This window comes from Chryseobacterium hagamense (assembly GCF_007991455.1).
In the GTDB taxonomy this organism is placed as follows: domain Bacteria; phylum Bacteroidota; class Bacteroidia; order Flavobacteriales; family Weeksellaceae; genus Chryseobacterium; species Chryseobacterium hagamense.
This window is the reverse complement of the sequence record NZ_BJYJ01000001.1, coordinates 402,824-518,166: the sequence shown is the minus strand read 5'-3', so window position 1 is coordinate 518,166 and position 115,343 is coordinate 402,824. Positions and strand designations below refer to the sequence as shown.

102 protein-coding genes and 1 other RNA gene (2 of these 103 running past the window's edge) are annotated in these 115,343 nt (G+C 41.5%); 76 read left to right on the top strand and 27 right to left on the bottom strand.

The window, feature by feature from the left end:
* The 9 genes from CHA01nite_RS02230 to CHA01nite_RS02190 form a co-directional block, all read left to right on the top strand.
* On the top strand, positions 1-95 hold the final stretch of the coding sequence (locus tag CHA01nite_RS02230; protein ID WP_146939588.1) for a hypothetical protein. It extends 586 nt beyond the left edge of the window; the window shows 95 of its 681 coding nt (coding positions 587-681); its start codon lies off the left edge, out of view; it ends in the stop codon at positions 93-95.
* A gap of 170 nt (positions 96-265) precedes the next feature.
* Positions 266-1,360: an SF-assemblin family protein gene (locus CHA01nite_RS02225; protein ID WP_146939587.1), complete on the top strand. Its 1,095-nt coding sequence runs from the start codon at positions 266-268 to the stop codon at positions 1,358-1,360.
* A 148-nt stretch (positions 1,361-1,508) separates the two neighbouring features.
* The gene (locus tag CHA01nite_RS02220) at positions 1,509-1,898 is read left to right on the top strand and encodes a hypothetical protein (protein WP_146939586.1); all 390 of its coding nucleotides are present in this window, start codon (positions 1,509-1,511) and stop codon (positions 1,896-1,898) included.
* Positions 1,899-1,949: 51 nt separating this feature from the next.
* Positions 1,950-3,131, top strand: coding sequence for an acetyl-CoA C-acyltransferase (locus CHA01nite_RS02215; protein WP_146939585.1), 1,182 nt, complete (start codon positions 1,950-1,952; stop codon positions 3,129-3,131).
* 718 nt (positions 3,132-3,849) lie between these two features.
* The gene (locus CHA01nite_RS02210) at positions 3,850-5,340 is read left to right on the top strand and encodes an MFS transporter (RefSeq protein WP_146939584.1); all 1,491 of its coding nucleotides are present in this window, start codon (positions 3,850-3,852) and stop codon (positions 5,338-5,340) included.
* Positions 5,341-5,511: 171 nt separating this feature from the next.
* Positions 5,512-7,683 (top strand): M12 family metallo-peptidase, encoded by a 2,172-nt coding sequence (locus tag CHA01nite_RS02205; protein WP_146939583.1) that lies wholly within the window; start codon positions 5,512-5,514, stop codon positions 7,681-7,683.
* 421 nt (positions 7,684-8,104) lie between these two features.
* Positions 8,105-9,031 carry a mevalonate kinase family protein gene (locus tag CHA01nite_RS02200; protein WP_146939582.1) on the top strand — a complete coding sequence of 309 codons (927 nt, stop codon included), beginning with the start codon at positions 8,105-8,107 and terminating at the stop codon, positions 9,029-9,031.
* 10 nt (positions 9,032-9,041) lie between these two features.
* Entirely contained in the window at positions 9,042-9,971 is a 930-nt protein-coding gene (locus tag CHA01nite_RS02195) for a UbiA family prenyltransferase (RefSeq protein WP_146939581.1), read from the top strand.
* Between the two features lie 65 nt (positions 9,972-10,036).
* Positions 10,037-11,209: a proline dehydrogenase family protein gene (locus CHA01nite_RS02190; protein ID WP_146939580.1), complete on the top strand. Its 1,173-nt coding sequence runs from the start codon at positions 10,037-10,039 to the stop codon at positions 11,207-11,209.
* 325 nt (positions 11,210-11,534) lie between these two features.
* On the opposite strand, the gene CHA01nite_RS02185 is transcribed toward CHA01nite_RS02190, so the two are convergent.
* Positions 11,535-12,083, bottom strand: coding sequence for a helix-turn-helix domain-containing protein (locus CHA01nite_RS02185; RefSeq protein WP_146939579.1), 549 nt, complete (start codon positions 12,081-12,083; stop codon positions 11,535-11,537).
* 837 nt (positions 12,084-12,920) lie between these two features.
* Between CHA01nite_RS02185 and CHA01nite_RS02180 the strand changes: the two genes are divergently transcribed.
* Positions 12,921-14,027, top strand: a complete 1,107-nt coding sequence (locus CHA01nite_RS02180) for a M14 family zinc carboxypeptidase (RefSeq protein WP_146939578.1) — start codon at positions 12,921-12,923, stop codon at positions 14,025-14,027.
* 64 nt (positions 14,028-14,091) lie between these two features.
* On the opposite strand, the gene CHA01nite_RS02175 is transcribed toward CHA01nite_RS02180, so the two are convergent.
* A complete protein-coding gene (locus CHA01nite_RS02175; RefSeq protein WP_146939577.1) occupies positions 14,092-14,601 on the bottom strand; it encodes a DUF4920 domain-containing protein in 510 nt (169 codons plus the stop codon).
* A gap of 637 nt (positions 14,602-15,238) precedes the next feature.
* Between CHA01nite_RS02175 and CHA01nite_RS02170 the strand changes: the two genes are divergently transcribed.
* The 7 genes from CHA01nite_RS02170 to CHA01nite_RS02140 all read left to right on the top strand — a co-directional run bounded on the left by CHA01nite_RS02170 (position 15,239) and on the right by CHA01nite_RS02140 (position 25,178).
* On the top strand, positions 15,239-16,651 hold the full coding sequence (locus CHA01nite_RS02170) for an APC family permease (RefSeq protein ID WP_146939576.1): 1,413 nt from the start codon (positions 15,239-15,241) through the stop codon (positions 16,649-16,651).
* A gap of 770 nt (positions 16,652-17,421) precedes the next feature.
* Complete coding sequence (locus CHA01nite_RS02165) at positions 17,422-17,862, top strand: GPW/gp25 family protein (RefSeq protein ID WP_146939575.1); 441 nt, start codon at positions 17,422-17,424, stop codon at positions 17,860-17,862.
* Between the two features lie 25 nt (positions 17,863-17,887).
* Entirely contained in the window at positions 17,888-19,765 is a 1,878-nt protein-coding gene (locus CHA01nite_RS02160) for a type VI secretion system baseplate subunit TssF (protein ID WP_146939574.1), read from the top strand.
* 428 nt (positions 19,766-20,193) lie between these two features.
* Positions 20,194-23,025, top strand: a complete 2,832-nt coding sequence (gene uvrA / locus CHA01nite_RS02155) for an excinuclease ABC subunit UvrA (protein ID WP_146939573.1) — start codon at positions 20,194-20,196, stop codon at positions 23,023-23,025.
* 10 nt (positions 23,026-23,035) lie between these two features.
* Positions 23,036-23,635: a hypothetical protein gene (locus CHA01nite_RS02150; protein WP_146939572.1), complete on the top strand. Its 600-nt coding sequence runs from the start codon at positions 23,036-23,038 to the stop codon at positions 23,633-23,635.
* Between the two features lie 856 nt (positions 23,636-24,491).
* A complete protein-coding gene (locus CHA01nite_RS02145; RefSeq protein ID WP_146939571.1) occupies positions 24,492-24,896 on the top strand; it encodes a hypothetical protein in 405 nt (134 codons plus the stop codon).
* A 147-nt stretch (positions 24,897-25,043) separates the two neighbouring features.
* A complete protein-coding gene (locus tag CHA01nite_RS02140) occupies positions 25,044-25,178 on the top strand; it encodes a bacteriocin-like protein (protein WP_146939570.1) in 135 nt (44 codons plus the stop codon).
* 33 nt (positions 25,179-25,211) lie between these two features.
* Here CHA01nite_RS02140 and CHA01nite_RS02135 read toward each other — a convergent pair whose 3' ends face one another.
* Positions 25,212-25,778 carry a hypothetical protein gene (locus CHA01nite_RS02135; RefSeq protein WP_146939569.1) on the bottom strand — a complete coding sequence of 189 codons (567 nt, stop codon included), beginning with the start codon at positions 25,776-25,778 and terminating at the stop codon, positions 25,212-25,214.
* Between the two features lie 271 nt (positions 25,779-26,049).
* On the opposite strand from CHA01nite_RS02135, the gene CHA01nite_RS02130 reads away from it, so the two are divergent.
* On the top strand, positions 26,050-26,544 hold the full coding sequence (locus tag CHA01nite_RS02130) for a GNAT family N-acetyltransferase (protein ID WP_146939568.1): 495 nt from the start codon (positions 26,050-26,052) through the stop codon (positions 26,542-26,544).
* Between the two features lie 501 nt (positions 26,545-27,045).
* A complete protein-coding gene (locus CHA01nite_RS02125; RefSeq protein ID WP_146939567.1) occupies positions 27,046-27,234 on the top strand; it encodes a hypothetical protein in 189 nt (62 codons plus the stop codon).
* A gap of 96 nt (positions 27,235-27,330) precedes the next feature.
* Here CHA01nite_RS02125 and CHA01nite_RS02120 read toward each other — a convergent pair whose 3' ends face one another.
* Complete coding sequence (locus CHA01nite_RS02120; RefSeq protein WP_146939566.1) at positions 27,331-27,645, bottom strand: DUF4286 family protein; 315 nt, start codon at positions 27,643-27,645, stop codon at positions 27,331-27,333.
* Positions 27,646-27,793: 148 nt separating this feature from the next.
* On the opposite strand from CHA01nite_RS02120, the gene gyrA reads away from it, so the two are divergent.
* The 5 genes from gyrA to CHA01nite_RS02095 all read left to right on the top strand — a co-directional run bounded on the left by gyrA (position 27,794) and on the right by CHA01nite_RS02095 (position 35,368).
* On the top strand, positions 27,794-30,403 hold the full coding sequence (gene gyrA, locus CHA01nite_RS02115) for a DNA gyrase subunit A (RefSeq protein ID WP_146939565.1): 2,610 nt from the start codon (positions 27,794-27,796) through the stop codon (positions 30,401-30,403).
* A 30-nt stretch (positions 30,404-30,433) separates the two neighbouring features.
* Complete coding sequence (locus CHA01nite_RS02110; protein ID WP_146939564.1) at positions 30,434-31,471, top strand: tetratricopeptide repeat protein; 1,038 nt, start codon at positions 30,434-30,436, stop codon at positions 31,469-31,471.
* A gap of 1,016 nt (positions 31,472-32,487) precedes the next feature.
* A complete protein-coding gene (locus tag CHA01nite_RS02105) occupies positions 32,488-33,324 on the top strand; it encodes a 1,4-dihydroxy-2-naphthoyl-CoA synthase (RefSeq protein ID WP_146939563.1) in 837 nt (278 codons plus the stop codon).
* Positions 33,325-33,399: 75 nt separating this feature from the next.
* A complete protein-coding gene (gene menA / locus CHA01nite_RS02100) occupies positions 33,400-34,329 on the top strand; it encodes a 1,4-dihydroxy-2-naphthoate octaprenyltransferase (RefSeq protein WP_146939562.1) in 930 nt (309 codons plus the stop codon).
* 352 nt (positions 34,330-34,681) lie between these two features.
* The gene (locus CHA01nite_RS02095) at positions 34,682-35,368 is read left to right on the top strand and encodes a metal-dependent hydrolase (protein WP_146939561.1); all 687 of its coding nucleotides are present in this window, start codon (positions 34,682-34,684) and stop codon (positions 35,366-35,368) included.
* A gap of 99 nt (positions 35,369-35,467) precedes the next feature.
* On the opposite strand, the gene ffs is transcribed toward CHA01nite_RS02095, so the two are convergent.
* Positions 35,468-35,565: signal recognition particle sRNA small type (gene ffs, locus CHA01nite_RS02090), an RNA gene on the bottom strand.
* 131 nt (positions 35,566-35,696) lie between these two features.
* On the opposite strand from ffs, the gene CHA01nite_RS02085 reads away from it, so the two are divergent.
* From CHA01nite_RS02085 to CHA01nite_RS02035, 11 genes are all read left to right on the top strand, one after another.
* Positions 35,697-36,296 carry a DUF4199 domain-containing protein gene (locus CHA01nite_RS02085; RefSeq protein WP_146939560.1) on the top strand — a complete coding sequence of 200 codons (600 nt, stop codon included), beginning with the start codon at positions 35,697-35,699 and terminating at the stop codon, positions 36,294-36,296.
* 18 nt (positions 36,297-36,314) lie between these two features.
* Positions 36,315-37,265 (top strand): glycosyltransferase family 2 protein, encoded by a 951-nt coding sequence (locus tag CHA01nite_RS02080; RefSeq protein WP_146939559.1) that lies wholly within the window; start codon positions 36,315-36,317, stop codon positions 37,263-37,265.
* A 1-nt stretch (position 37,266) separates the two neighbouring features.
* Positions 37,267-37,968 carry a GIN domain-containing protein gene (locus CHA01nite_RS02075; RefSeq protein WP_146939558.1) on the top strand — a complete coding sequence of 234 codons (702 nt, stop codon included), beginning with the start codon at positions 37,267-37,269 and terminating at the stop codon, positions 37,966-37,968.
* A 106-nt stretch (positions 37,969-38,074) separates the two neighbouring features.
* Positions 38,075-38,431, top strand: coding sequence for a four helix bundle protein (locus CHA01nite_RS02070; RefSeq protein ID WP_146939557.1), 357 nt, complete (start codon positions 38,075-38,077; stop codon positions 38,429-38,431).
* Between the two features lie 85 nt (positions 38,432-38,516).
* Positions 38,517-40,232 carry a phospho-sugar mutase gene (locus CHA01nite_RS02065; protein WP_146939556.1) on the top strand — a complete coding sequence of 572 codons (1,716 nt, stop codon included), beginning with the start codon at positions 38,517-38,519 and terminating at the stop codon, positions 40,230-40,232.
* A 271-nt stretch (positions 40,233-40,503) separates the two neighbouring features.
* Positions 40,504-41,757: a pyridoxal phosphate-dependent aminotransferase gene (locus tag CHA01nite_RS02060; RefSeq protein ID WP_146939555.1), complete on the top strand. Its 1,254-nt coding sequence runs from the start codon at positions 40,504-40,506 to the stop codon at positions 41,755-41,757.
* A gap of 81 nt (positions 41,758-41,838) precedes the next feature.
* Positions 41,839-42,435: a hypothetical protein gene (locus CHA01nite_RS02055; RefSeq protein WP_146939554.1), complete on the top strand. Its 597-nt coding sequence runs from the start codon at positions 41,839-41,841 to the stop codon at positions 42,433-42,435.
* A gap of 22 nt (positions 42,436-42,457) precedes the next feature.
* Positions 42,458-43,180, top strand: a complete 723-nt coding sequence (kdsB, locus tag CHA01nite_RS02050) for a 3-deoxy-manno-octulosonate cytidylyltransferase (protein WP_146939553.1) — start codon at positions 42,458-42,460, stop codon at positions 43,178-43,180.
* Positions 43,181-43,286: 106 nt separating this feature from the next.
* A complete protein-coding gene (locus CHA01nite_RS02045) occupies positions 43,287-43,949 on the top strand; it encodes an outer membrane lipoprotein-sorting protein (protein ID WP_146939552.1) in 663 nt (220 codons plus the stop codon).
* Between the two features lie 24 nt (positions 43,950-43,973).
* On the top strand, positions 43,974-44,552 hold the full coding sequence (locus tag CHA01nite_RS02040; protein ID WP_146939551.1) for a glutathione peroxidase: 579 nt from the start codon (positions 43,974-43,976) through the stop codon (positions 44,550-44,552).
* A gap of 52 nt (positions 44,553-44,604) precedes the next feature.
* A complete protein-coding gene (locus CHA01nite_RS02035; protein ID WP_146939550.1) occupies positions 44,605-45,399 on the top strand; it encodes a tetratricopeptide repeat protein in 795 nt (264 codons plus the stop codon).
* 166 nt (positions 45,400-45,565) lie between these two features.
* On the opposite strand, the gene CHA01nite_RS02030 is transcribed toward CHA01nite_RS02035, so the two are convergent.
* Positions 45,566-46,222 (bottom strand): NAD(P)H-binding protein, encoded by a 657-nt coding sequence (locus tag CHA01nite_RS02030; RefSeq protein ID WP_146939549.1) that lies wholly within the window; start codon positions 46,220-46,222, stop codon positions 45,566-45,568.
* 126 nt (positions 46,223-46,348) lie between these two features.
* Here CHA01nite_RS02030 and CHA01nite_RS02025 point away from each other — a divergent pair, with 126 nt between their 5' ends.
* From CHA01nite_RS02025 to CHA01nite_RS02015, 3 genes are all read left to right on the top strand, one after another.
* Entirely contained in the window at positions 46,349-46,702 is a 354-nt protein-coding gene (locus tag CHA01nite_RS02025) for an MmcQ/YjbR family DNA-binding protein (protein WP_146939548.1), read from the top strand.
* Positions 46,703-46,918: 216 nt separating this feature from the next.
* Positions 46,919-47,239 (top strand): hypothetical protein, encoded by a 321-nt coding sequence (locus CHA01nite_RS02020; protein WP_146939547.1) that lies wholly within the window; start codon positions 46,919-46,921, stop codon positions 47,237-47,239.
* A gap of 197 nt (positions 47,240-47,436) precedes the next feature.
* Complete coding sequence (locus CHA01nite_RS02015) at positions 47,437-48,276, top strand: GLPGLI family protein (protein WP_146939546.1); 840 nt, start codon at positions 47,437-47,439, stop codon at positions 48,274-48,276.
* A 72-nt stretch (positions 48,277-48,348) separates the two neighbouring features.
* On the opposite strand, the gene CHA01nite_RS02010 is transcribed toward CHA01nite_RS02015, so the two are convergent.
* Complete coding sequence (locus CHA01nite_RS02010; protein WP_146939545.1) at positions 48,349-49,269, bottom strand: bifunctional riboflavin kinase/FAD synthetase; 921 nt, start codon at positions 49,267-49,269, stop codon at positions 48,349-48,351.
* Between the two features lie 226 nt (positions 49,270-49,495).
* On the opposite strand from CHA01nite_RS02010, the gene atpD reads away from it, so the two are divergent.
* The 3 genes from atpD to CHA01nite_RS01995 all read left to right on the top strand — a co-directional run bounded on the left by atpD (position 49,496) and on the right by CHA01nite_RS01995 (position 52,240).
* Positions 49,496-51,004, top strand: a complete 1,509-nt coding sequence (atpD, locus tag CHA01nite_RS02005) for a F0F1 ATP synthase subunit beta (RefSeq protein WP_146939544.1) — start codon at positions 49,496-49,498, stop codon at positions 51,002-51,004.
* Between the two features lie 55 nt (positions 51,005-51,059).
* Positions 51,060-51,341, top strand: a complete 282-nt coding sequence (locus CHA01nite_RS02000) for a FoF1 ATP synthase subunit delta/epsilon (protein ID WP_146939543.1) — start codon at positions 51,060-51,062, stop codon at positions 51,339-51,341.
* A gap of 77 nt (positions 51,342-51,418) precedes the next feature.
* Positions 51,419-52,240, top strand: coding sequence for a hypothetical protein (locus CHA01nite_RS01995; RefSeq protein ID WP_146939542.1), 822 nt, complete (start codon positions 51,419-51,421; stop codon positions 52,238-52,240).
* A gap of 170 nt (positions 52,241-52,410) precedes the next feature.
* Here the strand turns inward: CHA01nite_RS01995 and CHA01nite_RS01990 are convergent, their stop codons facing one another.
* The 3 genes from CHA01nite_RS01990 to CHA01nite_RS01980 form a co-directional block, all read right to left on the bottom strand.
* Positions 52,411-54,612 carry a B12-binding domain-containing radical SAM protein gene (locus tag CHA01nite_RS01990; RefSeq protein ID WP_146939541.1) on the bottom strand — a complete coding sequence of 734 codons (2,202 nt, stop codon included), beginning with the start codon at positions 54,610-54,612 and terminating at the stop codon, positions 52,411-52,413.
* A gap of 166 nt (positions 54,613-54,778) precedes the next feature.
* Entirely contained in the window at positions 54,779-56,038 is a 1,260-nt protein-coding gene (locus tag CHA01nite_RS01985) for an aminotransferase class I/II-fold pyridoxal phosphate-dependent enzyme (RefSeq protein ID WP_373869011.1), read from the bottom strand.
* Positions 56,039-56,114: 76 nt separating this feature from the next.
* Complete coding sequence (locus CHA01nite_RS01980; RefSeq protein WP_146939539.1) at positions 56,115-57,152, bottom strand: PLP-dependent cysteine synthase family protein; 1,038 nt, start codon at positions 57,150-57,152, stop codon at positions 56,115-56,117.
* 227 nt (positions 57,153-57,379) lie between these two features.
* On the opposite strand from CHA01nite_RS01980, the gene CHA01nite_RS01975 reads away from it, so the two are divergent.
* The 9 genes from CHA01nite_RS01975 to CHA01nite_RS01935 all read left to right on the top strand — a co-directional run bounded on the left by CHA01nite_RS01975 (position 57,380) and on the right by CHA01nite_RS01935 (position 71,816).
* Positions 57,380-60,865, top strand: coding sequence for a protein O-mannosyl-transferase family (locus CHA01nite_RS01975; protein WP_146939538.1), 3,486 nt, complete (start codon positions 57,380-57,382; stop codon positions 60,863-60,865).
* A 117-nt stretch (positions 60,866-60,982) separates the two neighbouring features.
* On the top strand, positions 60,983-62,473 hold the full coding sequence (locus tag CHA01nite_RS01970; protein ID WP_146939537.1) for a DUF8728 domain-containing protein: 1,491 nt from the start codon (positions 60,983-60,985) through the stop codon (positions 62,471-62,473).
* A 52-nt stretch (positions 62,474-62,525) separates the two neighbouring features.
* Positions 62,526-63,050 (top strand): DUF1697 domain-containing protein, encoded by a 525-nt coding sequence (locus tag CHA01nite_RS01965; RefSeq protein WP_146939536.1) that lies wholly within the window; start codon positions 62,526-62,528, stop codon positions 63,048-63,050.
* A 983-nt stretch (positions 63,051-64,033) separates the two neighbouring features.
* A complete protein-coding gene (gene kdsA / locus CHA01nite_RS01960; RefSeq protein ID WP_146939535.1) occupies positions 64,034-64,843 on the top strand; it encodes a 3-deoxy-8-phosphooctulonate synthase in 810 nt (269 codons plus the stop codon).
* The gene (locus CHA01nite_RS01955; protein WP_146939534.1) at positions 64,843-65,358 is read left to right on the top strand and encodes a hypothetical protein; all 516 of its coding nucleotides are present in this window, start codon (positions 64,843-64,845) and stop codon (positions 65,356-65,358) included. Before kdsA ends, CHA01nite_RS01955 begins: the two co-directional genes overlap by 1 nt.
* Positions 65,359-65,398: 40 nt before the next feature.
* Positions 65,399-67,645, top strand: a complete 2,247-nt coding sequence (locus CHA01nite_RS01950; RefSeq protein WP_146939533.1) for a TonB-dependent receptor plug domain-containing protein — start codon at positions 65,399-65,401, stop codon at positions 67,643-67,645.
* Between the two features lie 155 nt (positions 67,646-67,800).
* Positions 67,801-68,178, top strand: a complete 378-nt coding sequence (locus CHA01nite_RS01945; RefSeq protein ID WP_146939532.1) for an HYC_CC_PP family protein — start codon at positions 67,801-67,803, stop codon at positions 68,176-68,178.
* Between the two features lie 239 nt (positions 68,179-68,417).
* Positions 68,418-68,891, top strand: coding sequence for a DUF3347 domain-containing protein (locus tag CHA01nite_RS01940; protein WP_146939531.1), 474 nt, complete (start codon positions 68,418-68,420; stop codon positions 68,889-68,891).
* 147 nt (positions 68,892-69,038) lie between these two features.
* Positions 69,039-71,816 carry a multicopper oxidase domain-containing protein gene (locus CHA01nite_RS01935; RefSeq protein WP_146939530.1) on the top strand — a complete coding sequence of 926 codons (2,778 nt, stop codon included), beginning with the start codon at positions 69,039-69,041 and terminating at the stop codon, positions 71,814-71,816.
* A 132-nt stretch (positions 71,817-71,948) separates the two neighbouring features.
* Here the strand turns inward: CHA01nite_RS01935 and CHA01nite_RS01930 are convergent, their stop codons facing one another.
* The 5 genes from CHA01nite_RS01930 to CHA01nite_RS01910 form a co-directional block, all read right to left on the bottom strand.
* On the bottom strand, positions 71,949-72,815 hold the full coding sequence (locus tag CHA01nite_RS01930) for a polysaccharide deacetylase family protein (protein ID WP_146939529.1): 867 nt from the start codon (positions 72,813-72,815) through the stop codon (positions 71,949-71,951).
* A 125-nt stretch (positions 72,816-72,940) separates the two neighbouring features.
* Positions 72,941-73,672 carry a DUF72 domain-containing protein gene (locus CHA01nite_RS01925; RefSeq protein ID WP_146939528.1) on the bottom strand — a complete coding sequence of 244 codons (732 nt, stop codon included), beginning with the start codon at positions 73,670-73,672 and terminating at the stop codon, positions 72,941-72,943.
* Between the two features lie 442 nt (positions 73,673-74,114).
* Positions 74,115-76,970, bottom strand: coding sequence for a heavy metal translocating P-type ATPase (locus CHA01nite_RS01920; protein ID WP_146939527.1), 2,856 nt, complete (start codon positions 76,968-76,970; stop codon positions 74,115-74,117).
* A gap of 406 nt (positions 76,971-77,376) precedes the next feature.
* A complete protein-coding gene (locus CHA01nite_RS01915) occupies positions 77,377-77,937 on the bottom strand; it encodes a helix-turn-helix domain-containing protein (protein ID WP_146939526.1) in 561 nt (186 codons plus the stop codon).
* Entirely contained in the window at positions 77,934-78,335 is a 402-nt protein-coding gene (locus tag CHA01nite_RS01910) for an acyl-CoA thioesterase (protein WP_146939525.1), read from the bottom strand. Before CHA01nite_RS01910 ends, CHA01nite_RS01915 begins: the two co-directional genes overlap by 4 nt.
* Positions 78,336-78,824: 489 nt before the next feature.
* Between CHA01nite_RS01910 and rbp the strand changes: the two genes are divergently transcribed.
* Positions 78,825-79,244, top strand: coding sequence for an RNA-binding regulator (gene rbp, locus CHA01nite_RS01905; protein WP_146939524.1), 420 nt, complete (start codon positions 78,825-78,827; stop codon positions 79,242-79,244).
* Between the two features lie 270 nt (positions 79,245-79,514).
* Here the strand turns inward: rbp and CHA01nite_RS01900 are convergent, their stop codons facing one another.
* Together CHA01nite_RS01900 and CHA01nite_RS01895 are read right to left on the bottom strand one after the other, a co-directional pair.
* Positions 79,515-80,000 (bottom strand): BlaI/MecI/CopY family transcriptional regulator, encoded by a 486-nt coding sequence (locus tag CHA01nite_RS01900; RefSeq protein ID WP_146939523.1) that lies wholly within the window; start codon positions 79,998-80,000, stop codon positions 79,515-79,517.
* A gap of 9 nt (positions 80,001-80,009) precedes the next feature.
* Positions 80,010-80,612 (bottom strand): phosphatase PAP2 family protein, encoded by a 603-nt coding sequence (locus tag CHA01nite_RS01895; RefSeq protein WP_146939522.1) that lies wholly within the window; start codon positions 80,610-80,612, stop codon positions 80,010-80,012.
* Positions 80,613-80,738: 126 nt separating this feature from the next.
* Here CHA01nite_RS01895 and pdhA point away from each other — a divergent pair, with 126 nt between their 5' ends.
* From pdhA to CHA01nite_RS01820, 15 genes are all read left to right on the top strand, one after another.
* Positions 80,739-81,740 carry a pyruvate dehydrogenase (acetyl-transferring) E1 component subunit alpha gene (pdhA, locus tag CHA01nite_RS01890; RefSeq protein WP_146939521.1) on the top strand — a complete coding sequence of 334 codons (1,002 nt, stop codon included), beginning with the start codon at positions 80,739-80,741 and terminating at the stop codon, positions 81,738-81,740.
* A 108-nt stretch (positions 81,741-81,848) separates the two neighbouring features.
* On the top strand, positions 81,849-83,465 hold the full coding sequence (locus tag CHA01nite_RS01885; protein WP_146939520.1) for a dihydrolipoamide acetyltransferase family protein: 1,617 nt from the start codon (positions 81,849-81,851) through the stop codon (positions 83,463-83,465).
* 130 nt (positions 83,466-83,595) lie between these two features.
* Positions 83,596-84,594: a bile acid:sodium symporter gene (locus CHA01nite_RS01880; protein ID WP_228458319.1), complete on the top strand. Its 999-nt coding sequence runs from the start codon at positions 83,596-83,598 to the stop codon at positions 84,592-84,594.
* Between the two features lie 57 nt (positions 84,595-84,651).
* Positions 84,652-85,320, top strand: a complete 669-nt coding sequence (locus CHA01nite_RS01875) for an ABC transporter ATP-binding protein (RefSeq protein ID WP_146939519.1) — start codon at positions 84,652-84,654, stop codon at positions 85,318-85,320.
* Positions 85,321-85,435: 115 nt separating this feature from the next.
* Positions 85,436-85,915 (top strand): murein L,D-transpeptidase catalytic domain-containing protein, encoded by a 480-nt coding sequence (locus CHA01nite_RS01870; protein ID WP_262712129.1) that lies wholly within the window; start codon positions 85,436-85,438, stop codon positions 85,913-85,915.
* Positions 85,916-85,927: 12 nt separating this feature from the next.
* Positions 85,928-86,692 (top strand): DUF6263 family protein, encoded by a 765-nt coding sequence (locus tag CHA01nite_RS01865; protein ID WP_146939517.1) that lies wholly within the window; start codon positions 85,928-85,930, stop codon positions 86,690-86,692.
* Positions 86,693-86,703: 11 nt separating this feature from the next.
* Entirely contained in the window at positions 86,704-87,381 is a 678-nt protein-coding gene (gene radC / locus CHA01nite_RS01860; RefSeq protein ID WP_146939516.1) for a RadC family protein, read from the top strand.
* On the top strand, positions 87,378-88,244 hold the full coding sequence (locus tag CHA01nite_RS01855; protein ID WP_146939515.1) for a hypothetical protein: 867 nt from the start codon (positions 87,378-87,380) through the stop codon (positions 88,242-88,244). The genes radC and CHA01nite_RS01855 overlap by 4 nt, the downstream gene beginning before the upstream one ends.
* A gap of 266 nt (positions 88,245-88,510) precedes the next feature.
* Positions 88,511-89,023, top strand: a complete 513-nt coding sequence (locus CHA01nite_RS01850) for a DUF7935 family protein (protein WP_146939514.1) — start codon at positions 88,511-88,513, stop codon at positions 89,021-89,023.
* Positions 89,024-89,047: 24 nt separating this feature from the next.
* Entirely contained in the window at positions 89,048-89,659 is a 612-nt protein-coding gene (locus CHA01nite_RS01845; RefSeq protein ID WP_146939513.1) for an inorganic pyrophosphatase, read from the top strand.
* A 219-nt stretch (positions 89,660-89,878) separates the two neighbouring features.
* Positions 89,879-91,420 (top strand): 2,3-bisphosphoglycerate-independent phosphoglycerate mutase, encoded by a 1,542-nt coding sequence (gpmI, locus tag CHA01nite_RS01840; RefSeq protein WP_146939512.1) that lies wholly within the window; start codon positions 89,879-89,881, stop codon positions 91,418-91,420.
* Positions 91,421-91,564: 144 nt separating this feature from the next.
* On the top strand, positions 91,565-92,545 hold the full coding sequence (locus tag CHA01nite_RS01835) for an acyl-ACP desaturase (protein ID WP_146939511.1): 981 nt from the start codon (positions 91,565-91,567) through the stop codon (positions 92,543-92,545).
* A 90-nt stretch (positions 92,546-92,635) separates the two neighbouring features.
* Complete coding sequence (locus CHA01nite_RS01830; RefSeq protein WP_146939510.1) at positions 92,636-93,067, top strand: BT0820 family HAD-type phosphatase; 432 nt, start codon at positions 92,636-92,638, stop codon at positions 93,065-93,067.
* A gap of 93 nt (positions 93,068-93,160) precedes the next feature.
* Positions 93,161-93,970, top strand: a complete 810-nt coding sequence (gene map / locus CHA01nite_RS01825) for a type I methionyl aminopeptidase (protein ID WP_146939509.1) — start codon at positions 93,161-93,163, stop codon at positions 93,968-93,970.
* Complete coding sequence (locus CHA01nite_RS01820) at positions 93,971-94,738, top strand: class I SAM-dependent methyltransferase (RefSeq protein WP_146939508.1); 768 nt, start codon at positions 93,971-93,973, stop codon at positions 94,736-94,738.
* Between the two features lie 226 nt (positions 94,739-94,964).
* Here the strand turns inward: CHA01nite_RS01820 and CHA01nite_RS01815 are convergent, their stop codons facing one another.
* The 3 genes from CHA01nite_RS01815 to CHA01nite_RS01805 form a co-directional block, all read right to left on the bottom strand.
* Complete coding sequence (locus CHA01nite_RS01815; protein ID WP_146939507.1) at positions 94,965-95,669, bottom strand: T9SS type A sorting domain-containing protein; 705 nt, start codon at positions 95,667-95,669, stop codon at positions 94,965-94,967.
* Between the two features lie 130 nt (positions 95,670-95,799).
* Entirely contained in the window at positions 95,800-96,129 is a 330-nt protein-coding gene (locus CHA01nite_RS01810) for a DMT family transporter (RefSeq protein WP_146939506.1), read from the bottom strand.
* Positions 96,130-96,242: 113 nt separating this feature from the next.
* Positions 96,243-96,806, bottom strand: a complete 564-nt coding sequence (locus tag CHA01nite_RS01805; RefSeq protein WP_146939505.1) for a Crp/Fnr family transcriptional regulator — start codon at positions 96,804-96,806, stop codon at positions 96,243-96,245.
* Positions 96,807-97,144: 338 nt separating this feature from the next.
* On the opposite strand from CHA01nite_RS01805, the gene CHA01nite_RS01800 reads away from it, so the two are divergent.
* The 8 genes from CHA01nite_RS01800 (at position 97,145) to CHA01nite_RS01765 (ending at position 107,062) form a co-directional block, all read left to right on the top strand.
* Entirely contained in the window at positions 97,145-98,143 is a 999-nt protein-coding gene (locus CHA01nite_RS01800) for a LacI family DNA-binding transcriptional regulator (RefSeq protein WP_146939504.1), read from the top strand.
* Positions 98,144-98,177: 34 nt separating this feature from the next.
* Complete coding sequence (locus tag CHA01nite_RS01795; RefSeq protein WP_146939503.1) at positions 98,178-99,083, top strand: carbohydrate kinase family protein; 906 nt, start codon at positions 98,178-98,180, stop codon at positions 99,081-99,083.
* Between the two features lie 141 nt (positions 99,084-99,224).
* Entirely contained in the window at positions 99,225-100,472 is a 1,248-nt protein-coding gene (fucP, locus tag CHA01nite_RS01790; protein ID WP_146939502.1) for an L-fucose:H+ symporter permease, read from the top strand.
* Between the two features lie 6 nt (positions 100,473-100,478).
* Complete coding sequence (locus CHA01nite_RS01785; protein WP_146939501.1) at positions 100,479-101,885, top strand: carbohydrate porin; 1,407 nt, start codon at positions 100,479-100,481, stop codon at positions 101,883-101,885.
* 17 nt (positions 101,886-101,902) lie between these two features.
* Positions 101,903-102,742, top strand: a complete 840-nt coding sequence (locus tag CHA01nite_RS01780; protein ID WP_146939500.1) for a sugar phosphate isomerase/epimerase family protein — start codon at positions 101,903-101,905, stop codon at positions 102,740-102,742.
* Positions 102,743-102,870: 128 nt separating this feature from the next.
* The gene (era, locus tag CHA01nite_RS01775; protein ID WP_146939499.1) at positions 102,871-103,746 is read left to right on the top strand and encodes a GTPase Era; all 876 of its coding nucleotides are present in this window, start codon (positions 102,871-102,873) and stop codon (positions 103,744-103,746) included.
* Between the two features lie 67 nt (positions 103,747-103,813).
* Positions 103,814-104,242: a DoxX family protein gene (locus CHA01nite_RS01770; RefSeq protein ID WP_146939498.1), complete on the top strand. Its 429-nt coding sequence runs from the start codon at positions 103,814-103,816 to the stop codon at positions 104,240-104,242.
* 417 nt (positions 104,243-104,659) lie between these two features.
* Positions 104,660-107,062 carry an alpha/beta hydrolase family protein gene (locus CHA01nite_RS01765; protein WP_146939497.1) on the top strand — a complete coding sequence of 801 codons (2,403 nt, stop codon included), beginning with the start codon at positions 104,660-104,662 and terminating at the stop codon, positions 107,060-107,062.
* Positions 107,063-107,370: 308 nt separating this feature from the next.
* On the opposite strand, the gene CHA01nite_RS01760 is transcribed toward CHA01nite_RS01765, so the two are convergent.
* On the bottom strand, positions 107,371-108,060 hold the full coding sequence (locus CHA01nite_RS01760; RefSeq protein WP_146939496.1) for an HAD family hydrolase: 690 nt from the start codon (positions 108,058-108,060) through the stop codon (positions 107,371-107,373).
* A 90-nt stretch (positions 108,061-108,150) separates the two neighbouring features.
* Between CHA01nite_RS01760 and CHA01nite_RS01755 the strand changes: the two genes are divergently transcribed.
* Both CHA01nite_RS01755 and CHA01nite_RS01750 read left to right on the top strand, forming a co-directional pair.
* The gene (locus CHA01nite_RS01755) at positions 108,151-108,729 is read left to right on the top strand and encodes a Crp/Fnr family transcriptional regulator (protein ID WP_146939495.1); all 579 of its coding nucleotides are present in this window, start codon (positions 108,151-108,153) and stop codon (positions 108,727-108,729) included.
* A 53-nt stretch (positions 108,730-108,782) separates the two neighbouring features.
* Positions 108,783-109,286, top strand: a complete 504-nt coding sequence (locus tag CHA01nite_RS01750) for a GNAT family N-acetyltransferase (protein WP_146939494.1) — start codon at positions 108,783-108,785, stop codon at positions 109,284-109,286.
* A gap of 46 nt (positions 109,287-109,332) precedes the next feature.
* Here the strand turns inward: CHA01nite_RS01750 and CHA01nite_RS01745 are convergent, their stop codons facing one another.
* From CHA01nite_RS01745 to CHA01nite_RS01720, 6 genes are all read right to left on the bottom strand, one after another.
* Complete coding sequence (locus CHA01nite_RS01745; protein ID WP_146939493.1) at positions 109,333-109,827, bottom strand: hypothetical protein; 495 nt, start codon at positions 109,825-109,827, stop codon at positions 109,333-109,335.
* Positions 109,828-109,887: 60 nt separating this feature from the next.
* The gene (locus CHA01nite_RS01740; protein WP_146939492.1) at positions 109,888-111,249 is read right to left on the bottom strand and encodes an MATE family efflux transporter; all 1,362 of its coding nucleotides are present in this window, start codon (positions 111,247-111,249) and stop codon (positions 109,888-109,890) included.
* Between the two features lie 86 nt (positions 111,250-111,335).
* A complete protein-coding gene (locus tag CHA01nite_RS01735; protein WP_146939491.1) occupies positions 111,336-112,520 on the bottom strand; it encodes a sigma-54-dependent transcriptional regulator in 1,185 nt (394 codons plus the stop codon).
* A gap of 56 nt (positions 112,521-112,576) precedes the next feature.
* Complete coding sequence (locus CHA01nite_RS01730; RefSeq protein WP_228458318.1) at positions 112,577-113,272, bottom strand: YggS family pyridoxal phosphate-dependent enzyme; 696 nt, start codon at positions 113,270-113,272, stop codon at positions 112,577-112,579.
* 631 nt (positions 113,273-113,903) lie between these two features.
* On the bottom strand, positions 113,904-115,022 hold the full coding sequence (locus CHA01nite_RS01725; RefSeq protein ID WP_146939490.1) for an FAD-dependent monooxygenase: 1,119 nt from the start codon (positions 115,020-115,022) through the stop codon (positions 113,904-113,906).
* On the bottom strand, positions 115,022-115,343 hold the 3' portion of the coding sequence (locus CHA01nite_RS01720; protein ID WP_146939489.1) for a hypothetical protein. It continues 275 nt past the right edge of the window; 322 of the gene's 597 nt are visible here — the last part of the coding sequence; its start codon lies beyond the right edge, outside the window; the stop codon is at positions 115,022-115,024. The genes CHA01nite_RS01725 and CHA01nite_RS01720 overlap by 1 nt, the downstream gene beginning before the upstream one ends.

Genomic DNA, 115,343 nt, shown 5'->3' with positions numbered 1-115,343 from the left:
CCGATGCCGTAAAATTCGGGGTCTTCAATTTTGACAGGCCTAAAGTTGAAAATGTAACGGTATTGGGAGTTACCGTTTATTCGGATATGAAATAAGTTTAAAACAGTGATTTCATTACCTGTTCATTTTCATGAGCGGTCCAGAAATAATGTGAATCCGGGATGAATCCGAGGGCCTCGGCTGTAAAATTAAAGGAAACTTCCGCTCCATCCATCGGATGTCTACTCCGGATCTGCATAAATACGTAACAATAAAATAAAAATACATGAAAAAAAAGATTGCGCTGCTGACTGCTTTTACTGCCTGTTCCCTGGCTTTTGCACAAGAGAGTCCTTATCTGAGCACTTCGGTCAAAAACTATTCGAGAAAAGTAGACAGCATCGTTTATGCCGAAAAAATCAACATGAGCAAAGAGCTTGATGCCATCGATAAGCGTTTTAAAGAGGAGAAAATTACCCTTGATGAAAAGCAAAGGCAGCGCGCTGAAATTGCCTCAAAATACGAAAAGGCCATCAATGAAAAAGTGGATGCCCGAAAATCCGAGCTTGAAGAAGCGACCCGTGAAATCGTAAAAAACGCAGTACTGAATCCGAAAGACACGCTTCACCAATATAAAAATCAGATTATGTTCGGAATGGGCGGTATAAAATTAAGTCTGGATAATGACAAGAAAGTGCCGGCGGATTACCTCCACAACTGGCAATACAGTATCGCCCTTACCGGAACAGGGTATACCGCTAAAGATAAGCCTCTTGGCTTTTTCGATAAAAGCTCGGATTTTAAAAACACGGTGCTCAATTCTTCCTTATTTGTCATAAAATATGAAGACCAGCTCGGGAAATTCGGCAGCCCGGTATTTTACCGGCTTGGGTTAGGGTATCGTTGGGACAAAGGAAAAGCAAAATACGGCAGGGTATTCAGCCAGGAAAATAATACCTTGGGCATAGCCGACTTTACCAAAGGGAATCTGAAGGATACTTATCTTTATAACTATTATCTGCATATTCCGCTCGAATTAAGGTTTGTTCTGAATCCTAAATATATAAACTATAACGGGACAAGCTATCTGGATAACAGATCCAGGCAACTGAGCATTATCGCAGGATTTTATAGCAATATCCGCATCACCAGCACTATTTACAACAAGTATTCGAACGAAGTAAGTAAAAGGATCGTAGAAAAGGAAACCCTGAACCATGGCGTCAACGATATCATCGTCGGAGGGAAACTCGGCATCGGATATGGGGGCATCAATGTATTTGTACAGAAGGATTTTACGCCGGCATTTAATAATAATGCAAAGCTTACCAACAAATACGGGCTGCAGATCGGTATCGAACTTTTGAATGTTTATTTTTAAATTGGTAATAATGCTGATTATTTTTTATAAACTTTTAAATATTCTGCTGGAATTATTAATATTAATTGTTAGTTAACAGAAAATTACTGTTTTTGAAACACGCTTTTTTAAAGTGTGTTTTTTTTTGTATTTTGGCATTTTAAGAAACATGAAAAATATTCAGATATTAGGTATACTCTTGGTGGTGGCCGGAAGCTTTTTGCCTCTGGTGCATGTACCGGTTATCGGGAACTGGAACTACTGGAAGCTGGATCATTCCTTAGCTGTGATAGGCTGGGTACTTTCGGCGGTAGCCCTGTTCGGAATTGTAAACAACAGCGTGAAAATAACGAAGATTTCCGCTGTTCTGCTGGTTCTCCTGTTCCTTTTTACCTTATTTGCCGTAAGGTTCCAGGCATCCCAGTATTTCAGCTTTATGCCTTTCAAATCGTGGCAGGATAAATTAGCCGGAATTGTAAAGCTCAGATGGGGATGGATCGTAGAGTTTTTAGGAGCATTCATTATTATGTTCACCGGAAACACTAAAATAAAATCATAACACCGGAATCACGGGATTCCATCATAACTAAATAAAAAATAGAATTATAAAATGAAAGAAGTATTCATCGTTTCCGCAGTAAGAACGCCGATGGGAAGTTTTTTGGGAAGTTTATCAACGGTTCCGGCTACAAAGTTGGGAGCTGTTGCCGTAAAGGGAGCATTAGACAAAATCGGTCTTGATCCGAAGCAGGTTCAGGAAATCTATATGGGGAACGTTTTACAGGCTGGGGAAGGCCAGGCTCCTGCACGACAGGTGGCGATCGGGGCAGGACTTTCCGATGAAACCCCTTCCACGACCATCAATAAAGTATGTGCTTCAGGAATGAAAGCCGTTTCGATGGCAGCACAGGCCATCAAGGCCGGCGATGCAGATGTTATCGTAGCCGGTGGAATGGAAAATATGTCTTCCGTACCACATTATTATAATGCAAGGAATGCGGCCAAATTAGGAGATGTAAAAATGCAGGACGGAATGGTCCTGGACGGGCTGACCGATGTTTACAATAAAGTACACATGGGCGTTTGTGCAGAAAAATGCGCCACGGACTACAATATATCCAGGGAAGAGCAGGATAACTTCGCCATCGAATCTTATAAAAGAGCAGCCAAAGCATGGAGTGAGGGAAAATTTGCCGATGAGGTAGTGCCGGTAGAAATTCCTCAGAGAAAAGGGGATCCTGTTGTATTTGCTGAAGACGAAGAATATAAAACCGTAAACTTCGACCGTATTCCTACGCTTCCTACGGTTTTCAAAAAAGAAGAAGGAACCGTAACGGCAGCCAACGCATCTACTTTGAACGACGGAGCATCTGCACTGATCCTGGTTTCCAGGGAAAAAATGGAGGAATTGGGTCTGAAGCCATTGGCAAGAATCGTTTCTTACGCGGATGCTGCCCAGGCTCCTGAAGATTTTACCACTGCACCGTCAAAAGCATTGCCGATCGCTCTTAAAAAAGCAGGTCTGGAAGTTTCCGACATTGATTTCTTCGAATTTAACGAAGCTTTCTCGGTAGTAGGCCTGGCAAATAATAAAATTTTAGGTCTTGATGCTTCCAAAGTGAATGTGCACGGAGGGGCTGTAGCTATCGGTCACCCGCTGGGAAGTTCAGGCTCAAGAATTATCGTTACTCTGATTAACGTATTGAAACAGAATAACGGCAGGTACGGAGCGGCTGCCATCTGCAACGGAGGCGGAGGCGCTTCTGCCATGGTTATCGAAAATATGCAGTAATATTTAATGACCTGTATTTAAAATCCGGAAACCTCAGGCTTCCGGATTTTTTATATTCTATCTCCTGCATTGTTATTTTTAACCAAAGATTAGCAGGATTTTCACAGATGTTTGCGTTTACTTTAAAAATTTTTACGTTCTTTTTGTCATCCTGTATGGATCTCAACATCGTATTAGAGAATAGTATGAAAAGATTCACGTTTAGATTTCTACGAAATGACAAAAGGAGTTTTCCAGAAATCCCATGACTTCGAATAACCTCAGGCATCTGGATTTTCGTTTTTTAAAGATAAAGCATCAAATTTAAAAGTAATGTTTTCCATCCTGAGGATCTCAACGTAGTATTAGAGAGTACGCGAACCCTTTGAATCTCTTCTCTTAATACTAAAAAAATCAAGAATTTTTGAAACTTTCGTTCGTTTACTTTGGTACAGAGCATTAAACCTGAATAAGCAGTATGAATATCTTTTGCTTCTTTATGGTTAAATTTTGTAATGATCACAGAGGTAAGTCACTAATGAAAAGCTTTGATTTCCGCTGATGGGATTTAAAAAATTTCAATACCTTATTCTCGATACTTATGTTTCTGCCATATCCAAAAATACTCATCCAGAAAAACTTAATTTTAACGGAACAATAAAATTTCTTTCAAACGAAATAAAAACCTCTGAATGTTCAATGGTTTTCCTATTTTTGTGTTTATTAATACTTATTTGAAATGTCTGAAATTGAGAATCAATACCCTCAAAACATAAAGAACAATCCGAAGATCATAAAAGCCTGGGCAGTGTATGACTGGGCCAATTCGGTGTATTCTCTGGTAATTACCTCTGCCATATTTCCCATCTATTACACGATCCTGACCACTGCTTACAACAAAAAAGAATTTGTTGCTGCAGCAAAGGAGGTTCAGGAAGTTCCCATCCGGCATATGATCAGGGTATTCGGGGAGAATTATGAGCCTGATGCCGTTCTCAGTTTCTCTTATGCGATCTCGTTTCTGCTGGTGGTACTTTTATCACCGTTCCTGTCTTCACTGGCAGATACGATCGGGAACAAAAAATCCTTTTTACAGTTTTTCTGTTACCTGGGTGCCACCTCATGTATGGGGCTGGCGATGTTCACCGGAATGTCAAATGTCTTTTTAGGCCTGCTGTTCAGCATTACCGCAAGTGTAGGTTTTTGGGGAAGTCTTGTTTTTTACAATTCGTTCCTGCCGGATATCGCCACGCCTGAAAAGCAGGATTCGCTTTCTGCAAAAGGATATATTTACGGCTATGTAGGGTCGGTTATCCTGCTGATCATCTGCCTGGTGCTTATTCAGATGGTCGCTAAAGGCCCTGAACAGACTAAAATTTACATCCGCATCAGTTTCTTACTGACGGGAGCCTGGTGGTTCGGATTTTCCCAGTATACCTTTAAGCATCTTCCCCAGTTCGGCGATGTAAAAGACAAGCTACCGAAAGACCTGGTTCTTTTGAATTATAAGAACATCTTCAAAAAGCATGAAGAGCAGGGTGGTTTTTTCGAAGTACTGAAAGACAACATCAGCTTCTATAAAGATATTGCCAAAGAAAGTTTTAAAGAACTGTTCAGTGTAGGGAATAAACTGTTTTCAGATAAAGGGCTTAAATTCTTCTTATCAAGCTTCTTCTTTTACAGTGTGGGGATGCAGACCATCTTTTTAATGGCGGTTCCTTTCGGCAGTACGGTAATCTTTCCAAAGGAGGTAGATAAGTATAAGCTGATTATCACGATTCTGGTCATTCAGATTATTGCCATCTTCGGTGCTTTCCTGTTTTCCAAATTATCCAGAAAAATCGGAAACAAGAATGTTATTACCATTGCAGTGATCATCTGGATCATCTGCTGCCTTTCCGCTTATTCCCTGAACAAAGAAAATCCGAATCTGCAGATGCAGTTCTATGGTCTGGCTGCACTTATCGGTTTGGTCATGGGCGGCCTGCAGGCGATGTCCAGATCTACCTATTCGAAGCTGCTTCCGGAAAATTCCATGGAAAACACCACTTATTTCAGCTTTTACGATGTGCTTGAAAAAATAGCAATCATTTGCGGGATGCTTATTTTCAGTGTGTTTATCCAGAAATTTCACAATATGCAGTATGCGTTTATATCCATGTCTGCATTTTTTGCCGTAGGAGCAATTCTGATCAGATGTGTAAAAACCAATGTACTGAAGAAAAATTGATTCTGTTTTAAAAAAAATAAAAAAAGACATCAACCCGTTTGATGTCTTTTTTTATTTAATGATGTTGCTGTTTATATCCTTTTGTTGTAATTATTTATTTAAAATTCTATAGATTTTTTAATGTTTTAGATATTTTTTTACTATTTTGCAAATTGTAATAATTAGCAAAGAATGGTTAAAAGGCTTTTTCTCCTCTGCATTTTTCATTATGCAGTCCTGGGGTTTTCACAAAATATCAGGGCTGTAGCACGGAATATTGCAGAATTTCATACTCAGAAGAAAAATTTTGAGAAATTTGAAGTATTGTCTCTCAATACTGATTCGGATCAATTAGCTGAATATAAAAAATCGGCCACTGATATTTCGGTTCTGAATCTGGATTCCAGACAGCTGAGAAAATTGGTTTACGAAAAACCGGACTATCTCGAAATTTCGTTTCCCTTCGACGGCAGGATAATGACCGTAGAGCTTTATAAAAATCAGATTTTTACAAAAGATTTCAAGATAACAACCAGTAAAGGGGAAATAGCGGAGTATACGCCGGGCGCCTACTACCAGGGAATTGTAAAAGATGACAGCCTTTCGGTGGCAGCATTCAGTTTTTTTAATGATGATGTGGTAGGAGTAGCTTCAACGGCAGGACTCGGGAACATTGTCGTAGGGAAAGTTAAAAATTCAAAAGACTTTGTCAGTTATTCCGATGCAAAGCTTACCGGCCTGAATCCTTTTGTATGCGGGGTGGATGAACTGTCTGAAAACCATAAGCAGAAAATTTCATTTGATCCTTCAGCGCAGAATCATACAGCGAAACTTTTAACCCAGAACTGTGTAAGGATTTACTATGAGATCGGTAACACCCCGTATGTAAACAATGGCTCCGATGTCACCACCACCACAAACTGGCTGACCGCTATTCACAATAACATTTCCACATTGTATACTAATGACGATATCAAAATCGCTTTAAATGAAATCTATATCTGGACGACGCCTGATCCGTATACCGGCACCCCGAATGCGAATCTCGCCAGCTTCAGAGCAAACCGGCAAACGTTTAACGGCGATTTGGCGCATCTTGTCAACCAGCCGTCGACAACCAGCGTAGCTTATGTCAACTCACTCTGTACCAACAGCAGGCATGCTTATTCGGGGGCGTCCCAAAATTACAATAATGTTCCGGTATATTCGTGGACCATCCAGGCTATGACTCACGAAATGGGACACAGCTTAGGATCGCCGCATACCCATGCCTGCGCCTGGAACGGAAATTCAACTGCCATCGACGGTTGCGGTACCCAGGCCGGTTATCCGGAAGGAAACTGCCCGGTCGGACCGATCCCGTCCTCTTCGGTGAAAGGTACCATGATGAGCTACTGCCACCTTGTCTCAGGAGTAGGAATTAATTTTGCCAACGGTTTCGGACTGCAGCCGGCTGCCCTCATCCGCAACACTGTTGAATCCAAAGCCTGCCTGGGAACCAATTGTACAACAGCCTGCGCCACTACCGTAACAGGGCTATCGGTCTCCAATATCACACAGATTTCTGCCAATGCCACCTTTACGGATGCCGCTTCAACTTCCTGGAAATATAAACTGACCCAATTTGACGGAACGCCTGTAAGCAACGGGACAATATCAACACAATCCTTAAGTTTGTCAGGACTTCAGCCGGCCACTTATTATCTTTTATCGGTCGGAACCGAATGCTCGGCAGGCTATCAGAGAACCCAACTGTTTTTAACGGATGCCGACTGGTGCGGCGGAGCTGCATTTGCTGATACAGGCGGGACCACAGGAAATTACGGAGATAATCAGACGATTATAAAAACATTTTATCCGAGTTCGGGATCGCTGACCATGAACTTCACGGAGTTCGGCCTGGAGCAGGGATACGATTTTATGTACATCTACAACGGCCCGTCCACCGCATCGCCGGTGTTTCCCAACGGCAACGGCCTGACGGGAACCACTTTGCCGGGAGCTTTCACTTCTACACATCCTTCAGGAGCCATCACTGTACGGTTTGTTTCCGATCCTGCAGAGAACGATATCGGCTGGAAAGCAAATTTCTCCTGTGCAGTACTTGCCGTGGAAGATATAAATACCAAGGATAATTCCGTAAGCATCTATCCAAATCCTGCAAAAAATATCCTGACGATTTCCTCGGAAGAAATCTTAAAATCTTTCAGGATTTATGATGAAGCCGGCAGACTGATCAGGTCGGAATCTTCTTTAAAAGGATATAAACTGGATATAAACATCTCCTTAATGCAGACCGGCAATTATATTGTAACTGTTGAAACGGAGAAAAGGACCATCACCAGGAAGCTGATCAAACAATAATTTTAAGAAATCTATAATCCGAGCCTGATTTTATCAGGCTTTTTTAGTAACTTTATAATAGGAGGCAAGTATATATGTTTTAATTTAAATCTCAAAACTTTTAATCTGTTAAAATAACGTGAATTCGATCGTATCTAACTTATATCCAGTTGTTTAATTAATTAAAAGATAAAATTTAATGCTATTCAGTCATGATTTTAAACAAGAACGCTTTCAGATCCATGATAAAAGATTCAGTTTGATCATTAGAACCTCTGATTATGTTTTTGACAACAATAACTTCAGGCATCCGGCCTCCCTCTTCCAGCCTTAAAATCACATTTATATATGGAGCTCACTTTAAAATAGCTTATAATTCGGCTCGGGATTTGCTTGTATTCAACAGAATAGTCTTAAATTTGCAAAAAATTTAATTAAACAAATGACAAACCCTTTATTTTACGCAAAAATTCTTTTGTTCGGAGAATACGGAATTATTGAAGATTCTCAGGGTTTGACGCTGCCTTACAGTTTTTATAAAGGTACCCTCAAGTTCTCATCACTGGATTCGGAATTTGAAAAAAAATCCAACCAGCATCTTGTCACCTATGCAGAATACCTGCAGAATTTAGAACTTCCCGAAACTTTTGAACTCAACGTTTTACGGTTTAAAGAAGAAATTGCCGCAGGGTTATTTTTCGACAGCAATATTCCCCAGGGATATGGCGTAGGAAGCTCCGGTGCCCTGGTGGCTGCCATTTTTGAACGGTATTCCGTTTCAAAGCACGAGCCTGAAAATATTTCCAAAGAAGAACTGAAAAACCTCCGTAAGGTTTTCGGTCTGATGGAAAGCTATTTCCACGGGAAAAGTTCGGGGATCGATCCGTTGATCTGTTACATGAACCTCCCTATCCTGATCGAAAGCAAAGAAAGCGTAGACCGTGTAGACATTCCGGAAAGTGAAGCCGGAAAAGGAGCTATTTTTTTAATTGATTCCGGAATGACAGGAGAGACCGGACCAATGGTTCAGATTTTCTTTGAAAAAATGAAGACCGAAGGATTCCGTAAGACGCTTAAGGAAGAATTTATCCGTTATAACAACGCCTGTATCGATGCATTTCTTAAAAAAGATATGAATCCGTTTTTCAGGAATCTGAAAAAACTTTCCTATTGGGCGTATGAACATTTCCGTCCGATGATTCCCGAAAGTTTATTCAACGTATGGAAAAAAGGGCTGGATTCTAACGCTTATTACCTGAAACTATGCGGAAGCGGAGGCGGCGGCTATATTTTAGGGTTTACCAAAGATTACGAGAAAGCAGAAAAAATGCTCGATGGCTTCCACAAGGAAGTAATCTACAGATTCTAACAGGTTGTGAATGAATTCTGAAAAAGAAAATTTCCAACAGAAATTTGATATTCCGAAATCTTTATTTTATAGATTCTCACAATTCGTGGGCTTTCTTCTGGGAGCTCGCTTTTTTATTGCCGTCCTGCTCACCTTTGCATTGTACGTTTCAACATTTTTTCTCTTTAACCAGGATGAAAATTTCAGGAAATTCGTCTTCGATTTTAAGGTTCACGGCATCATTTTCTGTACGGTACTTACCATTTTTGCCGGAGGGATCATCAACCAGTTTTACGATTTTGAAAAAGACCATATCGTAAAGCCGTTCCGGACCAGGCTGCAGAGTTTCATCAAGCAGAAATATTTCCTCTATGTCTATCTTTTTCTGAGCATTATTTCGCTGGGCGTGGCCGGGCTGATCTCGTACCGGGTTTTTCTCTTCTTCGTGGTCTACCAGTTTTTTATGTGGTTTTACAGCCACAAGCTCAGCCGGATGCTGATCATCAATAATCTTACTTTCGTCAGCCTGACCCTGTATCCTTTTTTCGGAATGATGGTCTATTACGAGACGTTTTCAAAAAAGGTGTTGCTGATGGCCGTTTTCCTTTTCCTGATCCTGCTGTGCATCGATATTGTGAAAGATACGCTGACGAAGAGTGTGGATAAAGCTTTTGGATATACGACCATTCCCAATTATTTCAAAAATAAAAACACCAGAATTATTTTGGTTTCCCTTCTGATGATTACGATGGGCGTTTCGATGAAGCTGATCCTGCGAACAGGTATTTCCGGTTTTATGGCTTATTATTTCACTACGGGACTTTTTGTTTTCATCTTATGTATTTATCTCCTGCTCAACCACACCAGAAGAAATAATTTCATCACCCTCAATATTTTAAGGATGTGGATTTTTATAGGGATTATTGCCATGCTCATGAATGGTCTGGAGGGTAAATTGTAGAAAAATTTCTTTAGAATACCTCATCCTTTTATTACCTTTGCAGAACCTAAATTTATATACAAGTAATGCCCATTTTTAACGATACTCAAGTAGCATTTGCAGATAAATCTGATGCACAGTTAAGAAAAGCGTATTGGATGTTCAAAATGATCGAGCAGCCTTCCCTTACAAAGGTCGGAACTTCCGTTCTTAATTTTACCGTTCACCATAATTTCCCTTTTGTTACCGGAATTGTAAAGAATACTTTATTCGAACAATTCTGCGGGGGCGAAACCCGGGAAGAAAGCATGAAGGTAGTCAGGCAGCTTTTCAAAAGAGGGGTGGGAAGTATTTTCGATTATTCCATTGAGGGGAAAGAAGATGAAGCTACTTTTGATGCCGTTTGCAGGGAGATCAAAGATATCATAAAATTTTCTGTGGGCAACCCCGCTATTCCTTTTATTGTATTCAAGCCTACCGCTTTCGGAAGAATCGACCTGTATGAGGCAGTAGGTAAAAATACAGAGCTTACTTCAAGCCAGAAAGAAGAATGGGCAAGAGTTGTTAAAAGGTTTGATGAGGTATGCAGCCTCTGTTATGAGCATGATAAGAAGGTGATGGTAGACGCTGAAGAAACCTGGATGCAGGATGCGGCAGATCACCTTTGTGAAGAAATGATGGCGAAATACAACCGGGAAAAACCCATTGTCTGGAATACGATCCAGATGTACAGAACCGGAAGGCTGGAATACATGGAAGGCCACCTGCAAAGGGCAAAGGAAAAAGGTTATTTCATCGGCTACAAAATCGTCCGTGGTGCTTATATGGAAAAAGAAAGGGCAAGAGCGGCAGAAAAGGGTTATCCCGATCCGATACAGCCGAACAAAGAATCTTCCGATAAAAACTACAATGCGGGAATCGATTTTGTAATGAACCATCTGGATAAAGTATCTGCATTTTTCGGTACGCACAACGAAATTTCTTCTGAGCTGGTGATGGATAAAATGAAAGCGGCAGGGCTTGAGAACGGTAATCCACATGTTTATTTCGGGCAGCTTTACGGAATGAGTGATAATATAACCTTTTATTTATCGGATAAAGGATATAATGCGGCGAAATATCTTCCGTACGGTCCTGTAAAAGATGTAGTCCCTTACCTTACCAGAAGAGCACAGGAAAATACATCTGTTGCCGGCCAGACAGGACGTGAATTAGGACTGATCCGGAAAGAGCTGGATCGCAGGAAAAAGACCAGATAAACTTAAATGCCTATATAAAACAGAAGCCTTGCAATCATTTGCAGGGCTTCTTAATATCCATCTCCATAATTTTTACACAATTGATAATAGTAAAAGGATAACATAATTATTTTAATGAAACAATAAAAAAAATAATTTTTTATTGTTAATTATATTTTAAATTTATATATTTGATAAACAATAATAAAACGTATACATATAAAACGGTTATTTGGGGTTTATATCCTCAACGAACACGTTAATTACAATAAAACTGAAAGCACAACGCTGTAGTTTTCTTCTTCAAATATTTTTTGACCTGATCATGTTTATTGATCAGGTATTTTTATGGCTCAAAACTCTCAAATTTTCCGTTATCATAAAAAATAACGATACGCTTAATCTTACTTTGTTGATTATCAATAGCTTGATTGATAATCTGGTCATTAGATTTTCCTGATGCCTGAGAATCCGTTATATCTTGCTGTGCCGGACCTTGGGAAGAAATAAACGATTCTCGCGGACCCGATTCCGGCTCGTTAATTTCCGGCTGCACCACTGCAGAATTTTCATCTCTGCTCATAAGGTCGAACAGGTCGGGTAGAGAAGCAGGCTTCGGATTTCCTGACCTGGAATTTTCTACAGGTTCTGTAATGACCGGCTTTTCTTCAGGCAACTCAGACTTCAGCATTTCCCCTTCGCCCGTAACCAGCCAGTCCCAAAGGAGTTCAGGAAATCTCGATTTTATTTTTATGATAAATTCAAGAGACGGCTTGTTTCTGCCGGAAGTAATATGCGAAATGGAAGACCGCTGAACATCGATCTCATCAGCAAATTCGGAAGGGGTAAGCCCGGAATATTCGATCACTTTTGAAATTCTCTCGTTTAAGCTCATAAAACTTTATTTAAATAATATTACAAATGTAAACAAAAGGAATTACAAATGCAAATTATAATTATATACAAATGTAAATAGTTGATAAATACATTTGTAAACTGTATAAATTACTATAAACCAGCATGTTTTACCTTTAGCGCAGGATTGCTTACTGGATTTTACAAAAGTTTATCAACAATAAATACTTAAAATTAGTCCTTTTCAATGCGGAATCGTCGATAACTTATTGGTAAGTTCTTCCTGTTTAGAGTCCGGATTTTTGAGAATACGGTTAAATTTGCAGCAGTTATCAATACCATCTGAGACATTTATATAATATCAATAGAAGAGATGAATAAATGCCCATATAAGGCGTATATGAAGGATTTAAATCTGTAAAATCATCTGGTAAATGACCTTCCAGCTATGTTTGGACCTCTTTTTGTATAATTTTTTATCAGAATATATACTTGTACAGAAAAATTCTGTTTTACATTATTAAATTCTGAAAACAGGGTTAAAAATCGAAACAAAATCAGATAAAATAATTCGTATTTTACATTTGTATACATAAATAAATAAGAGATTTTCCACAATTGATTTGTTTAAATAAACTACCGGAAATTTTAGAAAATCAGTAATTTAACCACTTAAAGCAATATTAATACTATAGTTTAATTAAACATTGTAATATATTGACTTTTAGATAATTAAACTATATACTTTGTATTATTACCAATTAACAATTTTATCAACAGACATTTTGTCAGTCTTTTCTGTTTAATAGATAACAATTGTAAATTATATTTTTTTCTTAAAATTTCAGTATTTTTGACTATTGTAAATTATCACACAATGAATTTTGAACAGATCTATTCTCCAAATCAGTTTTTCCCAAACCGGTATATTTCCCCCGAAAAATTATTCGGTTATCTACAGGAACATCTCAGCGAATATATTCAGGAGATCGGAACATCTTATTTAGGAAAACCGATTTATAAATTGACTGTCGGTACCGGGAACATTCAGGTTTTGGCCTGGTCGCAGATGCACGGAAACGAATCCAACGCCTCCCATGCCATGCTCGATCTTTTAACCAGTCTGGATAAGATTCCTGAAATGAACAAAGAACTATTTGAAAAAATTACCTTTGATTTTATTTTCATGCTGAATCCCGACGGCTCTGAAAAATGGACCCGGATGAATGCGGCAGAAATTGATCTCAATCGTGATTTTCATAATGAGGCCAGTGCCGAGATTAAATTCCTTAAAAATAGGGTGGCTTCAAAAAAATATGATTATGCCCTCAACCTTCATGAGCAAAGAACGATTTTTACCACCGATGGAATTCATCCGGCCACCCTGTCTTTTCTGGCGCCTTCCGAAAATGTGGAAAGAACGGTTACAGAAAACAGGAAAAAGTGCATGGCCGTAATTGCGCAAGTGTACCATCATTTAAAGGAAATAATCCCCAATCAGATCGGCAGGTACTCCGATGAGTTCTATCCTACGTCGACCGGTGATAACTTTATTAAGGCCGGAATGCCGACGATCCTGTTTGAAGGCGGGCATTTTGTAAATGATTATACCCGGAAAGAAACCAGGAAATATTATACGGTTGCACTGTATTATGCTTTGAAAGCAATTTCAGAATTAAACTCCGGAACGGAAGGCTGGGAAGCTTATCTGGAAATCCCGGAAAATAAGGAAACCCATTACGATGTTATTTACCGGAACGTAAAACTAAATACGGATCACGAATGTGTTCTGGACATCGCCGTTCAGTACCGGGAAATTTTTGAGGAAGGGGAGGATGAGATCTCCTTTGTTCCTTTCGTTGTGGAAGCAGGAGAGGTCAGGAGGAAAGGGTGGCAGGAAATAGACTGTACGGGAAAAAAGTTTATCAGTCCGACCAAATATCCGAAACTGGATGCTGAAGTAAGTTTTACCATCGGAGATTAAAAACAAAAGCGGAATACATTGATGTTCCGCTTTTGTTTTTGTGCTGAGTTGATCTCTTCGATTCTTAATTGACCACTTTAATTCCGTTGGCTACGAAACGGATTTCCTCTTTCGGGGCAGTAATGGCGTCGATTTCCGCTTTCGGTTTTTTGGCATCCTCAGCGTAGTGCTTCTGTTCGTCCACGGAAGTTACCTTCCTTTCCGCTGTTCCGTCCATAACTACGGTCTTGCCTTTCAGAGCCGTCGGAACAAAAAACGCATAATCCTTCATTTTTACAAAGAACCGGGAATTGTCTTCCGTCTGGATGGTCAGCCAGCATCCTTTCTTATCGCAGACATCCGTTACTTTTCCTTTTACGGCAATGTTCTCTACTTTTTTATTTTCTTTTTTAAGCTTTTTGCTCAGTTTGTCTACAGAGATGGCTTTGGATTCGGTATTTGAAGCCACACCGCCACCGTAAACATCCCCGACCAGTGCGTTTCCTGCAGGCGGACCGAATTTTTCAGCTTCCTGCGCAAAAGCTAATGACGAAGCACTCATGGCTGCTGCAAATAATATCGCTTTGAATTTCATTTTTAATATTTTTTTCAAAAGTACTAATAAATTCCGAATCTCAAAATCGTTAAAAACTTGATTAAAAACAGGCCGTCATTCCGGTTTTCGAATTATTTATCTTAAGGTGAATTCTATGGTATTTCAATTGATATTGATCGGTTATAAAAATGGAAAGTAAAGTTCACGTTCCTGTATAAAATTAAAAAACGCCTCTCTCTCTCTGTGAAATCCCGGATAAGTTCATTTATAATCAATTCTGCTGAGTGTCATAGTAGCACAAAAAGCTTCAGGTAGCCCGAATCCCTTTTTGGCCTTCTGATCCGGATTCTGCTTCGGGTTCACGTTAATTACTTTGCTCCGGCTAAAATGATTCATTCCACCGGATAGGATTTGAAATCGATTGGATCCGTCAGCTTTTTTTCTTTTGGAGCTTTTTCCCGCTTTCCGTTGCAATCTTTTTTTTCAAAAAAGGATTTCCACTGCAATCGGGGCTAAGATGGAAGTACTGACTTCAAATATAATTTTCCGATCTGACCAGGCTTATATTTTGGCAGGAAAACTTCCGGCATCCGGCTTTTCTCTTCCAGTCCTTTAATTTCAGGCGGAATAAAAAAACAAGCTGATATTTATTTATATTTGGAATCTATATTCAAATATGCAGAAAAAACTAAAACTTTGGGATGCCATTATGCTGGTAATGGGATCGATGATCGGAAGCGGGATTTTTATTGTGTCCGCCGATATGATGCGGAACCTCGGTTCGGGATTCTGGATGATTGTCGTCTGGATCATCACGGGAGTCATGACGGTGGCAGCAGCGATCAGCTATGGGGAACTTTCGGCACTGTTTCCCAAAGCCGGCGGGCAATATACTTATCTTAAAGAGATCTTCGGCAGAAGGATGGGCTTTCTTTACGGCTGGGGCCTGTTTACGGTAATCCAGACCGGTACCATTGCGGCCGTAGCGGTAGCCTTCGGTAAATTCACCGCCTATCTTATTCCTTCCTTAAATGACGCAGCTCCGATTTTCCGGAGCGGGGAATTCATGATCACCTGGATTCAGATCTTAGCCATCGCCGTTATTCTGGTCCTCACTTATATCAATACCCGAGGGGTTGAAAGCGGAAAACTGTTACAGAATATTTTTACGGGTTCAAAAATCCTGGCCCTGCTGGGGCTGATTGCTGCCGGATTTATTCTGGTTGATTTTTCCCATCTGGCGGAAAATTTCAGTTTCGGCTACGATGCTTTCAGCAACCTTAAAAAAGATCCATTAGGAAATTTCCTTAAAGAAGGCTGGGAACCCATTGGTGGAATGGCTTTGCTTGGTGGCATTGCTGCTGCCATGGTCGGCTCTGTTTTCAGTTCCGTGGCCTGGGAAAGCGTAACTTTCGTTTCCGGTGAAATTGAGAATCCTAAAAAGAATGTGGTCAAATCAATGATCTACGGAACCTCAGCCGTAATGATTTTATATATTGCGGTCAATTATGTCTACCTGAATGCCCTGGACCGGGATTCCATTGCATTTGCCGGAAACGACAGGGTAGCCGTGGCGGCTTCCCACTTTATTTTCGGAAGTGCAGGAACCGCCATTATCGCGGTATTGGTGATGGTCTCTACTTTCGGATGTAACAACGGACTGATCCTGGCGGGAGCACGGGTGTTCCAGACCATGGCCAAAGACGGGATGTTCTTTAAGCAGGCCGAACAGAACAATAAAAATCACGTTCCGGCCAATGCCCTCTGGATGCAGGGTATCTGGGCTTCGCTGCTCTGCCTGAGCGGGCAGTACGGAAACCTCCTGGATATGATTTCTTTTGTGATTGTTTTATTTTATATGATTACGGTATTCGGCGTCATCTATCTGAGAATTAAGCAGCCGGATCTGGAAAGGCCGTACAAAACATGGCTTTATCCGGTAACTCCGGTCATTTATTTACTGATAGGAGCAGGTTTCTGTATTTTACTGTTGATCTACAAACAGCAATACACCTGGCCCGGTTTCCTGATGGTCCTGCTCGGACTGCCGGTCTACTATTTCATCAATATGAAAAAAAAAACTGAATAATTTCAAAGCTGTCCGTATAGTGGCAGCTTTTTTCATTCATGCCGGAACATAAGGCTGCGAGAGGCTTCTGAAATACGTGCGCGAAAAGACGCAACGATTTTATCCATGATAAAAATTGAACGCCGCCGCTTTTAAAAGAACAAAATGTAAAATATTAGTATCATCGGTAAAAAAAAATTAACATCGTCAAATTCCCTGCGCCTTAAAATGCTGGCTTTCCTATCATCTGCGCGCCTTGGCCTCATCCGACAAAATAGCAAATGGTCAATTTTGCTACGTAAGTGAAGGTTCAATCTTAGAGTGTGGTTGATGTTGGAACACGCAAAGGCGCGAAAGGCTTGTGAAATACGTTGCGCAAAAAAGACGCAACGATTTTATCTCAGATAAAATTGAATGCTGCCGATTTTGAAAAGAACAAAATTTCAGAGGTAAGTAGTAGCAATATTAAAATTTGACAGCGTCAAATTCTTTGCTTCTTAAAACGTTAGTATTCTAAAGAAGAAATTGCGCCTTTGCGTATCCCGACAACACCTTCAACCGCAATTCCCCTCCGAAACCGGGGTTGTGGAAAATTAAAAAAGAATTTTTGACGGGTAGCCAATAGCCAATGGTCAATCCGCTGCGCTTGTGAATTTTTCCGGCAATAAAAATTCACCATTTATCCGACAAATTTTCCTTTCTGCCATTCCTTTTCTCAGGGAAAATGATTAAATTGGTATTTCTTTTTCAGGTAAACGGAAATTACGGAAAAAAATAAAGAAGTTGATATCATGGATACACCAAATTACAGGATGCCCTTTGTTCCGGCAGCACTCATGACGGAAGGAGGAAGCATCGACACCTGCGACATGGGAGAGAGCATTGCCCACAACATCATGCTTCTGATTACCACCAAAAAAGGCGAAAACCGCTATGATGACAATTACGGGAACGATGTCTGGAGCCTTGAGTTTGACAACGGGATTACCAGCGCAGTCTGGGAAGCCGTTTTTATTAAAAGCTTAAAAAGGCAGATCCAGGAATATGAGCCCCGGATCGTACAGCCGCAGATCGATGCGCACGTCCAGATCGTGGAACATAATTATGACACCAAAGAACATACTGAAATCAAGAAGAAAGTAAAGATCGCCATCAATGCCAAAATGGAGCACTCCGGGGAACGTTTCAGCTTTTCTACCGAGCTTTTCCTCAGCCCGATGTCAATCGATTAATTTTCTTAAGCTATAACCACCAATTATGAATTTAGACCAGAATATCTATTCCAAAGAGTCCGTAAAAGCAAGAATGCTTCAGAATGCCACCAAGGTGTGGGGCCTGAAAAGCCCGCAGTCGCTGGACCCTTTTGTGAAATTACTCATTGATGCCTTCAGCACGGAAGTCTTTAAAGCCAATAACGAAATCCAGACCGTCAATGCCCGGATCCTGGAAAAGCTGGCTAAACTGCTGACGCCGTCTATTTATACCCATCCAATTCCTTCCCACGCCATTGCTTTTACCCAGCCGTACGAATCATCGGAAATGCTGCTGGAACATACCGAATTCTTTTTCAGGAAGCAGGTGACATCAACCATAAAATCGGAGTCGGATAAGCAGATTAATATTCCGTTTACTCCCATTGGAAACATACGCCTCAATAAGGCACAGACCTCTGTTATGTTTGTCGGTAATACCTGCTACGGAATCGATGAGCGGCTCAATAAAATCCCGATTGCCAGATTCCAGGGAAAGCCGGAAGATTACCGTAGAGTAACCATAGGCGTCGATGTTTCGAAATACAGCAACGAAACCTTTCCTAAAGACATAAGCGTCTTCTGCTCAAACCCTGCTTTCGAGCATCTGGATTTTACGTACAAGCTTCTGCCTTATATCTCGGTTTCAAGCAATGGAAATCCTTTATTTGTAAAAGAAGGACTGACCTATTATAAAAACAGCCAGCCCGACGGCTATGAGCAGATGTTCCGGGAACAGTCCATTCAGAATAAAATCATTGAGGATATAAAAAGCATTTACCATCATAAATTTATCGAGATCTCCGGAATTTCAAGTTCCCTGTTTTCCGAAGCGGGTAAGCTGCCGGACAATCTGGACTTCGTTGATTATAAAGAAGAAATCCTGAAATACATCGACGGGAAAAGATATTTATGGCTGACCCTGGAATTCCCGCCCCAGTTTTCGGCAGAAATCCTGGATAATTTCTCATTTGTGCTGAATGCGTTTCCTATTTACAACCGGGGCTGGAAAAAAACAGAGTACAGCCTGGATATTATGGGGAATAATATTCCGCTGGTTACGGATGAAGGTGAACATTTCCTGTATGTTGATGAGGTACAGGATGGAGAAGGAAGAAAGTATACCGAAATTCCTTTTACCCCGACCGATGATCTGAGAAAAGGATTATACACGGTAAGAAAAGGAGGGATGGAGCGGTTCACCAACCGGAATGCCGTTGATATGATTGCCAACGTTCTTGAACTGACGAGAGATGAGATCGCCGCTTTTTCCCTGCTGAACCGGGATAACGTAAAAGGTGTGCTCAGTGAAATGTCCGACAAGATGAAATCAATGGTACAGAAAGTGAACAATGCCAAAAGAAACGTAAAGCAGGAGCTGAACTATGTCATTATGGAACCGGTGGATAAAACCGACCATACGTATGCAGCCTTCTGGATTACCCACGCTACGCTGGCCAATCATCTCCGCCCGGGAACGGAACTTTCCAACCAGATCAAATCCCAGACGCTGGTGCTGCTGACGGAAACCATTGGCGGAGCTGAAGAGCAGAAAGGGACAGACAGCATTCAGGCTTACAAATATGCTCTTACGACCCGGGATAAAATCATTTCCCTGGAAGATGTGAAGAATTATTGCCGGATGGTCCTTAAGGACGAACTGAAAGAAGTAAGGGTAACCCGCGGAACCATGATCAGCAACAGACCGAAGGAAGGATTTATCCGGACGGTGGATGTAGATGTTGTCCCGCAGAACTATTCCTTCTACGGAAGGGCCTACTGGGAAAATATGGCGAACGTTCTCCGCAACCAGATCATCTCCAAAGCCATCGACGGAATTGAATACCGCGTTAAAGTCACCAATGAAGACCTGGATTTTAATTAATCTATTTTAATCAATAAGATTTTTGAATATACTCACGCAGATTTAGCGGGTTTCGCAGATTTTTTTTATGTATTTAAATCTGAGTAATATGTAATCCAAAACCATTAAGGTTTATGAAGGATTTGAGAGAAATTAAGCTGAGCTCCGTTTTAATCAGAAAGCTGAATAAAATCCTGGATTTTATCTTAACGGAACTTAAACCCTGAATACCTCTTAATGGTTTAAACTTCATTCAATCTAAACCATCCATTTATGGCATGAAGTTGGAGAAGAATTATTCTGCCTGTTAATCGGTTGTGCAAAAGATTTTTTCAGCCTTTGGCGGATGACCGGGAACCTGTAAATTCCTAACACTTTTTAACACCGTAAATTCCATAAAATTCCGTAATTTTGCACAGCGTGATTTTCAGGTAAAATCACTCCGAATTATGAGTAAATCAACAGAATATATTGAAGTTTACGGAGCCCGTGAACACAACTTGAAAAACATCAATGTAAAAATCCCGCGTAACGAATTGGTCGTGATTACCGGTCTTTCGGGAAGCGGAAAATCGTCTTTGGCCTTTGATACCATTTTTGCGGAAGGCCAGCGCCGGTATATCGAAACGTTTTCGGCTTATGCGAGGCAGTTTCTGGGCGGACTGGAGCGTCCCGACGTCGATAAGATCGAAGGACTTTCTCCGGTAATCGCCATCGAGCAGAAAACCACCAATAAAAACCCGCGTTCAACAGTTGGAACCGTGACCGAGCTCTATGATTTCCTCCGTCTGCTGTTCGCCAGGGTTTCGGATGCCTATTCGCAGACCACCGGAAAGAAGCTCGTAAGCTACACCGAAGATCAGATATTAAGCACCATTAAAGAAAATTACAAGGGTGAGAAGATCATGCTGACGGCACCGGTTGTAAGATCCCGAAAAGGGCATTACCATGAACTTTTTGTACAGATGGCCAAAAAAGGCTACGGACAGGCGAGGATCGACGGTGAGCTGCAGGATATTGAATACGATCTGAAACTGGACCGTTACAAAACCCACGACATCGATATCGTGATCGACCGCTGGATCATCGGAGAATCCGCTTCCGAAGCCAGAATGGAAAAATCTCTGCGGACGGCCATGGAAATGGGGGAAGGCCTGATCGGGATCCAGAAGCTGGGAAGCAAGGATATCGAGTATTTTTCCAAAAACCTGATGGATGCCGAAACCGGACATTCCCTGGCATTGCCGGAGCCGAATACTTTTTCATTCAACTCACCGAAAGGAAGCTGCCCGAGCTGTAAAGGATTGGGAACGATCAAAAAGATCAATACCGATTACTTTGTAGAAAACCCGAAGCTGTCGATCAATCAGGGCGGTCTGCTTCCGCTGGAAGATCTGAAATCCAACAAATGGATCCTGGCACAGATTAAAAATATCCTGGAGATTTTCGGTCTTGGAATGGCAACGCCGATGAAGGACGTTCCGGAAGAAGCACTGGATTATATCTACAACGGCTGCCATAAGGAGTTCAATAAAGACCTTAAATATGCAGGCATTACCAAAAAAATAAAAATCAGTTTCGACGGTCTGATCTCTTTCATGGAAGAAATTATCGAGGAAAGGGAATCTTACGAGGCGATCCTTTTGGAAAGGCATTTCACAACGGAAGAAACCTGCCCGGAATGTAAAGGAACCCGTCTTCAGCCTTCAAGCTTAAGCTTTAAGATCGACGGCAGGAATATCGCTGAGGTCAACGCGCTGAGCTTAATTGATCTCAAAGAATGGCTGGCTGATATTAAAGATAAATTCTCCGAGAAAAATGCGATCATCGCTTATGAAATCTTAAAGGAAATCGAAACCAGGCTGCAGTTTCTGCTGGATGTCGGGTTGGATTACCTGAGTTTAAGCAGGAGTTCAAGAACGCTTTCGGGAGGGGAGTCCCAACGGATCCGTCTGGCAACCCAGATCGGCTCCCAGCTGGTGAACGTTTTATATATCCTGGATGAACCGAGTATCGGGCTTCACCAGAGGGACAACGAACGGCTGATCAATTCGTTGAAGAATCTCCGAGATATCGGAAACTCCGTTTTGGTGGTGGAACACGACAAAGATATGATTCTCGAAGCCGATGAGGTGCTGGATGTAGGTCCGAGAGCCGGGAAATTCGGTGGGGAAATCCTGTGGCAGGGGAAACCGAAAGATCTGGTAAAAGCCGATACCATTACGGCCCAGTACATCAACGGAAAAAGAAAGATCGAAATCCCTGCAGAAAGAAGAAAAGGAAGCGGGAAACATATCATCCTGAAAGGTGCCACGGGAAACAACCTTAAAAATGTTACCCTTGATATTCCTTTAGGAAAACTGGTTGTAGTCTCCGGGATCTCCGGAAGCGGAAAATCTTCCCTGATCAACGGAACCCTTTATCCGATTCTGAACAAACATTTCTACAGAGCGGTGCAGGAACCTTTGCCGTACAAAAAAATCGAAGGCCTGGAGCACATCGACAAAATCGTGGATGTAGACCAGACACCGATCGGAAGGACGCCGCGTTCCAATCCGGCAACCTATACCGGAATGTTTACGGACATCCGGAACCTTTTTGCTGAACTGCCGGAATCCAAGATCCGTGGCTACAAGCCGGGAAGGTTCTCCTTCAATGTAAAGGGCGGAAGATGCGAAACCTGTCAGGGCGGCGGTCTGAAAGTCATTGAAATGAATTTCCTGCCGGATGTCTATGTACACTGTGAGACCTGCAACGGAAAACGGTTTAACCGGGAAACCCTGGAAGTCCGCTACAAAGGAAAATCGATTTCCGATGTCCTGGATATGACGATTGATGAAGCCGTGGAATTTTTCCAGCCGATTCCGAAGATCTTTTCCAGGGTTAAGACCCTGCAGGATGTCGGGTTGGGCTACATTACAATGGGGCAGCAGTCCACTACGCTTTCCGGAGGGGAAGCCCAACGGATCAAGCTGGCTACCGAACTCGCTAAAAGACAGACCGGAAATACCCTGTACATTCTGGATGAACCGACCACCGGACTCCACTTCGAAGACGTGAAAATCCTGATGGATGCCATCAACCGGTTGGTGGAACTTGGAAACTCCTTCATCATCATCGAACATAATATGGACGTTATCAAACTCGCCGACCACATCATCGATGTCGGTCCCGAAGGTGGAAAGCACGGCGGCCAGATCGTCGCCCAGGGTACCCCCGAGGAAATCGTGAAATCGAAGAAGAGTTTAACAGGGAAGTTCCTGAAAAGGGAATTGGAGTAATATTTTTCAGATGATAAAATTAGCACAGAAGGATGGGCGGAATTCAAAATATTTTGAAATTCAGGAAGACGGCATATTGGTAAAGAATAATTTTGCAAAGGAAATCAACGAATATAAAGTGTATTTTCCGGATATCCAGTTTGACGAAACGGTATTCAGAAAAAGCAAAGATCCGGTGCTGATCGGAATTGTAATCTCAATGCTTATCAATTCGATATTATTCACCATTTATATAAACGAAAACTATCAGTTTTCCCAGACTATCGGGATGATTGTTTTTATAATTGCCCTGACACCTTCTTTAATTGTAACGGCATTATGCAATAATGAATTTAAAAGAGAAAACGCTAAAAGTCTTACGGCATCCAAACCGCTGGTTTTTTCTTATGCAAAAAAAGAAATGTCTGAAGTGGATGCTTTTATTACACATATAAAAGAACATAAAAAGCAGTTTTTCTTAAAAGAATATTACCGGGTAGATAATCTGATTCCTGCTCATACCCAGATCAGCAGAATTCATTGGCTGTATGAAATGAAATACATTAGTGAAAGCGACGCAAAATTCATTATTGACGAGCTGGAAAACAGACGTATTATTGAGGGGTTTTAGAAAATCAGCCTAACTGTAAAAAGGAATTTGTGAATGCAGATTCCTTTTTTATATTTATTAGCCGGAAACTCAAGCATCATAAATTAGCTCCATGAATATATTTGCTTTTTTTAAACGAAAATATTTTATTCTCGTTTTATGCATTTCTATTTTCTGGTATTTTCATTGTAAAACCAAGATACTGAAAATTTACAGGCCTGTTTAGCTTTATAAATAATATACGGTTTATACTTCTGACAGGAAATTTATCCAATCCTGTACTAAGCCGTCCTTTCAGGACTTTAAAAACAAGAGAAATCCATCCTTAATTGAAAAAAAGGCCGGTTATTCAGGATTGAATAAGAACTCCTCTGATAAAGCGATCAACTATTCAGTTTGATGATCAGGATCTTTAATCCTATGTCTGACAAGAGAAACTTCCGGCATCCGGCTTCCCTCTTCCAGCCTTTATATTGCGTTTTGTACCTCGAATTCACGTTAATTTAAAGACTTTCTGACATTTCTCTTAAATTTCTGAATTAAAAGATCATTTTCAAAATTAAGCGGATACGGATGCCAGCCAATACATTGTTTTTTTTTCAAGCTGTACGACTTTATTTATTAAGGGTAAAAATTAGGACTAAATTTAAGCAGATCTAAGGGACTGATTTAGCGTCGATGCTGTTATAACCGTTAAATTTTAATGTCCAATATTAAATTTTCATCTCTTTTTAAAATTTATAATACTGTAAATCAATACATTGTATTCTAATGTTAATTGAATGTTAACTGAATGTGAATTTAGTATGAATATTTTTAATAACTTTGGTTAAGAGATAAAAAACAACTGTAGTATACTATTTAAAACCAAAACGTTATGAAAAATAAAATTCAGATAGGCATCGTTTCTCTTTTTCTTTTTGGATTAATGAATGTCATGAATATTGTGAAGGCACAGACCGTAACCGATAATACCATTCAGGAAGTTCAGCTCAGCAAAAGCGATACTTTTAATGATATAAGAACCCGGTTAATCAATAATTTTGATTTTACCAATACCGACTATAAGCAGGGTTTGGTCAACTCCGTGGTTAAATTTGATATTTCCAGGAAAGGGAAAATCGTAAACGTTCATTCCAGCGGCGACTGCAAAAGCGTGAGCAGGGAGATTGAGACTGTTTTAAGCGAACTGGATTATAAAGTGGACCGGAACAAACTCAGCGATAATCTGGTAGCTTACACGTATGTAATGCCGGTGACCGTAGAAATCGACAACAGATAAAAAACATTCATAAAATTTTTATACGAAGCCATGCAGATTCTGTATGGCTTTCTTTTTTAGCCTGCAGACAATGAAAACTTTAAACATAATTCTGCAATAATCTTAAAATAAATCCGTTTAACTTAGGATTATCAAAATTAAAACAATATGAAAAATCTAAAAAGACTTAGTAAGACCGATTTGAAATCGGTGTATGGCGGACAGCCCAAAAAGTATTGTGTGTATTGCGAAAGGCTCAATAAAACGGTTTGCAGCGAAGTTCCGATTGCGCAATGTCCGTAAAAGTAAAAGGTTGCCCACCGGCAACCTTTCCTTTTATTTCCTGAATTCAGCACGGAGGTCATTCAGTTTTGTCTTCAGATCCTTGACCTGTGCAATTTTATCAAAAGTGATGTTGTCGATTTCCCAACCCGCACCCGAAGTATTGATGAGGTGCACCTTTTCTCTCCACGCCATTTTTGGGGCAACATCCGTATTTTTAAATTCAATCACCGCATCCGCCGTTCTGATATTCGGTTTGATCGTCCGGATTTCTACCGGCCCGATCTGATATTTCGTATAACCTTCGTACAGACTTGTAAAAACTGATCCTTCCAAAAGCAGCGGCTTATCTTCGGGATGTGCGCTTTTCTTAATGCGTTCGATATCCTCTTTTGATGCCTTTACGATTTCTTCGATCTCCTTCCTGATCTGCGGCGTAAACAATCCATGGGCAACCGGCTGGTTATAAAGTGCTTTACCGGACCGGCCGTACTGGCTGTAAAATTTTACAAGCACCTGGGTTACTTCCGCATCAGGCTCCTGCGCCTTCAACCCGGAATCGTTTTTCTTACAGCTGAAAAGAAAAAGGAAAAGGCTGAAATAAATAAATAATTTCTTCATGGTCTGTTTTTGGATGAGTTGTTAAAATTAAAGTTTAAAGATCATAACCCTGAATATTTTTTATTTTCAAAAGTAAATAAAATTCTGCACAGTATGAGATCGTACAGATTAAATCTTTTTCAAATCGCAGCACTGTATATTTATAACCAGATAAAATTTTTTCTGAGGATCATAAGGAGTTTTGATAAAGGCTTGGTACAATATTTATATTCAGGGTTACTGCAGCTGACCTGACAGTCATGAATTAAGAAATAAAATATCATTTACAACTATGAATTACGAACTGAGAGAAATGCTGCCCGAAGATGAAAGCCGGGTTCTGGAGATTTTCCAACAGGGGATCGACAGTGGAATTGCTACTTTTGAGACTACCGTCCCCTCCGATGAGGTCTGGGATATGGATTACCTGCACGACTGCCGCTGGGTACTGGAAAATGAAAATCAGGAAGTCGTAGGCTGGTGCGCCCTGAGGCCCGTGAGCAGAAGGGAGAGCTACAAAGGGGTGGCGGAAGTTAGCATTTATTTTGACAGGGATTACCAGAACAGAGGATTGGGCGCAGTCCTGCTTAAAAAAGTGATTCTCGACAGCGAAGACCACGGGTTCTGGACTTTGCAGACCAATATTTTCCCTGAAAACCAGGCAGCACTGAAAGCCCATCTGAAAAGCGGCTTCCATATGGTAGGAACGAGAAACAAAATAGGAAAGCTCAACGGTGAATGGAAGGACGTTATCATGCTGGAAAGAAGAAGCAAAACGGTACTCTGAAAATTCAGAAAAAATAATAAAATTTCTTAAAAAATGAGAAGTGATTACCTGTAATCGTTTACTGGCACCGGTATTGCTGCATTCTATCATGTAATTTGAAAATAATATATTATGAAGGTGCTGACTAAAATTTTAGGATTACTTGTCTTTGTTTTTTCCCTGGCGTATTACCAGGCTTCCCCGATCCAGTGGGGGCATGGTCGCGGACACGGACCGAAAAGACATCATTATCACAGGCCTCACAGGCCTCATTACAAAACCGTAAGATACCGCAGGCCACCCGGTCACTTCTATAAAAGGCCCCACTACAGGCCTGTAAGGCAAAGATATTATTCAAGACCCCACCGGGTTTATTACAGCCGGCCTGTAGTCGTTGTAAGACGCAGATAGATACATAGGCACTGAACATAGGTCAGTGCTTTTTCTTTTGCTGAATTTCCGGTAAAACGAGATATTGGCATCTGCATTGATTAAGGTATACCGAATCAAAAACAAAACAATATGAAATCTTTACTGAAAATTTTCGGAGCGTTTATCCTGGCGTATGCCACCAGTGCCTGCCACCCGCCGCCAAGACCACCAAGACCACCGCAACCGCCAAGAAGACCGCACGGAATGATGGATAAAAACTTCGACGCGGTAAAGGCAGATTTAATTTTTGAAAGAAAATCGATGATAAAGAAATCGTAACTTATGAAAATCCCCGGAGGAAACACTTCTCCGGGGATTATTGTTATCAGCCATAAACACAGCCTGAATCTCAGTCTCAGCCCTGATCCAGTTTTTTTACAATTTCAATTTTTTTGGGTTCAGCAGGGTATTGAAAATCATGACTTCCTGTCCGAATTTTGCTTCAACCCTTTCTGCGATATTTTCCATTTCGCTTTTAATGAAATCCTCCCTCACTTCTTCGGTATCAAAAATAAGGAGAAGGTTATAATTTTTACCCTCTTCAATGTAGTCGCTGTGCACCTCAGAAAGCATGTACTGGCTCACGTCCATCAGATTTTCCGTCATGAGAACCAGGGTTTCGTCCACATAATTTTCCCATTCTTCAAGCCGGTTTTTCGTACAGTGAAAAGTTATACTTAATACGCTCATGTTTTTATGAATTTTTAAGATTCTTTAGATAAAATTTACCGCAAAAATCGGCAAATTTTTCGTAAATTAGCCCGTTATTAAAAAAGGGGAATAAATAATTTTCAGACATGCCGATAAGGGTCTGAATATCATTATAATAAATTTGTTTATGCAAAAAGAAGGAGAAAGACTGATTCCTATCAACATTGTTGATGAAATGAAATCGTCTTATATCGATTATTCGATGTCGGTTATCGTTTCCAGAGCGTTACCGGATGTAAGGGACGGCTTGAAACCCGTTCATAGAAGAGTGCTTTACGGTATGTATGGATTAGGGGTTTTTTCGAATAGAAAATATCTGAAATCTGCAAGAATTGTAGGAGACGTTCTGGGTAAGTATCACCCGCACGGCGACTCTTCCGTATACGATGCGATGGTGAGAATGGCCCAGGACTGGAGCCTCCGTTATCCCCAGGTAGACGGGCAGGGTAACTTCGGTTCCATGGACGGCGACCCGCCTGCAGCGATGCGTTATACCGAAGCAAGGCTGAAAAAAATCTCCGATGAAATCCTGTCGGACTTAGATAAGGAAACGGTAGATTTTCAGAACAACTTCGACGACAGTTTACAGGAACCGACGGTTCTGCCTTCTAAAATCCCGAATCTTCTGGTCAACGGAACCTCCGGTATTGCCGTAGGGATGGCAACCAATATGGCACCGCACAACCTTTCCGAATCCGTAAACGCGATCTGCGCTTATATCGATAATAAAGAAATTACCATCGATGAGCTGATGCAGCACATCATCGCTCCGGATTTCCCTACCGGCGGAATCATTTATGGGTACGACGGGGTGAGGGATGCTTTCCACACCGGAAGAGGAAGAGTGGTGCTCCGGGCTAAGGTGGCATTCGAAGAAATCGGAAACCGGAACGCCATCATCGTTAACGAAGTTCCGTATCAGGTAAACAAGGCGGAAATGATCGCCAGGACCGCCGATCTGGTAAAAGACGACAAAATTCCGGGTATTTACGAAATCAGGGATGAATCTGACCGTAGAGGTCTGCGTATCGTTTACGAACTGAAAAATGACGCGATTCCTAACGTAGTCCTGAACCTGCTATATAAATATACATCACTTCAGACTTCTTTCAGTGTAAACAACATCGCTTTGGTTCACGGAAGACCGGAACAGCTGAACCTGAAAGATATCATCCACCATTTCGTGGAGCACAGGCATGAAGTGATCGTAAGGAGAACGCAGTTCGAGCTTAGGAAAGCAAGGGAAAGGGCACACATCCTGGAAGGATTCATGAAAGTGATCGGATCCCAGGATTCCCTGGACCGGGCAATTTCCATCATCCGTCACTCTTCCAACCCGCAGGCGGCGAAGGAAGGGCTGATCGAGGCATTCGAACTTTCCGAGCTTCAGGCACAGGCCATTCTTGATCTCCGTCTTGCCCGCCTTACCGGAATGGAGCTGGATAAGATCCGTGACGAATATGATGCCATAATGAAAGAAATTGATGACCTTGAAGACATCCTGGCGAGCGAACCGAGAAGATTCCAGATCATCAAAGACGAATTAATTGAAGTAAAAGAAAGATACGGCGACGACAGAAGAACCGAGATCGATTATTCCGGTGGTGAAATGTCGATCGAAGACATCATCCCGAACGAATCGGTAGTGCTTACCATTTCCCATGCCGGATACATCAAAAGAACTTCGCTTTCCGAATATAAGATCCAGAGCAGGGGCGGTGTAGGAAACAAAGCGGCCACCACAAGGGATGCCGACTTCCTGGAGTACATCGTATCGGCTACCAACCACCAGTACATGCTGTTCTTTACCGAAAAAGGAAGATGTTACTGGCTGAGGGTGTTTGAAATTCCGGAAGGTTCCAAAACGGCAAAGGGAAGAGCGGTACAGAACCTGATCAATATTGAGCCGGATGATAAGATTAAAGCATACATCAGAACCAACAACCTGAAAGATTCCGAATACGTGAACCAGATGAGCGTTGTTATGGTAACCAAAAACGGAACCATTAAGAAAACGTCTCTTGAAGCTTATTCAAGACCAAGGGTAAACGGGGTGAATGCCATCGAAATCAGGGACAATGACCAGTTGTTAGGGGCATACCTTACCAACGGAAATTCTCAGATCATGATCGCGACCAAAAACGGTAAATGTATCCGTTTCCCGGAAGAGAAAGTAAGGGAAGTAGGAAGAGGATCCATCGGGGTACGCGGAATCAGCATGGATGAAAATGATGAAGCGATCGGAATGATTGTGGTGAATGACCTGGAAACCGAAACAGTGCTCGTGGTATCTGAAAAAGGATACGGTAAGAGAACGGCCGTATTGGACTACAGGGAAACCAATAGGGGCGGAAAAGGGGTCATTACCCTGAACATCACCGAAAAGACAGGAAACCTGATCGCGATCCAGAACGTAACCGATGAGGACGGGCTGATGATCATCAACAAATCCGGGGTTGCCATACGGATGAATATGAATGAAATGAGGGTAATGGGCAGGAATACCCAGGGTGTGAAACTGATCAACCTTAAGAAAAATGACGAAATTGCAGCCATTGCAAAAGTAGAAATGGATAAGGAGGTAGAAGATGAAATTACCGGTGAAGAGCCAACGGAAGAATCTGTTGATGGCGAAGCTGCAGTAGTTACGGAACTTTTCCCTGATGAAAATGCGGGAGTACAGGAAGAGCAGGCTCCTGACGGAGAAACAGAAGGCCCGGATTCGGAAGAAGAATAAAACGAATATCAATTAATATAAATAGTGATTATGAAAAAGCTGATTTTAGGTATGGCTTTCGTTGCATCTGCCTTTGTTTTCGGACAGAAAGATGATGTAAACGCTAAGCTGCAGGAAGCCAATAAAGCTGCCATGGACGCATACAATGCGAAAAATTACGCAGTGGCGGCTCCTAAGTTTATGGATGTTTATAACCTCCTGAAAACAAGCGGACAGGACAATAAAGTATATATGTATTACTCAGGATTGAATTATGCGCTGGCTAATGACATCCCTCAGGCTACCAAAATATATACGGACCTGATCAATTCCGGATATACCGGTGTTGAAACCACATATACGGCAAAAGACAATAAGACAGGACAGATTGCCAGCTATGATAAAAATACGTGGGAACTTCTGAAGAAAACTTCTTCGAAAGACTATTCGGATTTCAAAACCGAGCAGTCTCCGAGTGTTGAGCAGGACTTGTATGAAACACTGTCTACATTACTGATCAATGCCAAAAAGAACGACGAAGCTTTAGCCCTTATCGAAAAAGGCCTGGCTAAATTCCCGAACAGTACGAAACTGAAAGAATATCAGGGAAGTGCGCTTTATGCATCCGGAAACACGGATAAATTTATGCAGAACCTGAAAGAACAGTTGGCAAAAAATCCTAACGATGCCACCAACTGGTATAATTTAGGTGTACTTCAGGCAAAAAGTCCGGCAACGACGAATGAGGCAATGGCTTCTTTCCAGAAGGCAATCGAGCTGAAGCCTGATTTTGCAAACGCTTATCAGAACCTGGTCTATGCAGCCATCGGTGATGATGAAAAAGCAGTAACGGAAATTAATGCTTTAAGAAAAACAAAACCGGACGATGCTACAAAACTGATTGAAGCAAGAAAGGAAAGATTCAACAAAGCCATTCCGTATGCTGAAAAATGGTTCCAGACCATGCCGGGTGATATCAATGCCGTTCAGACTCTGAAAGACATGTATAACACGACGAGGAATACTGCCAAATTCAATGAAATGAAAGCTAAAGAAGCAGAGCTTCAGGCCAAACAGCCGGCTAAATAATTTTTTGGAATACCTCAGATATTTCAAAGAACCGGAGCAGTAATGTTCCGGTTTTTATTTTAGGTTTAAAGTTCAATGTTTTAGGTTTAAGGTTTAGAATTCAACCCAAAAAAGTGAATGTAAGCATTTGATCAATTTAAGCCCCTGACAGTCATAATATTCCGCAATCGTTTATCATTGGAAAAATTTTTTAATCCAGATAATATCACCAATAAAAAATTTTATACTAAAGGCCCTAGAAAGCGTATATCACTCTGCGGTCTCTAATAAGTAAAACGGCTTGGTGAAACTTAAAAACAGACAGCATAAAAAAATCTTTGCGTGCTCCGTGTTCAAAGTCTGTCCCATTGAATTTAGGTTTTGCACTGATCAATTTTCATCAGACTAATCCGGATAATCTCACCGGAAAAAAAAAATTTAAACTAAACTCATTCCAGTAGCTCATATCACTCTGCGGTCCCTAGTAAGTGAAACGGCTTGGTGAAACTTAAAAACAGGTAGCATTCAAAAAAATCTTCGTGCTCTCCTTGTTCAAAGTTCTGCGCAATAGATTATAAATCTTTGTCAAAATTCATATCACTCTGCGGTCTCTGGTAAGTGAAACGGCTTGGTGAAACTTAAAACAGATAGCATAAAAAAATCTTCGTGTTCTCCGTGTTCAAAGTTCTGCACAATAAATTATATTTTCATAGATTATAAATCTTTGTCAAAATTCACATCACTCTGCGATCCTTAGTAAGTAAAACGGCTTGGTGAAACTTAAAACAGATAGCATAAAAAAAGTCTTCGTGCTCTCCGTGTTCAAAATCCCGAATTTCAGCTGAACATAAATTCCATCCTTGATTTAATGTCCTGAAACTTTCCAGGCAATCATTTGAAGCTGAACCGGCTCGGCCATTCATCCGGCCTGTTAATGGATCGGGTTACGAAAAACCTTAAATTTTCCTGAGGAATCCCCTGAAATCCATGTTAAATTTCTTTCCAATTCCGTATCTTTGGGAAAAATTTTTACAAAAATGATCGAGTGGAAAACCGCCAAAGAATACGAAGACATTACCTATAAAAAATCCAATGGGGTAGCGAGAATCGCTTTCAACAGACCGGAGATCCGTAATGCTTTCAGGCCCAAGACAACCTCAGAATTGTATGATGCTTTTTATGATGCTTATGAAGACCCTTCCATCGGAGTGGTTCTGCTTTCCGGAGAAGGGCCAAGCCCTAAAGACGGAGGTTGGGCATTCTGCAGCGGGGGAGACCAGAAGGCGAGAGGGCACCAGGGATATGTGGGAGAAGACGGAAGACACCGTCTGAATATTCTTGAGGTTCAGCGGCTGATCCGTTTCATGCCGAAAGTGGTCATCGCGGTGGTACCGGGATGGGCCGTAGGAGGAGGACACTCGCTTCATGTGGTTTGTGACCTGACCTTAGCCAGTGAGGAGCACGCGATTTTCAAGCAGACGGATGCGGATGTCACCAGTTTCGACGGAGGGTATGGTTCCGCGTATCTGGCAAAAATGGTCGGACAGAAAAAAGCCCGTGAGATTTTCTTCTTAGGCAGGAATTATTCTGCTCAGGAAGCTTTTGAAATGGGAATGGTGAATAAAGTGGTTCCGCATGCCGAGCTGGAAGATACCGCTTATGAGTGGGCCCAGGAAATCCTTGCCAAGTCACCGACTTCCATCAGGATGCTGAAATTTGCCATGAACCTTACCGACGACGGCATGGTGGGCCAGCAGGTGTTTGCCGGCGAAGCGACACGTCTTGCATACATGACCGAGGAAGCCAAAGAAGGAAGAAACGCATTCCTGGAAAAAAGAAAGCCGGACTTCGGAGAAGACCAGTGGATATCTTAAAAATATAAGTAATCGGTAATCGGTAGTGAGCCAATTTTTCTTACCGGTTACCTTTTGCCCATTACTCATAAAACTATGACAGACTGGATAAAAGCCGCACGGCTAAGAACATTGCCGCTTTCCCTGAGCGGAATAATTATGGGATCTTTTATTGCCCGTTGGAGGCTGTATAACGAAGGCGGAACCTGGGACTGGAGGATATTTGCCCTCGCCCTGGTGGTAACTTTACTTTATCAGGTACTTTCCAATTACGCCAACGATTACGGCGACGGAATCAAAGGAACGGATACTCAAAGGGCAACAGAAGCAGAAGCTAGAGCCGTAGCCTCCGGGCGAATTACAGCCGGACAGATGAAAAATGCGGTGATCTTATTTTCCGTATTGTCTTTTGCTGCTACTGTAGCACTCTTATATCTGGCGTTTGTACCGGATTACATGAATGAATTTTATATCTTCATCGGTCTGGGGATTGCCTGTATCCTGGCTGCCATCGGATATACGGTGGGGAAAAAACCTTACGGCTATATGGGATTGGGAGACCTTTTCGTTTTTATCTTTTTCGGCCTGGTTTCAGTTTGCGGAAGCTATTTCCTGTTTACCAAATCGTTCAGCTGGGATATGCTGTTGCCGGGAGCGGCCATCGGAATGATGAGCATGGCGGTACTGAACCTGAATAACATGCGCGATATTGAAAGCGATAAACTATCCGGGAAAAACAGCTTTGCCCTCCGTATCGGATTTAAAAAAGCCATGATCTACGAAATGGTGCTGCTTAACCTGCCTTTGATTTTTATCCTGACGTTCCTTGGAGCAAACGGATTTTTCCAGACGCAGAATTACTATGTTTTTATTGTCATGATCCTGATGCTTCCCTTAATGAGGATCAGAAGAAATATAATGACCGTAAAGAACCCCAGAGAGCTTGACCCGTTCCTGAAACAGGTAGGACTGATCACTTTGATGATCGCTGTTCTTACGGCAGCCGGACTGAATCTGTTCCATTAAATATAAAACGATAAGGCCGGCAGAATGAGAAATAAAATCAATAAAATTGCTTCTTATTTATCGGTAATTGCATTCTCAGGCTTTTTCTTTATCTTGATAAAAAAGCTGTTGTTTAATGATCTCCTATTATCAGGAATCGCAATAACGCCGGTTGTTTTAGGAATACTTTTAATGGTTAATCTGGTTGTTTCTTACCTGATATTGAGACAAAAGATCAGCTCCAATATTTTTATTCTTTTATTCCAGTGCCTGATCATTGCCTTCTGCCTGTATCTGATTTATTATTACAGCAGCGGGGTATCGGCAAAAGTAGAACAAGTTATAACTCCATAAATTTAAAATCAATTAAAAAATGAAAATACAATACCTGGGACAAAACTGTTTTTTGTTCACCTATAAAGATAAAACGATCTTATCCGATCCTTTTTACAATTACAAAAAAGCCGAATCCGGATTCGATATTGCGGCACAGAAAATAGATTATGTTTTACTGACACACGCTCACGGAGACCATATCGCTGACGTGGAAGAAGTCCTGCAGCACCATCCTGAAGCAACCCTCATTGCCGTTCCGGAAATCTGCGGGTACTTCAAAAATGCAAAAAATAAGGATGATGTAAACTTAGGAGGATCGGCAAAAATCGACGATCTTAAAATTTCTATGGTACCGGCTCACCATACAAGCTCTTTTCCGGACGGAAGCTACGGCGGCGTTCCCGTAGGATACATTTTCAGGCTTCCTGAAGGCAAAAACTTATACATGGCAGGAGATACCGGAGTAATGGCCGATATGGAGCTGTTTCCAAGGCTATACGGTAATTTAGACCTTTCGATCCTTCCGGTAGGGAGCCACTATACGATGTGCCCAGGAAAAGCAGCTTTTGCAGCAGCAGAACTGTTGAAGACCCCGAAGGTGATCGGATGCCACTTTGATACTTTCCCTGCCATTGAGATCAACCATGAAACTGCGATGAAGCATTTTGCAGATAAAAACGTAGAGCTTGTTTTGCCGGAACTGGGTGAAACGTTCGAATTTTAAATAAAATGTTGAAAGGTAATTTGAAATGGAAATGCAGAAGGGTTTAAAAACAAAAAAAGATAATTCTCAAATTACCTCTCTTCACTTAAAACCAAAAAAAAATGGCAAGCTACCTAAATCACACCGCTACGACCAATTACCTTTGCTGCGTTCCCACCCTGGAGGATTCTCAGGAGCTGGTTGTTTAGGACTTGCCGTTGCAAAGGTAGGAATATTTTACAAAACTCAAAACATTATTAAAGAAAATTAACTGAAAAAACGGGCTGTTGAAGGTAGTTTGCTGAGATTCAGCCTGATAATTTTTCAAAAATTTTCTAAAAATTTAGCTATGACGAAAAGCACTTCCACATTAGGAATTTTACTGTTTGGCGCTACGATGCTCGTTTTTTTCGTGGTGTATTACTTCTTCTCAGGAGTTGATTATTTTGATATTTCACTGAAAGCCAACGCTTTCGTTTTGCCGATTATTTATGCCGGAACCGCATTCTGGTCGGTAAAATCCTATTGGAGCAGCCACCGGGTAGTGAGTTTCAGAGATGCTTTTAAAAGAGCATTCGTTCCGATGTTTATCGGGGGTATCTTATCCATTTTCAGCATTTATTTATTTTTAAATTTCGTGGATACCGATGCCAGAAAGCTGCTGAACTATCAATATGTCACCCGCCAGAAATCGGAAATGGACAAGGAATACCAGTCGGCAAGAAAGATCCTGAAGCACCAGAAAGATATCGACGAGCTGGATCAGAAGTACGAAGAAAGGCTTCCAAGCTTCTCACCGGATGCCGTTAAAGGAAAAGATATGCTTACGATCAGTCATTTTTCAGGATATTTTGCGGCAATACTTATATTTTACGTAGTTTTGTCATTGTTTTTCGGAGCGTTTTTCAGAACGAAAACGATCTATCAGGAAGAGCAGAATCAAGAATAATTTTTTATTGAAATTTAAATGAATTTATCTATAGTTATTCCGTTACTAAATGAGGAGGCTTCTCTCGAGGAGCTGTTTTCCAGGATTGATAATGTGTGCCGGTCTAACGGTTTATCTTATGAAGTCTGGTTTGTCGATGACGGAAGTACGGATTTGTCGTGGAGCATTATTGAAAACCTGAAGGTTCAGCATCCTCAGATCCACGGGATTAAGTTTTCCAAGAATTACGGGAAATCACAGGCGCTTCATGCCGCTTTTGAACGCACAAACGGCGATGTGATCATCACCATGGATGCGGATTTACAGGATTTTCCGGAAGAAATACCGGAACTCTATACCATGGTCATCAATGAAAATTACGACATCGTTTCCGGCTGGAAAAAGAAACGTTTCGATAATGTGATGACGAAAAATGTCCCTTCCAAGCTGTTCAATGCAGCAGCAAGAAAGGTTTCGGGCGTCTATCTGCACGATTTCAACTGCGGTTTAAAAGCGTATAAAAGACAGGTCGTAAAATCGATTGATGTTTATGGTGATATGCACCGATACATCCCGGTTCTGGCTGCCAATGCAGGATTCAGAAGGATTACGGAAAAAGAAGTGAAGCACCAGGCGCGACCGTACGGAACGTCAAAATTCGGAACGGAAAGGTTCATCCGGGGCTTCCTGGATCTGGTAACCCTCTGGTTTGTCAGCCGTTTCGGCGGAAGGCCGATGCATTTCTTCGGAGCGGTGGGGACTTTAATGTTTATTGTCGGTTTCCTTTCGGCACTCTGGCTGGGCCTTTCCAAGCTGATCGATGTGGCCAGGGGAATCTACGGACATCTGATCACCAACAATCCCTGGTTCTTTATCGCTCTGACCATGATGATTATGGGAACGCTGCTTTTCGTAGCGGGATTCTTAGGGGAAATGATCATCCGGACCAACCGGGAGCATAAGAATTACAATATTGATGAAGTGATTTAACATGAAGAATATTTTTTACGTCATTGCTATATGTACTCTGTTTTCCTGCGGAAAAGTTTCCCCGAAAGGAAATATCGAGCGGAAAGATGTGGACGTCCCTGAATTTGTAAACCTTAATCTGGAAGGAAAATTCCGGGTATTCTATGCCAGAGGAAACAAAAACTTTGTAGAAATAGAAACCTATCCGAATGTTGCGGATAACCTGGATGTTGAAGTCGATGATAGGACTTTAACCATCAAAGAAAAACGAGGAACCAAAGGCGTGGATTTTTATAATGTCACCATTTACTCCAAATACAACCTTGAAAAAGTGGCCATTTCCGATTCGGTAGAGATGAACATTTCAAGTGAAATTAAGACCGATAATTTTAAGCTTAATTTAAAGAATTTCGCTACTTTTATGGGTTCGGTGAATACAAGAAGGGCAGAAGTGGAAATGCTGAACCGCAGCAGGGCCAACTTTCTCGGGCAGACCAAAGAGGCAGTGATTAAAATTTCCGATACGGCCAGCCTGATCGCTCCGTACTGGAAAATTGAAAACCTGAACATTGATTCCAAAAACGGGAACTATGCAGAAGTGAATGTAAAAGATTCGCTCAAAGGGCACATTCAGAATACGGCAAAATTTATGTATTACAATGATCCGATCCGGGCATTTAAGATCGATAAAGATACCCGGGTGGAGAATAAGAAATTGGAGTAGGCTGGATGAGGGATGCTGGAAGCTGGAAGATTTAGCATTCCCAATAAATGTGAAAGAAGAAGTGTTATAAGCGCTTTTAAACACAAATACGTTGAAAAAATTGCTCATGAGTTTTAAGTTTGAGAAACTGATTATATGGCAAAAATCCATGGAATTTGGAGAGGAAATTCATAAGATTTCCCAGAATTTTCCCCAAGAAGAACTATTTAATCTCGTTTCACAGATAAGAAGAGCTTCTGATTCGATTGCCCTGAATATTTCTGAAGGAAGTATTCTGCAGTCGAATCCGGAATTCAAAAAATTTCTGGGATATTCGATCCGTTCATTAGCTGAAGTGGTAACCTGTTTATACAAAGCAAAGAACAGAAAATATATTACAGAAGAAGATTTTAGTAATTTTTATAATCAAAGCTATAATCTTATGAACCAAATTATAGCATTTAGAAATCAAATAAAAGAATAATAACAGGCTGGAAATGGGTTTGAAGCTGGAAGACTTCCTGCATCCATCCTCCAGCTTCCAGCTTTAGGAACTACAAAATACAAATATGACAACATTAGAAAAAGCAAAACTTTGGTTGCACGAATCATTTGATGAAGAAACAAGAAGTGCTGTACAATTATTAATTGACGGCAATTCGCCGGATCTGGAAGACTCTTTTTACAGACCGCTGGAATTCGGAACCGGAGGGATGAGAGGAATTATGGGCGTTGGAACCAACCGTTTAAATAGATATACGTTAGGCCAGGCTACACAGGGACTTGCAAATTATATGTTAAAGCAGTTTCAAGGGGAAGAAATTAAAGTAGCGATTGCCTATGACGTAAGAAACAACTCCAGGGAATTCGGAAAACTGGTAGCCGATGTACTGACGGCAAACGGCATTAAAGTACTGCTTTTCAAAGACCACCGTCCGACACCCGAACTTTCTTTTACGGTAAGAGACAAACACTGCCACGGAGGAATCGTCCTGACGGCTTCCCACAACCCACCGGAATACAACGGATACAAAGTGTACTGGAATGACGGCGCGCAGATTGTTCCGCCACATGACGAAGCGATCATTGCCGAGGTACTTTCCGTACAGTTCGATACAATAAAATTCAATGGCAACGATGATCTGATCGAATGGATCGGAGAGGAGCAGGACGACGTGTATATCGATGCCTGTATCGAAAATTCGACGTATCAGAATGTAGGAAAAGAAAATTTAAATATTGTTTTCACCTCAATCCACGGAACCACCTACACCACCGTTCCCAGGGCGTTGGAGAAAGCAGGCTTCAAAAAGATTGATCTCGTAAAGGAACAGATGATCCCGAGCGGGAATTTTCCGACCGTTGATTCCCCGAATCCTGAGGAACCGGCTGCCCTTGAAATGGCGATGGATCTTGCCAAGATCACCAATGCCGATATCGTGATCGGTACGGATCCTGACGGAGACCGGTTGGGAATTGCCGTAAGAAATCTGGACGGAGATATCGAATTGCTGAACGGAAACCAGACCAATACGATCCTGACGTATTACATCCTGAACGAGTGGAGAAAGCAGGGCCGGATCACCGGAAAAGAATTTATCGGTTCTACCATCGTTACCTCCGATATTTTCTTTGACATTGCCCAAAAATTCGGGGTACAGTGCAAAGCGGGATTAACCGGCTTCAAATGGATCGGAAAAATGATCCGCGATGTGGAAGGAAAAGAAAAATTCATCTGCGGCGGGGAAGAAAGCTTCGGATTCATGACGGGGGATTTTGTCCGTGATAAAGATTCGTGCGGAAGTATTGTTCTTGCCTGTGAAATCGCAGCATGGTGTAAAGCCAACGGAAGAACGATGTACGATTACCTGATCGAAATTTACCAGGAAACCGGAATGTATTACGAAGGTCTTGTGAATCTGGTACGGAAAGGAAAAGATGGGGCCGAGGAAATCCAGAACATGATGAAAGAGTTCCGTGAGAATCCTCCGAAGCAGCTGGCAGGATCGCCGGTGGCAGAAGTAAAGGACTTTAAGGAGCAGACCAATTTCATCATTTCAAAAAACGAAAGACTGGTGATGAATGAAATTCCGAAATCGAATGTATTGATCTACTATACTGAAGACGGAACAAAAGTGTGCGTACGACCGTCCGGAACGGAACCTAAGATCAAATTCTACATCTCCGTAAAAGATGATCTTGCTTCAGCAGCCGATTTCAGGGATCAACAGAAAGCTTTGGAAGAGAAAATAAACCGGGTGAAAAACGACCTGCAGTTAGGATAAGCCTTACTTAAGCAAATCATAAATTAACCACAAAAGTCACAAAAGTTAATACTATTCAAATTTGATAAGCAAAAGTTCTCAAAAGATTAAAAGTCAAAGATTTTTAAAAACTTTATAGTATTGATTAACTTAAATAAAATGTCAAAATCTTTTGTGACTTTTGTGGTTTAAAAAATTATGGATGAAAATGCAGCAATATATCGGAATAGCAGTATACCAATGATTGCTAAACGTTTGTTGTTCAATCAATAATAATTAAAATAAAGTAAAAGTGAAAGTTTCAAAATTAGCGGCGAACCTGATCGGTTCTGAGATTGTAAAAATTGGTAATGAAGTAAATGACCTAAAGGCAAAAGGAGCGGAGATTGCCAATCTGACGATTGGGGATCTGAATTCCAATATTTATCCTATTCCTGCCCAGCTGAAGGAGGAAATTCAGAAAGCCTATCAGAATAACCTGACAAATTATCCGCCGGCAAACGGACTTTTATCTTTAAGAAAAGAAGTTTCCAAAGATTTAAAAACAAGATGGAACCTGGATTATTCACCGAATGATATCCTGATTACGGCCGGCTCAAGACCTTTGATCTATGCCGTATACAAAACCATCGTGGATGAAGGCGATAAAGTGGTTTACCCTATTCCTTCATGGAACAACAACCATTATGCGTATCTTACTTCTGCTGATGCCATTGAGGTAAAGACAACGCCTGAAAATAATTTCCTTCCTACGGCGGACGATCTGAGACCTCATTTGTCTGGAGCGGTTCTGGTCGCGCTTTGTTCACCGTTGAACCCTACCGGAACGATGTTTACCAGAGAGCAGCTTTCTGAAATCTGTGAACTGATCCTGGAAGAGAATAAAAAGAGAAGCGAAGACGAAAAACCGTTGTATCTGATGTATGATCAGATTTACTCTAATCTGACTTTTGGTGCTGAGCACGTAGATCCGGTTTCCCTGTTCCCTGAAATGAAGGAATACACCGTATACATCGACGGTATTTCCAAATGCCTTGCAGCAACGGGAGTACGGGTAGGCTGGGGATTCGGTCCCGCTCATATCCTGGATAAAATGAAAGCGCTTCTGACGCACGTGGGTGCCTGGGCACCGAAACCGGAGCAGGAAGCGACGGCAAAATATTACGAAAACCCGGAAGAAGTAAATGCTTTCGTTGCAGATTTTAAAGGAAAACTGGAAACCAGCCTGAAAGTCCTTCACACAGGAATCCAGGATCTGAAAGGAAAAGGCCTTGCGGTAGACAGCATCGAACCGATGGGCGCGCTTTACCTGACGATCAGACTGGATTATACCGGTAAAACAAAACCTGACGGAACCGTAATTGAAAACTCTTCCGATCTGGTGTTTTATCTGATCAACGAAGCAGGCGTAGCTTTGGTTCCGTTCTCTGCTTTCGGAGAAGAAAAATCCGAGCCTTGGTTCAGGGCTTCCGTAGGAGGACTGGCCACTGAAGAGATTTCAGCCATGATGCCGAAGCTGGAAAATGCGTTGAATGCTCTAAAATAATAATTACAATATACCTATTCAGCAGTGTAGCAGTTTACCAATTGTTACACTGTTATCTTTTTAAATTGCTATTCTGGTAGAATGAAGATTCCACAAAGATATTTCCTTGAAACAAGGTTTTTGAGCTATTCTACAGTCGTAATTGTTGTTCTCGTTATTTTAACTGTCTGGATTTCAGGAGCCGGCTCTCACCGGTCTCTATTTCAGAATTCCATATTATCCACATCTATTTTGGCAGTAGTCCTGTTTTTATTTATTAGTTTGGGACTTTATTACGGTTTAAAGCTGAGAGATAATATAGGACCTATTTTAAGCCGGGAGAAAATAACAGGATATAAAGATAAGAGACCAAAAGTAGAGAGTTTCGATCTGCCGGATATAGATTTTGGAGGAGGAACAGGATGTGGAGAATTAATTTTTTCTGTTATCTTATGGATTTTGTTTTCGGTTGTTTTGGTTTTTCTTCTTTACTTTTTAGGCATTTTCTTTTGGGTAGTTATTTTGTTGTTTACCGCTATATTGTACTGGATTTATTTCCGGGCTTTACGTCTGGTATTTAAAAATTCAAGATATTGTAAAGGAAAATTATTAGAGAGTTTTGGTTTCGGATTATTTTATTCATTCCTGTATATTTCGTGGATCTACGGAATTATATTTTTAGTACATTATTTAAAATAAATCATCATAAATATTTTGTAAAATGAAAATCATTGCAGTCATACCCGCACGTTACGAAGCCAGCCGATTTCCGGCAAAGCTGATGCAATTGTTAGGAGAAAAGACCGTCATTACGACGACGTATCAGAACGTGGTGGAAACCGGTTTGTTTGATGAAGTTTTTGTCGCTACGGATTCGGAAATTATTTTTGAAGAAATCGTAAAGAACGGTGGAAAAGCAGTAATGACCGGATCACATGAAACTGGAAGCGACCGCATTGCAGAAGCCGTACAGCCTATTGATTGCGACATCGTGATCAATGTGCAGGGAGATGAGCCGTTTTTGAAATTAGAGCCTTTGCAGCAGCTGATTGAGGTTTTCCGGAATGATGATAACCAGGAAATTTCCCTGGCTTCCTTAAAAATAAAGCTTCATGAAAAAGAAGAGATTGAAAACCCGAATAATGTAAAAGTAATTACCGACAACAACGGTTTCGCATTATACTTCAGCCGTTCTGTGATTCCGTTTCACCGGGAGGTTTCTTATGGAGTCGATTATTTTAAGCACATCGGCGTTTATGCTTTCAGGAAACATGCGCTGATCCAGTTTTCGAAACTTGAAATGAAGCCGCTGGAAATTTCTGAAAAAATAGAATGCATCCGCTACCTGGAATATGGGATGAAAATCAAGATGATAGAAACCAATTTCGTCGGCGTGGGAATCGATACGCCGGAAGATCTTGAAAAAGCAAGAAAATTAATTTAAAAATCTGATAATCTGAAAATAGGATATTCGTATAATATCTCAAATTGTTACACTTTCAGATTTTCAAATTAAAAAAGCCTTATATTTGAATTTATAAAAAGTATTAATGAAGAAACTACTGTTGGCATTTATTCTGGTATGCTCCCAATTATGTTTGGCTCAGACGGCAAAGGAAATTATTGATAAAAATATCGAACTGTCCGGAGGACTCACCAATTGGAAGCTGCTGAATTCCGTATTGCTTCAGGGAAAAGTAATTCTGGGGGTAAAGGATGAATATCCGATAAAAATCTACCAGCAACGCCCGAACCTTACCAAAACCGTGATTACCATCGGCGGAAAAGATACGGCCATCGAAGGCTTTGACGGATCCAAAGGCTATGCAATGAATTACGCGACCAACAAAGTTCAGGAATACGCAGAATATGTTCCGGAAAGCTTTGATAATGATTTTATCGACTGGGAGAACAAAGGTTTTGAGGCAAAATATCTGGGAAAAGAAAAGATAGGCAATGTTTATTGTCATAAAGTGGAACTGACAAAAAACGTCAATAAAAACATTTATTATTTCGATACCAAAAATTATATGCTGCTGAAAGAGATAAAAAAGGATGATACCCTGATATATTCCGATTATAAGAAAGTCGGAAATCTCTCAATGCCGTTCAGGATCGAGTCTTCAAGCACCAAAAAAGACGGTGATTACGTAATGCTGATCAACAGGGTTGATATCAATAAAGTATTTCCGGCCAATACCTTCAAATTTTAATCAAAAAAGAATTAAATTTAAATTATGAAAAAATTGTTTTTAATGTTTCTTTCGGTAGTTGCTTTTTTCAACAGCTGCGCCCAGAAGAAAAGCGATGTGTCCAAAGCCAAAACCAATGAACTTATGGGAAAATCAATATACGATTTCAAAGTGGATGCCCTTGAAGAAGGGAAGCAGATCAACTTTGCCGATTTTAAAGGAAAGAAAATCCTCATTGTGAATACCGCTTCGGAATGCGGATTTACCCCACAGTACGCCGATCTTGAGAAAGTTGCGCAGGAGTATAAAGATAAACTGGTTGTGGTAGGTTTCCCTGCGAACAACTTCGGAGGCCAGGAACCGGGCAGCAACAAAGAGATCGGTGCTTTCTGCCAGAAAAACTATGGGGTGACTTTCCCGATGGCAGCCAAAGTTTCCGTAAAGGGAAGCGATACGGCTCCGATTTTTAAATACCTTACCGAGAAAGAATTGAACGGAGTAAAAAACACCACTATCCTGTGGAACTTCACCAAATTCCTGATTGATGAAAACGGTAAGCTGGTTGATTCTTTCGTAAGCACCACCAAACCGACGGATGAAGCGATTACAAAGTATTTAAAATAAAGAATACCGTTATAAAGTGGATTTTATCCGCTTTTTTAATTTTTTTTAGACCATGAAAAAACTAGTAATCCTTTTTATTTTGCTCCTTTCCATCAGAGGGTTTTCGCAGGATTCTTATTTCTTAGGGAAAACAAATTATTGTACCCCGCAGGATGCCGCTTCAAAAAAAGGTTTTGAAACGGCGTTCTTAGCATTGAATTATCCGAAATATTATGGCGGAGTTACCAATTTATTGTTGAAAATAGCGGAAAAAAACCCGAAGTACTGTGATGCCTATTTTATGGCCGGATATTTTTTAAGATTACAGGATATGCACAAAGAAGCACTGGCTGCCTACTACATGGCGGATAGCCTGGCTCAGAATAAAGCACCGATCTTCAAACAGAATCTGGCAATTCAGTTTATGAGATTCGGAAAAGTGGATGAGGCCAGGAAAAAATATGAGGAAATGGTGAAATATTTTCCGGAAAATCCTGAAGGCTATTATGGAATCGGAAATACATCCATCGTCATAGGTGATTATGAAGAAGGCCTGAAAAATTTGAAGCACGCAGAAGATTTATATAAAGTTTCGGGAAAAGTAAAAGATGATGTGGTCTACATGTACGGAATGCTGTATACCTTAAAAGAGAACTATGAAACGGCTTTGCCCTATCTGGAGGATGCTTATGTTACCTATAAAAAAGATGACGGCTATCTTTCCTTGTATGCCTTGGCATTAATTAAGGTAGGAAAAAGCAAAAATGACGAAAAGCTGATTAAAAAAGCACAAAAAACGTATGAAAAAGTAAAGGATAAGGTGATTGCCGATGAAATCAGGAAAAAGCTTAATTCTGAATTTAGTTAAATACAAAACAGGATCCGTATTAAAAGGCTAAGATTACGAGTGCTCAAGATCCTTTAAAGTTGTTCAACAGTGTCTAATAGGTGAAAAAACATATAAATATTGTTGAATTCCCTCTAAATTAGGATCTTTTCCCATTCATAATTTACCATTGACAATTCACTTTTTATTAATCATTGCTCTTCTCTGCAAAACAAAAAATATTTCCCAGCTTGATGCTCGAGTAGCCGTTGCTTTTAATTTTTGAGGAATTGATCATGGCTTTCGCAAGGACATTCGTCGGTAACGGTTTCTGGCTTTCCAGAAGCCCCAGTTTGTTGGCAAATTTAATAACTCTGCTTCCCAGTACTTCTCCCGGCCGGTCGGAATCTTTACGTTCCAGCATGCCCGGTTTAAAAACGGTGATCTTATTGAAATGAAGCTTCTTTACAGCTTCTTCCAGCTCACCTTTCATCCGAGAATAGAAAATTTTGGATTTTGGGTTGGCGCCATATGAAGAAACCAGGATATAATCATCCACCTTATTTTCTTTGGCGGCCTTTGCAAATTCATACTGGTAATCAAAATCAACTTTCCGTTGGGCTTCCTTGCTTCCGGCTGCCTTTAATGTGGTTCCGAGACAGGAAAAAGCAACATCACCCTTCACTTTATTTTTCCACTCTTCAGGTTTGTCGAAATCCACCACATGGACTTTCAGTTTATCATCCTGAATGTCAACCGGTTTTCTTACAAAAACCTGAATCTCATCGAAATCCTGATCCTGAAGCAGCTGATTGACCAAATCTTTTCCTGTGGCACCCGTAGCGCCGATCACTAAAGCTTTCATACTATTTAAATGTAAGGGAATGATGTTTCTTTCTTAAATTTACTAAATTTGAATTGAAATAAAAAATAATACTTTCATAATTACTCGTTACTAATTACTCACTACTCATAACTCATAAGATAAAATATGGATGCCAATGAAATCTTAGACTATTGCCTTGCCAAAAAAGGCGTGACGGAAAGTTTTCCTTTTGATCAGGAAACGCTTGTGATGAAGGTCGGAACAAAAATGTTCCTGCTGATGTCGCTGGAGCGGCAGCCTTTGCAGATCTCTGTAAAAACGGATCCGGAATGGAGCAGCGAACTCCGTGAGCAGTATCCGCAGATTACCGGAGCCTATCACATGAACAAAACGCATTGGAATTCTGTTTCGCTTGATGGCTTAAAAAGAGATTTGATCTTTCAGTTGATCGATCATTCATACGAATTGATTTTTAAGTTGCTGACCAAAAAAGCAAAAGAGGAGATTGAAAATTCTTAAAATGAATTTTTCACAAAAAATACTGCTTCAAATAAATAAATTTTATTAAATAATCGTTTATAAGTGATTGTCATATAGTTGTTTAACACAATAAAATTTTCAATAAAAAGTGAATAAAACTATTGTGTGTACCACATTTTTTATTTTACTTTGAAGTGTTGAAACGGATGCGCAAAAGTTTAGACAAAATTTTAATAACAATAAAAATTTATCACAATGAAAAAAATAATTTTGTTAGCAGGAATTTTGATAGCGGGAGCTGTAAGTGCAAATACAATTTCTGCAAAATATGAAAGTAATGGAAAATCAGAAAATACGAAAGAATCATTTTCAAAAGAAAAAAAAGAAGTTGTTTCAAAAAGTAAGAATAAAATAACTTTGAAAAGTAAAGCAACGAAAAGAGTGCAATGTGCGACAGTGGTTGTAACTTGTACATCAGCTTATACCTGTCAGGATTGGACTCCTCAACAGTGGTATAACTGGGGCGTACAAATACAAAGTAATTATTGTATGGTTGATAGCCCTTTTAATCCTTAATTTGTGTTCGAATTTTAACATTGAAGATGTTTATTAATTATTAATATAGATAAATAATTACAGAACCGTTCAAACAGTACCTTTATTTACTTTTAAAGATTTATAGTGAATTAAATAAGCAAAATTTTTTACTGACCTATGAATGCATACAAAAGTGAGCATAAAGACTTTGAACGGTTCTTAGTAAACAGATGATTATGAATTTTACAAATAAGCAGATTTTGAGAATTATATTTTTATTCTATTTCTCAATATCATTTTCTCAAATAGCTAAGAGTGATTCGCTACGAGGAGAATTTATTTATTTACTTAAATATAAACCCAATACTCTCAATGAGAACTATATAAGAAAGGAACTCTTTTCATTACAAATAGGTGATAACCGTGCTTTTTTTATTAGCGAAAATAAGTTAAAAATTGATTCTGTCTTTTCGTCAGCATACAATAATAAGGCTGAAAATTTTGTTTTGGACTTTACAAACATACCAACAGGATCTAACTTTCTTATTATTCAGACAAATGAACATTCACAATTTTACGAGACAGTAGGGATGAGTCTGCTATCTTATAATAGTTATATAATTGACAACTGGAAACTTATTGATGAAAACAAAGTAATTAATTCTATCACGTGCAAGAAAGCAGAGGTACATTACAAAGGAAGAGACTGGACCGCCTGGTACGCAACCGAAATCCCTTTTCCTTATGGTCCCTATAAATTTAGTGGTCTTCCCGGATTAATCGTGAAAATTACAGATAAAACTGGAGATTATGATTTTGAGTTGGTAAAATCAATATCAAGTTCAAATGTGAAGGGAAAGATGATAACAATCAATAAGAGACATTATCAGAATGCTAAGTTAGTTACAAAAAAGGAATTGGTTGAAGCAAGGAAAAATTTTAGAGAAAATTCGAAACATCAATTGGAAAGCATGGGTACAGTATTCTCACAAGATCCCAAAGATAATTTTCGTGAGCGTCAGAAAGTGAATGAAGCACAAAAAAAAGGTCATAATCCTATTGAGCTAGAAGATTAGAATATCGAATGGCTTAAAATCGCAGAATTGAACCTTCACAAAAAACCGTATGGCTTGATACGGTTTTTTATTTTAGAACTGAAATTCCTCGGTCAGCCTTTTATCCTCATCCAGCCTTTCAATCAGCTTCTCCAGACCTTCAAATTTAATTTCGTCATGAAGGAAATCCCGGAATTTCACGGTGATTTTTTCATCGTAGATGTCTCCCTCAAAATCTAAGATATAGACTTCTATTGTTAGTTTTTCGCCATTTACGGTTGGATTGGTGCCGATGCTCAGCATGCCTTTGTGTTGCTGATCTTTAACGGAAACTTCAACGATATAAGCTCCTTTTTTCGGTAGAAGCTTGATGGAATCGGTTTCGATGTTGGCGGTCGGATAACCGATGGTCCGGCCGATTTTTTTTCCATGGACTACCGTTCCGGATATGGAGTAGGAGTACCCCAACATTTCATTGGCTTCCCGGATATTTCCATCCAATAGGGCTTTCCTGATTTTGGTTGAACTGATGTTGTTTTCATGGATATTGATGGCCTCCATCTGTTCCACTTCAAAATCAAGTTCCTGTGAAAGCTTCTGCAGCAGTTCGAAGTTCCCGCTTTTGTTTTTCCCGAAAGAATGGTCGTATCCGATAATCAGGTATTTTACATTAAGCTTCTCCACCAGGATCTGCCGCACAAACTCTTCGCCGGTCAGGTTTCTGAATTCTTTATCGAATTCTTTAAGGAACAGGTTTTCAATGCTGTATTTTTCCATCAAAAACGTTTTCTCTGCCAGGGTATTCAGCAGCTTCAGGTTTTCAGACGGGTTGAAAACAAACCTCGGATGCGGCCAGAACGTAAGCACTGCGGTTTCCAGATGATTTTCTCCACCTACTTTTATCAGTTCATCGATAATGCTTTTGTGGCCGAGATGAACGCCGTCGAACATGCCCAGAGACAATGCCAAGGGCTTTTGAGAAGTATATTCGCTAAAATTCCTGAAAACTTTCAAACCGGAAAAATTTTGACTGCAAATATAAGCAAACTAACGGAACAATATAACAATGCATCAATTTAACAACGGATCAGGCCTGCTCTTTCCGCCACGTGTCATTCTATCGGTATATTGTTAAATCCGTAGATTGTTAAATTGATTAAAAGATATGATAAAAATCTGTTTTTTACCAATTGCGGGTTAATGAAGAATCATTATATTTGCACCAAGAAAAAATTTAGCAATGGCAAACCAAATTAAAGGTAAAATTTCTCAAATTATCGGTCCGGTAATCGACGTTGTCTTCAGTGATGTGGAAGCAATTCCAGCAATCTATGACGCGTTGGAAATTACAAAAGAAAACGGTGAAAAAGTAGTTTTGGAGGTAGAACAGCATATTGGCGAAGATACGGTAAGATGTATTGCAATGGATGCTACCGACGGTCTTAAAAGAGGGCAGGACGTAATAGGATATGGTAATCCTATCGTTATGCCAATCGGTGAGGCGGTAAATGGAAGACTTTTCAACGTAGTTGGTGATGCTATCGACGGACTTCAAAATATATCTAAGGAGGGTGGTCTTCCAATTCACAGACCTGCTCCGAAATTTGATCAGCTTTCAACTTCTGCAGAAGTTTTATTTACGGGGATTAAAGTAATCGATCTGGTTGAGCCTTACGCAAAAGGAGGTAAGATCGGTTTGTTCGGTGGTGCCGGTGTAGGTAAAACGGTATTGATCCAGGAGTTGATCAACAATATTGCAAAAGGACACGGCGGTCTTTCGGTTTTCGCCGGTGTAGGGGAAAGAACGAGAGAAGGAAATGACCTTTTGAGAGAGATGCTTGAATCAGGAATCATCAAGTATGGTGACGATTTCATGCACTCTATGGAAAACGGAGGTTGGGATCTTTCCAAAGTGGATGTAGAAGCCATGAAAGATTCTAAAGCCGCATTCGTTTTCGGACAGATGAATGAGCCGCCTGGTGCAAGAGCTAGAGTAGCCCTTTCAGGTCTTACCTTAGCCGAGTACTACAGAGACGGTGGAGAAAGCGGACAGGGTAGAGACGTACTTTTCTTCGTAGATAACATCTTCCGTTTCACACAGGCCGGTTCTGAGGTTTCTGCACTTCTTGGACGTATGCCGTCTGCGGTAGGTTACCAGCCGACCCTTGCTTCTGAGATGGGAGCAATGCAGGAAAGGATTACTTCTACGAAAAACGGTTCCATTACTTCCGTACAGGCGGTTTATGTACCTGCGGATGACTTAACCGACCCGGCTCCGGCAACAACGTTTGCCCACCTGGATGCAACAACGGTACTGGACAGAAAGATCGCTTCACTGGGTATTTATCCTGCGGTAGATCCTTTGGCTTCCACTTCAAGAATCCTTGCTCCGGAAATCATCGGTGAAGAACATTACAACTGTGCACAGAGAGTAAAAGAGATCCTTCAGAGATACAAAGCGCTTCAGGACATCATCGCCATCCTTGGTATGGAAGAACTTTCCGAAGAAGATAAATCCGTAGTTTACCGTGCAAGAAAAGTTCAGAGATTCTTATCACAGCCTTTCCACGTAGCAGAACAGTTTACAGGGATCCCGGGATCATTGGTAGACATCAAAGATACCATCAAAGGTTTCAACATGATCATCGACGGAGAACTGGATCACTTACCGGAAGCGGCTTTCAACCTGAAAGGAACCATAGAGGAAGCGATCGAAGCCGGACAAAAAATGTTAGCTGATAACGCATAATAATGCTCATTGCTGATAGCCGGTCGCTATTAGCCAAAAGCCAAAAGCAATTAAAATGAATATAAAAATTTTAACACCAGAATACGTAGTTTTTGAAGGAGAAGTAGACTCTGTATTGCTGCCGGGAAAAAATGGTGAATTCCACATCATGCAGAACCACGCAGGAATTGTTTCTTCTTTGGTTGGTGGTAAAGTAAATTTGTATGCCAAATCGATCGATGAAGCTTATGCAAAATATTTTACCAGAGAAAATGAGAAAGATTCGGTTTTTTCTTATCCTATCAAGAGCGGTGTTGTAGAATTTAATCATAATAAAGGAATTATCCTTTGTGAATAATTAAACGAAAAGCTAAATATATTTTCAGGAAAGTGTAACTTTGTTACACTTTTTTTATGTGGTAAGAATCCGGTTTTATGTTAAGAAGTTTAATTATTTTATGCACGGTTTTCGGCATTTTTTTTCAGGCGCAGACCGTTAAAATCAAAAGAGGGATTGTACATCTGGAAGGGATTCCCGTAGCAAAGGTTTCAAACAAAGGAAATGTCTACACTTTCCTGGATCTTAAGGAAACCCCTATTTATACCATGGAATTTGAGGATAAAAGCATTGTGGATTCGGTCCGCGACAGTTACATAAAACTCAGAAGGGTCTATAACCAGGATAAAACACTGGAAATGGATTACACTTCGCCGTCCGCATTTTCAGGTGAAGAGAAGTCGGCAGCATATACCTCTGTCAAAAATCTGAAAATCATTGATGAACGCGGAATCAACATTAAAAATCTGGATGAGCTTTTTAAAAATTCACCGAAAAGGAAGCTTGACGCCAAAACCAAGGATGCCTATACCACAAGGAGCAAGATTGACCGGCTAAATATTACCGTAAATAATGTCGGGGAAATTTTAAGCAACGGGAAACCGGTTGGCTATTTTACCAATCTTCCGGTAAGTTTCGGAGCAGACGACACCGTAACGGATAAAACATTCGTCGATATCGAAATCTACGATGCCAACAGCAAATATATCGGAAAATACATTACCACCACCAAACAGTTGAAATCGGCAGGTGGTAAGACGTTTACGCTCTACCGGGAAATGTCCGGAAGGGCATCGATCCTGAAATTCCCTACCTATAAAGCCATTGCCGAAAGAATGGCCATCATGGATCCGAACTTTATTAAAAATCAGGAAAAGGTGATTGTAGGAGAGGTGACGAAGGACGGGGTGCAGAAGTAAACGAGTTTGTATCCAGTTAATCCTTTAAAATTTTATCATTGACCCCGTTGAACCTTCGACTTCCGTAGAAATCTATAGCCCAATCTTTTCAACTCAAACATTGATGTTGATAGCTTAGAACTCTTAAAACTAAACTTTTTCGAAAATCCGGAAGAAAATTGAGTAGAGAATTACAAACTCAAAATCACCCCATTTTCCTTCAGTTGCTGCATCGGCCTGGAGAACCAGAACAGCTCAAAATCTTCTATGTTCTGTTCAAAATTCTCTTTAAGTTGCTGAAGCGTAGGCTTTTTCTGATTTTCAATAGCATTTTCTTTAAAAGCATCCAGCAGCCATTCCGCCTGTTCCTGCTCCAGATCAATGCTTACAATATTGGTTTTTAAGTGCGCTGTAATTTTCGTGTACGGGTAAACGGACTTCTTTTTTGTTTTTATGCGATTCTCAGCGATTACGTTTTGCGTTAAAAAGACGATTTTCGAGTTTCCTTTAAATTTAAAATCCTCTTCCTCCAGAAGACAGTCGTGAATATAATCCGGATGGATGGTTGTTTTCGGAATTTTAAAGTCGAACCATTCCTGAAGCGGAATTTCAAAATTAATTCCATGCATGTAATTGAACAGAGATTTTTTTAAACCGAAACTGAACCTGCCATGATCGATTCCGGTCCTGTCAGTAAAATCAATATCGTTGTTGGCAAATAAAATTTCCTGTTTCATCGGCGTTACACCGAATGCCTCGGGATTCAGCCCGACCGGTGAATGCGCCGTCATGGCAAACTGATGCCAGAAGGCACTCTGTAGAATTCCCATCTCGAAAAGTTGCCGTACCATTTCTAAAGAGTCTACCGTTTCCTGAATCGTCTGGGTCGGGTAACCATACATCAGATACGCATGGATCATAATTCCGGCCTCCGTAAAATTCCGGGTGACTTTGGCTACCTGTTCAACGGAAATTCCTTTATCGATTAACTTTAACAAACGGTCACTTGCGACTTCCAGTCCGCCCGAAACCGCAACGCAACCCGAAAGCTTTAAGAGAAAGCAGAGATCCCGGGTAAAGCTTTTTTCAAAACGGATGTTGGTCCACCAGGTCACCACCAGGTTTCTTCTCAGAATTTCCAGGGCTACTTCCCGCATCAGGGCAGGAGGTGCTGCTTCGTCCACAAAATGGAAACCCGTTTCTCCCGTCGATTCGATCAGTTCTTCCATCCGGTCAACGAGGATTTTTGCAGAAATCGGTTCATAGATTTTGATGTAGTCCAGGGAGATATCGCAGAATGTACATTTTCCCCAATAGCAGCCATGGGCCATCGTCAGTTTGTTCCATCTTCCGTCGCTCCAGAGGCTGTGCATCGGATTGGCAATTTCGATCACGGAAATATACCGGTCCAGTTTCAGATCGCTGTAATCCGGAGTTCCGATATCTGCCTGTTTGTAATCATGCCGTACCGAATCATTTTTATAAACCACCGCACCGTCTTCGATCAGAAAAGTTCTTTTGAACTGCGGTCTTTCATTTTGATTTTGTCCGGTTCGCAAAATATGTTCACACAGCAGTTCCAGGGGAAGCTCTCCGTCATCAAGCGTAATGAAATCAAAAAAGTCAAACACCCGCGGGTCTTTTAATTCCCGCAGTTCCGTATTCGGAAAACCACCGCCCATAGCTGTTTTAATGTGCGGGTAACGTTTTTTGATGAATTGGGCACAACGGAAAGCCGCATATAAATTTCCGGGAAAAGGGACTGAAAAGCAGACCAGCTCCGGCTGTACGGTTTCCAGTTTTTCCTGAAGCAGCTCTAAAGTGAAATGATCGATGAACGTTAAATCACCGATTATTTTAGCATAGAGTTCATCAAACGAATTGGCACTTTTTCCCAGCCGTTCAGCATACCGGCTGAATCCGAAATCGGGATCTATGTTTTCCACAATGTAGTCCGAGAGGTCTTCCAGATATAGGGTGGCCAGATGTTTGGCCTTATCCTGCAATCCCATATTTCCGAATGCAAATTCCATATCATCCAGCTGGTTGAAACGGGAAGCTTCCGGAAGAAAATTCATCGAGCAGATCTGTCTTGCCAGAGTGGGTGTTTTTCCCTGAAGAAAGCGGATGACCTGGTCAATCGTCTTGATATATTCGTTTCTTAAGGTAAAGATCCTTTGGGCATTTTCCGAACTATTCGGAAGATCAATAGCTCTATCAAAAACTTTCTGCAGTCCTTCTCCGGAAAATAAAGCGAGAATGACCTCAATTCCCAGATCCGTCTGATGGCTCGAAATATTTTTGGTATTCAGAAAACCTTTGATGTAAGCCGTGGCAGGATAGGGCGTATTAAGTTGGGTAAAGGGTGGGGTGATAAGAAGCAGATCTTTCAACAGAAATTTTTTGCAAAGTTATTTCAAATTATTTGATTTTCAGAATTTCTGCAGGCTATATTTTTAATTGAAGAGATTGTTGAAATATATTGTGCGTCTCAATATAAAAGAATAAAAAAGCCGTCAGAATATATTCTGACGGCTTTTTTTTATCGATGAAATCAGATTACATTTGCTTGTATTCGATATTCATTTGTTTTTCCATTTCAGCATATTGTCCCGAAACCAGCTTTTCGCGGATGCCTTCAAAAGCAGCCAGTGTTTCGTTGATTTCAGAATCCGTATGGGAAGCGGTAGGAATTAATCTCAGTAAAATCATACCTTTCGGAATTACAGGATATACCACTACCGAAGTAAAGACGCCGTAGTTTTCTCTAAGATCTTTTGCAAGCAGGGTAGCCTCAATGGTAGTTCCCTGAATAAAAACAGGTGTTACACAGGTATTGGTGTTTCCAAGATTGAACCCTCTTTCTTTCAGGCCGTTCTGGAGCTTATTCACATTCTCCCACAGTTTAGCCTTAATTTCCGGACGTGTTCTCAGCAATTCCAGTCTTTTCAAACCTCCGATTACCATTGGCATGGTTAAAGATTTAGCAAAAATCTGGGAACGGAGATTGTATTTTAAGAACCTGATGATGGTTTCATCTCCGGCAAGGAATGCCCCGAAACCGGCCATAGATTTGGCAAAAGTTGAAAAATAAACGTCGATCTGGTCCTGACAGCCCTGTTCTTCACCGGCGCCGGCTCCTGTTTTGCCCAAAGTTCCGAAACCATGTGCATCATCAACCAACAGCCTGAAATTGAATTTCGATTTTAAATCACAAATCTCCTTCAGTTTTCCCTGCATGCCTCTCATTCCGAAAACGCCTTCTGTAATAACCAGAATACCGCCTCCGTTTTCTTCCGCCACCTTAGTTGCTCTCGCCAGGTTTTTTTCTAAACTTGCAATATCATTATGTTTGAAGGTAAAGCTTTTCCCCATGTGAAGACGGACACCGTCTACAATACAGGCGTGGGAATCTGCATCGTAAACAATCACATCATGTCTGGTAACCAATGCGTCTATCGCCGAAACCATTCCCTGGTAACCGAAATTCAATAAATAAGCAGCTTCTTTCTGGGTAAATTCTGCCAGTTCTTTTTCCAGTTGCTGATGCTGTTGTGTTTCTCCGGACATGGCTCTCGCGCCCATCGGATAAAACATTCCGAATTCTGCAGCTGCTTTTGCATCCGCTTCCAAAACTTCCGGGTGGTTGCAAAGCCCAAGATAATCATTAGCGCTCCAGAAAATTACATCCTTACCCTGAAATTTCATTCTCGGACCGATCGGGCCTTCCAGTTTCGGGAAAACAAAATAGCCTTCTGCATAATCAGCAAATTGTCCAAGAGGTCCTGGATTTTCTTTTATTCTGTCAAAAATATCCAACATTTTATTAATATTTTAAGTAAAAAAGCCTTTTGCGGTCACAAAAAGGCTTGGTTTGTATAAATTTATTCTCTCCTTATTTGATGAATTCGGTTTTGAAAACTTCATCGTAGTTGTGAACACAATTGTTGATGAAACCCTGTTCCGCCATCCATTTGTCGCTGTACACTTTGGTAATATATCTGGAACCGTGATCAGGATAAATCAGAACCACCAGATCATTTTCGGAAAATTCGTGAGACTGGGCATACTGTATTAAAGCCTGGGTAACTGCTCCGGTGGTATAACCTCCCATAATCGCTTCTTTTAAAGCAATTTCGCGGGTTCTGTACGCCGACATTTCGTCATTTACCCGTACAAATTCGTCTACTTTATCAAATAGCAGGGCAGAAGGGATCAGATTTTTTCCCATTCCTTCAATCTGGTAAGGATGAACGTCTTCTTTATGGATTTCTCCGGTCTCGTGGTAGCTCTTCAGGATGGATCCGTCTGCATCCACACCGATAATCCTGATAGAAGGATTTTTTTCTTTTAAAAATTTAGCCGAACCCGATAGCGTACCGCCGGTTCCCGTACAGGCAAAAAGGTGGGTAATCCTGCCTTGCGTCTGTTCCCAGATTTCAGGACCTGTAGTCTGATAATGGGCATCAATATTCAGTTCGTTGAAATACTGGTTGATGTAGATGGAGTTAGGGGTTTCCGCAGCGATCCTTTTGGCTACTTCATAGTATGATCTCGGGTCATTCGCCGGAACATTCGCCGGACAGATATATACGGTGGCTCCCAATGCTTTGAGATAAGCAATCTTTTCAGGTTTCGTTTTATCACTTACCGCAAGAATACATTTGTATCCTTTGATAATGCAGACCATGGCGATCGAGAATCCTGTATTTCCGGAAGTGGTTTCTACCACGATGGAATCTTCTTTTAATAAACCTTTTCTCTCAGCGTTTTCTATAATGTGAAGTGCGATTCTGTCTTTAGTGGAATGTCCAGGATTATATGATTCTAACTTGGCATAAACGGTTGCAGGAATATCTTTCGTCACAGTGTTAAGCTTCACCATAGGAGTATTTCCTATTAGGCCAAGTATATTATCGTAAACATTACTCATTATTTGTCGTTATTTTTCAATAAAAATCTGTCGGCAAAAATACAAAAAAATAAATTCAATTTCTAAACTTTTGTTTGATTTTTGAAATCTAAAAATACGCAAAATTTATTTTAGGTGTATGATCCAATGATGAAACTTTTCAAAAACTGAGCCAAAACCTTTAAATTTTGTTAAAACCCCTCTAAAATCATATAAAAGCCTTATTTTCGCGTAATTGATTTAATAATATGAAAAATTGGACTTTTAGGCAATGGAATACCCGGCTAGGTTGGGTGGTTTTCGCTATTGCATTCATCACGTACCTGTCCACCATCGAACCGAATTTTAGTTTTTGGGACTGTGGCGAGTACATTTCCTCAGCGGTAAAACTTGAAGTAACGCATGCTCCCGGAGCAGCATTATTCCAGATTGTGGGTGCCGTGGCAGCCATTTTTGCTTTAGGAAAAGGCGAAAATTATTCCATCGTCATCAACGCGATGTCTGCCCTGTTCAGTGCATTTACCATTCTGTTTCTGTTCTGGACCATTACGCACCTGGTAAGAAGGCTTCTGAACAAAAACTTTGATGAAATTACAAAACACCAGGAAATTTCCGTTCTTTTTGCGGGAATGGTGGGGGCATTATGCTTTACCTTTTCGGATACCTTCTGGTTTTCCGCGGTAGAAGGAGAAGTATACTCGATGGCATCAATGTTCATAGCGCTCCTGGTCTGGCTCATCACCAAATGGGAAAACGAGTACAGGGAGGCCGGCAATGAGCGTTGGATTATTTTGATATTCTTTATTCTCGGGCTTTCCGTAGGGGTTCACATGATGTGTATGCTTGCTATACCTGCGGTATGCCTGATCTATTATGCGAGAAGCTATCAGTTTACCTGGAAAAACTTTCTTTGGGCAAACGCAATCACCCTGCTGATTCTGGCCGTCGTTTTCAAAGGGATTTTCCCATTTATCATGGCGATGTTCGGGAAGCTTGAAATTTTCTTCGTCAACGGCCTGTCGCTGCCTTTCCATTCGGGGACAATCGTAGCATTTATCCTGATGATAGCGATCTGTTATTTCCTGATTACCTATGCCCGGAAGATGAAGAAAAATGTGTTCCAGATCATTGCATTATCAGTTGTTTTTATGATGATCGGTTTTTCATGCTGGATGGTCATCCCGATCAGGGCGAACGCCAATCCTCCGATGAATCTTAACGATCCGGACAACGCCATCGGCATGCTGGATTATTATAACAGGGAACAGTACGGTGACTGGCCGACCATTTACGGACAGAACTATACCGCTTTTCTCGATGCCAACGGAATCGATAAAAATGAGGACGGAAGTTTCAAAACCCAGAAGACGGGAGAAATTTATGAGAAGAATGACAAAACCGGAAGATACATCAAAACGGGAGACCGTTTCAACTATGTTTTCAATAAAGCACATGTAGGCTTTATGCCAAGGATGTTCAATGAAGACAAGGATGTGATGGCAAACTACATCTCTATGTACGGAGCACCGGATTTCACCTTTAATTATGCCAATGAGGATGTGGCGGACAGCCCTGAAGCCAAGCAGATTTTTGATGAATTACGGAAAAAATACGAAGACGGATCAATCACTGCAGCCGATTATTTAAAAGTAAAACCCTATAACCTGATTAATGTTCAGAAGCCTTCTTTGGGGCAGAATCTTGATTATTTCATCACTTTCCAGAACGGATATTATTTCGTCCGTTATCTGATGTGGAACTTTGTCGGCCGTCAGAACGACCTTGAAGGAAATATGGAAAGCACCAGAGGAAACTGGATTTCCGGCATTCCTTTTATCGATAACGCTCTATGGGGGAATCAGGATAAGATGCCTTCAAAATTCAAGAATGAAAGTACGGTTAAGTTCTTCTTTTTACCATTGATTTTGGGACTTATCGGATTTTTCTTCCAGCTGAACAGAGACTTCGGACGGTTTTATGCCATGCTTTCGATCTTCGTATTGATGAGTGTCGGGATTGTTTTCTATACCGGTGTGAAGCCTTTCGAGCCTAGAGAAAGAGATTATGCGATGGTCGGCTCGTTCTATGTTTTCGCCATCTGGATCGGACTGGGTGCCGGTGCGATTCTATGGTTTTTACAATCTAAAATAAAATCCAATGCAGCCAATCTGGTAGCCGGGATCGTTCTTTTGGGTGTTCCGTTCATGATGGGCTTCCAGAATTATAATGTCCACAACAGACACAACCGGTATACTTCTTATGATTACGGGTATTCCGTTCTGAAATCTTTGCCTAAGGAAGACATTCTCTTCGTCTATGGTGATAACGATACCTATCCGGTTTGGGCGATCCAGGAGACGGAACAGTTCAGAGACGATGTAAAAGTAGTGAACTTTACCCTGGCTTCAACACCATGGAATATCGATCAGGTGAAAAGAAGGACCTACAATGCGGCACCTGTTCCGGGAGTACTTACCCACGAAGATTACAGGGACGGTGTGAACGACCAGATCTACATGATGAAGAAATCGGATTGGGAAGGACTGTTCTCCATGCTGAAAGAGCAGGGGGCACCGCCAACGGAATTTGCAGAATTCAGAAAATACCTGACGCAGGATTCGATGACGATGAAGCAGGCCGTGAGCTTCCTGAAATATACTTCTCCGGCAAAGAATGAACTGTTGAAAATGTATTTCGGAGAAGAGAAATATGAGAAATACAACATCTTACCGGTAAATAAATTCATCCTGCCGGTAAATAAGGAAAATGCCGTGAAGTCCGGAATCATTAAAGCAGCGGATCTTCCGGATACCGTAAACCAGATCATGATTACCTACAAAGGAAATACCTTATATAAAAACAACCTGATCATGCTTGACGTCCTGGCCAACTTCGATTGGAAAAGGCCGATCAATTTCTCTTCAGGAGGGATTTATGACAGTGAAAATATTTTCTACCTGGATGAATATCTTCAGTTTGACGGGTTCAGCTACAGGCTGGTTCCGATCCATACGCCGCAGACGCAGAACGGAGATATGGGAAGGGTTGACGGAAATTCCCTTTACAATGTCGTAAAAAACTTCAGGTGGGGGAACTTTAAGGATCTTGACAGCCATTTTGATGAAACGGCAACGTCCAACATTATGAGCTACAGAGCTGCTGCAAGCAGAGCTGCCGCTACTCTGGCAACGATGGGCGAAAAAGGGAAGGCATCCGAACTGCTGGATCTGGCTTCCAAAGAAATCCCGGCTCAGAAATATAACGATCCGCGTTCCCTGAGCTCAATGGTCTACGGCTACATTGTTTCCGGACAGGAGAAAAAAGGCTTGCAGCTGGCAGAAATCCTTAAAAAAGGAATCTTTGACGAGTATGACTATTATATGAGCCTCAGCAGGGCCGACCAGAACTATCTAAGAAGACAGATCAGGACCAAACCGATGGAATATTCATTAGTGGTTTCTGCTGTAACAGACGCTTATACGAAAGTAGGAAAGAGAGACAAAGCTTACGACTACCTGGTAAAATCCATTGAGCCGATCGATAAGAAATTCAACGGATTTGTTGAAAACCTTAAAGAAATGGGCAAGGAGAAAGCCATGAAGGAATCGGAGCAGGTACAGAAGATCACACCTTTCTACCAGTATCTGTTCGATGTGATGGAACCTTTTGATTCCACTTATTCGAAAGAGAAGGAAGCACAGATCACCAACTCGATCATCAAAGCTACCCAATAAGTCGGAAATTTTGCTGGCTTGGGATAGAATCAAAATTTAAAACGGGACTTCGGTTCCGTTTTTTGTTTTGGGATTTGATGAATTTTAAGATTATATTTGCCTGATTAAAGAAGCACAATGTCAGAAACGAAAAATAAGAAATTCCCTATCTACGCTGTCCTGGTTACTGTCGTTTTTAAACTTTTGTTTTTACTTACAAACTACATCCAGGAAGATGCTTTTATTACCTGGAGGGTTGCCCAGAACCTGATGGACTACGGAGTGATCGGTTTTAACGGACCGGTAAAAATCTCTGCCTCCACGACCCATCTCTATGTTTTTGTTTCTTACCTGTTCAATGTGATTTTCGGAAAAGAACATTTCATTGTTCCGCTGCTGATTTTTAATTCAGTGCTTTTTACGGTTGGGAGCCTGTTGCTTTCGCATCTTTTACTTAAGAACCACCGGCACAAGGCTATTTTCATTTTTCTGATCGGCATTTTACCGCCGGCCATTAAAGTTTCTATCCTGGGAATGGAATACGGCATTCTTTTCTTTCTGGAAATGGCTCTGTTGTATTATGGTTTTTTCAAAGGAAAAAAATGGGCGCTGATTCTGTTTCCGGTAATGATTCTTTTTACCAGAATCGATACGGTGATCTTTTTAGGAATTGTATTTCTTGTGGATCTGGTATGGACCCGAAAAATAAGATGGCTTTATGTTGCAGGAGGCATTGCCGGGATCGCCGTAACGCTTGCATTCAACTGGCTGTACTTCGGAGAAATCGTAAACAATACCATTGTCGCTAAAAAGTTAGCTTATAGTAAACATTTTACCTTTGAGCAGAATCTGGATTATTTCAGGTTGAATTTCGGGAACTTCTGGGGAATGCTGAAGCTGCCGGGGGATTTCAATCCGGTAACCGTCGCCATCCTGATTTTCGAGCTGCTGTGCTTTGTCTACCTGATCCGGCATCGAAATAAAAGGAACGTCTTTCTCTGGATGATTTTCATTTTCGGATGGGTGAAGCAGCTGGTTTTCCTTTCGCAGAAAAGCCTGTTCGACTGGTATTACTGGGTACCGCAGATCCTGCTCTTTGTTCCGGTGCTGATTTTTATTCTGGAGCAGAAAGAAAAAAGAAACCTTTGGCTTTCCCTGTTGATTATGGTTTATATTGTTCCGATGCTCGCCTTTCAGACCATCCATTCGATTGCGACCGGAAACGGGGAATGGAATTACCGCAGGACGATCGGGTTATTTTTAAATAAATACGAAAAAGATAAAAACCAATGGATCTTCCTGGAACCTGCCGGTTATGTTCCGTATTTTTCAGGCTTAAAAACCATTGATGAAGTAGGCCTGGTCGATAAGGAAGTGCAGGAAGAAATTAAAAAGGACAAACCGAATTTCTGGATCAACACCGTCAAGAACCGGAAACCAAAATACCTGCTTTCATACGATGACCTTTTCAAATCAAAAAATGCGGAATACCTAATGGCCCATTACAGGCTGATCAGGGAATTCCGGGTGAAAGACCATCTGAAAAGCGACAACAAAATTCTGGAAAAGATCTACATCCTGAAACCTTCCGGAACCGATTACAACCTGTACGAAAGAATTGATCGATAAACTCTTTCACGCTATAACTTTATAAATCAAGAAACCCTAAAACTCAAAATCCATGAAATACTGTGCATTTCTCCGTGGCGTCAATGTAAAAGGGACCAACATGAAAATGGCTGAAGTCTGCCAGGTATTCAAAGAAGCCGGGATGAATGAGGTATCTTCCGTACTTGCTTCGGGAAATATTGTTTTTTCATCGGATCAGAAACCGGACGACTTAAAAAATATTTTTGAAGGCGCCATGTCCCGGCATTTTTCCTACGACGTGTTTCTTTTCGTAAAATCACAGGATGAAATACAGAAATGTCTCGGCCATAATCCCTTCGTAAAAAACGAAGAACTGCATTCTTATATTTTTGTCGGAAATCAGGGAATAGCTGAAACCCTGATGCAGGAGTTTGAAAGGGTTTCAAAATCTGAAAAAGAGGCAGCTAAAATCGTAAATCATACTTTTTACTGGCAGGTTCCGAAAGGCAATACTTTGGATTCGGCCTTCGGAAAAATTTTAGGGAGAAAAAACCTGAAAGACCAATTCACCAGCCGTAATGTCAATACGTTTGAAAAGATCCTGAAGAAATTTTAATGTGATGGCTTGCATTTAGACTCAATGCTTTGAGGCGGTCTGATTAATCTTAAATCTAACGTGAATTCGACCGTATTGACATCATATTCAACCGATTATTTAACTCAAAATAAAAATGGAATAGATTCAGCCGGGATTTTAGATACCACTCATCCTGGCAAAAAGAATAAACGGTTCATACTACCGATAGGGCTTCATCGTATCCTGTACCAAGCTGTCCCTCCAGAACTTAAAACAATATAAATTAGACCTTGGTTTAAGGCTGTTTATTCAGGATTAAACAAGAATTTCCTCTGATAAAATGACAAAATGTTTGTTTAATTATCAAAACCTTCATTATATTTTTGACGAGAAAGACTTCCTGCATCAAGCCTCCCTCTTCCAGCCTTTTAACTCCGGTTCTTCTTCGAGTTCACGTTAAATCTATTAAACAATTTAAAAGAATTTCTGCTGGCGTTAATTATTAAGATTAGCGTAGATTCGACCGTATCAACATCATATTCAGTTGATTATTTAATTCAAAAATAAAAATTAAAGTCATAAAGTCGGGATTTAATTAATACTCATCTTGCCGGAATAAATACATGGTTTTTGCTTCAGACAGGATTTTATCCTATCCTCTACTAAGGACTTTAAAAACAAGAGAAATCCGTCACTGATTGAAAAAAAAGGCCGGTTATTCAGGATTGAATAATAACTCATCTGATAATGCGGTAACCTATTCAATTTGATGATCAGGATCTTTGATCCTATATATGACAAGAGAAACTTCCGGCATCCGGCTTCCCTCTTTAAGCATCTCTTCAACTTCATTATACAGCATGGTAATCTATTGTGGCTTTTGTGGTGAATAAGTTTTTGGAATAGCTTGTTAATAATCTGCGCCGTCTGCTGAATCTGCATGGCAAAATAAGATGATGGGTAAATAATTTCGCATTTACGAACTTTCTCAGTATTTTTACTGAACTTTTAATTACCATAAAATGATTCAGTATTTAGATAACATCCACCACAAAGATTCAAAAAACTTTTTCCTGATTGCCGGGCCTTGTATTATCGAAGGCGAAGACATGGCACTGAAGATCGCTGAAAAAGTGGTGGAACTCACCAACAAATACAACATTCCCTATATTTTCAAGGGCAGCTTCAAGAAAGCCAACCGGAGCCGGGTGGATTCTTTTACGACCATCGGTGAAGAAAAATCGCTGGAGATCCTTAAAAAAGTAGGACAGACTTTTAATATTCCGACCACAACGGACATTCATGAAAATGAGCATGCCGCTCTGGCAGCACAATATGTAGATGTGCTTCAGATTCCGGCATTTCTGGTTCGCCAGACCGATCTTCTCGTCGCTGCGGCCAAGACCGGAAAATGTGTTTCCCTGAAAAAAGGACAGTTCCTTTCCCCGGAATCGATGAAGTTTGCCGTTCAGAAAATTACGGATTCCGATAACCCGAGAGTTGCCATCATCGAAAGAGGGAATTCTTTCGGATATACGGATCTGATTGTAGATTACAGGGGAATTCCGACGATGAGAAATTATGCACCCGTAATCCTTGATGTTACCCATTCTTTACAGCAGCCGAACCAAAGCTCAGGCGTGACGGGAGGAAGACCGGACCTGATCGAGACCGTTGCCAAAGCAGGAATCGCTGTAGGAGCAGACGGAATTTTCATCGAAACCCACCCGACACCTGAAACGGCTTTATCCGATGGCGCCAATATGTTGCGACTGGATCTGCTGGAAGATCTTTTACAAAAATTAACCCGCGTAAGAGAAGCTATTTTGTAATGAAGACGTTTTTTCTATTTGCTGCATTTTCGGTTTCATCCCTTGTGTATGCTCAGAAAAGAGATTCTTTACAGTTTTCTTTACCGGAAAAATACCACCTTCATCTGAAAGAAAAGCAGGAAGATGACCGCATGGTGATGATGGAATACATTCCGGAAGGACAGAATTGGGACAATTACGAGATCATTGTGACAAAACTGGTCTCTAAAAATTTAGCTCAAGTTCCTCTGCAGACTTTTTTTGACAATAATAAAAAACTTCTTCAGTCTAAAACCAAAAATCTGAGGATAAAGGAATTGTCAAGAAATAAAAAAGGTGAGAGGGAATACATTCTTTTTACCGCTGAAGCAGATGCTTACCGGGATTCTGAAGACACGGAATCTCAGATACAGTATTATGTAAAAGGCGAAAATGATGTCTTTATGTGTATGGCCGCCCTAAAAAAGAAGAACCTCCCTGCAGATTTTGTTGAGGAATGGTCAAAAGTTTTCTTACAGAGCCGGATTATTAAATAAAAGTTATAAATTAACCGTTTGAAATTATAAAGCATTTCTTTTGAAAAAACTAGTTTTACCACTAAGCCTTCTGGTTCCTGCATTAGTATTCTCCCAGGTACGAAAAAAGAAGGATACCCTGAAAACCGCAAGCATCGAAGAAGTTGTTTTCCAGAAAAAAGTTACGGGAAGCACCAACGATATGACGGCTGTAAAAATTTCGGCTAAAGATGCAAGGAATGTGGCCAGTATCTCCGGAGGGATCGAAGGAATCCTGAAAACACTGCCTTCCGTAAACTCCAACACGGAACTGTCTTCGCAATATATGGTTCGTGGCGGAAACTATGACGAAAACCTGATCTACATCAATGATATCGAAATCTACAGGCCTTTCCTGATCAGGAATTCCCAGCAGGAAGGTCTCAGCATCATCAATCCGGATATGGTTTCTACCGTAAACTTTTCGGCCGGAGGATTTGAGCCGAGATACGGCGATAAAATGTCTTCGGCACTGAACATCTATTACCGCGAACCTGAAAAATTCGAGGTATCCGGCGAGGGAAGTCTGATCGGCGGCAGGCTGACCACCGGTTTTGCCGCAGGAAAAGACAGTGACGGAAACCGGAAATTTACCGCCTTGTTTTCAGGAAGGTACCGAAATACGAACCTTGTCCTGAATACACTGAATGAAGATACCGATTTCAATCCGAAATACATGGATTTCCAGACGTATCTCAATTACCACTTCACCCCGAAGCTGACGATGTCGTTTATCGGATACTATTCGAAAAACGATTATGAAATGATCCCGAAGGAAAGAAGCATCGATTTCGGATCCTTGCAGCAGCCCATTAACCTTACCGTGAATTACGGCGGCCGTGAGGATGACAAGTATAAAAACATGATGGGAACCTTCTCCCTGAATTTCAAGCCGTCGGATAAATGGAGGTTTACGCTGGATGCTTTTGCCTATCAGAACCGGGAGCGCGAATATTATTCCATTGCTTCGGCTTATGTGCTGCAGACCTTTGATCCGGTGACGGGAGCGCCTGTTACTTCCTATGATACCGGTGGCCAGATCGAGCATGCCCGTAATGATCTGTTTGTAAAGACCTATGGTACCCAGGCCAGAGCCCGGTTTTCTCCCAACATCAATACGGATATCGAAGTAGGTTTTAAATATGAAAAAGAAAACCTGAAAGACCTTACCAACGAATGGAAACTCGTGGATTCTGCAGGATACAGCACGCCGATTTCGGCCCTTCTTGATCCGAGGAATCCGCCGGATCTTGCTTTGTACTACAATATTTCGGGAAAAAATGATATACAGCCGACCCGGATGTCTGCCTATGCTCAGTATTCGCAGAAATTTTTCTGGGGAAGCAACAAAGTCTTTGTAAATGCAGGGGCAAGGGTGGCACACTGGAGTTTTAACAACGAAACCATTTTCTCTCCGAGGGCACAGTTTGCCATCAAGCCGGATTGGGATTCCGATATGCTGTTCAGGCTTTCGGGAGGGATCTACTATCAGGCACCTTTCTATAAGGAAATTAAAGATCTTGACGGAAATTTTAACCCGAATATCAAATCCCAGCGTTCCATCCAGGCAATCCTTGCTAATGATTACGAATTCCAGATGTATGACCGGCCGTTTAAGCTGACCACAGAATTGTATTACAAGAAAATGGATGACCTGATTCCGTATTTTATGGATAATGTCAGGATCCGATATTCCGGTAAGAACAATGCAACCGGATCGGCTTACGGGATTGATACCCGCTTATTCGGGGAGTTCGTTCCCGGTGTTGATTCCTGGTTATCGGCAAGTTACGCCCGGGTCTATGAAAACATCGACGGAAGAGGGGATATTCCGAGACCTACCGACCAAAGGCTCCGTTTTGCCATGTTTTATCAGGATTATATGCCGAAATTCCCTAAGATGCGGGTAAACCTCACCCTGGTTTATGCGATGGGATTGCCTACAGGATCACCGATCGTGCTGGATGAAAACCGGAAGATCGATTACCTGGCAGGATATTCCTATCAGAAGACGCTGCCTTCCTACAAAAGGGTGGATCTGGGACTATCTTACGCATTTATAGAGCCGAAGGAAAAAAACAGTGCTTACGGTTTCTGGGGGAATTTTGATGAACTGACGCTTGGCGTGCAGGTTTTCAACGCTTTCAACATCCGCAATACCGTAGCCAACCAATGGATTACCGATGCCAACACCAACCTGATGTATCCGGTTCCGGTTCGCCTGACGGGACGTTTCTTTAATGTAAAGCTTGAATTCAGAATCAAATAAAAATAAACAAATGAACCTGCGGATCTGCTCTGTCGGTTTAACAATAACAAATAAACTCCCGAAATCATCGGGAGTTTATTTGTTTTTCCGGATCTTATAACAACAATACCTAATTTTATAACACTGATACCACAGATAATTTTTAACTTTGTTCCGTGAAAAAGATTCTTGCCATAGTATTTTCTGTTTTCTACTTCGGATTCTCTTCCGGAGCGGTTTTCAGTATTCATTATTGCATGAACGAAGTGGCGTCTTTGAGCCGTAACATAGAAGAAGGATGCAGCAAATGCGGGGTTAAAACCAAAAAAGACTGCTGCAAAACCGAGCTCAAAGTTGTAAAAGTTGACGATTCCCAAAAGTCGGATTTCCTTAAAATTGATTTTTTAAAACAAATCCCGGAAGTTTCCCGACAAGATTTTTTCCTTACCAACCGGTCTTTTTCCAGCTCAGAATTCACCCGGATCCGGATCAACGCACCGCCTGAACTCCGGCCTGTCCCTATTTTTATTACCCATTGTCATTTTAGGATTTAGAATCCGTCAGTCGTTTAAATGATCTGCTAAAACAGCATCATCGATGAAATATGCGCAATCTCCCGGAAATTTAGTATACTCCGGTATTAGCGTTTACAGCGATCTGAACAGATTGATTCTACAGCATCATCCGTAAAAATCTGTGTAATCTTCGGAAGATCATTAAAACGACACGTTCTGTCGCATTAAGCGATTTCGCAAAATTATTATTAAAAAAATTAATCCTAAAATCTAAAACAATGAAAAAATATATCATCACCGCAATATTCTTTTTATTTTCAATTATTTCCATTTCAGCACAATCTGAAAGAGATGAACAGGTTTCCAAATTGTATCAGAATTACATTGCCATAAAATCAGCTTTGGCTTCGGATGATGCCGACCAAACTTCAAAAGCGGCAACCGAATTTATTAAAACGGCTTCAGTTATCGATTATAAGAAAGTGTCGGAAGGAAACCTCAATATGCTTAGAAAAGATGCAACCGTGATTTCAGAAGCCCGGAACATCAGTACCCAACGGGAAACCTTCATGAATCTGTCGGAAAACATGATTACCCTGGCTAAGGAATTCAAATTTTCCGAAAATCCGGTGTATGTTCAGTATTGCCCGATGGCAGACGGCAGCTGGCTGAGCAACGAATCAAAAATTGCCAATCCTTATTACGGAAAATCCATGCTTACCTGCGGGAATGTGAAGTCTGCTATTAAATAAGATTACATTTTAAAAGATCTTCAGATAATTACCCTCAAAAGACTAGAGATAACTTTTCTGAACCTGTACATATGCCTGTTGTATATTTAATCAGCAGGGTTATCTTTTATTTCTTTTATAGTTAAATGTAAAAAGTCACGGAATATTATGAAAAAACTTATCGTATTTCTGTTGCTCTTATGTTCTGTTTTCAGTTTTTCACAGACTGCAAAAACCTATTTTACCTGTCCGATGCATGCAGATGTCGTGTCATCAAAACCGGGGGACTGCCCGAAATGCGGCATGACCCTGATCAAAAAGACGGTTACGGTCAGACCTAAAACGGTAAAAAAGCCGGAATCCGGACAGGCTCCGAAAACAGGAATACAAACAACGGAAATTAAAAAGAAAACGGTTGAAAAACCGGCAGCGAAAAAAGAAATTGCTGTCAAAAAAGCTGCTGAACCAAAAGATAAAAACCGGAATGAAACATCACCGGTATCAAAAACCGAATCTCAGGCTCATGCTCAGCATCAGAAAAAATATACCTGTCCGATGCATCAGGAAGTGATTTCGGTCAAACCTGGAAAATGCCCCAAATGCGGAATGGATTTAGTAGAGGCCGAAAATCAGAAAGAACCGGCTTCTCGAGCTGAAACCAGTCATTCCGTATTGAAAAAGAATACAGCGAACGGAAAAGTAAGCTTTGGAGGAAAAACCGTTCGTTATGATTTATATGTAAGAGACACCCTCGTTAATTTTACCGGAAAAAACCGACGGGCCATTGCCGTAAACGGAAAACTCCAGGCCCCGACTTTATATTTTACGGAAGGCGATACTGCTGAAATTTACCTCCATAACGGGTTGAAAGAGAGTACGGGATTCCATTGGCATGGAGTAATTCTGCCCAATGAATTTGACGGTGTCCCTTTCCTCACGACAAAACCGGTAAGACCAGGAGAAACCCATCTTTATAAATTCAGGGTTTCACAGAACGGAACCTATTGGTACCATTCCCATGAAAGCCTTCAGGAACAAATCGGCATGAACGGGATCCTGGTCTTCAGGAAAAGAGACGGAAATACAGGGACGGATAATACCCGTGAAATCCCTGTCCTGCTGGGAGAATGGACCGACGAAAACCCGAAGCAGATTGCGCGGCGGCTCCACATGGCCAACACCGACTGGTATGCCATCCGGAAAAACGCAGTACAAAGCTATGGCGAAGCTCTCAGATCCGGAAATTTCGGTACCAAGCTGCTGAATGAATGGAAGAGGATGGAAGCTATGGATGTAAGTGATGTGTATTACGACCGCTTTCTCATCAACGGACAGCCTAGTTCAGATTATGCAGACTTAAAAGCCGGAGATAAAGTGCGGTTAAGAATAGCCAACGGCGGCTCCTCCACGTATTTCTGGCTGAATTTCGGCGGCGGGAAAATCAGAGTGGTCGCCAATGACGGCAATGATGTGTTTCCCGTAGAGGTCGACCGGCTGATTGTCGGGGTTTCTGAAACCTACGATATTGAAGTTACCATTCCGGAAAACAAAAGCTTTGAATTCCGGGCTACCTCTGAAGACCGGATCGGATATGCTTCGCTGTGGCTAGGATCCGGAGACCGGGTAAGAGCTCCGGATTTACCGAGGCTGATGCTCTTTGAAGGAATGAAAATGATGAACGGCATGATGAGCATCAGCGGAAACATGAAACCGATGAATATGACGATGGGAAACCAGATGATGGATATGAATGAAGTGATGTATCCTGAGCTTTCCGAAAGCCAGCGGAAAATGACCATGAAGCATATGAACGAAATGATGGGCGTTAAGGAGAAGAAAAAGGAAGAGGAATCTGAAGATCACTCCCAACATCAGGAAATGGATATGTCCGAAGAAAAATCCATCAAAAGATTATCCTACATTATGTTGAAATCTCCTGAAAAGACCATTTTACCTTCGGAAAATGTGCGGGAACTGAAGTTTACGCTGGAAGGGAATATGAACCATTACCTATGGACGCTGGATAACAAAACCGTTACGGAAACCGATAAAATTCTGGTAAGGAAAGGAGAAATCCTAAGAATTACGATGTACAATAATTCGATGATGCGGCATCCGATGCATCTCCATGGCCATGATTTCCGGCTGATCAATGCAAAAGGGGAATATTCGCCCCTGAAAAATGTAGTGGACATCATGCCGATGGAGACCGATACCATCGAGTTTGCTGCGAATCAGGACGGCGACTGGTTCTTCCACTGCCATATCCTGTACCACATGATGGCCGGAATGGGAAGGGTATTCAGCTATGAAAACTCAAGACCGAATCCGGAACTGCCCAATAGGAAGCTGGCCTGGAAAAACTTTATGAAAGACAACCGGATGATCAGTTCCATGGCTATGCTGGACGTGAATTCCAATAAGCTCCATGCGGAAACCATGACGATGTACGGACCTAGGTGGGCTAACCTGAATGAATTTCACTCCAACTGGGATTTCAGCCATTTTGAAGGAAATTTCAAAGCGGGAAGATTTTTGGGAAAATTCCAGTGGGCGCTGCCTTATGCCGGGTTCAGGATCCGGAACAACCATGAGACCATGGAACGGCAGACGGCAGAAGCAACGGGAATGGATTTTCATGGCCGGAAAACATGGTTCGGACAGCAGAAAGCTTCAAAAACAAAGGGTGCCCTGATCATCGGAGTCCAATATGTATTGCCGATGCTGATCACAGCCGATGCGAGCATTGACCAGAACGGAAAAGTCCTGCTGGAGTTTCAAAGGGAGGATATTCCGCTTTCAAAAAGGTTGAGAGGAAATTTCAGCCTGAATTCCGACGGGGAATTTTCAACCGGACTGCGCTACATCGTTCAGAAATGGCTTTCCGTATCCGGCAATTACGATAACGAAATGGGCTGGGGGGCCGGAGTTACTTTGATGTATTAAGGTACAATTTAAACCTTATAGGTTTTCGAAAACTTATGAGATTTTGTCCAGCAAAAAAGAACAGCTGCCCGAAAATTTTCGGACAGCTGTTTTTATCTAATGACTGTAAGTCAATCTTCTGGCTAAACAGATTTAGTTCAGTACTTCATTGATCTTCGGATATTCCGAGATTTTCCTGAATACAAACCGGTTGCTTTTCTGGAGCTTTTCAATAAACAGATCCAGTTCATTCATGGAATCTCCGTCGTTTAAATATTGGTCATGCGTCAGGAAAACCAGGTGTCTTGAGGTTTTTTCAAGATCATTGAAGAAAATACTGTCCACTTTTTTCAGCATTTCATCGTGTTTTTCCTTTAATTCCATTTTGTTGGTAGGCTTCCATTCCAGGTCCCAGCCCACCACCTTATAGCCGGCCTGTTTCAGCTGATCGGCGGCTTCTTTGGAACTTTTAAGATCGGTTACGGTAATGTTGTTCAGCCGCCAGATATTTCTTCCGGGTGTCCTGGCGATCCGGTCGTAGAGCCGTAAGCTGTCTTTTGCGGTATCGAAATCATGAACCACGGCTGCCGGATTTCTGTAAAAATCGGTATACCGGTTGTGCGCATGCGTGAAGCTGTGGTTGGCCAGTTCAACCAGCTGGTCTTTCCTCAGCAGCTCCAGATCGTGCTGTTGCTTACTGCTTCCGTAGACATGCTTCCCTACCACAAAGGCGGTAGCACAAACATTCCTTTTATGTAAAATTTTCAGGAGGTTTTCCGTTCCGCAGTTGGGGCCGTCATCGAAAGTTAGATAAATCACTCTTTTATCGGAAGAAACTTTTTCATCACTGAGTTTGGGGACAATTTTTGCGACGGGATGGTCTTCAGGAACCGGTTTTAAGGATTCTTTTTTGTCTTTCTTCTGGTTACAGCTGTTAAATAAAATTGAAGTTGCACTCATCAATGCAAACATCCCGAGAAAAGTCTTTTTCATAGACTTTCCTGCAAAAGTTTTTGTCATAAAGGTTTAAGGAATTTTGGTTGTTAAAATTTGTTAATTTTTCCAAATATTTCTTAACAAAAAATATGCCGGATCAGACCTTAAAATGACTTTTAAGGTGATTTTAATAATTTATTTTCAGACTGCTATTGTTCCAGTAATTCTTTTAGAAACAGAGAATTCTTAATTGCTGCCGTTCCCCAGGTATTATTGAAAAAAATAAACGATTTATGTTTGAAATTCCTGATTTTTTCGGCCAGGTTTCTGATGAATTCCCCATCGTATTCTGATTTGTAAAGAACAGGTTTTCCGTGCAGCCTATAGTATAGAATGTCAGCATGGCTGACAATTACTTCTTCCGGCAGATTACCCGGAAAGCTGACGCCGGAAAAGATGACCTGATTTTCTCTGAGCAAATCAAAGATTTCATCCCGCCACCAGGATTCGTGACGGAATTCAATAACATTGATTTGGCTGAAATCCAGATTGTTTAAAATTAAACTGACGTTTTCACGGCTATTCTTAAATGACGGCGGAAACTGGTACAGAAATCCGGAAAGCTTTTCTTTGAGATGGCTTTGGATATGGGTGCTGAATTCCTCAATTTCAGCTTTACATCCTTCCAGTCGTTTTTCGTGGGAAATGGTCTTCGGGATTTTAATGAAAAACCTGAAATTGTCCGGTGTCTCATCTGCCCATTTCTGCAGGGTTTTCGCCGTCGGTTTCCGGTAAAACGTCGAATTGATTTCTACACAGTTGAACGCCTGGGAGTACAGGTTAAGATAATCTTTACTTTTTGCATCTTCAGGATACAGCGAACCCTTCCAGTCATTGTTATAAAATCCCGAACAACCGATATAAAGCTTTTCTTCTTCCATAATTTTCAGATTTGATGATTAAAATTAATTTAAATTCTTCCGCAGATTTTACGGATTTTCACAGATGATTTGGCTTTGAGTTCCTAAGCCACCGGTTTTTCTAAGAGGATCAACCTGCAGATTTTCAGATTTCTCAAATGATACGCTAAATAAAAAATCAAATATTTTTTATTCTTATGTGTTCTGACATATCAATCTGAAAATCTAATGTGGCTTATGTCTCAAAAGCTTTTAGGATAAATAAAACGTATGCCATTTATTTACCGGATTTTCAAAATGACTGAATATTTTTCACAGGTTACGAGCCATAGGAACTGGCACAGCAGTAATTGGCGGCATTCAAAAAATTTTAGATTTTCTTCTCATGTGTTCTGAAATATTCACAAAGTTTCAATCTGAAAATCTAATGTGGCTTATGTGTCAAAACTGTGTATTGAGCCGTTTAGTCCACAGGTTCTATATTTAAATCAACCGAATTCAGTCTTAGAGAATTCAAAATTACGGATAAAGAGCTGAAGCTCATGGCCGCCGCCGCAATCATCGGAGATAAAAGGATCCCGAAAAACGGATACAATAACCCTGCCGCAACCGGCACGCCCAGAACATTGTAGATAAACGCAAAGAACAGGTTTTCCTTTATGTTTTTCAGCAGCTTTTCACTCAGCAGCCTGGCTTTGGCCACACCGAGGATGTCTCCTTTCAGCAAAGTGATTTCTGCGCTTTCAATGGCAGCATCCGTCCCGGTTCCCATCGCAATCCCGATATTGGCCTGGGCCAGGGCAGGAGCATCATTGATTCCGTCGCCCGTCATCGCTACAATTTTTCCCTCCTGCTGCAGTTTTTTCACTTCATTTAATTTGTCTTCCGGCAGGCAGCTGGCTTTAAAATGCCTGATTCCCAATGCATCGGCTACGGCCTTGGCCGTATGTTCGTTATCGCCCGTCATCATGATGACATCAACCCCTTCGGACATCAGCTCCTGAACCGCTCTTTTGGAACTTTCCTTTATTTTATCGGTAAAGCTGATAAAACCGAGCACTTCCCGGTCCTGGGCAACATAAGAAATGGTATGGGCTTTCGATTGTACTTCAATTGCTTTTTGTTTCAGGTTTTCGGGAATCTCAAGGTGGTGTGACGTCAGCAGGCTTTCGTTTCCGAGGTAGATTATTTTTCCATCGTAATTTCCTTTCACGCCCTTTCCGGAAATATTTTCAAAATCCTGTACTTTTCCTGCGGAAATACGGTTGTCTTTTGCTTTTTGAATAACGGCATTCGACAGGGGGTGTTCGGAATTCTGATTCAGGGAATAAGCCAGTTTTAAAATGTGATCCCCGTCATTGTGCAAGGCTTCAATATGTTCAGCCGAGGGCTTACCTTCCGTCAAGGTTCCCGTTTTATCGGTAATCAGTACATTCACTTTATTCATGTGTTCGAGGGCTTCGGCATTTTTAATTAAAATCCCGTTTTTGGCACCTTTCCCGATACCCACCATCAGCGACATCGGCGTAGCAAGGCCTAAGGCACAGGGGCAGGCAACAATTAAAACGGCAACAGCATTAATGAAAGCAAATAAGGTTTTCTCGCCTTCCGGACCCATGAACTGCCATAAAACAAAGGTAAGAACAGCAATACCGATGACTGCCGGAACAAAGACTTTAGAAACTTTGTCGGTCAGTTTCTGGATCGGGGCTTTGCTGCGGCTGGCCTCATTTACCATTTTTATGATTTGGGACAGAAGGGTTGCTTCACCCACCTTTTCCGCTTTCATAACGAAGGTCTGGTTTCCGTTGATGGTACCGGATGTTACCTGATCATCCGTTTTCTTCTCAACCGGAACCGGTTCACCCGTAATCATACTTTCATCGACCACCGAACTCCCTTCCGTGATTTTTCCGTCTACCGGAATTTTCTCACCGGGTTTTACCCTTAAGAGATCTCCTGCCTTTACCTGTGAGAGCAGGACTTTCTTTTCCTGTCCGTTGACGATAAGATGGGCTTCGTCAGGGGAGAGGTTCATCAGTTCACGGATGGCATTTCCCGTCTTTTGATGAGCGGCCGCTTCCATCAGCTGTCCCAGGATCACCAGGGTTAAGATGACGCAGACTGCCTCAAAATAGAGAGGGATTTCATGGTTATGACCGCGGATTTCATGAGGCATAACATCCGGAAAGATTAAAGCGGTTATACTGAAAAGAAAGGCCGCTGCAACCCCAAGTACGATAAGGCTAAACATATTCAGATTTCGGGTTTTAAAAGAAACCCAGCCTCTTTTCATCAGGAACCATCCGGAATAAAAAATAACGGGCAGCGAAAGAACCAGTTCGATATAGCCCTGGGTTTGGTGGGAAAACGGAAAGTCAATCAGCATTCCGCCCATGGAGAGGATAAATACCGGAATGGTAAAAACCAGTGAAATAATCAGCTTTCTTTTCAGGATGGTGTAGGTTTCGTCTTGCCCGTCGTCCTCTTTATCCGGTATCCTCACCAGGTCCATCCCGCAGATAGGGCAGTCGCCGGGTTCCTCACGGATGATCTCAGGATGCATCGGGCAGGTGTATCGGGCAGCTTTTTTTTCCGGATATCTGACGAGATCCATTCCGCAGACCGGACAGCCGACATTGCTGTCGTATACTTTATCGCCTTCACAGTACATCGGACAGTAGTATTTGCCTGCCATTTCACCGGTGACTTCCGGCTTTTCCTGATGAGGTTGATGGTGATGGTGGGAGTACTGCCGGGCATGCATTCCGGAACTGCCTACCAGTTCTTCTGTAATTTGTTCCAGATGCATGTGGCAGACCGGGCAGTCGCCTTTTTCCTGATATACCTGATCTCCCTCACAGAACATCGGGCAGTAATAGTCTCCGATATGGTCCTTGAAATTTTCGGGAAGATGGGTTTTGGAATACGCCGGTCTGAAATTCGGATCTTTCGTCTGCTTTTCCTCAATCGGGACGAGGTACATATTGCAGACCGGGCATCTTTTCCCCTGCTGGAAATACACTTTATCGCCTTCACATTCCATCGGACAGTAATATACTGACGACGGTGAAACACGGTCCTGCGGCTTTGCCAATTCGTTCCGGGGAAGGTCCGGGTCTTCAAGCCTGTAATTTCCGGCTTCTTCAAGGACTTTATTTAAAGTATGAAGATCCGGCTCCCGAACGGAAGTAACCGTTGCGGTATCGGTTTCCAGATTGACATCGGCTTCTATGCCTTCGATACTGTTCAGCTTTTCAGAAATCTTTTTCTGGCAGCCCGAGCAGCTCATTCCGGTAACGGTATATTTCTTTTTCATAATCCTTCTGATTTAAAGTACAAATTTCCGGTCTGTTGCCGGAAGCCTGTTATAAATTTAAGGATAATCTGTATAGAATTTGGTTTTTTTGTTAATTTTAGAGTAATTGGCGGGAGGGTATGAGAGCGATAGTGTTAGGGGTTATAAAGGTAAAATGGAGTTAGAATATTAGATTATCAGCGTAGTCGTATAAAAAATGATCAGGGTGGGGTAGGCATGTAGATTCTAAACCGTTAACGATAATCTTTTCCCATATAAAAGATAACATCCGGTTACTTCAATTCGGATTAAGGGAATTCTTTCTCATTTATAAATCTCTCCGACACCCCGATATCCAAATTATTATACTCTAAAACGCTCCCTTTCTCCAGCTCTCAAATTCTAAGACCCTCCCAAGCCCCAACCCTCACACCTGATCCAGCGGTTTCCTGTTGTGGATTTTAAGTTTCTTAAATTCGGTAGGGGTGAAGCCGGTGATGTTCCTGAACTGGGAAGACAGGTGCTGAACGCTTTTGTAGCCCAGTTTTCCGGCAATTTCAGTCAGTGTAAATTCATTGTACAGAAGCAGTTCCTTAACTTTTTCGATTTTCTGAAGAATAAAAAACTGTTCGAGCGTTATATTTTCATTCTGCGAAAATGTTTTGGAAAGTGCACTGTAATCTTTATGGAGCGTTGAGGCTAAATACTCGGACAGCAGAAAGTCTTCCGCAATATCCAGTCCGCTGATTTCAGCAATAACCAGATTTTTGATTTTTTCGATCTGCTGCCTGGAAGAATCTTTTATCCGTTCGAAGCCGGTTGCTTCAAGCTGCCTTTCCAGAAGTTCCCATTGTTTTTCAGAAAGTTCAGATGCAGTTTCCGCTTCACCCAGGATAACGGATTTCAACGGAATGCCGGCTTCATTAAAAATGGCCTGCACTGCGGAAATGCATCTGCCGCAAACCATATTTTTGATGAAAATTCTCATAAAGGATTCTGATTGCTTAGCCGGTCTTTAACGAATTCAACCTGCGTTTTGCCGTGAGGTGCAGGATTTCCGCTTTCGTCAAGATTCACCATTACGATTTTGTCTACGGTAATAATGGTCTGATGGGTCATTTTGTTCCGCACTTCGCATCGAAGGGTAATGGAAGTAGATCCGAATGCTGAAACTTCAATACCGATTTCGATGATATCGCCCTGCTTCGCCGAACTCACAAAGTTGATTTCAGAAATGAATTTGGTAACAACTTTTTTATTTTCAAGCTGAATTACGGCATAAAGGGCCGCTTCTTCGTCGATCCACTGCAGCAGGCGGCCTCCGAAAAGAGACTGGTTCGGGTTGAGGTCTTCCGGTTTAACCCATTTTCTGGTATGGTAGTTCATAGGTAAAATTTTTATCAGGCAAATTTAACGCTAAAATCCTGTTCCGTCAAGAATTCCGGATTCAGTAAAGTGAAGGTGCCGATTTATAGATTCAATAAAACTACATTCAGCGCGGTTAATGTTTAACAAAAAGCCCGTATCGGTTTCTGATTCCTTTTTATGAAAGGAATTACGTGCTGTATTAAGATCATTTTCATCAAAAAACAGTAAACTCCTAAAAATTATCTTTTTATTTTACTTTATAAATTTACAAATCCTGTTATTTTTAATAATTATTTATCAATATTTAATGATAAATTAATAATTTTTAACGAAATAATATTTTGGTTGAAAATTATATTAAAATAATTTTAAAAAAAGCTTGGTTATGAAATTATTAATCGTATCTTGCACCTGTATTATAGCTGGAATCAATATTTGTTCATTCTTTATGTTGTTTTTCCTTTATAAACCAAATCATTTTTAACTTATTTAATTTTATTAATCAAGATGAACATTTTTGTTTCAAACATCAACTACGCAACTAAAGATTATGAGTTGCAGGATTTATTTTCAGAATTTGGAGAGGTTTCTTCTGTAAAAATCATTACAGATAAAGAAACCGGACGTTCAAGAGGTTTCGGATTTGTCGAAATGGAGGACGCAGAAGGACAGCAAGCTATTGAGGCTCTTAATCAGAAGGATTTCAACGGAAAAACCCTTAACGTTTCAGAAGCTAAGCCAAGAGAAGAAAAGCCAAGAAGAACTTTCGGTAACAGCGCCGGAGGTGGAAGAACTGGCGGCGGAGGTTACGGAGGCGGAAACAGAAGCGGTGGTGGAGGCTACGGCGGTGGAAGCAGAAGCGGCGGTAGCGGAGGCTACGGCGGTGGAGATCGTGGCGGAAACGGCGGCGGTGGAAAACGTTGGTAAAAAATACGGCGGCTCTATTTAGAGCCGCTTTTTTTATGGATTCCTGTGTATTCATTCCGGAAGTTTAAATAAAAAGACAGCCTATCCGTAAAAGAAAGGCTGTCTTTTTATTTAAACTAATAAGTGAATCGGATGATATTTTATTTCATCCCGGGAGGTTAAAAATAACAGTAAACCGAATATCCAGGGAAAGTTTGATGTTTCAAACTACAAAGATAATAATAACTAGAAACTTCCCGCATCCAGCCTCCTTCTTCCAGCCTTCTTCTTCTATTTTTCCTTCTTCTTTTTCTTTTTTTTGTCCTTTTCTTTATCCTTCTCCTTGCCTTTCTTTTTGGTCTTCTTAGGATTCAGGACCTCATCGGCATATTTAAATTCTTCAATTACTTTTAAGGGCTTGATTTGAATGACCGGATTAAATTCCGTCAGGTCTTCTTTTGAAATAAACCGTTCATGAAGGAGGAAGCTGACAATTTCCTTTCCGGAATCATGAAAAAAATGATGCACCAGCTCATTCAGCAGAAATTTCCGGTATTCTTCCATGGGCAGAACGACGCTGTATTTAAAGATCCTTCCTTCTTTTTCGGTGGCGAGATATCCTTTTTCAACTAATATTTTTAAGTAGGTAGAAACGGTATTCTGATGCGGCTTCGGCTCGGGATGCTGTTCCATAACTTCCTTCAGATAAAAGGATTCCAACTTCCAGAACAGCCTCATTAAATTTTCTTCCGCAGAGGTAAGATGGTTGATTTTCATAGTGAATGCTTAATGTTGAAACTGAATATTGCAATAAAGGTAAAGAAAAGATACTATAAAAGCAATTCCGGCCCCCATGAATACTTCCTTTGGCGTATGCCGCTTCAGGATAATCCGGGTAACTCCTACCAGGATGGCAATCGCCAGCCAAACCAACCCCATGGTTGGGCTCAAAGCAAAAAATAAAGCTGCTACAAATACATTAAAAGCAGTATGCATGGAACTTTTAATAAAAAAATTACTGATCTGGAGGGCAAAAAGCAGGATCAGGATAAAAAGCATCACCAGGTCTACATAGCCGTTTTTGAAATAGTTAAAGGCAATATAGAAAACCACACAGGTGGCGATGAATACATACAGGCTTTTCCGCTGAACCCTGTTGGAGACGTCCATATTGGTATACCGCCCCGTTTTTACATTCCATACCAGCCAGGTTATTACCGGGGCAATAATGATCAGCAGGATGGGAAGGAAGTACAGCACCGAATTTTTCAGCGAGTATTTCATGAAACTCATGTAGGCGAAAAACAGGAATAATGAGAGTAACGGATTAAAAAAATCGGAGATGACTTTTGATAGTTTATAGAGCAGCGGAGACTGATTTTCTTCCATATTTAAGTTTGACGGTGTAAATATAATATTATAACTAAAAAAACAATGGGTAGGTATACAATAAAAACGAAGTTTTTTTTATAATTTTGCTCAACTATTTCATCATAATTAAGCAAAGGCTAGCACATGAAAGAATTTTCTAAAGAGGTATACCTGAAGTGGTATGAAGATATGACAATGTGGAGAAGGTTTGAAGACAAATGCCGTTCTCTTTATCTAAAACAAAAAATCAGAGGTTTTTTACATTTGTATAACGGTCAGGAAGCGATTCCTGCAGGGTTTACCCATGCTATGGATTTAACCAAAGATAGTATGATCACCGCTTACAGATGCCACATCCATCCGATGGCGATGGGAGTAGATCCGAAAAGAATCATGGCCGAACTTTGTGGCAAAGCTACAGGTACGTCCGGAGGGATGGGCGGATCTATGCACATTTTCAGTAAGGAGCACCGGTTTTACGGAGGGCACGGGATTGTAGGAGGACAGATTCCTCTGGGAGCAGGAATTGCTTTTGCCGATAAATATTACGACCGGAAAGCTGTAAATATCTGCTTTTTCGGAGACGGTGCCGCAAGACAGGGTTCATTACATGAAACGTTTAACATGGCGATGAACTGGAAGCTTCCGGTAATTTTCGTCGTGGAAAACAATCAGTATGCAATGGGAACTTCTGTAAAAAGAACCGCTAACCACGAGGATATCTATAAATTGGGATTGGGCTACGAAATGCCTTGTCTTGCCGTTGATGCCATGGATCCTGAAAAAGTGGCTGAAGCTGCTTACGAGGCGATCGAAAGAGCAAGAAGAGGAGACGGCCCTACCTTTATTGAAGCCAGAACCTACCGTTACAGAGGACACTCGATGTCTGATGCCGAGCCGTACCGGTCTAAGGAAGAAGTAGCCGTTCATAAAAATGATGACCCGATCGAGCTGATCAAACAGAGAATCCTTGCGAACAGCTGGGCGACTGATGAAGAGCTTGAGGCAATGGATAACAAATCAAGGGATTTCGTGGAGGAATGCATCGAGTTCATGGAAAACTCCCCGTATCCTGATCCGGAGAAAATCTACGAGTATGTATATGCTCAGGAAGATTATCCGTTCTTAGACAAATTAGAAAACTAAAAAAATAATGAGTCAATTTGGGAATCTGAAAATTTGAAAATGAGATCTATATATCCTTTTTTAATTTTCAAATTAACAAATTACCAAATTTTCAAATTAAAATAAATTATGGCAGAAGTAATTACAATGCCACGTCTTTCCGATACAATGACGGAAGGGAAAGTGGCTAAATGGCATAAAAAAGTAGGAGATCAAGTAAAGGAAGGTGATATTTTAGCTGAAATTGAAACCGATAAAGCGGTCCAGGACTTCGAATCTGAAATAGAAGGAACCCTTCTGTATGTAGGAGTTGAAGAAGGCAATGCTGCTGCAGTGGATTCTGTATTGGCGATTATCGGGAAGGAAGGCGAGGATATTTCCGGATTAACCGGCGGTGAAGCTCCAAAATCCAGCGATTCCGAAGAGAAAAAGTCTGAGGAAGACCATAAAACGGAAAATAAGGCAAGCAGCATCGAACAGGCTGATGCCGAAGTTCCTGCAGGAGTGGAAGTGATTACGATGCCAAGACTTTCGGATACGATGACGGAAGGAAAGGTGGCGAAATGGCACAAAAATGTCGGGGATACCGTAAAAGAAGGAGATCTTCTGGCAGAAATCGAAACCGATAAAGCCGTTCAGGACTTTGAATCTGAATTCAACGGTGTCCTGTTGAAGCAGGGCGTTGAAGAAGGCGGTGCAGCTCCGGTTGATTCCGTTTTAGCGATCGTAGGCCCGGAAGGAACAGACGTTTCATCCGTTGGGGCTCCGAAGGCAGCCGGTTCATCTTCAGAAAAGCAAACTGAGCAAAAGACCGAACCGAAAAAAGAAGAGGAAAAAGCGGCTCCCAGTGCTGAAGCTTCATCTTCAGACCGGGTGGCGATCTCTCCGCTGGCTAAGAAAATGGCTCAGGATAAAGGAGTAGATCTTCACAGCATCCAGGGTTCAGGGGAAAACGGAAGAATCGTTAAAAAAGATATCGAAAATTACCAGCCTGCTGCCAAACCGGCGGCTTCTGCTCCGGCAGCTAGTCCTGCAGCAGCTCAGGTGGCTTTGAGCTTCGTACAGGGTGAAGATACCGAGTCTCAGAACTCTCAGGTAAGAAACATTATTGCAAAACGTCTTTCCGAAAGCAAGTTCTCTGCCCCTCATTACTATCTGATGGTAGAGATCAATATGGATAAAGCCATTGAAGCGAGGAAAGAAATCAATTCTTTACCGGATACCCGAATTTCCTTCAACGATATGATCATCAAGGCGACGGCGGTTGCACTGAGAAAACACCCGCAGGTGAATTCAAGCTGGGCCGGCGACAAGATCATCCACAGAGGGAATATCAACATCGGTGTAGCTGTGGCTATTCCAGACGGATTGGTGGTTCCGGTTCTTAAGAATACCGACCAGATGAACTACACCCAGATTTCTGCAGCCGTGAAAGATATGGCCGGAAGAGCGAAAAACAAAGGTCTTAAAGCCAATGAAATGGAAGGTTCCACGTTCTCCATTTCTAACCTCGGAATGTTTGGAATCGAAACCTTTACCAGCATAATCAACCAGCCGAATGCAGCCATCCTTTCCGTAGGCGCCATCATTGAGAAGCCGGTGGTGAAAAACGGGCAGATCGTAGTAGGAAACATCATGAAGCTTTCCCTGGCCTGTGACCACAGGGTAGTAGACGGTGCTACCGGTGCCCAGTTCTTACAGACTTTAAAAACATACCTGGAAAGCCCTTTAACGCTGTTACTGTAATTTCTGATCAACGTTTTAACCAATAGAAAAAGTTTACCGGATTTCCGGTAAACTTTTCTGTTTTCATATCTGTTAAACCTGATTTTGATCACAGGATAAAGGAAAATCGGTAAATCCTCCTTATCTTTAAATGATGAAGACAGGAAAACTGAAAATGGATAAGCAGAATATCTTTCTGCTGCTGCTGGTCACGATGGTTATTGCCGGCAAAATAATCCCGTTCCGGGACGGATACAATCAATATTTTAATCTATCCGTATTTATCGACTGGGGAATTGCTGCCATTTTCCTGTTGTACGGGCTGAAGCTGAACATCCGGGAAATTGTAAAAGACATTTCCAACTGGAAGCTTCACCTTCTGGTACAGGCAGGCACATTCGTAATTTTCCCTTTGCTGGTTATTCCTTTTTACGGACTGGTAAAAGATTCCGCCTATTTTATTACGTGGCTTTCGATATTTTTTCTGGCCAGTCTCCCTTCCACGGTATCCTCTTCGGTGGTGATGGTTTCCATTGCCAAAGGAAATATTACGTCTGCGATTTTTAATGCTTCAATATCCGGAATTATCGGTATTGTGATGACGCCTCTGCTTATGAGCTTCTTCATCGAGCCGGACCAGGGAAATGTGAATAATTCCGAGATTATTCAACAGTTGCTGCTAAAAGTGTTGCTGCCTATCATCTTAGGACTTCTATTAAATCCGTTATTCAAAAATTTAGTTGCGAAATACAGCAAAGTGATTGCAGAATTTGATAAGCTGATCATCCTGCTGATCGTCTATGAAAGTTTCTCCGAAGCTTTTGTACAGAATGTTTTTGCATCGGTGCCGCCGGTGGTATTCATCATTATTGCTGCCAGTGTCATCACTCTGTTTTTCTCAGTTTATGAAATTTTAAAGCTCATCTCCGGAAAGCTGCATTTTAAAAGAGAAGATGTAATTACCACAACGTTCTGCGGCTCAAAAAAATCATTGGTTCACGGAAGTCTTTTTGTCATGGTATTAGGGATTCCCGAAGACCAGAAAGTACTGTTTCTGCTTCCGGTGATGATTTACCACAGCTTTCAGCTGTTTTATGTCAGCTGGCTGGCCAACAGGATTGAGAAAAGTTCACGTCCCCATACGATATAACTTATAAATCGCGCTTTATTCCTTTTCAGATTTAAATCAATTCACTATTTTTGAATTATGATTAAAGCGAGGAATATCCATAAATTTTATGGGAATTTAGAAGTACTGAAAGGGGTAGATATCTATATCAAAACGGGGGAAGTCGTATCCATTGTCGGAGAATCCGGAGCAGGAAAATCCACCCTGCTGCAAATTCTCGGAACTCTGGATCAACCCACTACTTCCGGTAAATTCGATACGGAAATTTCCATTGCGGGAGAATCTTTTATCAATATGAACGACCGGCAGCTTTCTAAGTTCAGAAATCAGAATATCGGTTTTGTGTTTCAGTTTCATCAGCTGCTTCCTGAATTCACCGCGCTGGAAAATGTTCTGCTTCCTACGAAAATCGCAGGATTAAATGAAAAAGAAGCAGTGGAAAAGGCGTATGGCTTATTTGAGGACCTTAAAATAGAACAGAGGCTCCATCATAAACCCAACCAGTTATCAGGAGGGGAAGCCCAGCGGGTGGCTGTGGCCAGAGCTTTGATCAATTCCCCTAAAATCATCTTTGCCGACGAACCTACGGGAAATCTGGATTCCAGAAATGCAGATGATCTTCACCGGCTGTTCTTCGATCTCAGGGATAAATACAACCAAACCTTTGTGATCGTAACGCACAACCCTAACCTCGCGGAAATTACCGACCGGAAACTGGTGATGAAAGACGGACTGATTATCGAATAAAAACACTGCAAATCAAATGATGAAAACCTTCCTTCTTCTGATTTTATTAATCTTTTCAGGCTCAAAATCTGAATCTCCAGCTTCAGTTTCCCAAGAGCTGCCGGCATCTGAGATTTTGAAGGTCAAAAATTTTATTAAAGGAAAGAATTATAACCAGGACCTGGCGGTTTTCATTAATTTCAGGATCCATTCCGGAAAATACCGGTATTTCCTGTATGACCTGAAAAATAATAAGATCGTACAAAAAGCCATTGTAGCCCACGGTGATGGTTCCATCATTAAAAACTCATCTGCACTCCGGTTCGGCAATACCGACGGTTCGCACCAGTCGTCTCTGGGGAAATATGAAATCAGGGAAAGCTATACCGGAAAATTCGGAAAAGCATACCGGCTGGATGGCCTGGATGAAAGCAACAGCAATGCCAGATCAAGAGCCATTGTGCTTCATTCGTATGATAGTGTTCCCGATAAAGAATCATCACAGCCTGCATGCCTGAGTTTTGGTTGTCCCATGCTTTCAAAGAAGGCTTTTAGCGAAACTTCAAAATACATTGATCAATCGGATAAAACCATCATTTTATACGCTTTTTATTAAACTGAATAACCCATGAAAAATATTTCTATTCTTACTGCCGCATGTTTAATGGCAGTGGCCTGTCAGAAAAAAGAACTTCAGAAAGAAAACCTGTCCCTCAATCTTCCGAAAGGGTTTGAGCAGACCTTAATTTACTCCTCTTCGACGGAAGGAAATAATAACGGTGGAATGAATGAAGCAACCGAGGTGAAATTCAGGGTGGATTCCGTGGATAAAAGTTCCAATTATTATATCACGGGTGAAATTATGAGAATGACCTTCAACCAGAAAATGTTTGGAGAAGAAATTCATTTTGATTCGCGGGAAGCTTCCGGTACCAGTGATGAAATGACAGAAGATATCAAACCGATGATTAACAATCCGTTTACCTTTAAAATAGATAAGTTCGGGAATATTCTTGAGAAACAGAAATTCATCGGGGAAGGTTTGGACGGAAGCGATGTAAGCCAATATAACATCATCCCGTTTGCTTTTCCCAGGGAATCTGTGGAACAAGGGTTTACCTGGAGGGTCGATACTTCCAATCCCATGACCAAAGCCATTATGCCGGTGGCCAGTAATTTTACATACAAAGGACGTAAGAATAATAAGGTTGAGTTTGCCGTTAATTCCACAATGAAGGGAATGGAGGGAATGATGAAAGATACGGATATTACAGGAACTTATGTTTTCGATGCCAAAACAAAAGCTTTACTGTCTGCCGAGCGGACAATGCCGGTTCAGATAGGCGGCGGGACGGCAACGTTTACTATTACTCCGAAGATCAACGGTTTTTAATCTGTTTTTTTATGGCCATTAAATTTTTAGCGGAAGACGACAGACCAAGAGAAAAATTTTTACTGAAAGGGATCAATTCACTTTCAGATTCTGAATTATTGGCCATTATCCTGAGAAGCGGAAGCCGCGAGGAAACCGCTATTGAGCTGGCACGGAAAATCCTGAATTCGGTAAACCACAGCTGGCATCAGCTGAGCCTGCTTTCGGTGAAAGATTTAATGAAATTCAAAGGTGTTGGGGAAGTAAAGGCTATTGCCGTTGCCACAGCGCTTGAGATTGGCAGACGGAGAGCGGCACAGGAAGTACCGGAGAAATCACTGATCGCGTGCAGCAATGACGGATACCAGATCCTCAGGAAATATCTGTCGGATCTCAGAACTGAAGAATTCTGGGCCATTTTCCTGAACCAGAGCAACCGGGTGCTTCATTTTACCCAGCTCACACATGGCGGAATCAACCAGTCGATTGTTGACGTCAGGATTTTATTTAAGACAGCTTTGGATCATTATGCCACTGCCATTATCATTGCCCACAATCACCCTTCCGGAAACCTTAGGCCCAGTAAGGAGGACCTTGAGATCACGCGGAGAATCAAGGAAGCCGGAAAGATGCTGAATATCCAGCTGCTGGACCATCTGATTATTACCCAGAATTCCTATTTCAGTTTATCAGACGACGGATTGTTATGATTAGAAGACTGAAATACCAAGAAATCGATTTTGATAAATATGCAGCCTGTATTGAAAACTCGGTACAGAAGAACTGGTATGCCCGGAAAGATGTGCTGGACCAGCTTTCAGGAAACTGGCATATTCTGGTAGAAGGAGATTACCAGGCGGTGATGCCTGTTCCTATCCGGAAGAAATTCGGTCTGAACCTGGTGGTCATGCCGCTTTTCTGCCAGCAGCTGGGGGTTTTTGCACAGGAAGACCAGCAAATAATAAATGACCGGTTTTTAAATTTTCTTAAAAAAAAATATATGGTCTTTTCTTATGCCTTTAATGATCAAAATTTTTTTTCAGAAAATTTGGCGAAAAGAAAAAATTATATCATTCCTGTATCTGATTATTCTGTCCTGAGAAGGAAGAAATACTTTAAAGGCAGAAAATCCACGGCCAAATGTGCCCAGCATCTCACTTATAGGGAAATCGAATTTAATGAAGTGCATTTTTCTTTCATGCAGAAGAACTTTAAGGGGCTGAATAAGGAAGGGGATGTAGAGAAATATAAAAATTATTTACATTTTTTGCATGAAAACAAATTCCTGAAGCTGGCAGGTGCCTATCTGGGAGAAAAACTCATCAACATCTCCGTACTGATTGATGAAGGGGATCAGCTGTCTTTGTTGGGGCTTATTAATGATGAAGCGTACAGGGATGAAAACGGACCTACATTTCTTATTGATCAGATCCTAAGCCTTTACATTCATGAAAAGAAATTTAATTTTATGGGAAGCAACATCCGGGGAATCGAAGTTTTCTTCAAAAGTTTCGGGGCCGGACTGCTGGAATATCCGGTTTGGGAAAATAAAATACTGAAAAAATTCTTTTAAAGACTGTTTATATTCTGATTAGGAAAATTTTCCGTTTCCTGAATTAAAATAAGCCTGGTTTATTCTTCACTATGATACGATAGTTTCAGCGATTTCAAAAATCAAATGAATGCCTCTGATCAACATAAACATTGATTTTCCAATCTAAAACACCTTAATTTATTAATGTTAAAAGATAAGGCTCAATTTAACCTTATTATAAAGTTTTATTGTTTAATTTTCATCGGTAGATTAAGAAAATATTAGTAATTTTGCTACCTCAAATTATGGCTAGTTTTTCAGGATATTTACCCTATGCTTTTGCATTGATTATTGCAATACCTTTTTTGGTCCTGCTCCGGCAGTTTGTATTTACCTATATCAGACTGAAAGAACAGGAAATCCGGCTTCTTTCCGTTAAATCAAATTCGGAAAATAAGACCCAGTCTTATGAAAGGATGACCCTGTTCATGGAAAGGCTGAAACCTTCCAACCTGATCCAGCGGTTTGACAAAGGCCTGGCTGCCCACGAATTTATCTTCCTTACGGAAAAAGCTATTAGTGAAGAATTCGATTATAATGCTTCGCAGCAGCTATACATCACCAAGAGCTCATGGCAGAACATCGTCGATTCTAAAAATTCAGTTATCACGTTGCTTCACAAGACCTACGAAGAAGGAAACGGAAATATCAACCTGGACGAATTCAAAACCATTCTCCTGATGAACTATATGGAAGGGGAAGACTACATCTCCATGACCATCGAAGATCTGAGAAAAGAAATTATTATAATAGCTTAATTAAAAAAATAAAAATTTAAATAAATGATTCCAAATTTTAAAGCACATCCGTGGCACGGGGTTTCTGCAGGAGAAGATGCGCCGAATGTTGTAAATGTTTTCGTGGAGATCGTTCCTTCAGACACCATCAAGTACGAAGTAGATAAAGAGACAGGATTTCTGAAGGTAGACCGCCCGCAGAAGTTTTCCAATATCATCCCGGCATTGTACGGTTTTGTTCCAAGGACCTACTGCGATACGGCTGTGATGAACCTTGCGATTGAAAGAGGTGCTACAGACGTAAGCATGGGAGACCACGATCCTCTGGATATCTGCGTACTGAGCTCACACAACATCCACGCCGGCGGTTTACTGATGGAGGCGATTCCGATCGGGGGCTTTAAAATGATCGACGGAGGAGAGGCGGACGATAAAATTGTGGCCGTAATGATCGGTGACCATGCTTTCGGACATTTCAGGGATATTTCAGAATTGCCTGAAGCGGAAGTGAAACGATTAATGCATTATTTCCTTACTTATAAAAACCTGCCGGATGAGCCTGCCAAGTGCAGAATCCAGGAAGTATACGGAGCTGAACATGCCAAAAAAGTGATTCAGGCATCACAGGAAGATTACCAGAACAACTACGGAGGGTAAGAGCTCTGTTTTTATAAAAGATTGAGGGATAAACGAAATTTTCGTTTATCCTTTTTTATTTAACCATCTGCATCAAATATTTCTGATAACAAATGCCTCTAATCAATCGGAAAATACGGACAGTCCCTGCAAATAAAGCAATTTAAATAAATTTTAAGGCTGCAGGTTCTTCATTTTATTTCAAAATAAATAAATTTGTAAGACAAAAGTTTATACAAAATGTCGAAAAAAGCAATATTGGCGATCCTTGACGGATGGGGACTGGGGACCAATCCTAATGTTTCAGCACTGGATAAAGCAAACACTCCTTTTATAGATAGCTGCCTTAAGAATTTTCCGAATACCACACTGGAAGCCAGCGGGCTTGCGGTAGGACTTCCTTTCGGACAGATGGGGAATTCCGAAGTAGGGCACATGAACCTGGGAGCAGGAAGAGTGGTTTACCAAAACCTGGTAAAGCTGAATATGGCGGTGGAAAACGGATCTTTGGGCCAGCAGAAAGTCATTCAGGATGCTTTTGCCTATGCTAAAAGAGAAAACAAAAAAGTGCACTTCATCGGGCTGGTTTCTGACGGAGGCGTACATTCCCATATTAACCATCTAAAAGGTCTTTTAACCGCTGCCCATGAATTCGGCCTTCACGAAAATGTTTTTGTTCATGCCTTTACAGACGGTAGAGACTGTGATCCGCATTCAGGAAAAGGATTTATTGAAGACCTTCAGAAGCACATGGAAAAAACGGTCGGAAAGCTGGCCTCCGTAGTCGGAAGGTATTATGCGATGGACCGTGACAAAAGATGGGAACGTGTAAAAATCGCTTTTGATGCAATGGTGGAAGGGGTAGGTGCCCAGACCACAAATGCATTGTTGGAAATCCAGAAATCGTACGATGAGAATATTACCGATGAATTCATGAAGCCGATCATCATGATTGATTCTACAGCCATCGGAAATGTGGTTCCGGTAGCGAAAATCAATGACCATGATGTCGTGATCTGCTTCAATTTCCGCACAGACCGGGGACGTGAGATTACCGAAGTGCTGACGCAGCATGATAACCCAGAATATTTTATGCGGAAGCTGCCGTTGTATTACGTGACGCTGACGAATTACGATAAAACCTTTGAGAACGTTCATGTGGTTTTTGACGAAGAAGTTTTGCAGGAGACCATGGGGGAAATTCTGGAAAGGAACCATAAAACGCAGATCCGGATTGCGGAGACGGAAAAATATCCCCATGTTACCTTTTTCTTTTCCGGAGGAAGGGAAGAACCGTTCAACGGAGAGAAAAGACTGCTTTGTCCGAGTCCGAAAGACGTCCCAACCTACGATCTGAAGCCTGAAATGTCTGCCTATGATATAACAAATGCGATTTTGCCGGAACTGGAACACGAAACGGCGGATTTCATCTGCCTGAATTTTGCCAATACCGATATGGTAGGACATACCGGTGTTTTTGAAGCAGCCGTAAAAGCCGCAGAAACCGTAGATCAGTGTATCGAAAAAGTAGCCACGACTGCTTACGAGCATGGATATGCCGTTTTTATCCTGGCCGATCACGGAAACTCCGATGTAATGATCAATCCGGACGGTTCGCCGAATACCCAGCATTCCACCAACCTGGTTCCTTTTATTGTCATGGATAAAGACCAGACCTGGAATCTGAAACCCGGAAAGCTGGGGGATGTGGCACCAACCATTCTTAAAGTAATGGGAATTGAAGCTCCCGAGATTATGTCCGGAGATATTTTGATCAGTTAAAAATTCAACAATATAATACCACACTTGCCGTTATGATTTAAATAACGGCAATTTTTTATGACGAATATCAGAAGAATTAACATAACATTATGTCTTAAATAATAAAGAAAACTCTAACTTTGTCATTTAATCTAAATTCTAAAAATGTATCAGCAGCTCGTAAGAAAAGAAGTAATGGGAATTTTGGAAAAGGAAGTCGGTTCTTTTCTGGATAAATTTTTGACGCCAATTGAAAAAATCTGGCAGCCTTCCGATTATCTTCCGGATCCTTCCAGCGAAAATTTCAAATACGATTTAGAAGAAATCCAGACTTTTGCAAGGGAAATGCCGTATGACCTTTTTGTGACCCTGATCGGCGACTGTATTACGGAAGAAGCTTTGCCTTCTTACGAATCGTGGCTGATGGGTGTAGACGGGATCGACCAGGAAAAGAAAGAAATCGGCTGGGCCAACTGGATCAGAGCCTGGACGGCTGAAGAAAACAGACACGGGGATCTTCTGAGCAAATACCTTTACCTTTGCGGAAGAGTAAATATGCGTGAGGTTGAAATTACCACCCAGTATCTGATCAATGACGGTTTCGATCTGGGAACCAGTATGGACCCATACCGTAATTTTATCTACACCAGCTTTCAGGAAACGGCTACCAATATTTCCCACAGAAGAGTGGGCACCCTGGCCAAGCAGTGCGGAAACGGAAAACTGGCTAAAATGTGCGGGGTTATTGCTGCCGATGAAGCCAGACATGCAAAGGCATATAAACATTTCGTCGCTAAAATCCTGGAAATCGACCCTTCCGAAATGATTATTGCTTTTGAAGACATGATGCGTAAGAAAATTGTCATGCCGGCTCACATGATGAGACAGTCCGGGCAGAAAGCGGGAGAGCTTTGGGGACATTTCTCTGATGCAGCCCAGCGTTGCATGGTGTATACCGGACAGGATTACATCAACATCATGAAAGAACTTCTGGACGAATGGAAGATCGAACACGTAAAAGGTCTGAATGAAAAAGCGGAAAAAGCACAGGAATACCTGATGAAGCTTCCGGCTAGGCTTCAGAAAATTACGGACAGGATTTCAACTCCTGATCTGCAGTTCCAGTTCAACTGGGTGAAAAACTAGTTTTAAAAACAGTTAAAAAATAAAGTTAAGAGTGCTGAGTATTTTAGCACTCTTTTATTTTTGTATCTTTGCGTCTCAAAAATATTCAATATGATGAATAACAAGAAAATTGCCGTAGACTTTGACGGGACGATTGTTGACGATGCTTATCCGTCGATCGGTAAGCCGAAAATTTTCGCTTTTGAAACCTTGAAAAGACTTCAGTCCGAAGGATACCGTTTGATTTTATGGACATACAGACACGGGAAAACCCTCGATGAAGCCGTAGAGTTCTGCAAAAAAAACGGAATTGAGTTTTATGCCGTTAATTCAAGCTTTGAAGGGGAAGTTTTTGATTCCGCTACCCAGTCGAGAAAGCTGGATGCCGACTGGTTCATCGACGACAGGAACCTGGGCGGTTTCCCTGGCTGGGGTGAAATCTACAACATCATTCAGGAAAGAATCGAATTCAGAGTGGAGGGAAAAGAAGTCCTGGCCTATTCCAAATTAAAAAGAGAAAAGAAAAAAGGATTATTCTGGTAAAAATAATCTGAAAAATGGATCAGTGTAACAAAGTACCGATTTTTAAATTCGTTATGGTTACATTGCCAGATTGATAAATTGTTACATTATTTTATGATTCAGTTAAAAACAATAGACGAATTGCGTCTGATGAAGCAAAGTGCCCAACTGGTTTCCAGAACATTGGGGATGCTGGCCAAAGAAATCAAGCCGGGAATTACCACTTTGTATTTAGATAAATTAGCACACGACTTCATCAAGGATCATGGTGCGGAGCCTGCTTTCTTAGGATACGGAGGGTTTCCTTATTCCCTGTGTATTTCTCCGAACGAGCAGGTGGTACATGGTTTTCCGAACAAGGAAGAAATTAAGGAAGGAGATGTGCTTTCCGTGGATTGCGGGGCGATCCTGAACGGTTTCGTAGGAGACCATGCCTATACTTTCGAGATCGGTGAAGTGAGACCGGAAACCAAAAAACTGCTGAAAGTTGCCAAAGAATCCCTGTACAAAGGAATTGAGCAATGTGTAAGAGGAAAGAGAATCGGAGATATTTCCTACGCCATTCAGTCGCACTGTGAAAAAGAAGGATATGGAGTTGTAAAAGAGCTCGTGGGTCATGGAGTAGGGAGACAGATGCATGAAGATCCACAGGTGCCCAATTACGGAAGACAGGGAAGCGGAAAAGTGATTAAAGACGGTCTGACGATCGCTATCGAACCGATGATCAACCTCGGTACCGAAAAAGTAAAGTTTCACAATGACGGATGGACGGTAACGACGCTTGACAATCAGCCCTCGGCCCATTTCGAGCATGATGTGGCAGTGATTAACGGAAAACCGGTTTTACTTTCTACATTCCAATTCGTCTACGAGGCATTGGGAATAACAAGCGATGAAGAAAAAGCGTTCCAACTGGATTTTTAAATGAAAAAAGTTACCAAACTTTTACTGAATAAAATTCCCCGTCCGGTGCTGATCAAGATGAGCATCTGGGCGAGGCCGCTGATATACCAGTTTTTTAAAGGCGATCAATTTGTTGATCCGATTGACGGAAGGTCCTACCGGAAATTCCTCCCTTACGGATACGGCAGCCAAAGGGAAAACGCACTTTCCCCGGGAACATTAAGCCTTGAAAGGCACCGCCAGATGTGGCTGTATCTTCAGAACGAAACCGATTTTTTTATTAAAAATTATAAGGTCCTGCATATTGCTCCTGAACAGGAATTCCTGAGGAAGTTCAAGAAAATGAGAAATCTGGATTATATCTCCGCCGATCTGTATTCGCCGATTGTGGATGTAAAAGCGGATATCCTGGATCTTCCTTTCGCTGATGAGAGCTTTGATGTGGTTTTCTGCAACCATGTACTGGAACATATTGAAGATGATGCCAAAGCGATGAGCGAACTGTACAGGATCCTGAAACCGGGAGGCTGGGGCATCCTGCAGGTACCGATGAAAAATTCGCTGGAAAAAACCTATGAAGATTTCTCCATAAGAGATCCGAAAGAACGCCAGAAACACTTCGGCCAGTATGACCACGTCCGCTGGTACGGGATGGATTATTTCGAACGCCTGGAAAAAGCAGGATTTGAAACAGAGGCCAACTTTTATTCGCAGACCTTTCCCGATGAAGAAATTAAAAAATACGGGCTCAGGAAAAATGAAATCCTGCCGGTGATCTATAAAAAATAAAAAGGATGCTTTCAAATTGAAGGCATCCTTTTTTTATGCTATTATTAATTTTCTGTGGTTTCAACTCCGCTCTGTTCCCCGGAAACGATCGGATAAAATCCGTGAACACCTTCGGTTTTCTCTGTTGCGCTCTAAATTATACGCAAAGCAGGAGCCTAAAAAGCCTAATATGTCCTGCGAGCTTACAGATTTTACTAATAATAAATACTTGGAAAAACGGCTTTTTTTATTCCTTAATAAACTTCTGTACCGGGATATTTTCGGAATGGATCATGTAAGTTCCCCTGCTCAGACGGCTAATGTCTATTTTCAGTTCGGTCTCTTTACTGTAAGCTTCCATCACCTTTCTTCCGGAAAGATCGTAAATTTTTACGGCAGAACCTTTGGGTATGCTTTCAAGGTTTAACAGATCTTTTGCCGGATTCGGATAAATGGAAAGCGGTTTCTTAAGAATATTTTCAGCAGTTCCCAGAAAGCCGGAATTGTTGTAAAAGATCTGGTCTCCGTTTGAGGCGCGGGTAATAATAAGCGTCTTCAGCGTGCCGGACGTAAGGATCTGGTAATTGAAGACAGCACCCGCACCGGAGGTAAAATAAAAATTACAGTTTTTTTGATCATAGGCCTGTGCTGCCGCTGCATTGGTGCCGTTGTAAATAGCCAGGGTGCATCCGCCTCCCTGACGGGTAAAACTGTCTGAGGCCGGAGAAAAGGAGATGGTGGAACCGGCTGAATTGAAATACCTGGACTGGAATTCGTACGCCGTTCCTGAACCTGTAAAGGCCGAAGTGCCGATTACTACCTGCATGGGCGGACTGGTAGTCGTCTGGCCGCCGATCACCATTTTGGAGATGTACCAATTGTTGCTGAACAGTTCCGGACTTTGCGCTGAGAGCAGGCCGCCCGAAAACAAAAGGAATAATAGTTTTTTCACAGGTTATCAATTTTTCACAAATATAGCAATTTCTATAAAAAAAACCGTTTTCAGCAGGTGAAAACGGCTTCGCTATAAAGCATGTAACAAGATTAAATTAATAAGTAACTGCGGGATCTCCCGTTTTTATTTAATGTGAAGAAACTGCTTTCAGCCCGATAACGGAACCGATCAGCGTCATGATAAAGAAGATCCTCCAGAAAGTAACCGGGTCTTTGAAAAAGAAAATTCCCGTCAGGGCAGTTCCTACCGCACCGATTCCCGTCCATACGGCATAGGCAGTCCCGATCGGCAGGGTTTGGGTAGCTTTGATCAGCAGGAGCATGCTCACCGTCAGGGAAATCAGAAATCCGGCAAACCAGAAATACATGGCCGTTCCCTGGGTCTCCTTTACCTTTCCGAGACATGAAGCAAAAGCAACTTCAAATAAACCTGCAATAATCAGGATAATCCAATTCATTTTACTGACGTTTCTCCGGCGAAGTTCGGGATTTAAAAAGGATTAAAATTTTACAATTGTTAAAAAAGGAAAAAGATCTGTATAAAATTCCTTATAATCTTACAACCTTCACTTCACTTCATCTCCGCCCGGATCCTGCTTAAACTTACCTGCGTGATTCCCAGATAAGATGCGATATGCCCCAGCTGAACCCTTTTTAAAAGATCGGGTTTGTTGCGCATGAGATCCCGGTACCGTTCCAGAGCGGTTTTAAACTGTCTCGAAATAATCAGTTCTTCGGTTTTTACGAGTTCCCGTTCGGCAAATTTCCGGCCCCAGTTGGCCATATGAATATCTTCATGGTACAGCTGTTGGAGATCCGCTGTTTTCAGCCTGTAAAAATCGCAGGGCTCCAGCAATTCTATATGTTCATAACCCGGATTGTTTTCCACGTAACTTTTCATGGAAACAACCGGTTCGCCTTCGCTTCCGAACCAGAACGTAATGTCTCTGTCTTCTGCAGAAGCATAGGCACGGACGATTCCTTTTTTAATGAAGTAGACGGATGGGACTACCTTACCCGCTTCCATCAGGCAGAAATTTCTGGGTAACGAAACTTCCTCAATCGATTTTTTAAGATTTGCTTTGGATGATTCGGGAAGAGGATAGATGCGGTCGAGAATTTCGTCAAGGGTCATATCAGTGGGTCAAGAGCTCAAAAATATCAGTTTTCATTCATTATGGGAAACAATAAAGAACGAATATTCAAATTATTTTAAAATTTATTAAAATAATTAAGGATAAACGTTTAACCAAAATATGTAGATATATGGTTTAGCTGTTCACATTAAATTAACAATATATTTAAACAGAGAATGAATATCTTTATAACTGTTTAATAGTAAGGATATTAAGTGTTTTAAGGATTTAAATTTAAAAAGATGCGAAAATACAATAATTTTCATATCAGCCCAAAAAATCAGGCTATTGTTTTGTATGCTTTTTATGAAATATTTTTGTTCCTGAAAATAACTGTATGAAAAGAGCTTCCATAAAAGACATAGCAAGAATTGCCGGTGTATCCGTGGCAACCGTATCTTATGTCCTGAACAAAAAAGAAGGAAGCCGGATCAGTGATGCGACCAAGGATAAAATTCTGGAAGTCTCCAAGTCCATCAATTATATTCCCAACAAAATTGCCAAAAGCTTAAAAATGAGCAAGAGTAAGCTGATTGGACTTATCGTTGCAGATATTTCCAATGATTTTTACTCGAACATTGCCCGGAACATTGAAGATGAGGCGATGAAGCTCGGTTACACCCTCCTTATCGGAAGCTGTGACGAAAATCCTGAAAAATTTAAAAAACTGACGGAACTTTTTTCCGAACAGCAGGTAGACGGAATGATTGTTGCGCCGGTAGTGGATTCCGATGAAGCCATCAATAAACTGATCGCTGAAGAATATCCCATTGTAACCATCGACCGTTATCTGAAAAACATCAGCCTTCCCGGCGTGATGATCAACAATGCAGAGATTTCGGCACACGTTTGTGATCAGCTGACCGTGAAAAAGTTTGATGAAATTATTTATGTCGGGTACGATACGGAACTTCCTCATCTGCTTGACCGGCAGGAAGGTTTCGAAAAAAGAATCAAAAAATCCGGGATTACGGTAAAGAAAGTTCTGATCAGCCTTCAGCGTATTACAGAAGAGGTAAACGAAAAGCTAAACGGAAACATCGATCTGAAAAAAAGGACCGCTATTTATTTTTCCAGCAATAAGCTCGGAATTGCCGGACTGAGATACCTGAATGACCACCAGATCAGGGTTCCGGAACAGGTTTCCGTCATTGCTTTTGATGAAACGGAAGCCTATCATCTGTTTCCTACCGATATCAGTTTCGTACAGCAGCCGCTGATCGATATGGCGAAGGAATCCGTCAAACTTCTGGATAATCAGATCAACAATTACAAACCTGCCGGAGAGCGGGTTACCCTACAGGCAAAATATATGGAACGCAATTCCGTACAATAAAAAAATTTAACAGTCTAATTAAACGTTTAACCTTATGATAAATAATAAAGAGCCTTATGTGGTGTGTTTCGGAGAAGTGCTTTGGGATATTTTTCCCGAAGGTTCAAGGGCTGGGGGAGCACCATTCAACGCCGCTTACAATATCCATAAAATGGGTACTGATGTAAAAGTACTGAGCAGAATAGGAAATGACGAACTGGGGCATAAGCTGGAAGACCGGATTAAAAACTGGGGGATCACCACCGGCTATATCCAGGTGGATGATGAAAATCCGACAAGCACCGTGCTGGCTAAAATCGATCAGCACAATGAAGCAACGTATGAGATCATCAACCAGGTAGCTTGGGATTACATCGAATTGCTGCCCGAGCATAAAGAACTGGTGGCCAATGCAGAAGCATTTGTTTTCGGAAGCCTTTCCGCACGAAATGAGAAAACCAGGGAAACCCTTCTTCAACTGCTGGAATATGCCAGTCTGAAAATTTTTGATGTGAATTTCAGACCCCCTTTTATTGATGTCGATTTAATTAAAACGCTTTTGCATAAAGCCGATATCGTAAAAATGAACAAGGCGGAAATGCGGGAAATCATGGCATATTTCGGTGAAGAATACAGAAGTGAGGACGAAAGTGCGGCATTTATCCAGAACCATTTTAACATCGGTGAGATCGTTCTGACGAAAGGAAGTAAGGGAGCCCGGTATTTTGTCGGAAACCAGAACTACGGATTTTCTGCAGTACCCATCACTATTGCGGATACGGTAGGAAGCGGCGATGCCTTTCTTTCGGGATTTATTTCTAAAAGAATAAAAGGAGAAACTCCGGAAGAGATCATGAACCAGGCGATTTCCTTAGGCGCATTTATTACTTCCAAACCTGGAGCGTGCCCGGAATATGACCCGTCTGAATTTAATAACTTCAAACTTCAGCATACCGTTTAGCAAGCGGTAAGTCCGGTATAAGATAAATTTCAGTTTTCATCTTTCCTGTTTTATACAAAAGCGGGAACGGATAATCCTATGCTTTACCGGAAATCTTATTTCCAACATTCATCTATAATTTAATCTGTAAAAAACATACTTATGGAATCGGCAAAATTTACCGAAAAGAAGTACCTCGTGGTGCTGGCTTTTGTGACTTCATTGTTTTTTTTCTGGGCTATCGCCCTTACGATGGGCGACGTTCTGAACAAACATTTCCAGAATGTCCTGCATATTTCCAAATCCGAATCCGGACTGGTGCAGCTTTCTATCTTCGGAGCTTATGCGCTGATGGGAATCCCCGCCGGGCTTTTTATGAAGAAGTTCGGCTATAAAATGGGCGTTATTTTGGGCCTTACTTTATTTGCAGCAGGATGTTTCCTGTTTGTTCCGGCAGCCAATACCGCTTCTTTCAATTTATTCAGAGTGGCCCTGTTTATCCTTGCTCTGGGAATGGCAACCCTGGAAACCGTGGCACATCCTTTCGTAGCCTCGCTCGGTGACGAAAGAACAAGTGACCAGCGGGTGAATTTTGCACAGTCTTTCAATGGGCTGGGTGCCATTATGGGGCCTTTGCTGGGCGGATTTTTTATCTTCAGCGGAACCGGAGGCGATCAGTCACTGGATTCTGTGAAAACCCTTTATACCTGCATCGGAATGGTTGTAGTCGTACTGGTAATTATTTTCTCCTTTATTAAAGTTCCCGATTTGAAAGACCCGCATGCCGAAGAAACGGAAATTCTTGAGCATGCTACAGGCGAAGACCATCATCATGACCAGGTGAACACCAGTGCACCGCTGTGGAAGCAGAGACATTTCGTATTTGCCGTAATTGCCCAGTTTTTCAATATTGCGGCACAGGGTGGTACATGGGCGTTCTTCATCAATTACGGAGTGGAAAAAATGCATCTCCAGGAGACGCAGGCTTCCTATTATTTTTCGCTGAGCATGGCGATGATGATGGTCGGAAGATTCATCGGGACTTTCCTGATGCGGTATATTGCCCCGAATAAAGTACTTACGATTTTTACAGCGTGTAATATCGTTCTCTGCCTGATTATCTCCCAGAGTTTCGGATGGGTTTCCTTTGTCAGCCTGATCCTGCTGAATTTATTCCTGAGTGTGATGTATCCTACCATTTTCAGTCTAGGTTTGAAAAAGCTGGGCGGAAAAGTTCACCAGGCGTCCTCTTTCCTTGTGATGGCGATGTTCGGCGGTGCGTTTTTCACACCGATCATGGGTAAGATTGCCGAAACGGATGTTGCCCACGCCTATCTGCTGCCGATCATCTGCTATGCGATCATTATTTTATTTGCCGTGAAATTTTACAGGCCCAAAACTTTAAAGTAAAATCAAATGACCGGAAATATATATTTAAAAGGCTGCCTGCTTGTGCTGATGATGTTCAGCAAAGCAGCCTTTGCACAGATCGTTATTACCAACCAGAAGTTTTCATTCGGGACCACAGGAAGAATCGGGGCAGGCTATTCCCCGAATGCAGACGGAAGAACAGGTAGGCAATTGAATCTTAATAACCAGGGTTCATTGGGCGGACGGATGGATCAGGGCGATTATGTTGACTTCCTGCCGGCCTTTCATTTTACACCGGTGGTGGGCGACAGTTCCAGGAAAACGAAGATCGACATGCAGGCCAGGCTGAGTTTTTATTCCGGCGGTACTTTCCTGGGAAATGTAGATACCAAATCGAACCAGGGGATGATTGTGGCTTTACCTGAAGCTTTTGTAGAAGCACGGAACATCATGGGCAGCGATTGGGACGTCTGGGCCGGTTCACGCTGGCTGCGTTACGATGATGTGCATATCGCAGACTATTTTTATTTTGATGACCATTCGGCAACGGGATGGGGCGTACGGCATAAGAACACGAGGTTTTCCATGTTTTTTCCTGCAGCCATCGATACGGCAGCGAGCAATTCGACGCCTTATTCTTATACCAACGTCATCAGCGGAGGAAAAAACCTGATCTACCGGCAGCGGGAAGTTTTCGTACTGGAACAGACTATTCCGTTTAAAAATAACAATCATAAAATAAAATTCCTGGCTGAACTCCATACCGTAGATAAATCCGGCAAGAATTCGGTGGAGCAGTATCCGGCGGATCATGGCTGGGTGCTGGGTGCAAAATTAACTTCAACGCTTAAGACGACATTGCCAGGTTCCTTTAACCAGATTTCCCTCCGTTACGGATCAGGAATTGCCAACGGCGGCGACAGCGGAAATACCCAGACCTGGAGAACCTATGGTGCTCCCGATGAATCGGCAGGAACTTATAAAGGTGCTTATTCCCTGACGGCGGTTGAACATATCTTGCTGAACCTTTCCGACCGCTGGTCAGTCAACGGTTATGCCGTTTACACCCGGAGCAAAGGCGGAGCGGACAGCGATAAAGCCATGGACTACTATAAAAGGGAAATTTTCAATAAAAAATCCGAGTTCAATGCCGGTCTGAGGGCCACTTATTATTTTAATGACTGGTTCCATATCCTTACCGAACTGCACTATGCCCAGCGGAAGGACGGAAGCCAGGATCCGGCATCAATGGTAAAACTGGTATTGGCGCCGACGATTGTGCCTACCGCGGAAAGAAGCGTCTGGGCAAGGCCGCACATCCGGTTTATTGCTGAGGTTTCAAGATACAATGATCAGGCAATGAACAGCCTCTATTCACCCTTTCTGCAGCAGTCCGGAGCGAAAAGGTTCGGAACCTACTTAGGCGTACGAGCGGAATGGTGGGTATTTTAATTAAATAATTTAAACCTATGAATATAAAATTTGGAGCATCACTGCTTTCCTGGATCACTCCGGTCTGGACTCCCGCAGCGGGAAAATACGCAATTGAAAAAACCTCACGGGCCGGATTCGATCTTATCGAAATATTGCTTCCGCCATCGATGGAATTTAATGCGAAAGAAGTAAAGCGGCAGCTTAAAGAGCATCAGCTTGAAGCAGTCTGTTCTCTGAACCTTCCGAAAGAAGCCCATATTGCCTTTCACCCTGAAGCTGCTGAAAAACTGATGAAGCAGGCTGTGGATAAAACTTCCGAACTGGAAACCGGTTTCCTGGGGGGAGTTCTTCATGGCGGAATCGGTGTTTTCTCAGGAGATCCTTTAACGGACGCAGAGGCTGAAATCATTATCCAGGTGTGGCGCCAGGTCGCAGATTATGCCCGGGAAAAAGGCGTGAATATCGGAATCGAACCGATCAACCGCTATGAGACCTACGTCTGTAATACGGCAGAGAATGTACTGGATCTGATTTCAAAAACAGGAAAAGAAAATTTATACCTTCATCTGGATACCTTCCACATGAATATTGAAGAGAGTAATTTTTATGATCCTGTTGTTCTGGCCGGGAAAAAACTGAAGCATATCCACATGACGGAATCCCACCGGGGAATGCTCGGCGAAGGGACCGTGAACTGGGATCAGCTGTTCGCCGCTTTAAAGAAAATTGATTTTGAAGGAAATCTGGTGCTGGAGAACTTTTCATCTTCGGTACCCGGCATGCAGCAGATGGTTTCTTTATGGCAGAAATCACCGCATGATGCCGGTGCCCTCGCACGAGGCAGTCTGGATTTCATGAAAAGCCGTTGTCTGTAAATTAAGCAGGAGGATAAATAATGAAAGCCTTTTCCAGGTTTTGGGAAGGGCTTTTTTGCTTTAAATCTTCAGGATTAGCCGAAAGACCGGTTTAGTTTTATTAACTTTGCATTTCTTAATATTATTTTATGCACAAAGCAGGATTTGTAAATATAGTGGGAAAGCCGAATGCCGGAAAATCGACCTTGCTGAATCAACTGATGGGAGAGAAGCTGGCAATTGTAACCCAAAAGGCTCAGACCACCCGCCACAGGATTTTTGGGATTTATAACGAGGAAGATTTGCAGATCGTATTTTCCGATACACCGGGCGTCCTGGATCCCAAATACGGACTGCAGGAAAAAATGATGGATTTTGTAAAAGATTCCCTGCAGGATGCAGATGTTTTCCTGTTCATCGTGGATGTAACCGACAAATCCGAACCTTCCGAATTTCTGATCGATAAGCTGAATAAAATTCCGGTACCTGTTTTACTGTTGTTAAATAAAGTAGACCAGACCAATCAGGAAGGCCTTGAGAAGCTGGTGGAAACATGGCACGAGAGGATTCCGAAAGCGGAAATCCTTCCTATTTCTGCCCTGAATGCTTTCAATACCGATATCATCCTTCCGAAGCTTAAATCTTTATTGCCGGAAAATCCGCCGTACTACGATAAAGACCAATACACCGATAAGCCGGAACGGTTCTTCGTGAATGAAGCCATCCGCGAGAAAATCTTACTGAATTACGAAAAAGAAATCCCGTATTCCGTAGAAGTGGTAACCGAACAGTTCAAAGAGAAAGAAGGGATTATCTTCATCGATTCCATCATTTACGTAGAACGCGATACCCAGAAAGGCATCATCATCGGCCATAAAGGGGAGGCCATTAAAAAAGTAGGAACCGAATCGAGAATGGACCTGGAGAAATTCTTCAATAAGAAAATCCACCTGAACCTTTTCGTAAAAGTGAAAAAAGACTGGCGGAAAAACGACAGGGACCTGAAAAATTTCGGGTACCGGTAGACTATAAAAGGCCTGAAAGCCGTTGTTTTAAAAGATTTTTGTTATCTTTAATTTTAAATCTCTTTCAATGAACTACACAAGCTCAACAAATTCTGATTCGGTGGTCAAAGATATTGCGTTATTGGTGGTGAGGGTGTTTATCGGTTTTGCCATGCTGTCCCACGGATTCCCCAAGCTGCAGATGCTGATCGAAGGAAAAAGTGATTTCTACAATTTTCTTGGAATGGGGCCGCAATTATCTCTCGGACTGACGGTCTTTGCTGAATTTGTCTGTTCCATCTTCCTGATCCTGGGGCTTTTCTCACGAATAGCATTGGGGTTTCTCATCTTCACGATGGTTATTGCCGGATTTGTAGTCCATTCGGCAGACCCTTTTGCCAAACAGGAAATGAGTTTGTTGTACCTGGCTGTTTACCTTCTTCTGATGGTATTCGGTGCAGGAAAAGTTTCCGTAGATTATATGATCGAAAAACGGAAGAGAGCCAATGACTGGTAGTCCGATTTAAAATATAAATTATAAATAAAAAAAGAGTCCGTCTCACAACTAGTGAAAACGGACTTTTTTTATGATTTTTCTCGACCTCTTGTCTGAGAATGATTTTTGTACATTCGATTCTCAATCCACATCATTGACTTGTGAGACTGATTCTTTTGTTGTATAAAAGCTTTTCACCTGGTCTTTTTGCTGATTTACAACACTTTAAAAGCACAATATAAATATACATTGCTGTTATTGAATGAAATGCCTTTGCTAGCGAAAATTTACTTTATTATAAATAAAATATTCTTTGCCTACATAGCGTTTAATCTCAATCCTTCCGTATTTCCGTCCTGATATTGATAAAAAATCCCAAACCCATAACCTTTTGCCAGCGGAATAAAATTCATTAAATTCGTATAAATCGAAATTATTATGAAGATAAAACTCACCATATGCCTTCTTGCATTCCTTAATTTCTACGAAGCGCAGGAAAGCATTACCTATCAGAAACCGTCTGCAGAAATTCTGAAGCTGGCAGACTATGAACGGCCACCAAGTGTTTTGATGAACAGCAAAAAAGACTGGATCGTTTTCAGCTACCGGCCTACTTACAAAACGTTGGAGGATCTGAGCCAGCAGGAAATGAAACTGGGCGGATTAAGAATCAATCCTATGACCAATATTTCAAGCTCGATAACCTACGTCAATAATCTGAAGGTCAGAAAGACGAATGACAAAACGGAAGTTCAGGTCAGGAATTTACCGGCAAATCCTAAAATTGCCTACACTTCCTTTTCCCCGGATGAAAAGAAACTGGCTTTTACCAACACTACCGGTAAAGGAGTGGAATTGTGGATCGTCGACCTGGAAATGGCTGCTGCCCAGAAAATTACTTCCGATAATCTGAACGCCAATTTAGGAAGCCCTTATCTTTGGTACAAAGATTCCCGGCATCTGATGATCAAGACCCTTCCCCAGAACAGGGGAACTCTGATTGATGCGAGCAAAGACCTTCCTACAGGCCCGATTGTATCGACTGCCGACGGGAAAGTGTCACAGAACAGAACCTACCAGGACCTGCTGAAAAACCCTCAGGATGAAAAGAATTTTGAGATCCTGACGGCTTCCGAAGTATATAACGTTGATCTTAGCGGAAATTTAAAGAAAGTAAAGGACCAGGATCTGTATTCCGGACTAAGCTTCTCGCCGGACGGAAATTACCTGATGGCGACAACCATTAAAAAACCATTCTCCTACATCGTTCCGCTGAGCCGGTTCCCGATGACAACTACCGTTTACGACATGAACGGGAATACAGTAAAGGTTGTGAATGAAATCCCTTTGAACGAAATTATGCCGAAAGGTTTCTCTTCCGTACGTACCGGAAAACGGGACATGGGCTGGAGAAACGATATGCCGGCCACCCTCGTTTATACTGAAGCACTGGACGGTGGCGACCAGTCGAAGACCGCCGATTACCGGGATGAGGTTTTTACCTGGGAAGCGCCTTTCACCAGTACCCCGAAATCTTTTTTCAAAACCAGACAGCGGTATGAAAATATAAGCTGGACCAACGATCATTATGCCATTGTTTCGGAAGGCTGGTACGATACGAGAAATACGACTTCTTACCTGGTAGATCTGAATACCGGAGAATCGAAAGTTCTGGAAAACCGGAATTATCAGGATATTTACAGCGATCCAGGAAATTTCAATACCACCAAAAACCAGTACGGAAGATATGTGGTGGATATGAAAGGCGGAAAATCTTACCTCATCGGAGCCGGATTCACCAAAGACGGTCAGCATCCTTTTCTTGATGAAATGGATATGAAAACCCTGAAGAAAAAGAGACTCTATACTTCCAATCTTAAGAACGGCAAGGAAGAGATCATCGATGTTCTGGATCCTTCCAAAGGTGAAGTGCTTACGATCCGGCAATCTTCCAGCCAATACCCGAATTATTTTAAAAAGAACATCAGATCCGGTAAAGCGGAAGCGGTAACCAATTTTGCCAATCCGTTTGAAAGCATTAAAGATGTGTATAAGGAAGTGATTATCTACAAAAGGAATGACGGAGTGACTTTAACGGGAACGCTTTACCTTCCTGCGAACTACGACCGCAAGGCAAAAGCGGAAAAGCTGCCGTTACTGATCTGGGCTTATCCGACCGAATACAAAGACAAAAATACAGCAGGACAGAACAACCAGAATCCGAATGATTTTACGTTTCCTTCTTACGGTTCTTTTGTATACTGGACGGCAAAAGGATATGCCGTGCTTGATGATGCGGCATTTCCGATCATCGGCGAAGGCAAGACCGAACCGAACGATACTTTCATCCCTCAGCTGGTAGCGAATGCAGAAGCTGCTATCGATGCGGTGGATCAGCTGGGCTATATCGACCGTAAAAAAGTAGCGGTGGGAGGGCATTCGTACGGTGCTTTTATGACGGCCAACCTGTTGACGCATTCCAACCTGTTTGCCTGCGGAATTGCCCGGAGCGGAGCTTACAACCGGACGCTCACCCCTTTCGGTTTCCAGAGCGAACAGAGAAATTACTGGGACGTTCCGGAAATTTACAACACCATGTCGCCGTTTATGAATGCCGATAAAATGAAGACGCCTCTGCTGCTGATTCACGGGGATGCGGATAACAATCCCGGGACATTCACCTTACAGACCGAACGTTACTTCCAGGCCCTGAAAAACCTGGGTGCCCCGGTAAAGATGGTGCTGCTGCCGAGAGAAGCGCACGGCTATGCTGCTAAAGAAAACATCCTGCATTTGCTTTGGGAACAGGATCAGTTCCTTGAGAAATGCCTGAAAAAATAAATCTGGAAATCCGCTCAAAAGAGCGGGTTTTTGTTTGTAATGGTAAATGAAAAAACTTTAAAACGTGCAATGGTTATTCCGTGAGAATCTATACACGAATCTATCCATGCGAATCTCCAATATGATGTTTAAATTCCCTGCAGAAATGATATGCGGATTGCAAATCAAAGATCTGCGTCATCTTCAAAATTTGCATGAGAAAAAAAAATGTCGGCTTTAAACTAAAATAAAGGCATGTAATGACTGTACGATAATATTCATTGCATTAAATATCTCCAGAGTAAAAGCAGGAATCACTCAAAACCGGGTCACAAATAATTCAAAATCTCTTTAATGTTTTTAAATTCCATAAAGCGCTCATGTTCAAGTTGGAGATCATGCCGTTCGTGGGTCCAGGTAACGTGATATGGTATATGGGCGGCGGAACCTCCGATTTCCAGTAGCGGAAGAATATCCGATTTAGTAGAGTTTCCCAACATTAAGAAGTGCTCCGGTTTACAATCCAGGTGCTTTAATAGCTTTTGGTAATCACTTTCCTTTTTATCGCTCATGATCTCAATGTGATGGAAATGATCCTGCAGTCCGGATTTTTTCAGCTTCCGTTCCTGATCCAGCAGGTTGCCTTTTGTTGCGACCACCAGACGGTATTTTCCTTTAAGGCTTTCCAGTGTTTCCGGTACTCCGTCAAGGAGCTCAACCGGCTTCATTAACAGTTCGTGCCCGATTTCAATGGATTTGCTGATAAGTTCCGTGGAGACTGCTGAATCTGAAATACGGCAGATGGTTTCCACCATACACAGCATAAATCCTTTGATCCCGTATCCGTAAAGATGAAGGTTCTTCATTTCGGTTTTAAACAGCTCTTGTGAAACGGAATGCTGAGGAAGATAATCTTCAAGCAGTGCACAGAATTTGTTTTCCGTTTCCTGAAAATACGGTTCGTTGATCCAAAGGGTATCGTCGGCATCGAATGCAATGGTGGTAATTGAATTATTCATATTCTGTTTACTTTAGTTTTTGTATTTTTCTGCCGGCAAAATTCAGTATAAAAAATAAATCAGAAAAGGACGTTTGTCCCAACCGAAAATATGTTACGTACCAATCAGACATTTTTAGATTATTTGGAACAGCTGTATACCGGGCAGGATCATAAAAGCAATATTGCATTGAAATCATTTGAAAAAGGAGATAAAATACTGACCCAAAATGAGATCTCCACGAAGATCATGCTCATTAAAACCGGGATTACCAAATGCTATTTCGTAGAAGAAAACGATAAGGAATATATTGTGGAATTTCTGGGAAAAGGGGAGATCGTGGGCGAAATAGAAGTCATTAAAAATGTTCCCTGCCTTTGCAGCATTGAAGCCATTACGGAGGTGACGGTCTATTCTATGGCCATCCCGTATTTTCAGTCGCTGATTAAAAATGACCTGGCGCTGAACAACCTGCTGCTGGATGTTTTCGCTGAAAGAATCGTCAACACCTCAAGCCGTGCTTCCTATCAGCAGCTGCACACCACAGAACACACCCTGTCCCAGCTTCTGGAAGTAAAATCCAGGGAGATGGAAATTTCCAAAGAAGACATGGCCGCTTACCTTGGTATTACCGTGAGAAGCCTGAACCGGGCATTGAAAGAACTGCAGGAGAACAATTCCGAAGAATAGGGTATAGGCCGCTGGAAAATCTTCGCGTATCTTTGCAGAAATGCCGACCTCCAATGAAAGAACTGAAATTCAGAAATGCAACGCCGGAAGATTTAACCAGGATTGTAGAAATTTATAATTCCACCATTCCGTCAAGAATGGTCACTGCCGATACGGAAGACATTACCGTGGAGAGTAGGGTTCAGTGGTTTCATGAACATACGCCCGACCGCAGACCGCTTTGGATGATCGAGGACCTAGAGGGAATTATATTGGGATGGGTCAGCTTTTCGTCATTTTACGGAAGACCGGCCTACAATGGAACCGTGGAGCTGAGCATTTACATGGCTGAAAATTCCCGTGGAAAGGGATACGGAAAGAAAGTCCTGCAGTATTGTATCGATAATGCATCGAAGTTTGACGTAAAAACGTTGTTGGGATTCATCTTTCTGCATAATGAACCCAGCCTTAAATTATTCCGCCATTTCGGTTTTGAAAACTGGGGCGTATTTCCGGATGTTGCCGTACTGGATGGAGTAGAGAGGACGCTGGTGATTGTGGGAAAAAGAATAGAATAGTTTAAAAAAAAATGTAAGCGAAGAAGTACTTACAGAAAATTTTTATTTAAATTGGATCAACCGGATATTGAATATAGACAATCTGATTTCTCCATGACTTTAAAACCTTAGTAATCTGAATTAAATTTCTATCTTCATCCAAAATTCTGATTCCATTATAGATTGGATAATTACTAACATCTAAAGCATATTTTTTAAAGATTTTTTCATAATTGCCTGTTTTTAAAGTTATATAATCGGCCAGATTCAAAATCAATGTAATATCCGGTAAAAGATTATAAAATTGTTGAGGATTTTCATTCTCTTTACACAGACTTGTAGCACTTGTTATAATATAAGTTTCAAAGGCCAAAATTGCTAACCTATAAATTGTCTCGCACTCACTCTTTTCATTCATTGTACCATACCAATCAATACATAATTCAGAATTATAAAGATGTCTGACACCATTGTTTAAACCTTCAATAATGGTTTCTAATCTAGAAAAAGAAGGATCAAAAAATAAAGCTGATCTTCTTAATTCACGGTTTGTTAAATCCACTTAATAAAATTTTATAAACAAATATAAATATAAAAGCGATCCATAAGGACCGCTTTTGTATTATCCATTCTGCCTGATTCTTTTGGCAGATAAATTCAGGAACCGTTTCACTAACATGACTGCTGAGATCGTCAGTCCGAGTCCTAAGGCAATCCACATTCCAAAAGCACCCATTTTTAGGGTAAAACAAAGGAAATATCCCAATGGGATGGTGATGATCCAATAGGCAATGAAGGTGTAGATGGACGGGATTTTTACGTCCTGCAATCCCCGCAGCATTCCCAGAGCCGTCACCTGGATACCGTCCGACAGCTGAAACAAAGCGGCAATAATCATTAATCTGGCAGCCAGTGCAATCACTTCTACTTCTTCTTTTTTGGTAAAGAACGTCGGGAGGATGTTCCGGCCCAGAACAAAAATGATCCCGCAAATGCACATGAAGATAAAAGCAATCTTCAAATTATTGATGCCGACTTTCCTCAGTTCAATAAAATTTCCTTCACCTACTTTTCTGCCGATCATAACGGTGGAAGCCACACTGAAGCCGATACATAAATTAAAGGTAAAGGAAGCCATGCTCAGCGCAATCTGGTGGGAAGCGATATCGTGTGCCGATATCAGTCCGCAGATAAAGGCAGCCCCGGCAAAAGCCGTTACTTCAAAAAACATTTGCAGAGCGGTCGGGAATCCGAGACGTATCATTTTCTCAAATACGGCTTTACTGAAAACCTGCATTTTCAAGGAAAAATCCTTAATGTACTGTCTGGTCTTCTTTTCATTCAGTAAAACAAAATAGAGGAATACTACCATAAAGATCCTGGCAATCAGGCTGGCTAAGGCAGAACCTTTAACGCCCATCGGCGGCATTCCGAAAAGGCCTTTGATGAAGACATAATTCAGTACGATATTGATTACATTGGCAATTATGGTAGCCTTGGTGACCCCGATCGTATAAGACAATCCTTCCGAAACCTCCCTTAAGGTCTGGAAAGCCATAAAAGGAACGATGCTGATGGCCATGATTGTCAGGAAGTCCACCGTATCAGGAATGATCTTTTCCGGCTGTCCCGATTGGTACAGCAGCGGCATCGCCAGAAGCAAAATCCCCATCAGTAAAACCCCCACCGTCATATTAATAATAAATCCGTGGCTGAAAACCGAATTGATCGTCTGGTGGTCATGTTGCGAGTGTGCCTGGGAAACCAGCGGCGGAATGGCAAAGGAAAAGCCGAGTGCCAGAACGAACATCGAGAAAAATACAGCATTTCCCAATGAAACGGAAGCCAGTGCATCAGCTCCCAGAAGATTTCCGACGATAATATTGTCAAAAAGATTCACCGAAACCTGTCCAACCTGCGTCAGCATCACCGGCAATGCCAGGGTCAGGCATTCTTTCGTATAGTTTTTATCTAAAAAGTTCATAGTCATTTAAATCATGTAGGGTTTATCAAAAAAAATTGCAGTAACCCAGTACTGCAATTTTCATCATTTATATAAAGTAATACATATTATTTCCTTACAAAACTCGCAACGTCCTCGGCAGAAACGGTGGCTCCTCCTAAAATAATCAATCTTTCCACAACATTTCTCAGTTCCCTGATGTTTCCGGTCCATGAAAGAGCTTTTAAGGCATCAATGGCCTTGTCGTCGAACTTTTTCATCGCAGTACCGTGTTCGTCGGAGATCATGCCTGAAAAGTGTTCAACAAGCAGTCTGATGTCTTCTTTTCTCTCATCCAGAGGCGGAACATAGATCTCGATTACGGAAAGTCGGTGATAAAGGTCTTCCCTGAATCTTCCGGCCTCGATTTCCTTCTGCATGTTTTTATTGGTGGCGGCAAGAACCCTTACATCCACTTTGATTTCCTTGTCGCTTCCTACAGGGGAAACTTTGCTTTCCTGAAGCGCTCTCAAAACTTTCGCCTGGGCAATCAAGCTCATATCTCCAATCTCATCCAGGAAAATCGTACCGCCGTTGGCCTGTTCGAATTTTCCCTGCTTGTCCTTGATGGCTCCTGTAAAAGATCCTTTTACGTGACCGAACAATTCGGATTCGATAAGTTCTGACGGAATAGCAGCGCAGTTTACTTCAATCATCGGACCTCTAGCCCGGTCGCTCTGGTTGTGGATGGCGTGGGCTACCAGTTCTTTACCGGCACCGTTCGGACCTGTAATCAAAACCCTTGCATCAGACACGGCCACTTTCTCGATCATTTCCTGGATCTTTTTCAGACCTGCCGATTCCCCGATCATCTGGTACTTTTTGTTTACCTTTCTCTTCAGCGTTTTGTTTTCGGTCTGAAGATTTTTGTTTTCTTTCTTCAGCGTTTCTTTAGCCAAAGCATTTTTTACACTGGTAATCAGCCGGTTGATATCAATCGGTTTGGATATGAAATCGTAAGCCCCTTCTCTCAGGCAGGAAACGGCAGAATCGATATCCGCGTGTCCTGAAATCATGATAAAGGTCGATTCCGGTTTTAGGGTTAAACTCTGTTTCAAAAGTTCAGTTCCGGAAAGTTTAGGCATTTTGATGTCGGAAATAACCAGGGCGAAATCTTCTTTTTCGATCTGCTTATAACCTTCAAGTCCGTCTTCGGCAATTACAAATTCATATTCGGTGAGTTCGTCAGAAAGGATACTTTGGAGTACTCCTGAGATTGCTTTTTCGTCTTCTACAATAAGGATTTTTTGCATAGTTGCAAATTTAGATTTTTTTGATTGAATTATTAGCAAAAACCATACCTAATCCGCTATTGGGAATAATCCCTTCTCCCGAAAATTGCCGATCCGATGCGGATGGAATTTGCTCCGCATTCAATGGCCATAGGGAAGTCATCACTCATCCCCATAGACAGGGTTTCGAGCTTTTTCAGTTGATTTAATTCATCAAAAAGTTTTTTCAGGGTCAGGAATTCCTCCCTGATCTGATCTTGGTCTTCGGTGAAAGTCGCCATTCCCATTAATCCGGTGATGCAGATGTTCTTAAATTCTCCGTTGAGGTATTGCTCAAACAGTTCTCTCGCCTCACTGATTTCCAGTCCGGATTTACTTTCCTCTTCAGCGATTTTCACCTGAAGCAGAACATTGATGGTGCGGTTGTTTTTTGCCGCTTCCTTATTGATTTCGCGGATCAGCTTTTCGGAATCCACACTCTGGATGGTATCGATAAATCCGGCGATGTATTTTACCTTGTTCGTCTGAAGATGCCCGATGAGGTGCCACCGGATATCTTTCGGAAGCAGCGGATATTTTTCCGTTACCTCCTGAACTTTGTTTTCACCGAAAACCCTTTGTCCCAGACCGTAAACTTCCTGAATGGCAGAAACCGGATGGGTTTTCGAAACGGCAACCAGCTCTACCCCGTAAGGAAGCTGGCTTTTAATAGCGTTGTAATTTTCCTGAATACTCATGGCTGCAAATTTCGTGGTTTTTAAATTGATATTCAAATGGTATTGTTGATTTTCACAAATAATCAGATGAATAATTTGAAAGGGATTTTAAGTAAGGTGAGTCCGTTCATATTCAACTGATCTTCAGTTGATTATTGAATATATGTTTTAAATTAAATCTTTTATACAGTGCCAAACGGTTTCATTTGATAATAACAACGTGAACTCGAAGTAGAATTCGGATGAAAGAGCTGGAAGAGGGAAGCTGGATGCCGGAAGTTTCTTCTGTCAGAAACAGGATCGGAGGTCCTGATCATCAATCTAAACGATTTGCCATTCTGTGAGAGAATTTTTTTCTTTAATCCGGATTAAAATCGCTTTAATTTTATTTTTAATTAAATAAAAGATTGAATATAAATCGGATAGGATCAGATTTGTATGATCTTAAAGTCCTGGAAGGATGGCTTATTACAGGACAGTATAAAATCCTATCGGAAGCATGAATCATTGATTTATTTTATGAAAAGTCATTGTATTTAAAATCCTGCATGAATCAGCCTTAATTTGGCATTTGAATTAATTAAACATTTGAATATAAGCCCAATACGGCCGAATTAACGTTAATAGTACCACTGCTCATCATATTGACCAAAGAACTTCCGGCATCCGGCATCCTTCTCCCAGCCGATCACATTTCCAGTTCAACCACCCGTTCTACCAGCTTCCGGTTGAAATATTCCGGCACCATCTGCATGATGAAATTCCTTAGAGCGATTGCTTTTTCCCATTGGGAGAATTGGCCGATCTTCCAGCTTGTACCTACTACGTAATCCACTTTTTTCCTTCTGATTTTCTGAAAATCTTCAAATACCCGGTTGAAAGCATGCGAACGTTCCAGCAGTTTCCCGATGATGTAGGCATCTTCAATCGACTGGCAGGCGCCCTGTCCCAGATTAGGGGTTGTCGCATGGGCGGCATCACCGATCAGGCACAGGTGGTCCGTATACCATTTTGGGATAGGAGCCAGGTCGGTAAGGGAATTCAGGATGACATTTTCCGGTAGGGTCGCCTCAATAATACCGGTAATCATCGGATGAAAGCCGTGGTAATTTTCGGCAATGCCCTGGTTGCGCTTATGCAGTCCTTTATTGATAACGGCATACCAGTATATTTTTTTGCCGGCCATCTTTACAAATCCGAAACGTCTCCCTTTTCCCCACGCTTCTACAGCTTCGCGGTTATATTGTTCCGGCAGGTCAAATTCGGCAAGCCCGCGCCAACAAATCTGTCCGGTTTCCCGGATTTTTCCGGTCTGCAATATCTGATTTCTTATTTTCGAATGGATTCCGTCAGCTCCGAAAATAATCCGGCTTTCGATTTCACTGCCGTTTTCAAAGCTGAGCCGGTAATTTTCTCCTTTCCTGATTTCAACAAGAGAATGCTGAAGGTTAATCTTTTCAAAACCGATGTTTTCTGCCAGGATCCTTTGAAGGTCGGCCCGGTGAATAGCCACGTTGCAGGAATTGTATTTCTTTTCCAGGGCAAGAACATTGGTGGTTGAAATATTTTTCAGATGCTGGTCGGTTACGGAAACACTGTGGATTTTATGTCCGGCTTCTTCGATCTGTTCTTTCAGTCCGAGCTTATCAAAGATCTGCATGGCGTTGATGGCCATCATAATCCCGGAACCCACCGGTTTTATTTCCGGGGCGGATTCATAAATCTTAAAATCAAGGTCATGACTTTTCAGGATATTCGCGAGGGTTAAACCTCCGATTCCGGCACCGATGATAGAAATGGGATTCATTATTTTACATTTTTCAGTGCGTCCAGCAATTGATTCTGTTTCCCGATAAAATGTTCGAGGCTGTCGGCTTTTAAAGGATGGGCGTTCTGGTATTTTTCTATTTCGGGAAGGGTTTTCCTGATTTTGAATACCGTATATAAATTATTGATGGTCTCCGTATTTTTAGAAATCTGCGAAATTAAAGCTTTAATATTTTTTACCTTTAAATCATATTTTTCTTTGCTTAGCTTAATCTCTTTTTCAATTTGATGTTTCATAAGAGAATCTGTTATGCTGTTGGTCTGACTCTTACCATCCCGATAATAATCATCGGATTTTATG

What these genes read in the sequence shown, in the direction of transcription:
- CHA01nite_RS01765 (WP_146939497.1), top strand. Translation starts at nt 104,660, where the DNA reads ATGAAGATAAAACTCACCATATGCCTTCTTGCATTCCTTAATTTCTAC.
- CHA01nite_RS01755 (WP_146939495.1), top strand. Translation starts at nt 108,151, where the DNA reads ATGTTACGTACCAATCAGACATTTTTAGATTATTTGGAACAGCTGTAT.
- CHA01nite_RS01975 (WP_146939538.1), top strand. Translation starts at nt 57,380, where the DNA reads ATGAAAAATTGGACTTTTAGGCAATGGAATACCCGGCTAGGTTGGGTG.
- CHA01nite_RS02215 (WP_146939585.1), top strand. Translation starts at nt 1,950, where the DNA reads ATGAAAGAAGTATTCATCGTTTCCGCAGTAAGAACGCCGATGGGAAGT.
- CHA01nite_RS01910 (WP_146939525.1), bottom strand. Translation starts at nt 78,335, where the DNA reads ATGAACTACCATACCAGAAAATGGGTTAAACCGGAAGACCTCAACCCG.
- CHA01nite_RS02170 (WP_146939576.1), top strand. Translation starts at nt 15,239, where the DNA reads ATGCAGAAAAAACTAAAACTTTGGGATGCCATTATGCTGGTAATGGGA.
- CHA01nite_RS01965 (WP_146939536.1), top strand. Translation starts at nt 62,526, where the DNA reads ATGAAATACTGTGCATTTCTCCGTGGCGTCAATGTAAAAGGGACCAAC.
- CHA01nite_RS02065 (WP_146939556.1), top strand. Translation starts at nt 38,517, where the DNA reads ATGACAACATTAGAAAAAGCAAAACTTTGGTTGCACGAATCATTTGAT.
- CHA01nite_RS02015 (WP_146939546.1), top strand. Translation starts at nt 47,437, where the DNA reads ATGAATTTTACAAATAAGCAGATTTTGAGAATTATATTTTTATTCTAT.
- uvrA (WP_146939573.1), top strand. Translation starts at nt 20,194, where the DNA reads ATGAGTAAATCAACAGAATATATTGAAGTTTACGGAGCCCGTGAACAC.
- CHA01nite_RS02105 (WP_146939563.1), top strand. Translation starts at nt 32,488, where the DNA reads ATGATCGAGTGGAAAACCGCCAAAGAATACGAAGACATTACCTATAAA.
- CHA01nite_RS02075 (WP_146939558.1), top strand. Translation starts at nt 37,267, where the DNA reads ATGAAGAATATTTTTTACGTCATTGCTATATGTACTCTGTTTTCCTGC.
- CHA01nite_RS02150 (WP_146939572.1), top strand. Translation starts at nt 23,036, where the DNA reads ATGATAAAATTAGCACAGAAGGATGGGCGGAATTCAAAATATTTTGAA.
- CHA01nite_RS01935 (WP_146939530.1), top strand. Translation starts at nt 69,039, where the DNA reads ATGAAAAAACTTATCGTATTTCTGTTGCTCTTATGTTCTGTTTTCAGT.
- CHA01nite_RS02095 (WP_146939561.1), top strand. Translation starts at nt 34,682, where the DNA reads ATGAAAATACAATACCTGGGACAAAACTGTTTTTTGTTCACCTATAAA.
- CHA01nite_RS01785 (WP_146939501.1), top strand. Translation starts at nt 100,479, where the DNA reads ATGACCGGAAATATATATTTAAAAGGCTGCCTGCTTGTGCTGATGATG.
- CHA01nite_RS01955 (WP_146939534.1), top strand. Translation starts at nt 64,843, where the DNA reads ATGAAGACGTTTTTTCTATTTGCTGCATTTTCGGTTTCATCCCTTGTG.
- gyrA (WP_146939565.1), top strand. Translation starts at nt 27,794, where the DNA reads ATGCAAAAAGAAGGAGAAAGACTGATTCCTATCAACATTGTTGATGAA.
- era (WP_146939499.1), top strand. Translation starts at nt 102,871, where the DNA reads ATGCACAAAGCAGGATTTGTAAATATAGTGGGAAAGCCGAATGCCGGA.
- CHA01nite_RS02165 (WP_146939575.1), top strand. Translation starts at nt 17,422, where the DNA reads ATGGATACACCAAATTACAGGATGCCCTTTGTTCCGGCAGCACTCATG.
- CHA01nite_RS01850 (WP_146939514.1), top strand. Translation starts at nt 88,511, where the DNA reads ATGGCTAGTTTTTCAGGATATTTACCCTATGCTTTTGCATTGATTATT.
- CHA01nite_RS02205 (WP_146939583.1), top strand. Translation starts at nt 5,512, where the DNA reads ATGGTTAAAAGGCTTTTTCTCCTCTGCATTTTTCATTATGCAGTCCTG.
- CHA01nite_RS01995 (WP_146939542.1), top strand. Translation starts at nt 51,419, where the DNA reads ATGTTAAGAAGTTTAATTATTTTATGCACGGTTTTCGGCATTTTTTTT.
- CHA01nite_RS02190 (WP_146939580.1), top strand. Translation starts at nt 10,037, where the DNA reads ATGCCCATTTTTAACGATACTCAAGTAGCATTTGCAGATAAATCTGAT.
- rbp (WP_146939524.1), top strand. Translation starts at nt 78,825, where the DNA reads ATGAACATTTTTGTTTCAAACATCAACTACGCAACTAAAGATTATGAG.
- CHA01nite_RS01770 (WP_146939498.1), top strand. Translation starts at nt 103,814, where the DNA reads ATGAACTACACAAGCTCAACAAATTCTGATTCGGTGGTCAAAGATATT.
- atpD (WP_146939544.1), top strand. Translation starts at nt 49,496, where the DNA reads ATGGCAAACCAAATTAAAGGTAAAATTTCTCAAATTATCGGTCCGGTA.
- CHA01nite_RS02040 (WP_146939551.1), top strand. Translation starts at nt 43,974, where the DNA reads ATGAAAAAATTGTTTTTAATGTTTCTTTCGGTAGTTGCTTTTTTCAAC.
- CHA01nite_RS01880 (WP_228458319.1), top strand. Translation starts at nt 83,596, where the DNA reads ATGATGAAGACAGGAAAACTGAAAATGGATAAGCAGAATATCTTTCTG.
- CHA01nite_RS02085 (WP_146939560.1), top strand. Translation starts at nt 35,697, where the DNA reads ATGACGAAAAGCACTTCCACATTAGGAATTTTACTGTTTGGCGCTACG.
- CHA01nite_RS01855 (WP_146939515.1), top strand. Translation starts at nt 87,378, where the DNA reads ATGATTAGAAGACTGAAATACCAAGAAATCGATTTTGATAAATATGCA.
- CHA01nite_RS01725 (WP_146939490.1), bottom strand. Translation starts at nt 115,022, where the DNA reads ATGAATCCCATTTCTATCATCGGTGCCGGAATCGGAGGTTTAACCCTC.
- CHA01nite_RS02110 (WP_146939564.1), top strand. Translation starts at nt 30,434, where the DNA reads ATGAAAAAGCTGATTTTAGGTATGGCTTTCGTTGCATCTGCCTTTGTT.
- CHA01nite_RS02020 (WP_146939547.1), top strand. Translation starts at nt 46,919, where the DNA reads ATGAAAAAAATAATTTTGTTAGCAGGAATTTTGATAGCGGGAGCTGTA.
- CHA01nite_RS01820 (WP_146939508.1), top strand. Translation starts at nt 93,971, where the DNA reads ATGAAAAAAGTTACCAAACTTTTACTGAATAAAATTCCCCGTCCGGTG.
- CHA01nite_RS02070 (WP_146939557.1), top strand. Translation starts at nt 38,075, where the DNA reads ATGAGTTTTAAGTTTGAGAAACTGATTATATGGCAAAAATCCATGGAA.
- CHA01nite_RS01970 (WP_146939537.1), top strand. Translation starts at nt 60,983, where the DNA reads ATGTCAGAAACGAAAAATAAGAAATTCCCTATCTACGCTGTCCTGGTT.
- CHA01nite_RS01875 (WP_146939519.1), top strand. Translation starts at nt 84,652, where the DNA reads ATGATTAAAGCGAGGAATATCCATAAATTTTATGGGAATTTAGAAGTA.
- CHA01nite_RS01920 (WP_146939527.1), bottom strand. Translation starts at nt 76,970, where the DNA reads ATGAAAAAGAAATATACCGTTACCGGAATGAGCTGCTCGGGCTGCCAG.
- CHA01nite_RS02200 (WP_146939582.1), top strand. Translation starts at nt 8,105, where the DNA reads ATGACAAACCCTTTATTTTACGCAAAAATTCTTTTGTTCGGAGAATAC.
- CHA01nite_RS01805 (WP_146939505.1), bottom strand. Translation starts at nt 96,806, where the DNA reads ATGACCCTTGACGAAATTCTCGACCGCATCTATCCTCTTCCCGAATCA.
- CHA01nite_RS01740 (WP_146939492.1), bottom strand. Translation starts at nt 111,249, where the DNA reads ATGAACTTTTTAGATAAAAACTATACGAAAGAATGCCTGACCCTGGCA.
- CHA01nite_RS01845 (WP_146939513.1), top strand. Translation starts at nt 89,048, where the DNA reads ATGATTCCAAATTTTAAAGCACATCCGTGGCACGGGGTTTCTGCAGGA.
- CHA01nite_RS01885 (WP_146939520.1), top strand. Translation starts at nt 81,849, where the DNA reads ATGGCAGAAGTAATTACAATGCCACGTCTTTCCGATACAATGACGGAA.
- gpmI (WP_146939512.1), top strand. Translation starts at nt 89,879, where the DNA reads ATGTCGAAAAAAGCAATATTGGCGATCCTTGACGGATGGGGACTGGGG.
- CHA01nite_RS01760 (WP_146939496.1), bottom strand. Translation starts at nt 108,060, where the DNA reads ATGAATAATTCAATTACCACCATTGCATTCGATGCCGACGATACCCTT.
- CHA01nite_RS01940 (WP_146939531.1), top strand. Translation starts at nt 68,418, where the DNA reads ATGAAAAAATATATCATCACCGCAATATTCTTTTTATTTTCAATTATT.
- CHA01nite_RS01865 (WP_146939517.1), top strand. Translation starts at nt 85,928, where the DNA reads ATGAAAAATATTTCTATTCTTACTGCCGCATGTTTAATGGCAGTGGCC.
- map (WP_146939509.1), top strand. Translation starts at nt 93,161, where the DNA reads ATGATTCAGTTAAAAACAATAGACGAATTGCGTCTGATGAAGCAAAGT.
- fucP (WP_146939502.1), top strand. Translation starts at nt 99,225, where the DNA reads ATGGAATCGGCAAAATTTACCGAAAAGAAGTACCTCGTGGTGCTGGCT.
- CHA01nite_RS02045 (WP_146939552.1), top strand. Translation starts at nt 43,287, where the DNA reads ATGAAGAAACTACTGTTGGCATTTATTCTGGTATGCTCCCAATTATGT.
- CHA01nite_RS01810 (WP_146939506.1), bottom strand. Translation starts at nt 96,129, where the DNA reads ATGAATTGGATTATCCTGATTATTGCAGGTTTATTTGAAGTTGCTTTT.
- kdsB (WP_146939553.1), top strand. Translation starts at nt 42,458, where the DNA reads ATGAAAATCATTGCAGTCATACCCGCACGTTACGAAGCCAGCCGATTT.
- CHA01nite_RS02000 (WP_146939543.1), top strand. Translation starts at nt 51,060, where the DNA reads ATGAATATAAAAATTTTAACACCAGAATACGTAGTTTTTGAAGGAGAA.
- CHA01nite_RS01750 (WP_146939494.1), top strand. Translation starts at nt 108,783, where the DNA reads ATGAAAGAACTGAAATTCAGAAATGCAACGCCGGAAGATTTAACCAGG.
- CHA01nite_RS02030 (WP_146939549.1), bottom strand. Translation starts at nt 46,222, where the DNA reads ATGAAAGCTTTAGTGATCGGCGCTACGGGTGCCACAGGAAAAGATTTG.
- CHA01nite_RS02120 (WP_146939566.1), bottom strand. Translation starts at nt 27,645, where the DNA reads ATGAGCGTATTAAGTATAACTTTTCACTGTACGAAAAACCGGCTTGAA.
- CHA01nite_RS02195 (WP_146939581.1), top strand. Translation starts at nt 9,042, where the DNA reads ATGAATTCTGAAAAAGAAAATTTCCAACAGAAATTTGATATTCCGAAA.
- CHA01nite_RS01800 (WP_146939504.1), top strand. Translation starts at nt 97,145, where the DNA reads ATGAAAAGAGCTTCCATAAAAGACATAGCAAGAATTGCCGGTGTATCC.
- CHA01nite_RS02225 (WP_146939587.1), top strand. Translation starts at nt 266, where the DNA reads ATGAAAAAAAAGATTGCGCTGCTGACTGCTTTTACTGCCTGTTCCCTG.
- CHA01nite_RS01835 (WP_146939511.1), top strand. Translation starts at nt 91,565, where the DNA reads ATGTATCAGCAGCTCGTAAGAAAAGAAGTAATGGGAATTTTGGAAAAG.
- CHA01nite_RS02135 (WP_146939569.1), bottom strand. Translation starts at nt 25,778, where the DNA reads ATGAAGAAATTATTTATTTATTTCAGCCTTTTCCTTTTTCTTTTCAGC.
- radC (WP_146939516.1), top strand. Translation starts at nt 86,704, where the DNA reads ATGGCCATTAAATTTTTAGCGGAAGACGACAGACCAAGAGAAAAATTT.
- CHA01nite_RS01915 (WP_146939526.1), bottom strand. Translation starts at nt 77,937, where the DNA reads ATGAGAATTTTCATCAAAAATATGGTTTGCGGCAGATGCATTTCCGCA.
- CHA01nite_RS01795 (WP_146939503.1), top strand. Translation starts at nt 98,178, where the DNA reads ATGATAAATAATAAAGAGCCTTATGTGGTGTGTTTCGGAGAAGTGCTT.
- menA (WP_146939562.1), top strand. Translation starts at nt 33,400, where the DNA reads ATGACAGACTGGATAAAAGCCGCACGGCTAAGAACATTGCCGCTTTCC.
- CHA01nite_RS01735 (WP_146939491.1), bottom strand. Translation starts at nt 112,520, where the DNA reads ATGCAAAAAATCCTTATTGTAGAAGACGAAAAAGCAATCTCAGGAGTA.
- CHA01nite_RS01895 (WP_146939522.1), bottom strand. Translation starts at nt 80,612, where the DNA reads ATGGAAGAAAATCAGTCTCCGCTGCTCTATAAACTATCAAAAGTCATC.
- kdsA (WP_146939535.1), top strand. Translation starts at nt 64,034, where the DNA reads ATGATTCAGTATTTAGATAACATCCACCACAAAGATTCAAAAAACTTT.
- CHA01nite_RS02055 (WP_146939554.1), top strand. Translation starts at nt 41,839, where the DNA reads ATGAAGATTCCACAAAGATATTTCCTTGAAACAAGGTTTTTGAGCTAT.
- CHA01nite_RS02025 (WP_146939548.1), top strand. Translation starts at nt 46,349, where the DNA reads ATGGATGCCAATGAAATCTTAGACTATTGCCTTGCCAAAAAAGGCGTG.
- CHA01nite_RS02175 (WP_146939577.1), bottom strand. Translation starts at nt 14,601, where the DNA reads ATGAAATTCAAAGCGATATTATTTGCAGCAGCCATGAGTGCTTCGTCA.
- CHA01nite_RS01830 (WP_146939510.1), top strand. Translation starts at nt 92,636, where the DNA reads ATGATGAATAACAAGAAAATTGCCGTAGACTTTGACGGGACGATTGTT.
- CHA01nite_RS01780 (WP_146939500.1), top strand. Translation starts at nt 101,903, where the DNA reads ATGAATATAAAATTTGGAGCATCACTGCTTTCCTGGATCACTCCGGTC.
- CHA01nite_RS02220 (WP_146939586.1), top strand. Translation starts at nt 1,509, where the DNA reads ATGAAAAATATTCAGATATTAGGTATACTCTTGGTGGTGGCCGGAAGC.
- CHA01nite_RS02145 (WP_146939571.1), top strand. Translation starts at nt 24,492, where the DNA reads ATGAAAAATAAAATTCAGATAGGCATCGTTTCTCTTTTTCTTTTTGGA.
- CHA01nite_RS02140 (WP_146939570.1), top strand. Translation starts at nt 25,044, where the DNA reads ATGAAAAATCTAAAAAGACTTAGTAAGACCGATTTGAAATCGGTGTAT.
- CHA01nite_RS02125 (WP_146939567.1), top strand. Translation starts at nt 27,046, where the DNA reads ATGAAATCTTTACTGAAAATTTTCGGAGCGTTTATCCTGGCGTATGCC.
- CHA01nite_RS02080 (WP_146939559.1), top strand. Translation starts at nt 36,315, where the DNA reads ATGAATTTATCTATAGTTATTCCGTTACTAAATGAGGAGGCTTCTCTC.
- pdhA (WP_146939521.1), top strand. Translation starts at nt 80,739, where the DNA reads ATGAAAGAATTTTCTAAAGAGGTATACCTGAAGTGGTATGAAGATATG.
- CHA01nite_RS02035 (WP_146939550.1), top strand. Translation starts at nt 44,605, where the DNA reads ATGAAAAAACTAGTAATCCTTTTTATTTTGCTCCTTTCCATCAGAGGG.
- CHA01nite_RS02185 (WP_146939579.1), bottom strand. Translation starts at nt 12,083, where the DNA reads ATGAGCTTAAACGAGAGAATTTCAAAAGTGATCGAATATTCCGGGCTT.
- CHA01nite_RS02160 (WP_146939574.1), top strand. Translation starts at nt 17,888, where the DNA reads ATGAATTTAGACCAGAATATCTATTCCAAAGAGTCCGTAAAAGCAAGA.
- CHA01nite_RS01980 (WP_146939539.1), bottom strand. Translation starts at nt 57,152, where the DNA reads ATGAGTAATGTTTACGATAATATACTTGGCCTAATAGGAAATACTCCT.
- CHA01nite_RS02180 (WP_146939578.1), top strand. Translation starts at nt 12,921, where the DNA reads ATGAATTTTGAACAGATCTATTCTCCAAATCAGTTTTTCCCAAACCGG.
- CHA01nite_RS01900 (WP_146939523.1), bottom strand. Translation starts at nt 80,000, where the DNA reads ATGAAAATCAACCATCTTACCTCTGCGGAAGAAAATTTAATGAGGCTG.
- CHA01nite_RS01925 (WP_146939528.1), bottom strand. Translation starts at nt 73,672, where the DNA reads ATGGAAGAAGAAAAGCTTTATATCGGTTGTTCGGGATTTTATAACAAT.
- CHA01nite_RS01930 (WP_146939529.1), bottom strand. Translation starts at nt 72,815, where the DNA reads ATGACAAAAACTTTTGCAGGAAAGTCTATGAAAAAGACTTTTCTCGGG.
- CHA01nite_RS02210 (WP_146939584.1), top strand. Translation starts at nt 3,850, where the DNA reads ATGTCTGAAATTGAGAATCAATACCCTCAAAACATAAAGAACAATCCG.
- CHA01nite_RS02130 (WP_146939568.1), top strand. Translation starts at nt 26,050, where the DNA reads ATGAATTACGAACTGAGAGAAATGCTGCCCGAAGATGAAAGCCGGGTT.